Below are 107,364 nucleotides of genomic sequence, written 5' to 3' on the forward strand. Positions count from 1 at the left end.
CGGTACAGGGCAATGAGCGAGTCTTTGCCCCGCCACCAGGTGTCGGTCAAACCCTGCACTTCGGGCACCGGCTCGTAGCCCCCGAGGTCCACTGTCTCGACGGCCCTGCCCCTGATCCTTGCGACGGTCTTGGCCCAGCGACCGGCATGAGCGGCGAGCGCCAAGGACTCCACCCATCCGTCTGTGCCGGCATGCAGGGGCGTCCAGCGGTAAGCGTCGATCCCGAACGCGCCGTCGGGGCCGATCATGAATCCGTAGGCCATGGACACCCGGCAACTCCCCGCGGGAAACGACCAGCCTTCATCGGCCGAGCCCTCCGGACAGTCGGCGGCCAGGATGCGTGGTCCGCCCTCGTAGAAGGGCGCAGGCGGGAGGGCAAGGCCGCCCCAGCGGTCCTGAAAGGCCACAGCACGATCGATCTCCGCGGCCGGAATCCCGTGCCCGGCCCACGCGTCGCGGTGACGTCGTATCTCCTGCCGAGGAACGCTGATGCCGTCTACCTCGACGAACCTCTTGGCCCTGTCGCTCAAGCCGGCGGGCGCAACCGGGATCGGTGAAACGAGAGGGGCGGTCGTCATGGCGCCGGAGTCTAGTGACAAGGCGTTCTCTCTCGCAGTGTCAGAAGTCCAGCTCGACGTAGTCGATGTCGGTGAACTTCACCAGGAGGCCGTCGGCGCGGCGGCCGTGATCCTTGAAGTAGATCTCCTGCAGGCCTTCGGCCGCGATGTTCTGCAACTGCTGCTCGGTGGCGCCCGACGCCTGGGCTTCGAAGAGGCGGGCCGCGTAGGCGGGCGGGAGGTGTTGGGTGATGAGGCGGATCCGTCCGTCGTCCGTGGTGCCGGGCGCGGCGGCGAATCCGAACCGGGCGCGCGTTTCGATGACGATGCCGCCGGTACGGGCCGCGTCCTTCTTCGCCTTCTCGCGCACCCGCGGCTGCCACCGTTTGCGTACCTCGCGCTCCATACGGGCGGCTAGGTCCTTGCGGGGCCGTTTGATCTGCGCCTTGAGGTAGCGCTCGACCGTGCGCTGGGAGACGCGCAGCAGCTGCGCGACGGCCATGGTGGAGCCCTTCTCCTGCTTGACCAGGAACCGTACTTGGGCGCCGGCCGATTTCGGGATCGGGCGGGTGGCGGTGTTCGCCGCGGCTTTGTCGAGACTGTCGCCGAGGATGCCCATCGGATGCCCTACTCTCCGGTGTCGGGGGCGTCGTCGCCCTTGATGTGGCGGGCCGGGTTGATCCGGTCGTCCTCGATCGTCTGGGCGAGCCACAAGAAGTCGCGGGTGCCTTCGTGCTTGACCATGCCGGGGCTGACGCCGAGGCGGAATCCTCCGGGCAGTGGCTTGCCCTCGGGGGTGCGGGGCATGAAGTCCAGCGGGCTGGGGCCGTGGGAGAGGTAGACGGCGCAGTCGGACAGGATGGCCACGGGGAAGAGGCCGGCCCTCGCCCATGCCATGAGTTTGCGGTGCTGGTTGGTGCGCACCTTGCCGATCAGCTCGGCCCTGGCGTGCGGGCTCCAGGTGGCGCGGGAGAGGGCCGGCCAGGGCTCGCCGAATCTGTAGGCGATGCCCTGCGGGCGTTCCCGCAGCTTGCCGATGCCGCCCTTGACCGTCGACTTGATGGCCGACAGAACGGCCGCCTGCCCCGGATCGACGCTCTTGTGACGGTCCATCGCGGCCAGGAAGTCCTCGTCCGGCATGCCGGTGGTGACGCCGAGGTCGGCCATGGTGGCGATGTAGGCGTCGCGCAGGTGGGTGTACCAGGCGTCGAAGTAGGCGGCGTGCTCGTGGCGGACGTACGCCTCTGCCGGTGCCACGCCGTAGCCGAGTTCCACCGCGTAGGCGACGGTCGACGTTGCGTACCAGGCAGGCCCGGCCGGCCGGGTCCCCCTGGGCGTGAAGGGATTGGGCAGCCGGGGGTCGGTCTCGATGTGCGAGAGGTCGACCAGCCAGGAGCCGGGCAGCTTGGGCTCGAACGCCGGGTTCTTCACGTGGGTTGCCGGGCCGGTGCCGATGACGAGCCGGTTGGCGGCGGCGGCAAAGGCCATGTTGACGTCGATGCCGACCGCATGGGTGTAGCCCTGAGTGCACTCCTCGTCGGTGAGGGGGCGGAACCAGTCGTATGCCTCCTCGTCGATGACCTGGTCCGGGGTGCGTACGTGGTGGCGGGGGTAGCGGGAGGCGACGAGGGGGTGCTCGGCGGGGGCCTCGGGCGGCGCGGGGTCGACCGGCTCGGTCAGCGCGCCGGGGTTCGGCCCGGACACCCAGGAGCCGCTCGCCGGGTCCTTGACCGCGCGGGTCGGCGGGCGCAGCGCGCTCATCAGCTCCAGGCCGCAGACGGCCGTGGAACCGCGCGGAGTGAGGACCCGGGTGGCGTACGTGCCCAGGACGGCGGCGACTTCGGCCGGCGGCAGCCGGCCGGTGTCCCCCCAGGAGCGGGTGTCGAGGGCGCCCCACGGCAGGATCGCGAACTGCACGCACTGCCGCTTGCCGCGCTCGGCGGGCCGGTAGATCCGGGCCCAGGGCCCGAACCCACGCTTGGTCAGCTTCCACTTGGCCTTGGCCAGTTGCCGCAGGACCTTGTGGTCCTCCGGGAGTCGCAGCCCGCGCCGGTCCTCCAGGACGGCCGGGAGTCCGAGCCGTTCGGCAGCCGTGTCGGTGAGGACGATCAGGGGGTCGGCGTCCTTGCCGTGGCGGTGGAGCCTCGCAGCGCCGAGCTTCGCCTCTGCCAGGGCCCATTCGACCAACGTGGGGAAGGTCTTGGCCGGGCAGTCCAGGACCAGGCCCCCGACGCAGTACGCCGATCCGTCACCGTCCAGCACGGCGAGCGGGCCGTGGGCGAAGCGCGGGTCGTCGGCCTCGGCCGGGGCCGTTTTCTTCGCTGCGGATTGCTTCGCGCCGGTCTGCCTCGCTGCGGTCCTCCTCGACCCCGTCTCCTTCGTGGCCGGGCGCCTCGATGCCGACGGCCCGTGGGCGAGTGCCGCCTCGGGTGCGGGGACGGGGGCGGGGACGGGGGGTGCAGCGGTGGGGGCCGGGGCGGGCGCGACCGGCTGTTCCGACGCGGGTGCCGGATGCTGAGTGGCCCAGCCGTCCAGCAGTCGCAGATACGCCTGCAGTCGGGGCGGCCGGGGCTCGCTGCGGCCGTGCTCCCAGTTCTTCACCGTCTGCGGCGTCGTGCGCAGCACCTGGGCGAGACGGGTCTGCGTGACACCGGCCGCCTCCCGGAGCCGGGCCCGCTCGGCCGGTGACGGCAACTGCGGCTCGCCCTCCAGCAGTGCGTCAACCGCCGCGAACAGCTCTTCCTCGCTGGGCATGCTGCACCTCCACGTTCGGATGCTAGCATCATTTACCCTCGAATTTAACCTTCATTTTATCCCATGGGCAGGGGTCTGCGCCGGGGCCTGCGACCACCCGTGCCGAGGCTTCGCCCTTCCGGCTGTACGAGTTGTTGGGCCGGAGGCGATTGGGGTACCTGCTAAGGGCCGCGGGCTCGCGGCTTGCGGCTTGCGCGTTCGCGCGCTCGCGAACCCGCACGTCCGAGACCCTGGAACCCGAGGGAGCTGTTGTGAAGTTCGGCGTGGCGACGTTGATCACCGACCAGGGCATTGCGCCCGCCCCGCTCGGGCGCGCGGTCGAGCAACGAGGATTTGACTCCTTGCTCATCGCCGAGCACACCCACATCCCGGTGGAGCGGCGCTCGCCCTACCCGGGCGGCGGTGAGCTGCCGGACATCTACTACCGCACCCTTGACCCGTTCGTCGCGCTCGCCGCGGCCGCCTCGGTGACCGAGCGGATCCTGCTGGGCACCGGCATCGCGCTGGTGGTACAGCGGGACCCGATCATCACGGCCAAGGAGGTGGCCTCCTTGGACCTCGTCTCCGGTGGGCGGGCCGTCTTCGGGGTCGGTGCCGGCTGGAACAGGGAGGAGATGGAGAACCACGGGACGAACCCGCGCACCCGGGGCCGCCTCGTCGACGAGCGGCTGCGGGCCATGCGCGAGCTGTGGACGAAGGACAAGGCCGAGTTCCACGGGGAGTTCGTCGACTTCGGCCCCGTCTACTCCTGGCCGAAGCCGGTGCAGCGACCACACCCTCCCCTGTACGTGGGCGGCGGGGAGGCCGCCTTCGAGCGGGTGGCTTCCTTGGGTGACGCCTGGCTGGCCAACAGTCTGCCGCCCCAGGAGCTCGGACCGAAGATCGACCGTATGCGGAGCATCGCGGGGCGGGACGTGCCGGTGACCGTCTACGCGGTGGCGAAGGATCCGGAGATCATCGAGAAGTACCTCCAGCTCGATGTGGAGCGGCTGCTGTTGTACCTCCCCACGATGCCGGAGGCGGAGACGCTGGCCTTCCTGGACGAGCTCGCCGACGTCGCGCAGCGCTTCCGGTGAGCACGGGGGACCCGCGGTGCCGAGGATGACGAATGACCAGGCCCGGGAGTACTTCAACCGGGCCCGGATCGGCCGGCTCGCGACCGTCGGCGCCTCCGGCCGCCCGCACCTGGTCCCCGCGGTCTTCGCCGTCACCGGGGACACCGTGGTCTTCGCCGTGGACCACAAGCCGAAGCGGACGGTCCGGTTGAAGCGGCTGGCTCATATCCGTGCCCGTCCCGAGGTGTGTCTCCTCGTCGACGGTTATGACGAGGACTGGGACCGTTTGTGGTGGGCGCGGGCGGACGGCGCTGCGGTGGTGCTGCCGCCGGCCGGCGAATCGGCGGTGTCGGCGGGATACGTAGACCTGCTGGTGCGGAAGTACCGGCAGCAGTACGCCGGCCGCCCGCCGGAAGGGCCCGTGGTGGAGATCGTGGTGAGCCGCTGGTCGGGGTGGCGTGCCACCTGACCGGCTCGCGGTGCATGGTTGGCGCGTCACCTGACCGGCCTGCGCCGAACGCGGTGGCGTGCCACCTGACCGGCTCGTGCCGAGCGGGTGCGGAGCCTGGTCTCCGGAGCCGGCGCGCACCCATGGACCGTGCGGGTGCGCACATCGGGCGGGCCCGCACGTTTTGGCTCCGACGCGCGGGGCACACGCCCTGTAGTCCCCGGCTGGCCTCCCCCGTCCAGCCGGGGACTGGTGCTTCCACCACCGCGGACGGTCCGACCGCTGTTCGGCACCTCGGACCTCCGGACGGGTTACCGGAGGGAAACCTCAGATCTCGCGCAAACCTTGTCACGCGGCGTTGCTCCGCTGCCCGAGCAATGCCAGGGTTCGGGAATCCCTCGCAAGCACCACAGTGAAGTCGTGGAGGCCGTATGGCTGTCCGTCGTACCGCTGTCGCCGCCGCATCAGCGGCTGCGCTCAGTCTCTCCCTGCTGGCCACCGCGTGCCAGGTCGGCGCCGCCCCGTCGGCCGCCGACGCCAAGGAGCGGCCGCCCGCGAAGAAAGCCGTGGCCACCGGCAGCGGTGGCGCCGTCTCCAGCGTCAACCCGTACGCCTCCCGGGCCGGGCTCGAGGTGCTGCGCAAGGGGGGCAACGCGGTGGATGCGGCGGTGGCCACCGCGTCCGCGCTCGGCGTGGTCGAGCCCTACTCGGCAGGGGTGGGCGGGGGCGGCTACATGGTCTACTACGACGCCAAGGCCAAGAAGGTGCACACCCTCGACGGCCGGGAGACCGCTCCGCGCAGCATGCGCGCGGACTCCTTCCTCGACCGTTCGACGGGCAAGCCGCTCCCCACCGAGGACGCCATCAACTCCGGCCTGTCGGTCGGTGTCCCGGGTACCCCGGCGACATGGCAGAAGGCGCTCGAGGACTGGGGCACGGTCTCCCTGGCGGAGGCCCTGCGTCCGGCCACCCGGATCGCTGACGACGGCTTCGTGGTCAACGACGAGTTCCGGGCCCAGACGGCCATGAACGAGAAGCGGTTCCGCGATATCAAGTCCACCGCCGACCTGTTCCTGCCCCAGGGCAAACTCCCGGTGGTCGGCTCACGCTTCCGCAACCCCGATCTCGCCCGCACCTATCGCCTGCTCGCCGGTAAGGGCGTCGACGCGCTCTACCACGGAGAGGTGGGGCGTGATGTGGTGCGGACCGTCCAGAAGCCGCCGATGGCCCCCGGCGCCCGGCACAAGTCCCGTCCCGGCCTGATGCAGACGGCCGACCTCGCCGACTACACCGCCAAACACAGGGAACCGACCCGGACCGGCTACCACGGTCTGGACGTCTACTCCATGGGGCCGTCCTCGGCCGGTGGCACCACGGTGGGGGAGGCGCTGAACATCCTGGGCAACTTCCACCTCTCCAAGGCCGACAAGGTCCAGGCCCTTCACCACTACCTGGAGGCCAGCCGGATCTCCTTCGCCGATCGCAACCGCTGGGTGGGCGACCCGGCGTTCTCGGACGTGCCCACCCGGCAGCTGCTCTCCAAGGAGTTCGGCAAGGCACGGGCCTGTCAGATCCGTTCCGACAAGGCGCTGACCAGCCCGCTGGCTCCCGCCGACCCACGCCATCCGGATGCGGGCTGTGACCGGAAGACCGGCAACAAGCAACCGCACGAGGGGCCTTCGACCACGCATCTGGTCACCTCGGACCGCTGGGGCAATGTCGTCTCCTACACCCTGACGATCGAGCAGACCGGTGGCTCGGCCATCACCGTGCCCGGACGCGGGTTCCTCCTCAACAACGAGCTGACCGACTTCGACTTCGCTCCGCTCACCAAGGGGACGCCGGACCCGAACCTGCCGGGCCCCGGCAAGCGGCCGCGCAGCAGCATGTCGCCGACGATCGTTCTGCGGGACGGCAAGCCGATGATCGCTGTCGGTTCACCGGGCGGCGCCACGATCATCACCACGGTGCTGCAGACCCTGGTCAACCGTCTCGACCTCGGTATGTCGCTGCCGGCGGCGGTCGCCGCACCGCGGCTGTCGCAGCGGAACCAGACGGCGACAGAAGCCGAACCGGCCTTCCTCGCCTCGCCCGAACGCAAAAAGCTGGAAGCCATGGGCCACCATTTCGTCCTTGCTCCGAAGGCCTTCACTCCGTCACCGGAGATCGGGGCGGTGGCCGCCCTGGAATTCCTGCCGCAGGGCAAGGTCACGGCGGTGGCCGAACCCCAGCGCCGTGGCGGCGGTTCGGCCATGGTGCTCAACGAGTCCCGCTGAAGCCCGTCCCCTCCGGGGCATGCCCCGGAGGGGACCGCGTCGTCGTATGCGGTGTGGGCCGCAGGTGTACACGGTTCCCGGGAATGCCGCGGGCCCGGCCCGGCCTCCGGCCCTTGTCGCCTCCGCCCGTGGCGCAGAAGCCCCCCTCAGTGATCACAATCGCTGGCGGGCCGTACGGTTCACCTCCTACGATTGCCTTACCCGGGGGAGGAGTTGGACCACGTGGCGCGCAGAACCACACCGTCAGGACAGATGCCAGGACGGTCTTCGGCCCATCGGATCGAGGCCGCTGTGGCCTGGATCATCAGGCACTTCGACGGGGTCGTGGCCATTTCCGGTGCCATGGTCGTCGGCCTGATGGACATCTTCAGCGACGCGGTCTCGGACAACGTCACCTCCGGTGCGACCCTGCTGGTGCTGGCCGCGCTGGTCTTCGGGTCGCTCACCGAGCGGCGGCGCCGGGTCGCCGACATCCGGGAGGCGACGACCGGTACGCAGAAGGCGCTGGAAGACCTCGCCATGGTGCGGTCGCTGTCCGGAACCGAGGTCCGGCGCGCTCTGGACGAGGCCCGTCAGAACACCGACCGCTGGGTGTTCAAGGGGGGCACCGGTACGTATCTGCGGGCCGTCACGCTCCCCGAGTGCGTACGCAAGGCGCAGGAGCAGCGCCGTTCCCTCACGATGAAGATCGACATCGTCAACCCGTCGGACGCCCAGGCCTGTGAGGCGTACGCCCGCTTCCGGCGCACGTTCGACGCCGGGCAGGCGGACACCGGGCAGCGGCGGACCTGGAGCGCCGAGCGCACCCGCCAGGAGTCCTACGCCACCGTACTGGCCGCCTGCTGGCACAAGCAGCGGCTGGACGTCCTGGAGATCGACGTCCACCTGTCCTCCGTGGTGCCGACCCTCCGCTTCGACCTGACCGACTCGTGCCTGATCATCACGCAGGACGACCTGCGCCGGGTCAACCTCCTGGTGGACCGGGGGCGTCCGCTGTACGACTACTACCTCACCGAGCTGCACCAGGCCCGGGAACAGGCGGTCGCCCTCGATCTGCACCGGGCGGCGCCACTCAGCGACGAGCCCACGGTGGACGAGGCGCGCCAGCTCTTCGGGAGGCTGGACCTCGCGCTCCCCTCCACCGTCACCGACATGGAGGTCGGCGAGATCATCGAGAAGGCGCTGCACGCGGAGAACCCGTACCGGAGTTGACCTCCTTCAGGATCTCCTGCCTCATGGCCGACCGCGGAAGGGAGGGCCCTTGCCGACCGATACCAGCTCCACAGCAACGTCCCCGCGGCTTTCCCCGCTTTTACCGGGCGGGCACACTCCCCAACGGCCCGCGGACCGCAGCACCCTCCGGGAGGCCAGGTGAGCCGCAAAAGCCGAGGCCCCATGGACTACCGCATGCTCGAACGGACCATGGGGCGGGGCGAAGAGACCGGCACGCTCTTCGGCGCGGCCGCCGCCGCGCTGGAGGATGTCACCTCCGGGCGGCGTGAGCTGCGCGCCGTACACCACCCCCTCGGCTTCTTCTGCCTGCCGGTGCTGCGCGACGGGGACCAGGGCATCTGTGTGCACGTCTTCGATCCCGGCGCGAGCGAACCCACCCGGCTCACCACCTCTCCCGTGCACTGCCACAGCTGGGAGTTGACCAGCTTCGTGCTCTACGGCGAGGTCGGGAACCTGCAAACCTGGGTGCGCCAGGACCCCGTACAGCCCACCCACCGCGTCTTCCAGGTGCACAGCAGCCCGTCCGGGGTGGACGAGATCCGGCCGACTTCACGTCTGGTCCGCTGCGAGCCCGGCCCCGAGCAGACCAGCGCCCGCGGGCAGGTCTACCGGCTGCCGGCCGGGGCGTTCCACAGCACCGTCGTCCCGAGCGGGAGCCACGCGGCCACCCTCGTGCTCGGCCGCTGGCTTCCCCGGCAGAGCGACCTGTCCCTGGGAGCGGTGGAGGGCACGGCACACCGGGTGGTACGACAGACATGCGACGCCGCGCAGACCGCCCGGACGGCGCGGTCCGCCCTCAGGAGGATCCATGGGCATCACCCGCAATGACCCCGACGGCCCGCAGGACGCTCCAGATCCGCTCAGTGCGGGGTCATGGGTACCGGAGGCCTTCGCGACGGCGCAGTTCGCGGCCGAGCAGCAGCTGGCGGTCGCGACCGCGCGGGAGGCCGGCGCGCTGGTGCGCTCGCACTTCCAGGACGACTACGGCATTCAGCCGAAGGGCGAGCGGGGCGATGTGGTCACCGACCTGGATCTGCTGGCCGAACGGCTCGTCGTGCAGCGCATCCGTGAGCGGTTCCCGCACGACCGGATCCTTGCCGAGGAGTCGGGGATCCTGGACGGAGACGGCGGGGGGCCGGCGCCGTCTCCGCGCCGGATGTGGCTGGTCGACCCGCTCGACGGGAGCAACAACGTCGTCATCGGCCTGCCCGCCTACGTCGTCGGCATCGCCCTGTGCGTGGACGACCAGCCGGTGGTCGGCGCCATCCACGACCCGGTCACCGACCGGACCTGGTCGGCCCTGACCGGCTGCGGGGCGTACGGCCCGCACGGGCGGATGACCGGCCCCACCGGCCCGCTCGCAGCCTCCGGGCCGCTGCTCGCCTGGACCCAGGGGCACGCCGTCGCCCGCGACGATCCGGCCGCGCGCTCCCTCAAGTCGGCCCTGGAGGTGCGCTCCCGCCGCCTGCTGCAACTGTGGGCACCGCTGCTGACCTGGTCGATGCTGGCCCGTGGCGCCATCGACGGATTCATCGGCTACCGGGCCGAGGCCATCGACTTTCCCGCCGGTGCGCTGCTCGCGGCCGAGGCGGGAGTGGAGATCCGGTCCCTGGACGGCGGCGCGTTCCGGGGGTCCGTCGCCGGGCCCGACACCGATCGCAGCTTTGTCGCCGGCCGGCCGGAGGACATGCCGTACCTGCTCGATCTCGTCAGCCGCAGCGGGGCGGTCGACCGCGTGCGCCAGGGGGCGTAACACCCCCGGCCCGGCGTGAAGTGCGGGCTCCGCCTGTCACGCAGCGCGCGCTGCGTCCGCTCACCTCATTGCCACGAGGGCCGCCGTGGACGCCAGTACCGCACCTGCCGCGAGGACCGCCCCCGTCGCCATGAAGCTCCGGAGCGGCACCCGTACGCCCTGCGCCTGGCAGCGTTCGAACCACAAAAGTGTGGCCAGCGACGCCCACGGAGTCACCACCGGGCCCACGTTGGTGCCGATGAGCAGTGCCAGCAGTTGCTGGTGGTTGGCGAGGGGTACGGCCGACTCGCCCGCCAGGTAGACGGGCAGGTTGTTGAGGACGTTCGAGAGGCCGGCGCCGACGGCGGAGGCACGGAACATACCGAGGGCGCCCCCGTCCGCTCCCACCGCCGAGGTCAGGAAGTCGTGCAGCCCGTTGACGTTGACCGTCTCCACCACCAGAAACAGCCCCGGCACCATGACCAGCAGCCGCCACGGCACCAGCGACAGCCGCAGGCGGGCGGGGCGGCGGACGGCGAATGCCACCACCACGACCACCGCCGCCACCGCGGACGCCGACCACAGCGGCACATCGGCGACCAGCATGGCCAGCAGGAACCCCGCACAGGCCACGGCGCAGACCCGGAACAGCACCGGATCCCCGGGGCGGTGCGGGGCCGGGGGAGTGTAGACCTCCGCCCCGCGCCGCCCGCGGCGCCAGAAGAACAGCCACAGACAGCCCATCGTCACGGCGATGGCGGCCAGTTGGGGCGCCCACATCGTGGCGGCCATCTCCGTGGGGCGCAGCGCCACACGGTTCGCGGCCAGCAGGTTCGTCAGGTTGGACACCGGCAGCAGCAGACTGGCGGTGTTGGCCAGCCACACCGTCGTCATCGCCAGCGGCACCGTGGCAATCCCCACCCGGGAGGCGAGTGCCAGCATCACCGGGGTCAGCAGTACCGCGGTGGTGTCGAGGTTGAGGGTCATCGTGGTGACCGAGGCGAACGCCACGCACAGCACGAACAGCCGTCCGTAGCCGCCCCGCCCGGCACGGGCCACGCCCGAGGCGACGACGTCGAACACCTCCGCCTCGCTGGTGAGTTCGGCGAGCACGATGACCGTGCCGAGGAACGCGAGCAGGGGACCGATCCGGAGCATCGCCTGGCCGGCCGACTCCGTGGGAAGCAGCCCCGTCGCCGTGAACAGCAGACCGCAGGCGAGCAGTCCCCCGGCCAACCAGTCCAGTGGATGCAGGCGTTGTATGGCGCGCACACGGAAAAGAGTAAACGCTGTACAGCCGGTTGACGATGGATCATAGGATGGCGGGCATGGTGGCTCGTCAGGAATTCGGAGAACCCGAAACCCGGCCGGAAACCGGCCCGTTGGACTTCTTCATCAGCTACTCACCGGCCGACGAGCGATGGGCCTCGTGGATCGCCTGGACGCTGGAGGAGGCGGGCTACCGGACGGTCGTCCAAGCCTGGGACTTCGTCCCCGGCACCAACTTCGTCGACTTCATGGACCGCGGCGTCAGCGAATCCGCCGCCGTCATCGCGGTGCTCTCCAGCAATTACGAACGCTCCCGCTACGGGCGCATGGAGTGGCAGGCCGCGCTGCGCGCCGACCCCGATGCCCCGGAACGGCGACTGCTCACCGTCCGGGTCGAGGACATCCCCGTCGAGGGCCTGCTCGCCACCATCACCTACGTCGACCTGGTCGGCGTCACCGACACCGCCGCCGCCCGCGAGATGCTGCTCACCCGCGTGGGCCAGGCCCTCGACGGGCGGGCCCGGCCCACCAGCCGGCCCGGCTACCCCGGCGGGCCGGCCACCGGACCCGCCACCCCGGCCGGGATCCCGCGACCGCAGTCCGGGGACGGCAGGCCGCTCGGCCGCCCCGGCTGGGCCGGGCGCCGCCGCCCGGCCGTCCCGCCGCAGTACCCCCAGGAGCCCGGAGCGCAGCACGCCCGGGAGGCCGTCACCGTGCTGCACCTGGCAGGGCCCGCCTTCGGCCGCGGCCAGGACCCGGCCGAACTCCAGGCCGCCATCTGGGGCGACCTCGTCGAGCTCACCGACGCCGGCGCCCCCGCCCCCGACCTCCTCGTCGTCACCGGCGACCTCACCGCCTCGGGCAGCCCCCGCGAGACCGACCAGGCACTCAGCTTCCTCACCGGCCTGCGCTCCCTGCTCGGTCTCGAACCCCACCGCCTCGCCGTGGTGCCCGGCGGCCAGGACGTCAGCCAGGCCGCCTGCCGCGCCTACTTCCACACCTGCGAAGCCGACGAGATGCAGCCCAGGCCGCCGTACTGGCCCAAATGGCGGCACTACGCCCGGCTGTTCCACGAGCTCTACCAGGGCCTCGACGTCGTCTTCGACAGCGACCAGCCCTGGAGCCTGTTCCCCGTTCCGGAACTGCGCACGGTCATTGCGGGCCTCAACTCCTCCATGGCGTACAGCCACCGGCCCGACGACCAATACGGCTGGCTCGGCCCCGAGCAGGCCGCCTGGTTCGCCCAGGCCCTGCGCCCGTACGAGCAGGAAGGCTGGCTGCGGCTCGGCGCCCTGCGGCACCCGGTCACCGAGGCCGGCCGCCCCGGCTCCGCGCACGGTCCCGGACCGCTCCGGGACACCGCCGACCTCGCCCGCCTCACCGCACCCCGGCTCCACCTCCTGCTGCACGGCCCCACCGGAGACCGGCGCTCGGCCTCCGCGGCGCCCCCCGCCACACCGTCCCTGCCCCTCACCACGGGCGAACTGCCCGTCTACGGCGCCACCGCACCCGCCCGGCACCAACTGCTGCGGATCACCCGCGACGGCCTCACCCGCTGGCGGGAGCGGCCCGACGCGGAGCCCGAGCACTTCGCCACCGGCTGGCGGCGGGCCCAGCGCGTCTTCGGACCGCCGCGCCCGCAGCCCGGCGAGAGCGGCACACCCGGGGACGGCACGCCGGAGAGCGCCGGGCCCGCCGTGCCGGAACACGAACCCGGACGGGAAGCCCGCACCCTCGACGACCCGCTCGACGAACTCGTGGCCCGGGTCGCCGAGGTCTGCCGCACCCGCCACGACGGCGCCCAGCTGCGCCGCATCGCCGGCAGCCCGCCGCAACTCCTGGTCACCTGGAACGAATCCGGCTTCGTCCGGCAGCAGCGGGTGGGGGTCTGCCACGGCACCCCCTCCACCGAGGACACCGACGCCTTCCTCGACCACGTCCACGCCTCCGACACCGAACCCGACGCCGAACTCGTCCACGACGGGCCCGCCCCGGCCCGCGAACTGCGCGAGCGGGCCCGCCGCCGGGGCGTCCGCATCCGCAGCTTCACCGAGTTCCAGGGCCTGCTGGACCTGCGCGACTACGTCACCGCCCAGACCGAACGGCTGCGCACCGATCACCGCTACCGCCCCGATCTCTACCTCCCTCAGCGCTACCGGGAGGTCGAACGCCCCGGCGGCGAGGAGCGCGACGGACTCGTCGACGACATGCTGCGGCTGCTGGAGGCCGACCACGGCCGGTTCCTGCTGCTCCTGGGGGACTTCGGACACGGCAAGACGTTCGCGCTGCGCGAGCTCGCCCGCCGTATCCCCGAGGAGATGCCCCACCTCGTACCGCTGTTCATCGAGCTGAACACCCTCGACCGGGCGTATTCGCTGGACGGCCTGGTCGCCGCCCACCTGGCGAACCACGGCGTCGACTCCGTCAACCTCCGCGCCTTCCGCTACATGTTCCAGCAGGGCCGGATCGTCCTGCTCTTCGACGGCTTCGACGAACTGGCGAACCGGGTCAGCTACGAGCGGGCCACCGACCGGCTGCAGGTCCTGCTCGACGCCGTCGTGGACCACGCCAAGGTCGTCGTCAGCAGCCGCAACCAGCACTTCAAATCCCAGTCGCAGGTGCTCACCGCCCTCGGCGAGCGCGTCGGACTGCTCCCGCAGCGCCGCGTCCTCGCCCTCCAGGAGTTCACGCCCCAGCAGATCCGCACCTACCTGGCCAACCGCTACGGCGACGAACAGGCCGCCGACCGCCGGGTGCGGCTCCTCGAAGGCATCCCCGACCTGCTCGCGCTGTGCCGCAACCCGCGGCTGCTCAGCTTTGTCGCCGACCTCGACCACGACCGGCTGCGCGCCGTCGCCGGGGCCGGGCGCGCCCTCAGCGCCGCCGGACTCTACGAAGAAGTGCTCACCTCCTGGCTGCAGTTCGAGGAGCGGCGCGGCCAGGGCGGCGTCGGGGCGGCCCCGGGGATGAACCTCGACCAGCGGTGGGACGCGGTGACCACCCTCGCGCTGCGGCTGTGGTCCAGCGGCCAGAGCACCCTGAGTCTCGACGAACTCACCGATGTCGCCGGGACGCTGACGGGTTTGGCGGACATCAGGCTCTCCGCGCGGGAGGCCGCCCACGCGATCGGCTCCGGCAGCCTGCTGGTGCGCAGCGACGAGGGGCTGTTCCAGTTCATCCACAGCTCCATCGTGGAGTGGCTGGTGGCCCGCGAGGCCGCGACCCGGCTCGTCCGCGGCGAGTACGAACTGCTGGCACGCCGCCCGCTCAGCCAGCTCACCGTCGAATTCCTCTGCGACCTCGCCGACCACCGCACCTGCCAGGAGTGGGCCGAGCGGGTCCTGGACGGCCCGGACGAGGACGGCGAAGGGGAGGGGCGGCGGCGCGGGCAGGCCGACGAGGTCGCCCGCGCCAACGCGGTCAAGGTCCTCGCCCGGCTCCGGGTGCCCGCCCACACCGACCTGCGCGGCGCCGCCCTCGCCGGCGAGGACCTTTCCCACCGGGACTTCTCCGGCGTCGACCTCACCCGCGCCGACCTCACCGACACCCAGCTGGTCGGCGCCAACCTCTCCGGAGCGGTACTGCGCGACGCCCGCCTGGTCGGCGCCCGGCTGGACGACGCCGACCTCTCCGGTGCCGACCTGCGCGGTGCCGACCTGCGCCGGGCCCGGCTGATCCGCGCCGACCTGCGCGGCGTGCGGACCGCGGGCAGCCACTGGAACCGGGCCGCGCTGATCGACGCCACCACCGACGAAGAAGCCCTGCGCCGCCCCGAGCTGCGCACCGCCGCCCTCGCCCCCGGCATGCCCGTCGACGCGGGCTTCCGGCCCTCCGCGGTCGGCGTTCCCTACGGCTTCGGCATGCAGTCCGTCCGGCTGCCCGAGCCGGTCTCGTACAGCACCGACGGTGAACTGCTCGCCGTGGGCAGCGAGGACGGCGGGGTCCTGGTGTGCGACGCCGCCACCGGCACGGCGCTGCGCACCCTCCAGGGCCACGTCGGCCGCGTCTACGCCGTGAAGTTCCGCCAGGACCTTCTCGCCACGGGCGGCGCGGACGGCACCGTGCGGCTGTGGGACGCCGTCTCCGGTGCCTGCCTGCACCGGCTGGACATCCACCCGAGCGGAGTGTGGCCGGTCTCCCTCGACCCGGACGGCACGCTGCTCGCCACCGGTGACGCGGAGGGCACCGTCACCCTGTGGGACGTGGCCACCGGCACCCGGCGGCACGAACTGCTCGGGCATGCGGCCCCCGTCTTCACCGCGGTGTTCAGCCCCGACGGGCGGACCCTGGCCACCGGCGACGCGGCCGCGGGCGTACGGCTGTGGGACACCCGCACCGGCCGCCTGTGCGCCGAACTGCCCGGGCACGAAGGCGTCTGCAACCGGACGCAGTTCAGCCCCGACGGGTCCTTGCTGGCGACGGGGGACAGGGGCGGCGACCAGGGCGGCACCGTACGGGTGTGGGACGTGGCCTCGGGGCGGCTGCGGCACACCTTCACCGGCCACACCGGACGCGTCTACACCCTGGACTTCCACCCCAGCGGCACGCTGCTGGCCAGCGGCGACACCGACGGACAGGTACGGCTGTGGGACCCGGTGACCGGGGCCCCGGCCGGACAGCCCGGCCAGGGCAGCGGCGCCGTCTACCAGGTGGTGTTCGACACCGACGGCACACTGCTGGCGGCGGGCGACAGCGACGGCGCCGTCCGGCTGTGGCGGGTCCAGGCGGCCCCAGCCGCGACCGACGGCCGGGACCACCCCGGCGACGCCCCCGGCTGGTCCGTGTCCCCCCTGCGCCAGCAGCCCGCCGACCACCGCGGATCCGTGTGGACCTGCCGGTTCCGGCCGCGCGGCGGACTCAGCGGCGGCGATTCCGGCCCGCTGCTGGTGACCGCCGGCAACGACGGCGTGGTCCGGCTGTGGGACACCGCCAGTGGCCAGGGCCGGCGGATCCTGCGCGGCCACGGCCGCCGGATCGGCACCCTGGCCTTCAGCGCCGACGGCTCCTACCTGGCGGCCAGCAGCAACGACGGCGTGGTCCGGCTGTGGGAACCCGCGACCGGCCGCCGCCTCAGGGAACTCAGCGGCCACAGCGGCCGCCTGGTGTCGGCCGTCTTCAGCCCCACCGGGGCCGGCGGAGCCCTTCTCGGCACCTCCAGCAACGATGGCGACGTCTACCTGTGGAACGCCGCCACGGGTGAGTACCAGCGGGAGATCGATGCCGAGACCGACCATGTGTGGGCCGAGGCGTTCAGCGGTGACGGCGAACTGCTCGCCACCGCGAACGACGACGACACGGTGCGCCTGTGGTATCGCAGCACGGGCACCCATGTGACGACACTCGCCCAGCACCGGGGACGGGTACGGTCGATCGCGTTCAGCGCCGGCGACACGCTGCTGGCGACCGGCTGCGACGACCGCACCGTACGCCTCTGGGACATCCAGGACAGCCGCCTCACCGCCGAACTCGACGCGCACCGGGACCGGGTGTACACGGTGGCATTTGGCCCCGGAGACTCCTGGCTGGTCAGCGCGTCCTGGGACGGTGACGCCATCGTCTGGGCCGACGGCCGGCCGCAGCACCGGCTCCGCGGGCACGCCGGCCGGCTGTGGACCGCCGCCGTGCACCCCACCCGCCCGTTGCTGGCCACGGCCGGCGACGACCGGATCGTCCGGCTGTGGGATCCGCGCGAGGGGCAGGAGACCGGCCAACTGACCGGACACACGGGGCGGATTCTCTCGACGGCCTTCAGCCCGGACGGCTCGCTGCTCGCCAGTGGCGGCGAGGACGGCACGGTCCGGCTGTGGACCGTGCCTGCGCAGGGCGAGCCATCGCTGCAGGCCACGTTGATCGGGGTGCCGGGAGGCTGGGCCGCGCTCTCACCCTCGGGCGGCTACAAGTACGAGGGCGACATCGCGGGCGAGTTCTGGCATGCGGTGGGCATGTGCCGTTTCGAGCCGGGTGAACTCGACGGTCACCTTCCCGGAGTGCGCCGGCTGTCGCTCACCGCGCCTCTCGGCGGTGCCGCCCCGGACGGGAGCTGAAGCGGGGAGGGCCGCACGGCAGCGGCCCCGGCCGGTCCATGGCTGCCATGGGGTGGCACAACTCCGGCCGCCACCCGTTCCTTTCGGGTGACGGCCGGAGGGCGCATCAGGTCAGACCTTGGTGAAGCACAGCGTGTAGGAAGAGCTGTGACGGATCGAGACGTGCATGCCGTAGTCGAATTGCGATCCGCACCGCGTGCCGGCACCGGGCAGCCTGTCGCCGGTCTTGTACTCGGCCTCGGCCGAGCCGCAGTCGACGATCTCCGCCAGCGGCTCCCCCTGGGGGTCGTGGATCTTGACGCAGTCCCCGACCTCCGGGTTGTACTTCTTGTTCTCCTCGGCCCGCGCGGCCTGTGCGGCCTCCTTCTTGGCCTTGCCGCCATGAGGGTTGGTGTTGTAATCCCACACGTACCAGGCACCGCCGCCGAAGACCGCCAGGACGATGACGGCGGTGATCAGCCCCCGCAGCGGGCTGCTCTGCTGCCGCGGCCGCTGAGGCCTCTGCGGCCCTTGCGGCGCCTGCGGTTGCTGCTGATACCCGTAGGGCTGCTGTTGCCCGTACTGCTGCTGTTGCCCGTACGGCTGCTGTTGCCCGTACGGCTGCTGTTGCGGAGAGCCGTACGGCTGCTGCGGTGGCTGATTCTGATAGGGCGGCGGAGCGGACATGCCTGAAATCCCCCGTGGTTGACTACAGAAGCGTAGGAAGGCTCGATGTGGACCGCAGCAGGCTATCGTCCGGCCCCCTGCCCACTCACCAGCAGCCCCCGCGCGTCGGCCGGTCTCCCGCCCGACCCTGGCTCGTCCCGTACCGGACCGGGCAGTTCCGGCCAATTCGCGGCCGATGTCACGCTGATCCGCTGATCCCGGTCACCCAGGCGCGCTGTCGATCCGAGCGTCCAACCGGGCTGCTCGGTACCCAACACGGCCCGTGGCACGCGTGGTTGAGGTCGTTTCCGGCTACGCCGTCCCGGATGCCGTCCTGTTGTCGCGCATCCGCCGGCGCACACGAGCCAGCAGCGCGGCCGGATCCGGCTCGGCCTGCAGGCCGCGCAGCAGCAGATGCCACAGGTCGTCCAGGTGCTCCTCGATGTGCCGGCGGCCGTCCAGGGCGTCGGAGACGGTGTGCAGGCCGAAGAAGGCACAGACGATGCCGTGGGCGGTGGCGGCAGGCGGCACATCGGCAGCGAGTTCCCCGTTACGGGCGGCCTCTTCGAGCAGCTGGGTGACCGCCCCGATCCAGCCGAGGAACGGTGCGGGGAGCTGCGTGTCGATGGCTTTGCGTTCGGCCCACAGGCGGGCACCGGCCCGGACGACGATGTCGTCACGAAAGGCCCGGGCCACCTCGAAGCTCAGCCCGACGAGATTTTCCAGGGCCGGCAGACCGGGCTGCCGGTGCCGGCTGATCAAATGCGGCCAGGTGGCGAAATGCTCCTCGACGATGGCAAGGGCGAGCTTCTCCTTGCTGGCGTAGTGGAAATAAATGGCACCGCTGGTGCGACCGGAATGCGCACTGATGTCACTGATGCTGGTACCGGCATACCCTCGCTCGTCGAACAGGGTTGCTGCCGCCTCAAGAAGGGACCTGCGCGTCGTCTTCGCCCGGATCTGCACATACACCTCAGACATCGTTCTGGTTCGGCCGGCAGGCAACCTACCGTTCCGCGCGACCCGGAATTCAAGGGTGCGCACGTTCGAATTTCGGTATTCCCTGGTCGTATGAGCACGCCAACGGGCAGCATCGCCGGAAAGAGTGAGCCGCTCAGCTGGTCCCGTACGGTCGAGCGGGAGCTGGTGCACCGGACCTCGGTGGCGGAGGTCCTTCTGACCGATGTGCAGCCGGCCGATACCGCGCACGTCTTCCGGGCCGCGGCGTCATGGCCGCGCGCGCATCCGACTTTCCCCCGTGACGGATCGCAGCGGCACAGCCCGCTGATCCTGGTGGAAACTCTGCGCCAGCTCGGCCTGTGCATTCCCCTGCGCTTCTACGCCGTTCCCCAGGCGTGCCACGCGGTCATCACCGACCTGTACTTCCACCTCAGGCCGGCCGACGAGCCACCGGCCCGCGCCGGGGCGACCGAGATCACCTGTGGCGCCCGGGTGAGCGCCGTACGGCACACGCCGGACAAGACCGTCGTCGGTCTGCGACTGAACGTCACCTTCGCCGCCTGTGGAGTGACCTTCGGCTGCGGTGGCGGGGGCGTGCGATTCCTGGACGGCGCGCGCTTCACCGCGCTGCGCGCCGGAAGGGCGGCCCACTCCCTCCCGGCCCGCCCGGCGGAGCGGCACATCCGTCCGCCGGCCGCCCGGCTGACGGTGAACCATCCGCACGACGCGGTCCTCGCTCTCGACGAGGAGGGGCTGTTGGTGTCGCCGGCCGACCCGCTGCACCCGTTCTTCTTCGACCACGCCACCGATCACGTACCCGGCATGGTGCTGCTGGAGGCCGCCCGCCAGGCCGCCTCGTACCACAGCCGGGGGAGGCTGAGCCGGCCCCGCTTCGGGTGGCTGAAGGCCGCACGCTTCACCGAACTGGCCCCACCCGCACGCGTGCTGTGCACCCGGCGCCGCTCGACGTGCGCATTCCGGATCCTCCAGGGCGGCGCCGAGACGGCCTACGGCACTCTCGGTTATCAGTAGAGCCTAAAATATGGATATTTATGAATCGGTTGACCACTCTGTGTTGCCGTCCGTAACGTAACGATCGTAATGTTCCGGCATGGAGCGGGAAGAACTCCTGTCCATGAGGACTGCCCTCCGCCGGAAATCCCCTCGGCCCGGTGCCGGGCGTCCGTGAAACCGATGCTGCCCTGCTTTCCTCGCGACCGGTCACAGCGACGCCCCCGGGCCCCTCGGAACGGAAACGCGGATGAGCGCAGAGAGCATTTTTTCCTGGACACCCGCTGCCGTCGTCTTCGACTGTGACGGCACGCTGATGGACACCGAACGCCACTGGCAGGATGCACGTGACAGGGTGCTGCACAGCTATGGATTCACCCCCTCGGCCGCATTCGCGGAAAAGGCCAGAGGACTGCACTACACCCAGTGCGGACGCCTGATGGCGGATGTCGCAGGTCACCCGGAACTGACCGGGGAAATGACGGAATCACTGCTCGAGCATTTCCGCGACCTCGTCGCCGCGGAGCCCACCACCATGCCCGGGGCGACGGAACTGGTGCATTCGACCGTGCAGTTCGCGCCGCTGGCGGTGGCCAGCAACTGCCCGCTGGACGTCGTCGAGTCCTGCCTCGATATGGCCGGACTCCGCGACTGCTTCCTCCATATCGTGGTGCCCGACGCCACCACGAGACCCAAACCTCATCCCGATGTGTATCTCACCGCCGCCGAACTCTGCGGAGTGGAACCCGGTGACACGCTGGCCGTCGAGGACTCCCACTGCGGCATCCAGGCCGCCGCGGGTGCGGGCATGCGGGTGCTGGGAGTCGGTCCCCGGCCCAGCGACGAGGAGACGGCGCTGGCCGACTGGTGGGTCCACTCGCTGGAAGAGCCGGCGGTGCAGGGGTGGGCCGGCGCCCGTATCCCTGCCCAGGGCGCCGGCCCCGCCGCTCCCGGGGCCAGGACGCCGTGACGTCATGACGCCGTGACGCCATGGGCATGACGGCGGGCCCGGCACGGTGGGGTATCTGCCGGGCACAGGTGGCGCACCTGCTCGGCGCGGCAGCGAACCGTCGCCGTTGCCGCGGTGGGGCGCCACCGAGCCCGGTCCGCCGGATCCAGTACCCTCGACGGATGATGATGTGACGTATGCGAAGCCGATGGACGGGCTGCCCGCCCACCCGCCGCCCGCCCCGAACGCTTCGTCCTGCCGCCCGAAGCCCACCGCACCCGGCCCCTGACGACCCCACCCCCACTGGCGTCGCTTCGTGGCGGCAGGTCCGCACACAACTGCCCACCCCCCCACCGATGGAGGCAGCCCGACGATGACGAACGACGCAGAAGTGCCTGCTCCTCGGAGGAGTCACGTGGTGAGGCCGACCGCAACTGCGGTAGGAGCAGCGGCGGTTGCGGCCCTTCTGCTGGCCGGCTGTTCGGCCGGGGAGCCGGCGAAGAAGCCCGAGCGCCCCGGCCCGGTGGCGTCCTCGCCGCGGGAGAGCAGCCCCGCACCCGCCAAGGAATCCAGCACTTTCGCGCCGTACGTGGACACCTCGCTCAAGCCCGCCTACAACCTTCTCCAGGGCGCCGAGGATACCGGTGTGAAGGAGTACAACCTGGCCTTCGTCTCCCCAGGAGGCGGCTGCGTGCCCAAGTGGGGCGGCAGGCAGGCACTCCGTGACAACCCGGTGGCGCGGCAGGCGGACGCGCTGCGCGCCAAGGGCGGCGATGTGCGGATCTCCTTCGGCGGACAGAGCGGCAACGAACTCGCCAGGGTCTGCGGCTCGGTGGACAAGCTGGTGCAGGCGTACAGCGAGGTCATCGATGCCTACGGCCTGACGAAGGCCGACTTCGACATCGAGGGCCCCGCCCTGACGGACACCAAGGCCAACACCCTCCGCGCCCAGGCGATCGCCCGGCTCCAGCAGCGCAAGAAGCTGGATGTCTCCTTCACCCTCCCGGTGCTCCCCTCGGGCCTGAACCGGCACGCCGTCGCGGTGCTGGAGAACGCCAGGGAGAACGGTGCCCGGATTTCCACGGTGAACATCATGGCCATGGACTACGGCACCTACTACGACGGCGACATGGGCAAGTACGCCATCTCGGCCGCCACCGCCACTCAGAAGCAGGTCAAGTCGGCGCTGGGCCTCCGGGACGAGGCCGCGGCGTGGAAGGCCGTTGCGGTCACGCCGATGATCGGTGTCAACGACGTCAAGGGCGAGGTCTTCAGGCCCGATGATGCGGCCGAACTCAAGAAGTTCGCCAAGGAGAAGAGGCTCGGCGGGCTCTCGATGTGGTCGCTGACCCGGGACAAGGCCTGCCCGGGAGGCCCGAACTTGCAGGCGGCAGCGACCTGTTCCAGCATCGGCAAGGCGGAGAACGAATTCACGAGAGCGTTCATCGGCTGACGGGCTGACGGGCTGACCGGCTGACGGGCTGACCGGCTGACCGGCTGACGGGCTGACGGGCTGACCGGCTGACGGGCTGACGGGCTGACGGGCTGAGAGGGGCTGGGCGGCTGTTCGGTCCACGGGCCTGCGCCGTTGCCCTTCGGGTGTCGTGCACCGGGCCCCACACACCGGGCCCCACACACCGGGCCCCACACACCGGGCCCCACACACCGGGCCCCACACACCGGGCCCCACACACCGGGCCCCACCCACCGGGTGTCAGACGTCAGTGGAACTGCGGATGCCACACGTCGCAGGTTTCCCCCACCGCGTCGACGACGGTGATGTCGGGCCACCGGTCGAAGGCCGAGCACGGGTGGGAGACACCGAGGTCGACCTCGTCGCCCACCTGAAGGCCTTGGGCAGGGGTGAGGACCAGATGGTGGTCGTAGATCCGCGCCGCCGTGGCGCGCACCTCGCGGTGTGCTCCGGCGGCCGAGCGTGCCCCGAGGACGACGGGCAGACCGGCGTCATAGGGCAGCTCGCGTTTGCCGGCCCCCACCACGGCGGTTCCGGTCTCGGGCGTGGAGAGCACGGTCGCGCGGACGGTCAGGGCCGGACGCAGCCCGGGGAGCGGGGTGACCTGGGCGTAGGTGCCGTGGTCGTGGGTGACGTAGCAGCCTGACCGGAGCACGGGCACCAGCGGCAGGTCGCCGCACCGGTGCAGCAGCTCCGCCACGGCGTGGACGACACGGTCGGGAAACGCGGAGCCGCCCATGCTGAAAACGGGGCGTGTGGTCTCGTACAGCGGAGCCAACGACTCGAAGACCTCGGCCGTCATGCGGCAGTGCGCGTCGACGGCGGCGAGCGTCGCGGCGTCCCGGGTGTTGGGGCGTACCCCCTCGTACCCGGCGACGCCGGCCAGGAGGAGCCCGGGCGAGGCCTTGACGGCGGCCGCGGCGAGCTCGTACGCCTCCGCGGCGTTACGCACCCCGGTCCGGCCGCCCGGCACGCCGACGTCGACGAGCACCCGTAGCGGGTTGTGCGTGTCGTGCAGGGCCGCCGCGGCGAGCTCCACGCCTGTCGAGGAGTCGATGAGGCAGAAGAGCTCCAGGTCCGGCGTTTCGTCGAGCAGGTGGCGCAGGAGGGCGAGATCGGCGGAGTGGATCACTTCGTTGGCGACCAGGATCCGGCGCACTCCCCACCTGCGCGCCACGTCGGCCTGCCGGGCGGTGGCCACCGTGACGCCCCACGCACCGGCTTCCAGCTGCTGTTCGACGATGGGGCGGACCATGGTGGTCTTGATGTGGGGCGAGAGTTCGACGCGGTGCTCACGGCACCACTCCGCCATGAGCTGCACATTGTGCGCCAACGCGCCGCGTTCCAGACGGAGTTCGGGCAGCGCACGGATCTCGCGCTCGGGGGAGGATGAGGTGTCGGGGTGCATGGGGCGGAACCTCCGGGTGTACGGGGTGCGACAGGGGACAGGGGACAGGGGACAGGGGGTGGGGGCCGGGGGCATCGCAGAGCGGGCGCCGTGGCGTAAGGACACAGGCGTCTTCTATCGACGATGAAGCGCACGATATATGCGACATCCGGGTGACGGCTATAGTAGACGCAGTGTGCTCTTTACTGGAATGGGGTGGGTGCCGTGGCGGCTGAGAACGACCCGGCCGTAGCGGGAGGCGGGGCGAGCGACGGGATCGGCCGCCACCTTCGCCGGGAACGTCTGGAGCGGGGACTCACCCTGGAACAGCTCGCGGACCGGACCGGACTCTCGCGCAGCTATCTCAGCAACGTCGAGCGCGATGTGAACAGCCCGACGATCAACACCCTGCGTACGATCGTCGATGCCCTCGGTACGACCCTCAGCCGGCTGTTCCATGCCGTCGAGAGTGAGCAGCGCGTCCTGACCCGTCCCGACCAGCGCATCGAACTCACCCGGGCAGGGGTGGAGGGCGTCACCTACACCCTCCTCAATCCCGAGCACGGCGGCCGGCTGGAGATGATGCTTCTGGAGGTGGCCCCGGGGGCCGGCTCCGGCGACCGGCCGCACACCCATGCCGGGGAGGAAGTCGGGGTGCTGCTGAGCGGGGAACTGGACTACTGGGTCGACGGTGTCCACCACCGCCTGCAGCCCGGCGACTGTGTCAGCTTCCCGTCCTCCACCCCGCACCGCTACAGCAACCCCGGTGAGGTGCCGGCGGTCTGCGTCTGGGCCGAGACCCCGCCGAGCTTCTGAGGGACTGCTGCGGCTCACGGTGCCGCGCGAAGGCCGTACGCGACCTCACCCGGCTTCACCCGGTCTGAGCGGATCATTGACCGTAAATGAGGCGAGAGAGTCCCGAAAAGGTTTGACCAATCGGCCTTTTCCGGCCTCTTGATCATCGGAGTGCACGTCGCGCGGTACTGGCCCTCGGTGCAGGAACCGCGCTGGTGGCAGCCGCACTCACCTGACCCGCTGGCGGCCGCGAGGGCGGTCAGACCCGTACGGGGCCCACACCCTCCACCTCGAAGGTCACCTGGTCCTCGTAACACCACCACCAGGCCTCGCCGGGCTCATAGGACCGGATGAGCGGGTGGCCGGTGGCGTGGTGGTGGGCCGTGGCGTGCTTGTTCTTGGAGGAGTCGCAGCAGCCGATGTGTCCGCAGCTCTGACATTCGCGCAGATGCACCCACTCATCACCCAGCGTGACACACTCCGGACAGCTGTCGGGGCTGTCGGGGCTGACCGCCGTCACCTCATCGAGGTGCTGACAGATCAGGCTCCCCGCCGTTCCGTCACTGAAAGCCATGGTGCCCACTCACCCCTCGCCAGGCTGCCCCCTCGCCCCGGCTGCGACGCCGGATCCGTACTTCCACCGTGCCACTCGGCGTCATCCTGTCAAACGGTGGACCGGGCCCATGCCGGCGGCGATCGCCGTTTCCTCCCGAAACGATCCGGGTCCGCCACGACTGCCAGGGCACCTGCCGCCGGACGGCGGCTGCCGCGCCCACCGGCGCCCACTTCGGTGCCCACCCGTGCCCATCGGCATCTGATCCACTTCTGATCCACTACCTGACCAATCCGGATCCCGGCCGGCGACGAATACACCGGATGAGGACGTCCGGAACGCCGTGCTGCGCTGTGCCGTGCGGCCGCCCTGCGATCGATCGGACCGGGAGAGGAGGAGCTGTGGCGATGCTGCGGTGTGTGCCTCGACTGCACCGATTCCCGGGCTCCCGATCAAGGCGCCGGACAGTCGGAGACAGTGCACGTAGATACTTTTCGCAGACCTCCCGCCTCCCTAGTGAAGGGACACCCCCCATGGCCCCCGCACCCCAAATCGGTAAGCCGGTACCCGACTTCACTCTGCCCGGCGGCGTGCTGACCGGCGACCGCTTCGAGCGACGCGACTACGCCCTCTCCCTTCAGCGCGGCCGCCCGCTCGTCCTGGCGTTCTATCCGGGGGACGACACCAGCGTGTGCACCAAGCAACTGTGTTCCTACTCCAGCGGCCTTGAGCAGCTCCAGGGCCAGAACGCGGAAGTCTGGGGCATCAGTCCGCAGGACGTGGACAGCCACGATCGGTTTGCGCGCAAGTACGACCTGCGGATGCCCTTGCTCGCCGACACCGATCGCGGCGTCGCCCGCACCTTCGGCGTCGCCGCTCCCGGCATCGGAGTGCGCAGGGCCGTGTTCCTCATCGGATCCGACGGCACCTTGCACTGGAAGCACGTAGCGCTGCTCGGCGCCACCTTCCAGCCTCTCGACACGCTCGCCCGGCATCTCGCCGGTATGCCCACCGCCTGACCTGGTGGGTGCCGGGCCCGGATGACCACCTGTGCCGTCGGCCGCTGGAGCCGCAGCGGAGTCGCCGGATTCACCAGAAGGGAGGGAGTGATCGACCCACCCGCTCCCGGCCGCAGTTCTGCATACGGGTAGTGAGCTCACGGCGACGGAAAATCACGCCCGCCCGGTGCCCGCGCATCGGCTTACGGGTATCGGAACCGTGGCCGGTGCCGTGGCCGGTGTGGCCTGGGGACAGGACGGGCGATCCCCAGGTCACCCGCCGGGCGACCGCCGGGCGACCGACGGGTGAGGTAAGCGGGTCATTCAAGGCCATCTAGGGTGCCTTCGGCGCGACCAGGGGGGAAGGGTCGAGGGTGCGCGAAGTTACCGATCCCTTGCTGGACCTCGTCCGATGGCACAGCGAGCCTGTTGTCGCCCAGACGCTCCGCTCGACCGTGGCCGCCGTGATTTCCTACGTCGTCGCCCTGCTGCTGAGCAGCGAGCCGGCGCCGCTGACCGCACCCCTGACCGCCCTGCTCGTAGTCCAGGTCACCCTGTACACCACTCTCACCACCAGCGTGCGCAGGGTGAACGCCGTCGTGGTGGGTGTGGTCATCGCCATCGGCTTCAGCTCCCTGGTGGGGCTGACCTGGTGGAGCCTGGGGCTGATCATCCTCGCGTCGCTGGTGATCGGGCGTTTCGTCCGGGCCGGTGAGTTCGTGCCCGAGGTCGCGATCAGCGCGATGCTGGTGCTCGGCGTGACGACGACACGGGTGGCCGCGACGGCCTGGGACCGGGTGTTGGAGACGCTGATCGGGGCGGTCGTCGGGCTGCTCTTCAACATGCTGTTCGTGCCACCCCTGTGGGTGCAGCCCGCCAGTGAGGCCATTGAGGGCCTTGCCGCCCGGATGAGCCGGTTGCTGCTGAGTCTCGGCGAGGAGATGACGGGCCACACGCCCGTGGCGGAGGCGGCAGCCCGGCTGCACGAGGCGCGCCACCTGGATCACGACATCGTGCAGGTGGACGCGGCGCTCCGGCAGGCGGAGGACAGCCTCCGGCTCAATCCCCGGGTCAAGGAGGGCCTGCTCTCCCGTGTCGTTCTGCGCACCGGGCTGGACACCTTGGAGATCTCCGCGGTGGTGCTCCGTACGGTGTGCCGCACTCTGACCGACCTCGCCAAGGCGCGCACCGACGAACCGCTCTTCCCGGCGGCCCTCGGCACTGCCCTGCAGGAGCTGTTCGGCCATATGGCCCGCGCGGTCGAGAGCTTCGCGGTCCTCATCACCACGCAGGTCAGCGCCAATGCGGAGGAGGCCGAGGACCGGCTCGGCCAGGAACTCGCCGCCAGCCGCGAGAGCCGCGAGACCGTCGCGCACCTGCTCCTCGACGGTGTGCAGGAGCATCCCCGGCAATGGCAGCTGCACGGCGCGCTGCTGGCCGAGATCGACCGCATCCTGGACGAGCTGGATGTGACGAAGCGCTCCGAGCGGCTGGTGGAGGAGCTGAACCGCCATGCCCGCGAACAGCGGGAGAAGTACCCGTTGGTGGACAAGCTGCGGGGCCGGTTGCGCCTGGGACGGCCGGGGCGCCGGGTCACGGACGTCGCGGATTAGGGTTGCCGCCGTCCTCCGCGACGATGTGGCGGTGGACGGGCGGCAGACCGGGCAGCCGTCCGGGCCATACGACGTCCAGCACCTGGGCGCTGGGCGTGAACAGCCCGCAGGGCAGAGCCGGCAGGTCGGCGACGTCGTGCCATTCCCAGCGGTGGATGAGGTTCGGCTCTCTGACGGCGGGCTCGCCGCGGAAGGCGACCACGCGCACGGCAGCGGTCACCCGCGGAATACCGTGGACACTGTCCATCAAGATGGCCAGCAGCCGCGCATCGGCCGCCTCGGCCGTCAACCCGGTCTCCTCTTCGAGTTCGCGCACGGCAGCCTCGACGAACGATTCGCCGCCGTCGTTCTTGCCCCCGGGCAACTCCCATACGCCCCGCACGGACCGGCCCAGCAGCACACGGCCCGCATCGTCCGTCACCACGACGCCCGCACCGGTCAGCGCGTGCGGGGAGGGGCGCCCCTTGCCGCCGAAGGCCACCGCACACGAGGCGGGGTCCCGCAGCACGAGGGTCGCCAACCCCTCGGCATCACGCCGTTCGGCCGTGCGCCATCCGGCGGACAGCAGAGCGATCTCGTCCTCGTCGAGCGCACTGTTGCGCCGCTCGGCAGGCACCGCGTCCACGACCGGGGTGATGACCACCATCGTGCCGCCGCAGCTCAGCCGTTCACGCAGCCGGTGCATGACGCGCGTGCGGTCGTGGAGGAAGGCGTAACTCAGCCTGAGCACGATCAGGCCGTACGCGCTGTGCAAGTCGTCGAGGGAGTCCCGTTCGACATCGCACCGCACGAACCTCGTCGTGCCGGACGCGGGCGGCGTCCGCGCGGCGACGGCGAGGGCGACGGCCGAGGCTGCGTAGTCGACGGCATCGACCGTGTAGCCGAGGGTGGCGAGGTGGCGGGCAAGTTCTCCCACGCCACAGCCCACGTCAAGGGCGCGCTCACCGCGGGGAGAGGCTGAGGCAAGATCACGAAACAGGGTGTGTTCGGCCTCGCCGAGCGGACGGAAGGAACGGCCCTCTCCGTAATGGGTATCCCAGTCGTCCTGCGTGACCTGGCTCATGGTGAAAACCCTTCAGCGTAGGGGAGGTATCGGAACTGTGGCTCCTCGTGTGCGCGTGGGCGGCCTCCAGGTTCACGAAGCGAGCGTGGCCTCGACCAGCTGAGACCAGGTGGTCCGCGTCCCCTCGCGGGCCGCCTCGGCGAACCGCGCCTCGCCGAGGTGGTGCCGCGCGGTCTGCTCGATCCGGGCCACGTCCGGGTGGGAGCGGTCCTGCAGCCCGCGCACGTCCGCGCTCGCCGCGAGCAGCCGTGCGGCCTGCTCGTGCTCGTCGCGGCGCAGGGCCAGGTCCGCGACCCCGACGAGCACCTGTGCGATCGCCAGTGCGTGGCCCGCCTCGGATGCCGCCTCGCAGGCCGCCGCGCGGTGCGCCCGGGCCTCGCCGAGATCGTCGGCGAGGTAGCCGAGCAGGTCGTGCGTCACCGCGCGGAGGTGCGCCTGCTTCGCTTCGTCGCCCAGTACGGCCGTCGCGACGCCGAGTTGCCGGTACGCCTCCTCGGCGTCGCCGCCCCACCGGGCGAGCTCGGCCTTCGCGAGGGCCAGCTCGGCCAGCGCGTCCGGCCAGGTGACCCGCTCCGCGCACCGCTGCGCCTCGGCAAGGGCGGCCGCGCTCGCGTCCTCGTCGCCCAGCAGCCAGTACAGCTGCGCCTGCCGCGCCCGCATCCGGATGACATCCTCGGTGGCACCGACCTCGGTGACGACCGCGATCGCCTGCTCGTAGTGCTCGCACGCGGCGGCGAACTCACCGCGCACGGCGATCCGGTCCGCCAGCTCGGACAGGGCGAACGAGATCCCGAACCGCTCGCCGAGCGCCCGGAACTCGGCGAGCGCCCTCTCCAGATGCGCGTCCGCCTCCGGCCCGTCCTGGCCGAGCACGATCCGCATCCTGCCCAGCTGCAGCCGGGCCAGCGCGCGTACCCAGGGGTCCTCGTTGTCGAGCAGCGGTTCGAACGCGGGCCGGAACGCGTCGGGCGACTGCAGCAGGCGTTCCAGCGCGGCGACGAGCCCCAGCAGCGGGTATCGATACCGGCTGCGCCGGCTGAGCCGGTGGGCCTCGCGGATCCAGTGCTCCGCCTGGCGCTCGTCGCCCCGCCCGGCGCTCACGAACAGTACGACCAGCGCGTACGTCATGGCCCGGACATCGTCGGTCACCTCGCCGGGTGTCCTGGCGGCCGCGGTGATCAGCTCCATGCCCTCGGTCCGGTGCCCGCCGAGCCACCAGTACCAGCCCGCGCCCGCCGCGAGCCGCATCGCCGCCTGCGCCTCGCCCGCCGCGAGCGCGCCCCGCATCGCCGAACCGATGTTGTCGTGCTCGGCCTCGAGCAGGGCCAGCCAGTCCAGCTGCTCGGCGCGGCGCAGGTGCGGCTCCGCGGACTCGGCGAACTCGGTGAAGTAGGCCAGGTGCGCACGGCGCGCCCGCTCCGATTCCCCGGCCTCCGCGAGCCGTTGGCCGGCGTACTCCTTGATGGTGCCGGTCATGCGATAGCGCGGGGCGCTGTCGACCTCGGCGACCAGCAGCGACTTCTCGGTCAGCGCGGTCAGCAGCTCGAGCACCTGCTCCAGCTCGACGGCGTCGCCCGCGCAGACCCGTTCGGCCGCCTCCGGGCTCGCCCCGCCGGAGAACACCGAGAGCCTGCGCAGGACCATCCGCTCGGCGTCGGTCAGCAGCTCCCAGCTCCAGTCGACTGCCGCGCGCAGCGTCTTGTGCCGCGGCAGTGCGGTCCGGCTGCCGCCGGTCAGCAGGCGGAACCGGTCGTCGAGCCGGTGGGCGAGCTGATCGATGGACATGGTGCGCAACCGGGCCGCGGCCAGCTCGATCGCCAGCGGCATCCCGTCCAGCGCCCGGCAGACGCGCACCATCGTCGCCAGCGTGCGGGCATCGGACGCGAGATCCCGGCGCACCGCCGCGGCCCGGTCCCGCAGCAGCTGAACGGCGGGTGCGGACTCGATCTCGCCGGGGCCCGCGTCCCCTTCCGGCAGGGCCAGCGGCTCGACCGGCCACAGCGCCTCCCCGGTGATGCCGAGCGGTTCCCGGCTCGTCGCCAGGATCCGCAGCCGCCGGCACTCCCCGAGCACCCGGTGGGCGAACACCGCCGCGGACTCGATCACATGCTCGCAGTTGTCCAGGATCAGCAGCGCCTCCCGCTCGCGGACCGCGGCGATCAGCCGGTCCGTCAGCTCCGCGGTCGGGGCCCCGCCGAGCAGGGCGTCCCGCAGGCCCAGCCCGGCGAGCGTCGACTGCGCCACGTCTCCGTCCGCGCCGATGGCGGCGAGCTCCACCAGCCAGGCCCCGTCCGGCAGGTCGCCGAGCAGCGTGCGCGCGGCCTCCGTGGCCAGCCGGGTCTTCCCCGAGCCGCCCGGCCCGATCACGGTGGTGAGCCGGTGCCCGGCGATGAGCTCGCGGACCGCGGCGACATCGGCGTCCCTGCCGACGAAAGTGGTCAGCTCGGCGCGCAGGTTGGTCTTGCGGCTCGCTTCCCTTTGCCGCAGGCCGTGCCCCACCTCGCCCCGCAGCAGCGCGAGGTGCAACCCGGCCAGCTCCGGCGAGGGGCCGACGCCCAGCGCGTCGGCCAGAGCCTCCCTCGCGCGCTGGTAGACCAGCAGCGCCTCGCTGTCGCGACCGGCCGCGACGAGCGCGCGCATCAGCGCGGCGACGAGCCCTTCCCGCACCGGATGCGCGGCGACCAGATCGGTCAGCTCCGTGACTAGCTCCGCACCGCGCCCGAGGGCGACCTCCGCGCCGACCCGCTCCTCCGTGGCGGTCAGGCGCAACCCTTCGAGCCGGACGACCGCGGCGTCGAAGAGGGCGCTGTCCTGCAGACCGACGTCCTGCAGGGCCGGACCGCGCCACAGATCGAGGGCCTGGCGCAGCAGCCGCACCCGCCGGGAGCCGTCCTCGGTGCAGGTCTGGCCCGCGGTGACCAGGCGTTCGAAGCGCACGGCGTCGACGGCGTCGGGCTCCACGGCCAACCGGTAACCGTCCGTCCGGCTCTCGATCGCCCCGTGCGGCAGCGCCTTCCGCAGCCGGGAAACCAAGCGCTGCAGGGCGTTCGTCGCATCGGCGGGCAGGTGCTCTCCCCAGATCCAGTCGACGAGCGACCCCTTCGGGACCACCTGACCCGGCTTGAGCGCGAGGGCGATCAGCAGCCCGCGCAGCCGCGCGCCCGGTACACCGGCCAAGTCGCCGTCGTCGGTGCGCACTTCGAACGGACCCAGCATCCCGATCTGCACCCGCTGATTTTGCCATGGGCGTCCGGCAGGCATCCATGCGGTAGGAGTCCCTACCGCAGATCTCCATGGGGCAGACATCCAACCGTTGACGCGCTGCGCGACGTGGTCGTGGTGACGGCCCCTGCGCTGCTGCCCAGGCGCGGGGCCCACAGGCGCGTCCCCGCACGGGCGACGCGCTCGGCCCTCGGCCTTACCGGGCCGTCTCCGTCCAGGTGACCGGCAGCTCGTGGACGCCGTAGATATTCATGTCGGTCTTGAGTTTCACCTCGTCGGCGGGGATGGCGAGTTCGAGGGTGGGGAAGCGGCGCAGCAGCCCCTCGAAGCCGGCGCGCATCTCGATGCGGGCCAGTTGCTGGCCGAGGCATTGGTGGATGCCGTGGCCGAAGGACAGATGACCGCGGGCCTTGCGGTGGATGTCCAGGGTGTCGGGGTCGTCGAAGCGCCGGGGGTCGCGGTTGGCGGCCAGCAGGGAGACCACGACGGTCGATCCCTTGCCGATCGTCTCACCCCCGAGTTCGATGTCCTCCGTGGCGTAGCGGTAGAAGATGTCGGCAATGGACAGGAAGCGCAGCAGCTCCTCGACGGCACCGGGCAACAGGTCCGGGTCGGCGCGCAGTTCGGCCAGCTGCGCGGGGTGCTCCAGGAGCGCGAAGGTGCCCAGGGCGAGCATGTTGGCGGTGGTCTCGTGGCCCGCGAGCAGCAGCAGGAAGGCGACGCCGGTCAGCTCCTCGATGGTGAGGTCGTCATGGCGGGCCAGGTCGGACAGTATGTCGTCGCCGGGGGCGGCGCGTTTGCCGGTGACCAGTTCGGAAAGGTACGTCGTCAGGGCGTGGTACGCGGCCATCTTCTCGTCGAGCGACTGGTCCTTGACGAGGAACTTGGCGGAATTGACCTGGAAGGTCTCCCGGTCGGCGTAGGGGACGCCGAGCAGTTGGCAGATCACCAGCGACGGCACCGGCAGCGCGAACTCCTTGACCAGGTCGGCCGGCGGACTGAGGAGCGCCAGTGCGTCCAGTTGCCGCTCGACGATGTCGATGATGTGTTCTTCGAGCTGCTTCATGCGCTTTACGGTGAAGGCGCCGGTGAGCCTGCGCCGCAGGCGGGTGTGGTCCGGCGGGTCCATGGCGACGAACAAGCCCGGTACCTGCGGGGACGGTTCGGTGGCGGCGGGCATGTTGGGGGCCTCGTACGGCACGTGGAGAACGCCGAGGTCCTGGCGGGAGCTGAACCGGGTGTCGGCCATGAGCCGGCGGACCGCGTCGTAGCCGGTGACGAGCCAGCCCTCGTGACCGTCGGGGAAGAGCAGGGGACTGACGGGGCGAGCCTCGCGCAGCTGGGTGATGAGGCGGGGCGGGGCGAAGGGGCCCGCATCGCGCTCCATGGGGAGGCCCTGGGGGACGGAAACCGTGTGACTCATCGGATGCCCTTTCTTGGCGGGATGTGCCGACCACGATCGCCGACGGTCCTGACATACGGCAGACACGGCTCTGACACCGGTCATGCCGGAGAGACGGCCGGTGTCAGAGCCGGTCTCCGCAGTCCGTGGCCCGTAGCCGTCCGTGGGCAGTCAGCGGTCCGGCTCTACGGGCCGGGCGGGCCGCCGGACAGACGGGCAGACGGGCAGACGGCCGGGGCGGCGGGGCGGTGGGAGATGCGGGGCGCGCCCCTGGACGGCCGCGTGCGCAGGCGGCCTCATGCCCCGCCCCGCGGCCGGGTTTCGGCGGGCCGAAAGCGGCAACCTGTTTGTCATGTCCAGACACGTTCACAACGGCAGAAGCGAAGCAGCGAAAGTGATCGTCGTCATCGCGGACCTCACCGCGGTGATCCTCGGTCTATGGATCCTGTTCGTCCTCCTCGACGCGAACCGCGCCAACGACCTGGTCAGTTGGGTACAAGCCGCGGCCGGCTGGCTGGCCGGCTGGTCGCACGATCTGTTCACCATGGACACGGACTGGGTGCGGACCGTCCTGAACTACGGGTTGCCCGCCGTGCTCTACGTCCTCATCGGGCATGTCCTTGCCGGCCGGCTCCGCCGCGCCTGATGACCCGAGCCACGGGAGTCACGGACTCGGGGCCCTCGGCGAGGCGCAGGTCCCGTGCGGCCGCGGCTCTGCTCCGGATCACACCCCGCAAAAGGGCCGTTTCCGGGGACGGCGCCGGCCGGGCCCCGGTCTACTCGGCCGTCGGAACAGCCCCGGCAGTCTCTGCCGGGGGCCCGGCCACCGCCTTCCTCGGGGACTGCGGACGGCGGGTCAGCCAGAACACGCAGGTGGCGCCGGCCACCGCCAGAGCACCGGCGGTCAGGGCGAGGGCGTTGTGCCCGCCGGCGAACACCGCGTGCAGGGTCTGGTCGAAGGAGGCCCGCTGCCCGGCCGGGGCGGCGGCGAGGAGAGTGCCGGCTCCGCCGCCGGACAGGGTCTGTGCGGCACCGGCCGGGTCGGCGACCTTACCGTCCAGGGAGCCGGTCATGGTGGTGACGGCGAGGGTGCCGAAGACGGCGACGCCGAAGGCGTAGCCGAGTTGTTCGACCGTGCTGTAGATGCCGGAGGCCATACCGGTGCGTTCCCCGGGGACGGAGCCGAGGGCGAGGGCGGCGGCGACCTGGAAGACCAGCCCCATGCCGACGCCGCTCAGGGCGAGGCCCCCGACGAGGGCGGGCCAGCCCGAGTCGGGACCCAGGAACCCTTCGGCCCCGACGCCGATGCCGGCCAGGAACAGACCGAGGACGGCGCCCAGGCGGGGTGAGGGCTTGGGCATCCAGCGTCCGCTCAGTACCGCCACCAGGGCCGCGGCCACGGCGTGGGGGAGTACGACGAGGCCGGCGCCGACCGGGGTGAGGTGCTGGACGGACTGCAGCCAGATCGAGGTGTAGGGCAGGATGCCGTAGACCGCTCCCTCGCCGACGGCGATCGTGAGCATCGCGGCGCTGAAGGCCGGACGGCGGAACAGGGACAGGTCCAGCAGTGGGTGCGTGCTGCGGCACTGCACGGCGAGGAAGGCCACGAAGGCTGCCACCGCGACGGCCAGTGGCAGCAGGGTTTCCGCCGATCTCCAGCCGTGGGCATGGGAGGCGGTCAGGGCGTAGACGAATCCGCCCGCGGCGAGCGCGAACAGCACGATGCCGGGGACGTCCAAACGCCGCGTGGCGCTCCGGCCGGGGGCGGACCGGGGGATGTAACGGAAGGTCATGGCCAGCGCGAGCACGGAGACGGGGACGTTGACGTAGAAGATCCACCGCCAGTCCAGCGCCTCGGTCAGCAGCCCGCCCATGACCGGGCCGAGCGCGGAGGCGCTTGCGGCGACCGCCGCCCAGACGCCGAAGGCCTGCCCGAGACGGCGGCCGGAGTACAGGGTGCCGATCAGGGAGAGGGTGGTGGTGAACATCGCCGCAGCGCCCACACCCTGCACCAGCCGTGCCGCGATCAGCCACCCCGTGCCGGGCGAGAGGGCACAGGCGACCGAGGCGAGCGCGAAGACGACCAGCCCCGCGACGTACACGCGGCGGCGCCCCTGCAGATCGGCGAGCATCCCCGCTCCGAGCAGGGCGGCCGCCACCGCGAGGGCGTACCCGTCGGCCACCCACTGCAGTTGGGAGAGCGAGGAGCCCAGGGACTGCGACATCGACGGCAGCGCGACCAGGACGATGGTGATGTCGATGAGCAGCATGAACGTGCCCAGACAGACGGCGGCCAGCGGCCCCCAGATACGCATGACACAAACTCCCGTAAGGGCGAGGTGGAACAGGACCCGCCCACTGTCCGGGCACCACCGGGACCGCCCCTAGCCGTAGCCTTGCCTGTGCAAGATTCCGGCACGGAAGCGAGGTACGGCGGTGGATTCCAGCCCTCTGAAGGCACTCGACACCCGTCTGCTGGAGGCACTGCAGCTCGACGGCCGGGCCCCCTTCAGTCACCTCGCCCGCCGGCTCGACGTCTCCGAACGCACCCTCGCCCGCCGCTACCAACACCTGCGCACCCTGGGCCTGCGCATCGTCGGCCAGCCCGTACCCGCCCGCCTGGGCCTGGTCCGCTGGTTACTGCGCCTGCACTGCACACCCGACGCGGCCGGCACCATCGCCGATGCGCTGGCCCGCCGGCCGGACACGAGTTGGGTCACCCTTGCCTCCGGCGGCACCGAGCTCTACTGCGCCGTCAACACCCGCACCGCCGACGAACGCAACGCCCTGCTCCTGCAGAAGCTCCCCCGCACCCCACACGTCCTGTCCGTCAGCGCCCACTGCATGATGCGGATCTTCATCGGTGCCACCAGCACCTGGCACGCCACCCGCTTCCCCACCCCAGGTCCCGCCCCCGCGGTGGATTCCGGCGCCCCCGACGCCCCACTGGCCCTGGACGCCACCGACCGCACCCTGTTCAACGAACTCGCCCGCGACGGCCGTGCCACCCTGCCCGAACTCGCCCAAGCCAGTGGCCGCTCGGCCTCCAGCGTCCAGCGCCACTTGGAGCGGCTGCGTACCGAGGGCGCGCTCGGCTTCTCCGTGGACTTCGACCCCCAGCTTCTCGGCTATCACATGACCACCCAGCTCTGGCTCCAGGTGACCCCCGCCCACCTGCGCACCGTCGGCGAGACCCTTGCCACTCACCCCGCCATCGCCTTCGCCGCCGCCGTCACCGGCACCTCCAACCTCGTCGCCAGCGGCGTCTTCCGCACCCCGGCCGACCTGTACGACTACATCGACCGGCACATCGGCCCCCTGCCAGGCATCCAGAGCATCGAAACCGCCCCCACCCTCCGGGAGGTCAAACGCCTTGCTCCTGCCCTTCCTTGAGCCGGCCCGGCGACCCCTGTGCCGGCGACGGCGGGGACGACGGAGTCGACGCGAACGAGGAGGCCGTCCCGAACGACGAGGCCGATGCGGACGACCCGAACGACGAGGCCGAAGGGAACGCTGCGGACGACGGTGGCGCCGCCTCTTCCTCCACCAGGGGGGACCGGCAAGCACTGCGGGCCAGATGGCCGACGGCCGACTCCGCCAACGCACGGATCGCCGGGTGCCAGGGGCGGGCATGCGGCCCGGTCAGTACGAGGCGGCGTGAGGTCTGGGGCTCCAGCGGCAGCAGAACCAGATCAGGGGGGATCAGCGAGCGGGAGACCTCGGACAGGACGGTCACGCCGATACCGGCCTGCACCATGCTGATCAGCGTCGCCAGGTCCCGTACCCGGTGGGTGGGGGAGAAGCGCAGTCCGGCCAGGCTGTGGATCGTACGGATGCGGGCTTCGCAGCTGTTGGGTGAGATCAGGAACGGGTCGTCCTCCAGGTCGTGGAGGTGGACGAGCGGTTCGTCCGCCAAGGGGTGGTCCCGGGGCAGCAGGGCCCGGTAACCGTCCACGGCGAGCTGGATGCCGGGGCCGGGCTGGGGGCAGCTCCCAGTGGCAGCCGGCGGAGGGTCGATCAGGACGGCGGCATCGGTCGTGCCGTCCTCCAGCCAGCCCGAAACTTCGGCACTGTCACCCTCGAAGACCCGCACTGTGATCCGCGGCTGGTCGGCACGCCAGTGCCGCAGCAGGCCGGGTATCAGCCCCTGGCAGACCGTGGGTGTGGCGGCCAGCCGCACGGTGCCCTTCATGGTGTCGGTGGCCTCGGCCGCGATCCGCTCCACGGACCGGGCCGCCGACAGGGCGACGCGGGCGTGCGGCAGGATCCGCTCCCCGAGTGCCGTGGTCCGGGCCGGGGTGGCACGGACCAACAGCGGGGCGGCCAGCTCACGTTCCAGGGAGGCGACGGCGTGCGACACCGCTGACTGGCTGATGCCCAGTTCCGCCGCGGCCGCACTGAAACCGCCCGTATCGACAACTGCGAGGAAGGCCCTCAGCTGGGGAATGTTCACGGACATGCGGCGGCCTCATGGGTCTATGACAGGTATGCGTTGGATTCATGGTGCCAGGCCGGTGACGCTTGATCCGTGCCGCCGATTCCGGCGGACGCGCACCGAGCACATGCCGAGGAGAGCCATGCCGTACTTCCGGGTCACCGTCCCCGACCCCGACCTTCCAGCCGACGTCCAGTGCGCCCTTGCCGAGGGCCTGACCCGGCTCGCGGACTCGGTTCTGCACAAGTCCAGCGCGCGCACCATCGTCCACATCAATCTGGTCCCGGCCGGCAGCTACTTCGTCGACGGCAGGCCCCTGACCGGCACCCGCGACGCGCACGTGGAGGCCGGCATCACCATGGGCACGAACAGTGCGGCGGACAAGGCTGCCTTCATCGCCAGGGCCGGTGAACTGTTGTCGGACGTCCTTGGCCCGCTTCCCCGGGCCGGCGTCGCGCTGCACGAACTCCATCCCGAGAGCTACGGGTACAACGGCGTGACCCAATTCGACTACTACCGCCGGGACGGGGCCGGGGCCGGAAACGGGGGCGGGACCAGCGCCGGGGACCGGGCCGTGCCGACTGCCTCCGCTGCCCGCTGAAAGTCCCGCAGTTGCAGCCCGGCTGCGCTGTGCGGGGCCCGACCCCTATGGCCTGGTGCGCCCCGGCGCTCCCAGCGTATGCGCCAGGTCGATCACGTCGTCGGCGACGAGATCGACCGCAGCGGGCGGGGCGACCTGTCCGGCGGCCGGGCCCCACTCCGGGCGGGGGATATAGGCGGTTCCGGTGAGAGGGTGGTGCCGGCGCGTTGGCCGGCGCTTCGACGGCATGTGACCGCACCCATCCGACGGCGCGGCGTGGGTCTGCTGCCCTGAACCGTTGTCAGCCGACAGCCGACAGCCGACAGCCGACAGCCGACAGCCAACAGCCGACACGCTGCCGGCTGCCGGCTGCGGTGGGAAGGCAGGGCAGGTGCGGTGCAGCAGCCCTGCCGGCTGTCAGCTCTTTCCGAGCAGCTTGTTCATCTGTGTGATCTCCGCGTTCTGGGCCTTGATGATGCCTGCGGCCAGCGTCTTCGCCCGGCCGTATGCGCCCTTGTCCTTCTCGGTGCCGGCCATCCGCACAGCGCCCTGGTGGTGCCCGATCATCATCTCCAGGAAGGAGGTGTCGAAGGCCTTGCCGGACTTCTTCGTGAGCGCGTCCATCTCCTTTATACCCTTCATGCCCGGCATCTCCGAATGGGTGGAGTGGTCCATGCCGGGCATCTCCTCGGGCACTTGCTCGTCCCAGGCGGTCAGCCACCCGGACATGGTCTTGATCTCCGGGTCCTGTGCCTTCTTGATCTTCTCGGCAAGTTCCTTGACCTGATGCGATGCGGCCCGGGTGACGGCCAGGTCGGCCATCTCCACGGCCTGCCGGTGGTGCGGGATCATGCCCTTCGCGAAGGCCACATCCGCGGCATTGTGCGTACCGGCCGGAGCCTGGGCGCTCGGTGAGGAGGCAGGCTTCGCGGCGGAGCCGTGGCCGGAGCGGCCGTCGCCGCCGCTGTTGTTGCTGCCGCATGCGGCCAGTACCAGTGCGGAGGTGGCAGTTGCCGCAACGAGTGTGATGCGGCGCATGAGGGAACGGGTGGGCTTCATGGGAGAACTCCTACAAGAAGTGCGGTGTCGGAACATGCCGGACGGCGACGCAGCCCCGGCGTGGGGCGTGAGCGCCGTCAGGGCGTTCTAGATCCGCAGGAGTTGGAGTTCGGCCAGAGAGGGGGGTGCGCGCCCGCCGTCCTGGCCCTTCGATTCGCCGGCGCCCGTCGCGTCCTCGGGCTCTGCGGGGCGGAGGGGAGACGGAACCAGGGAAGGAGGCGTGGGTGGCCCGTCGAGAGCCCCGGACGCACAGGTCGTGTCGGCGTGATGAACGTGGCCGCCGCTGTCGCAGCCTCCCTCGCCGCCACAGTGCGCGTGGGCACCGGCTGCCACGGCCATGCGGTGCCCGTGGCGGTGCTCGTGCGGGGAAGGAGCCGAGGTGATGACAGGGCTGAGGGCATGCATGCCCAGCAGGCCCGCCAGCAGCGCCAGCACGAAAAGCGCGCGACACCGCCGGGCGGGCGGTGTCGATTCGTACAGGCGGCGGGGCGTCACGCCCCCATAGTAGGCAACGGGGCGGACGGCGGGGGAGCCGCCCGGGGTACCCGGCGAGCGGCGTACGGCGTGCGTCCCGGCACCGGCACCGAGGCCGACGCCGGGACGCACTACCCGAGGGGTGCCTACTTCACATTGACGCCCGTCCATGCGGCGCCAACGGCCTTGTACTCGGCGCTTGTCGTGCCGTACAGAGCGCCTGCCGCCTTCAGGGTTGCGGCACGTGCCGCCTTGTAATTGGTGGTGGAGGTCATGTACGTGGTGAGGGCCTTGTACCAGATCTTCTCGGCCTTGGCCCGGCCGATTCCGGTGACCTTGGAGCCGTCAGAGGTGGGACTGTTGTACTTGACGCCGTTGATGGTCTTGGCGCCGCTGCCCTCGGACAGCAGGTAGAAGAAGTGGTTGGCGACACCGGACGAGTAGTGCACGTCCTTGTTGCCGACGCCACTGGACCAGTAGTCGGCCGAGGCGCCGTCCTTGCTGGGCTTGTCCATGTAGCGCAGCGGGGTGCCGTCCCCGTTGATGTCGATCTTCTCGCCGATGAGGTAGTCGCCCGGGTCCGAGGCGTTCTTGGCGTAGAACTCGGCCGACGTGCCGAAGATGTCGGACGTCGCCTCGTTGAGACCGCCCGACTCACCGCTGTAGTTCAGTCCAGCGGTGGCGGCGGTGACGCCGTGGCTCATCTCGTGGGCGGCCACATCGAGCGAGGTGAGCGGGTGCGCGTTCCCGTCGCCGTCACCGTAGGTCATGCAGAAGCAGTCGTCGTCCCAGAACGCGTTGACGTAGTTGCTGCCGTAGTGGACGCGGGAGTAGGCACCCTTGCCGTCACCGCGGATACCGTTGCGGCCGAAGGTGTTCTTGTAGAAGTCCCAGGTGACGGCTGCCCCGTAGTGCGCGTCGACGCCGGCGGTCTGGCGGCCGCCGCCCCATACGTCGTTCGCGTCGGTGAAGAGCGTGCCGGTGCCCGAGGTGTTCTGCTTGAGGTCGTACGTCTTGTGGCCGCCGCGGGCACCATCGGTGAGCTGGTACGTCGATCCGCTCTTGGTGGTGGTGAGCGTGACCTTGCCGCTGTAGGTGCTGGTGCCGGTGCCGGTCTCGATGGCCTCGTTCCGGAACAGCTTCTTCCCGGTGTTCGCGTCGGTGACGACGTGCAGTTCGCTGGGCGTGCCGTCCTTCTGAACGCCCTTGACGACCGTTTCGTAGGCGAGAACGGGCTTGCCGGTGGCGGCCCAGATCACCTTGCGCGGTGCGGACGAGGCGTTGGTCTTGGTGTCCTTCTGCGCGGCGGCAGCGCCGAGTGCGCTCTTCTGCGCGGCGGAGGGGGCGAGCGCCGCGGAGGTACTGGCCACCGATATCGCAGAGTTGGTCGCCTTGGTGACGCTGTGAGTGCCGTTCTTCGCCTCGTGTACCACCAGGTCGCCGCCGAGGACCGGCAGCCCGGCGTAGGTGCGCTCGTACCGGGTGTGCACCGTGCCGTCCGCGTCCTTGACGACGTCACGCACGACAAGCTTCTCCCGCGCGCCGAGACCGATCTTCGCGGCGACGGCGGAGGCATTGCTCTGAGCATCCTTGAGCGCCGATGCCCGCTGTGCGGTGGAGAGCTGGACCGCCGACGCGCCGTTCGCACGGTCCGGCTGCGCGCTGGCCGAGCCGGCCTGGACGCCGACGGCGACCATGGCGGCGGAGGCGACCAGGGCGGCGGCGCGCAGGGTGTTCTTGCGGGGGGTGGACGAGATCCGTCTCAACTCGGTCTCCCTTGTGCGGGCCACGGGGTCGCGGCCCAAGAAGCGGCCGGGCAGCCGAGGGGGATGCCCGGTGGAGCAGAAGGAGTGAATCGAGGGGAGCGTGCCAGGAGTTGACGCTTTTTGACAGATGTTCAACACAGAAGAAACAACAATTTCACCAATGGGGCTGCTTTGTAGTGCATTTCGCGGTCTTTTGCCACCTACTTCCGGTGCTCACCGGCCGCTGCCCGTGCCCGCTGCCGCTGCCCGGCGGCGGGATGCCTCACGGCCGGACGGACGGCGCCGGTCACCCCACCCCGCACCGTTCTCCTCCGGTACGACCGCCATGGCCTCGACCTCGAAAACACTGGGTTCGAGAAGGGCGACGCAGAGCTACCGGTTACGTGACACGCGCCCGGCTGAACGGGTGAACAACCGTCAGCACCGCTTGTGCGGTACTCACTCGGGTGGGTTACTGGCTCTACCTACCAGGTGGGCCGTCCATCCCTCCGCTGGGAGATGCGGCGGTCGGCTCATGGGCGTGTTGACTCGGCTTCCATAGGCATGGCGTCCCTGACGGAGGGTTCTACCGGCCGGCGCACTCCGGGGTGTCGGCCGGTGGGGCCGGCTCAACCACGTCCTAGGAGGCCTCTTGCGAGCCATTCATGTTCTGCGAACGCTGGTGGCGGCAGCTGTCGTCCCGCTGGCCTCCGCCTCCGCTCCCGACGCCCACGCAGCGTCGTCGATCGTGGTGGCCTGCGGTGAATCCGCGCTGGTCGATGCGGTCAACACGGCCAACGCTGCCGGGGGCGGGAGCTTGATCCTCGCCCCCCTGTGTACGTACACCCTGACCAGCGCCCACAGTTCGGGGGGAGCCGGGCAATCGCCGGGGTTGCCGAACATCACCACCCCGATCTCCATGGCGGGCCTGGCTACCCAGATCACCCGGGCACGGGGCGCGCCGGCCTTCCGGATTTTCGAGGTCGACGGTCCGTCACAACTACCCGGTGCCAACGGCCAGTTGACCATGGCGGCCGTGACTGTCAGCGGTGGCGACGCCGGCCTCGGCGTGGGAGGGGGTATCGCCAATCTCGGCGGCTCGGTAGCCCTCACCGGCAGCACGGTCCGTGACAGCAAGGCGTCGTACGGCGGCGGCATCTACACCGACGGAACGCTGATGCTCACCGGCAGCAGCGTCATCGCCAACACCGCCGGCGTCAACGGCGGGGGCATCTTCACCAACGCCGGCGGGGTGGTCCTGATCGGCAGTGGCGTGGTCGGCAACACCCCAAACAATTGCGGTGCCCTGCCTCCCGTTTCCCCTGCCTGCTGAGTGGCGGGCATACCCCGGCACCGACGTCGCGAGGAACCGGCGGACTGCCTTTGTGCCTCCCCGACTCCCCGCCTCCCCGCGGAGTGAACGGCAGTCCGTCCGGGCTCTGACCGACGGGACCCGTCAACTGGCCACGGCCGGTTCACGACAGGAGAAGGAGAGCATCATGCTCCGGCAGGGACCAGCGCCGCCCCCACCCAAGGCACACCGGCGGGGGCACTTCCGTCCCCCGTTCATGCCGGCGGCGTTCCGGATCGGGTGGCTTTCATGGACACAAATGAACCGCTGACGGTGGACGAGATCCTGGTGGGGCACGCCCCCGTCTGGGCGGCTAGCACCCCGGACGGCAGACGCGTCTATGTGACCAACTTCGGGGCCAGCAGCATCAGCGTCATCGACACCCGCACCCATCACGTCATCACCACGATCAGTGTGACCAGCGGACCGTGGGAGATCGCGATCACCCCGGACGGACTGTGCGCCTACGCGGCCTGCTTCGGGACCGACAGTGTGGCCGTCATCGACACCGCCACCAACACCGCCACCAACACCGCCACCACCACCATCGAGGGGCTGAACAAGCCCCTCGGCCTCACGGTGGCACCCGACGGCTCCCGGCTCTATGTGGCCAGCCTGGGCGGGAGCCGGGTGGATGTGATCAGCACGGCCGCCGACACCCTCATCGCCTCGGTGCCGGTGAGCAGCGGGCCGCGCGGTGTGGCGGTCACCCCCGACGGGGCGCAGGTCTACGTCACCGAAGAGGGCGCGAACGCGGTCGAGGTCATCGACACCGCCACCGGAACCGTCATCGAGACCATCACCGGCTTCCTCCTCCCGAGGGGAGTGGCGGTTTCGCCCGACGGACAGCGCGCCTACGTGTCCGAGTACGGCGGCAACAGGCTGGGCGTCGTCGACACCGTCACACATACCGTGGTGGGCACTCTCACCGGACTGCCCATCCCGTTCGGCGTGGCGGTCAGCCACAACGGGGTGCTGGCGTACGTCACCTGCGACGGCGATGACAGCGTCGCCGTCATCGATCTCATCAGAAACGAGGTCATCGACAAGGTCCCGGGCTTCCACGCGCCGTCCTGGCTGGTGATCACGCCGGACGACGTCGAGGTCTACGTGGTCAACAACGGCAATGAGACGGTGAGTGTGCTGACCGCGCCGTCCGGTGGGTATCCCAACGTGGGGCCCATGTCGGGGGGCGCCGGTGACCATCATCGGGGATGGGCTGGGCAACACCGCCGCGGTCTGCTTCGGAGGCCGTCCCGCCTCGTTCACCATCGTCAACAACCGTGCGATCCGGGCCGTTTCGCCCCTCCTCGTCCGCGACGTCAGCATCAACGTCACCCTCGGGCAGCGCACCACCCGGACCGTCGGCCGGTTCTCCTACCTCCCCGACTCGCTGCTGACCCAGATCAGCCCGGCGTCGGGCCCGTTGGGCGGGGGCGGCACGCTGACCGTGTCCGGTCGGGGCCTGATCACCACCACCTCGGTGCACTTCGGCAACGTGGCCGTCACCCCGTCCTCCATCCTGGACGACCAGGTCACCGTGACGGTGCCGCCCGCACAGACGGCAGGCCCCGTGCCGGTCTCCGTGGTCACGCGGAGCAACTCGTACGGGAAGGCCACCTACACCTACGTGGGCCCGCCCCACATCACCTCCGTGACTCCCGCCACCGGCTCCACAGCGGGCGGCGACCCGGTCCTGATCGAGGGCGCCGAGCTCGCGTTCACCCAGTCGGTGACGCTCGGCGGGGCCGCGGCCGCCTTCGGGATCGTCTCCCCTGCCCGGGTCGCCGTCGTCACTCCTCCCGCTGACGCCCCGGGTCCGGCGAATGTCGTGGTGACGACGACGGGCGGCACCGCCACCGCACCCGGGGCCTTCGTCTACACCTGATCGCCGGATCCGGCCGCCGGATGTCGGATGTCGAATGCGGCGACCGATGGCAAGAGGGGCGGTGCTGCCGTCATCGAGGCCGGGGGCACCCTGGGTCCGGGAAGGTGCCCGCCCTGGCTGCCCTGCTGAACGTGACGAGGCCGACGGCAGCGACGAGGCGGGGTGGTACGACGGGGCCGGTCCGGTCCGGTCCGTGGCGTCGCGTGCGGCGTGCTCAGTTCGTGTAGCACGTTCATTACGTGACCTCTGCCACGATGTCGGTGATGGGCGGGGTGAAGAGGCGGGTGATGGGGCGGCCGGTCTCGACCGCCGCGCCGGCTTCCACGGCGCGCTCCCGCGGACCATGGGGTGGGTTCGCCGGCTCCGGCCTCTTCCTGCCCTGCCCTGCCCTGCGCGGCCGGCCCGGCCGGACCCGGACCGCCATCACCGTCACGACCCGCCGCCTCGCCCGGAGCCGCCGTCCGAGGCCTCTTGCGGCATCCTCGTCTGAGCGGGCGGTGTGCAGTGCCGGGGCGGACCGGCGCTTTTCTGACGCCTTCGCGCGTAGCGCACCACCAGTACTCGGTCGTCGCGGCGAGCGCCGATTTTCGCGTCGTCCGCGGCGGTCGCTTGTCCCCGCCGGGCAATGCGAGGCGGGCTGGGCCAAAAGCACCTTCTGACTCGCGCGCATACCGCCGACCGGTGGTCGATTGAAGCCAACTGCCCGCCGCTTGCAGGCTTGTTGGCGCCAGACTGCACCGCACTCGCAGGGGCGCGCAACGGCGGCCGGAGCCGAACAGTGAACTCTTAACCTATTTTCCTACAGACCCCTCGATACCCCAATTCCACCTGTCGCCTCCTTCACCCCTTGGCTTTAATTTATTCAAGCGAGATTGACGGTGCCCCATGTTGCGGCGCCGTGTCGCTTCACAGAGGACGACCCGCCCAGGCGCCCTGAGGCAACGGTCCCACCATCCCCTTCCCGCCCCACGGGGGACATCCCATGAGGTTGCGGGCCGCGACAGCGAACCGCCGGCTCCTGCGCACCCCGGCAGAGCGGCACATCCGAAGGAGAATGATCATGGCAACCATCACGTCGTTGGTGGACACGACAACCACCACAAATCAGGGCAAACCGGGCGATACTGTCCAGATCAATGGAACCGCCCTGTCCACCACCACGAGGGTCAACTTCGGCTCGGCGACGGTCACCCCGACAGGCGTCACCGCCACTCAGGTCACCTTCGTGGTGCCCAGCACGGCGCCGTGCTCCGGCCAGGTCTCCGTCAGCGTCACCAGCAGCGCCGGCGCCACCAGCAACGCGCTGCCGTTCTTCGTCATCGCCGCGCCGACCACCACAGGGCTGAGCGTCACCTGTGTACCGGCCGCCACGGGTGGTGCGGTGACGCTGTTCGGCACCAACTTCCTGTCCGGAACGCAGGTCGGGGTGGGCACCGTCGGCAACGTGGCGGTCACGCCCACCCAGTCGAGCCAGGTCACCTTCACCGCGCCGGCCAACCCGGGGCAGGTCGGTACGGTGTCGACCCAGTCGGTGAACATCACCACCGCCGGCGGAACCAGCGCCGCGGGCACCACCCTGATCGACTACTACCTCGCGCCGGCCATCACCTCGTTGGTCCCCACCTCGGGTACGACGGGGGACCAGATCACCGTCAACGGAACCGGTTTCGTCGGCGTCGACACCGTCACCTTTACCGACAGCGCCGCCGCCACCGCCACCGCGGTCTTCACCCCCGTGAGCGACACCCAACTCGTCGCCACGGTGCCCGGTGGACTCGCCACCGGCGCCGGGACCATCACCGTCCACACCTGCGGCGGCAACTCCAACGCCCAGGCCTTCACCGTCACCTGATCGTCGGGACGACCGGGAGACCAACGGCACCACCACCAAGTCGCCGCCCGTCCGCAGCGTATGGCGCGGGCGGGCGGCGACGCCCCCGCGCCTTGGCCGACGACTGCCGGCCAGGGCGCGACTGCCCAGGCGGTACAAGAAGGAGACAAGCATCATGGCCCCCGTAGTGACCAGTGTCAGCCCCACCCAAGGTGCTCCGGCGGGGGGTACCAATGTCACCATCACCGGCTCCGGCTTCACCGGTGCCACCATGGTCAGGTTCGGCCCCAACGGAACCACCTTCGTCATTGTCAGCGATACGCAGATCACGGCCAAGACGCCCGCAGGGACCGGTACGGTCCAGGTCACGGTCACGGCGCCGACAGGGATCAGCACCCAGAACGTATTTTTCACCTACACCCCGGCTCCCGTACTCATCACACTCACTCCCACTTCGGGTCCCACGCCGGGTGGCAATGTCGTGACGATCAATGGCACCGGTCTGTCGGGTGCGAATTCGGTGAAGTTCGGGGGTAATTCGGGGGTCGTTGTGACCAATACTGCTACTCAGGTCACGGTGATTGCGCCTGCGGGTACCGGTACGGTCAATGTCACGGTGACGACGGCGGGTGGTACGAGCAATGCTCTTGCTTACTCTTATGTTGCTGTTCCCGTTCCGGTGCTCAGTAGTCTGAGTCCGGCTTCGGGGCCGACGGCGGGTGGGAATGTGGTGACGGTCAATGGCACCGGTCTGTCGGGTGCGAGTTCGGTGGTCTTCGGGGGCAGCCCCGCCACCATTCTCACCAATACCGCTACCCAGATTACCGTCAGTGCCCCGGCGGGTACCGGTACGGTCAATGTCACGGTGACGACGGCGGGTGGTACGAGCAATGCTCTTGCTTACTCCTATGTTGCTGTTCCCGTTCCGGTGCTCAGTAGTCTGAGTCCGACTTCGGGGCCGACGACGGGTGGCAATGTCGTGACGATCAACGGCACCAATCTCTCCGGCGCGAGTTCGGTGAAGTTCGGGAGCAACGCGGCGACCGTCCTGACCAATACCGCCGGCCAGATCACCGTCATCGCGCCCGCGGGGCCGCCGTCCTCGGTCAATGTCACGGTCACCACGGCCGGCGGCACCAGTAATCCCCTGCCGTACTTCTATCTCGCAGCACCCACCCTCAGCGATCTGGCCCCGCACCTCGGCCCGGCCATCGGAGGCAACACCGTCACCGTCTTCGGCACCAACCTGACGCTCACCAACGCCGTGAACTTCGGGGGGAATCCGGCCACCGCCATCACTGTGGTCTCCGACAACCAACTGACCGTGACCGCTCCGGCAGGGTCCGGCACGGTCGTCGTCACCGTCACCACACCGGGCGGGACCAGCACAGCGGCCACCGGGAATCCGTATTACACCTATCTCGGGGCGCCCGTCCTGACCAGCCTCATCCCCTCCCATGGCGCTGACCTCGGAGGCGACGCGATCGTGCTGGGCGGCAGCAACCTCACCTACACCGACGCGGTGTCCTTCGGCGGAGTCCCGGCTTCGTTCTCGGCGATCTCCGACACCCAGGTCGTCGCGACCTCCCCGGGCGGAGCGCCCGGCACGGTCAACGTCGTGCTGCACACCCCGGCCGGGAACAGCAACGCCCTGCCCTACGTCTACGACCCGTCCTAGGGTCAAGTCCTGGCTCCACCCGACCCTGCCCGCGCCGACTCGGCTGAGTCTTCCTCAAACGAGAGACGCAGGAACCGGGGACTTGGTGGACTGACGCGATGACACCACTGTCGCACCGAGTCCTCCGAGCCCTCGACCGGTTCAATGCCGCCCACCCCTGGGACCACAACGCCCACTACCACCGGTGGATCCTGCGACAGCTTCCCGAACGCTTCGACAGTGCCCTGGACATCGGCGCCGGCAGCGGCGACGTGGCGCGGCTCCTGGCCACACGCGCCAACCAGGTCAAGGGGATCGACTCCGACCCAGTGATCATCTCCCGGGCGCAGCGGCTGACTTCTCCGGCAACCTCAGCGACCTTCACGGTCGCGGACGCGCTGACCGGGATCCCTGCCGGTCCCTACGACGTCATCACCTGCGTCGCCACCATCCACCATCTGCCCTTCACCGAAGCTCTCACCGTCTTCCGCCGATGCCTGGCCCCCGGCGGAACCCTGGTGATCGTCGGCCTCTCCCGGGCGCAGACTGCCGGGGACTATGTGCTCGGCACCCTCGCAAGCCCGCTGAATGCGGCCACGGGCTGGCTCAAGAACAAGGGCCGCAGGGCACCCCGCCCCGTCTCGATGACCGCCCTGACCCGACCGGCTGAGATGAGCTTTTCCGACATTGTCCGTGAGGCCCATGACGCTCTGCCCGGCGCCCGGCTGCGCCGCAGGCTGTTCTGGCGCTACACGCTCGTCTGGCATCGCCAGTGAGCGGACCCCAAGATCGTGCCTGCGTGCCCGGCGCGCCGGCGGATGGCTGTCAGCACTCGAGACTCGAGCCGTAGGCGCTTGATTTGTCAGCGCTTGAACAGTCGGCGCCCGGGCCCGCCGGCGGGCAGGCGGTCAGAGTGCCACGGTCACGGCGTATGCGATGAAGAACGCTGCGCAGAGCACGACGACGATCGCGAGGATGATGACGGGGCCTGTGGCCCAGCCGCGGGTCTGCTTGTCGCGGGGGCCGGTCTCCGCCCCTGTGCTTCCCTCGCCCTGCGGGGTTTCCCCTGGAGGTACCCCGACCCCTGGCGCGACGCCGGGGCTGTGGCGTGGATCCGGATCGGAATATTGAGAGCCCATGCCTGCAGTTTGCCCCGTTTTGCCCGGAATAAATGCCTGGAACGAATGGGGAGTGGAGGCGATTCCGGTCATGAGTCGGAGCGTCGGGGCAACACACCCGGATCCATGCAGTTCAGCGGCGTACACAGCGAAGCTGTACGCAGGCGGGTCAACGGTCGGCGATGTCCTCGCGGAGGCCGTCGGAGAACTCCCACCACGACAGCGGGAGCCAGTCGCCGTTCACGAACGCATCGACAGTCGCACCCCGACCGCGGACGGTAACCGTCGTCCCGGGCGGGTACGAGGTGCCGGACAGGCCGAGCACGGGTACCAGCAAGGTCCCGAGTCGCTGTGCTGCCACGTGTCGACCTCTCTTTCGTTTCTCGGTGCGACATGGGATACCCGGAGCCCCGGAGAGCCAGAGCGGATATCTCTTCTCACGTTACCGGCTTGCCGCATCGAGTAGACCGGAGAATCATGAGGGATGGGTCACGTCAAAGACGGGGGAATGACGGGGCAATTCTGCATGCTATCCGCCGAGCGGGAGGTGGCAGCAAATGAAAGCCGTCGTCTACAAAGGGCCGTACTCCGTGGAGGTCGAGGATGTCGAGAAGCCCGGCATCCAGCACCCCAACGAGGTGATCGTGAAGATCACCTCCACCGCGATCTGTGGCTCTGACCTGCATATGTACGAAGGCCGCACGGCGGCCGAGCCGGGCATAGTCTTCGGCCACGAGAACATGGGGATCATCGAAGAAATCGGCGAGGGCGTCACCTCGCTCAAGGAGGGCGACCGTGTGGTCATGCCCTTCAATGTCGCCTGCGGGTTCTGTACCAATTGCGTCGAGGGATATACCGCTTTCTGTCAGACCGTCAATCCGGGATTTGCGGGCGGTGCTTACGGCTATGTCTCCATGGGGCCCTGGGCAGGCGGCCAGGCGGAATATCTTCGCGTTCCCTACGCCGACTTCAACTGCCTGAAACTGCCGCCGGGGAACGAGCACGAGACCGACTTCATGCTGCTCGCTGACATCTTCCCCACCGGATACCACGGCTGTGAACTCGCCCAGGTGCGCCCGGGCGAGAGTGTCGCGGTGTACTGCGGCGGGCCGGTGGGGCTCATGGCTGCTTACTCGGCGCTCCTGCGCGGAGCCAGCAAGGTTTTCGTCGTCGACCGGGTACCCGAGCGACTGGAGAAGGCCCGGGAGATCGGCGCGGTCCCGATCAACTTCGCCGAGGGCGACCCGGTGCAGCAGATCAAGGACCAGACGAGCGGTGCCGGAACGGACAAGGGTGTGGACGCCGTCGGGTATCAGGCGATGGCGCACGGCATGGCCCGCGAGGAACCGGCCACGGTGCTGAACTCGCTCGTCGGCACGGTGCGGGCCACCGGCGCTCTCGGTGTGCCGGGCCTGTACGTTCCGGCCGATCCGGGAGGCCCTGACGAGCAGGCCAAACGGGGCATGCTCCTGGTGTCGATCGGCAAGCTCTTCGAGAAGGGCCTGCGGATGGGTACGGGGCAGTGCAACGTGAAGCGCTACAACCGGCAGCTACGCGACATGATCATCGAGGGCCGCGCGACGCCGAGCTTCGTCGTCTCGCATGAACTGCCCCTTGACCAGGCTCCCTCCGCATACGACAAGTTCGACAAGCGCATCGAGGGCTACACGAAGGTCGTTCTGCATCCGTAGATCTCGCGGCGGTGCGATTCCGACGGGCGGGCCGATACCGGCCGGGCTCTGGCCGGGCGTCTTTCACCGGCTGAGGGAGCCTGACCGGGGTGCCGGGGTGCCGGGGTGCCGGGTGGCCTGCCCCGAGTTGGCCTGCGTGTCTCCGCCCAGGCCGGCACAGGTGCGAAACCCGTCGGCCGCCGACCCGCCGTCTCCGACCGCGGGAGCGGCCTTCTGCCGTGCCCTGTGGCCGATGGTGGACGGCATCTGCGGACTGCTGATCTGGCTCTGTCTGAACCAAGGATGACGGGGTACGCGAGCTGCACCGATCAGGGAACTGATCACCGGAAACCCATCAGCGGAAGCCGATCAACGGAAAGGTGGAGGCCGTGTCCGAGTCCTACGAGCTGAGCGTCGAGGTGAAGGTCACCGAGCCGGAGGTGGCGGTGGTGACCGTGTCGGGGGATCTCGACGGCGAGACCGGCACATCCCTTCACCACCAGCTGGCCAACCAGATCGTGCACGGCAGGCGGTATCTCGTGTTGGACCTGCGAGCCGTGCCGTTCATGGACTCCTCGGGGTTGAACATCCTCATTCGCGCGTCCAATGAGGCCAAGCGTCTTGACGGGAGCCTGCACCTGGCGGCGGTGTCCGATGTGGTGCTGCGCCTGCTCGACCTGACCGGGATCAGTGTGACCACTCCGGTCCATACGAGCCCTGAGGAGGCCCTCGCCGTCATCGCGGCACAGCGCTCGGCCGAGCCCGGGCGGACGGATGCGGCGGCCTGCTCTGCGTCCTCCGCCTCGAATCCCACCTGACCATGAAGGGCGCGTCGCTTGCCGCGGCCCCGGGGTCATGAACCCATCATGGACGATTCAACTGATATCCGATTCCTTTTCTTGTCGTCGATCCTGAAGTCGCTGTCGCTGTCGCTGTCGCAGTGCTCCACGCGACACCACGAACCGTCCGTCCGCCGTATCACCGCCACCCCCAGCAGGGCCTCGTAAAAGACGACCAGGGCCGCGAGAGGGACGACGCGATGCGATGAGTGGTCCGGGGTGCGCACCAGAACGCACACAGGCCGACTCCGGACCGGACCCGCGGTCACGACGCGACTGTGGTCACGACGCGACTGCGGTCACGACCGGCCCCGCGGTCACCCGCCCTGGCCGGGACGGTCCTCCTGCCGCGCCAGGGGAGTGGTCGCCCAGCCGTGTTCCAGCAGGGCGAACAGGTCGCGCATGGTCCGGGCCGGGTCTTCGCTTGCGCGGGCGATGCCGGGGGCTTCCAGGGCGAAGCGTGCCAGGCCGGTGACGGCGGGAGCGTGCGGGGCGAGCCCGGTGGCCTCGGCGAGGGCGGCAGCCAGTGCCGTCTCGTGGCGCGACCACATACGCCGGGCGTAATCCCGCAGCGCGGGGGTGGATTCGACGAGGACGAACGTGGGGTCGTCGTTCCGCACGACGGTTCGGGTGCGCACCATGTGGTCGCGCAGGGCGTGCAGCACGGGCTGACCGGGCGCTCGGTCGCGCACGGCGGCGACCAGGGCGCTCTCCATGTCCGTATCCAGGTCGAAGACGAGGGCTTCCTTACCGGGGAAGTGCTTGAAGAGCGTACTCAGCGAGACATCGGCCGCCTCCGCCACTTCGCGCACACCGACCTGGTCGAAGCCGCGCTCGGTGAACAGCCGCACTGCGGCATCCGTCAGGGCCTGCCTGGTCTGGGCCTTCTTGCGCTCGCGGCGCCCTGTCGTCGTCTCGGCCATGCCCCCACCTTATCCCTTGAGGGGATTCGATCGGAAAGGCGATCAGGTGAAAAGTCGGAGCGGTTGTACTTTTGGATCGGTTGTGTTTCTGTTGGTGCGTGAGCCCGGTGTACCCCGGTCGGCACCCAGCTGCCGGAACCCGGGCCGCTCTTGATCCTTGGAACGGAGCGTGACCCTCATGCCCACCACCCCTCGCATCGCGATCGTCGGTGCCGGCCCCGGCGGCCTCGTCTGCGCGCGCATCCTGCAGCAGCACGGCCTGCCGGTGACGGTCTTCGAGCGTGAGGCCGGCCCCGACTCCCGCTCGCAGGGCGGCACCCTCGACATCCACCAAGACACCGGCCAGGTCGCCCTGCGGGCAGCCGGACTGTTCGACCAGTTCCTCGCCCTGTCCCGGCCCGACGGCCAGGAATGGCGCCTGTACGACCGTCACGCGACCCTGATACGCCACGATCAGGCCGGCGAGGACGATCTGAGCAGGCCCGAGATCGACCGCGGCCGGCTGCGCACCCTCCTCCTGGACTCCCTCGCCCCCGGTACGGTCCGCTGGAACCACTCCGTACAGGCCGCCGGCCCGCTACCCGACGGCAACGCTCGCCTGCACCACCACGACCGTGCCGTCGAGGACTTCGACCTGGTCATCGGCGCCGACGGCGCCTGGTCCCGGGTGCGCCCCGCGCTCTCCGATGCCCACCCCTCCTACGCCGGTGTCACGATGGTGGAAGCCCATTTCGACGACGTCGACCACCGTCACCCCGGTATCGCCCACCTGGTCGGCGGCGGCACCATGTCGGCCAAGGCGGGCTGCCGCAGCCTGGTGCTGCAGCGCAACAGCAACGGACACGTCCGCGCCTACGTCACCTTCCGCGGCCCCCAGGACTGGCACGCCGGCCTCGACCTCGACGACACCGAAGCCGTACGCGCCCGCCTCCTCGCCCTGTACCGGGGCTGGGACGAGAGCCTGCTGGACATCCTGCGCGACAACGAGGGCGGCTTCCTCAACCGGCCCATGTTCGTCCTTCCCGTTCCTCACAGGTGGCAGCGCGTCCCGGGCATCACCCTGCTCGGCGACGCCGCCCACCTGATGCCGCCCGCAGGCATCGGCGCCAACCTCGCCCTGCTCGACGGCGCCGACCTCGCCCACGCCGTCATCGGCCACCCCACCATCGACCAGGCCCTCGACGCCTACGAAAGCGTCATGCTGCCCCGCGCCCTCGACAACGCCAGGACCGCCCAGCAGATGCTCACCACCCTCATGCCCGACACCGATACCGACTCCGAGGCCGCCGTCTTCCCCGACCCCCTCTGGCCGGCCGGCGGCCTCCCTCAGGCGGCCCCCGCTCACACCGGCTGAGCGGGGGGGCGACGGCTCATGAACGACAGCATGCGAGTGCGAGAGGCATCGGCCGAGGATGTGGAAGCGATGGCGGACATCCACACCCGGGCCCGCAGCGCCTACTACGCCGCCGGTGGGATGGCCGCAGCGGAACCGGCCGACCCGGTGGCACGGGAAGAACGACGGAACGGATGGGCCAGGGCCATTGCGTCGCGCCACATGACCGCACTGTGCACGGAGGACCCTGAGGGCAGGGTGGTGGGCGCCCTCGCGATGGGGCCACCGAAGGACGCGGACGTCGATGCATCGGTCCATCGGCAGTTGTTCCAGATCCACGTTCACCCGGATGCTTGGGGACGCGGGGCGGGGCGTGCGCTGCACCGTGCGTTCACCGGACGGCTTGTGGCGGGCGGATTCGGCGGCGGGGTTGTGGAGGCCTGGGAGGGCAATGCCCGGGCCCGGAGGTTTTACGTCCGGCACGGCTGGCGTGTGGACGGGGAGCGACGGCCCGGACCCGGGGGAGCCGATTACGTGCGGATGCGACTGCGGCTCAGCTGAAGAGGTGGGGCGGCGGTCTCCTCGGATCTCCTGGCGGATCCCCACACGCGGAAGCCGTGAGTGGGTCCAGGAGTCCGTGCGCCCTTGCTCCTCCTCCGCTCCAGGTCATGGACGTCGCGCGACGAAGACGAACTCCCGGCCCGGCCGGTCGGGGGCATCGCGCACGTCTTCCACCGTAAAGCCGTGCGCGAACAGGTCCCTCTCGGCCTCCTGCCGCTCACGGAAGCGCAACGTCGAATCCGCGGTCAACACCTGCCCGTCCGCAGCGAACACACAGGTCCCGCGGAATGTCACCAGCGGCCGGCTCACCTCGAGCAGCTGGACCCAGCTCTCGACGACGCCGATGCCGGGAATCTGCGCCACGCGGTATGAGCTTTCGCGGTGCCATTCCTCCCAGGCGCGTCTCGCCGGATCCCGAGTCTCGAACACCAGGTGTCCGCCGGGCCGCAGTGCTTCATAGGCCCCCCGCAGCGTCTGCCGCCACAACGACGGATCGGCGATTTCCTGGGCCACGTTCGCCGTCATCGTCGCAAGGTCGACCTGCAGCGGCGGGAGGGCTGTGGCATCACCGACTGCTGTGGCATCACCAAGGGCTGTGGCATCACCGCAGATCCAGCGCACTCGCGTACTGCCCGGTTTGGCCCGGGCGACATCGAGGGACGCCTGGTCGGGATCGATGCCGACCACCTCGATCCCGCGATCGGCCAGGAGGAGGGCGAACACTCCAGTCCCGCAGCCGATGTCCAGCACTCGACGTGCCCCGAACTCCTCCGCCATCCGGACGTAGGCATCGAGATCACTGCGATCAGGGTCGAGCGGGTCGTAGAGCGCGGCTAGCCGTGGATCCCCGGAGCACTTGTCAGCCATGCTGCCGAACGTATGCGGCGCCGCCCCCGGACAGCTATCTGTTTTCGCCGGCACCCGAAGATCGTCCGGTGCATTGCCGTGACGGCCACGTCGCCCACCGTGCCGTACTGCGACATGGTGCGGAGCGCCCGGTGACCGTCCGGTCGCCGTACCGGTCGGTCGAGGCCCGGGCCACTAGGCCGTTCGGTCGCAGTGCGGTGTCACTGCGGACGGCTCTGCTGTCACGAGGCCGCCGGGAGGGCAGAATGACCTGATAATGACCTGATGAGGGTGTTGCCGGTGTGGTCACAGGTACGCCGTTTGGTTCCCGCCGCGGTGATCGCTCTCGCGGCGTTGGTAAATCTGCTGACGCCACCTTCGGTGTCGTCCGCTGCCCTGCTGGCCGTGGCGCCGGTGACAGCGGTTTCGCTGCTCAGCCCGGTGGGCATCGTCGGCATCGGCCTGACGGCGATGATGGTGCAAGGGGGGCTGGCGTTCGCCGGCGGAAGCTACGACTGGCAGGGCGACGCGGCTGTCCAGATCACCCTGGCGGCTGTCACCGTGCTGGCGGTCGGCCTGAACAGGTCGCTGCGCACCCAGCATGTGAGCGCGAGCCGGGCACGCTACGCAGCGGAGGTCGCTCAACGAGCCGTGCTGCCCAGCCCCCCGAGCAGGCTGGGGGACCTGCGGATCGCCGCCCGCTATGTACCGGCCGAAGACATGGCACTGATCGGCGGTGATCTCTATGTGATGCAGGAGACGCCGTACGGGGTGCGCGCCATGGTCGGCGACGTGAGGGGCAAGGGCCTGTCCGCCGTCACGGCGGTCAGCGTCGATATCGGTGTCTTCCGCTACGCCGCCGACCACGAGCCCGACCTGCCTGCCCTGGTGGACCGCATGGAGGAGGCCTTGTTGCGCGAAAGCCAGCGCCGGGAGGGCCTGGATGCCACGGAGGGGTTCACCACCGCCCTGATCGTTCAGTTCGCCACCGATCTGGCCCAGGTCCACATCGTCAACCGTGGCCACCCCGCTCCTCTGCTGCTGCACGCGGACGGCCGAGCGCACCTACTGGAACCGAAGGAGGAAGCGCCACCCCTGGGCATCTCCGCCCTGGGGGACTGGACCTCACCCGTGGAGACGCACCCCTTCCCGCCTGGGGCGATGCTGTTGTGCTTCACCGACGGCGTCACCGAGGCCCGCGACCCGGCCGGCGCTTTCTACGACCCCGCCGAGCGGGTCCCCCACATGATGCAGTCCTACCGGCGCCAGACCGGCCATTTCCCGGAACCCTCGACGGTCCTCGACTTCCTCGCCCGTGACGTCAGCCGCCACAGCGGCGGCGCACCCCAGGACGACCAGGCCCTCCTCGCACTGCACCGGCCCGTGCCGGAACAGGATCTCCTCGCCCGGCCTCTGTGACCGTGGCCGGCCTCTGTGACCGTGTGCCGCTGTGCCGCGGTGCCTCTGCGACCGTAGTGGTCGGGCCTGATACCGGTTGGAGCCCGGGCCTGAGCCGGGCTTGAGCCGGGCCTGACCTCGGCCGGAGTCGGTCCCGCCCCCCCCGGCCGGAGTCGGTCCCACCCCGGCCGGAGTCGGCTCCGTGGGCCCCCGAAGGCCCGCTGCTGTCAGAGTGCAGGCCCTCGCAGCGCCTTCTCATGCTGCATGCGGGTGAGGCGGCGTACGAAGAAAATGGCAAGGACGGCGGCCATGATGTTGAAAACGTCGCTCGCCATGAGCCCGGCGATCGCCCCCCTGATCTCTTCCGGCCCCCCGGCCCCCGAGTACCGCCGGCCGGCCAGGCGCCCGAAGATCAGGTTCACGATCCACAGGCCCCACCACCAGTTGAGCAGCGCCCTGGACCGGGACGTGTCGTCGGCACTGGCGTTCCAGATGTCGGTGGCTATCTGCCGCGGAAACCACAGATTGACCACCGGCACGATCCAGCCCCATATTGCCCAGCCGCGCTTCCTCGCGTGGTACTCCGGGGCAAAGACCTCGGCGTTGACGCGGGTGCGATGGAACCAGACGACAAAGACCACGGCGGTCGCGATGGTGGTCGCGAGCTGCACCTTCCCGGATGCCCCGTACAGCGCGTCCGCCTGGTCGATCTCCTGCGAGGTCACCGAGCCGAAGTTGCCGATGAGTCTGCCGGCCAGCTGGTACGAATGGTTGCCCTGCCACAGCGCGAACAGATCCGCGCCGATGACGAGGCCGAGCAGGATCATTACGGCCTTCGAGAGTGCGACAGGCGAGCGGAGAACGGCCTGCGGGCCGGGTGGAGCGGGCCAGCCGGAAGGCGGCGGCAGCGGTGCGACGGGCATGTGAGACATGCGAAACCCCCCACGGGTACGAGAACAGTGTGTTTGCGCACGCAGTCGGACGTCTCTCCCCGAAACGGTCCAAGCGGCAGGCGGAACTTACGTGTTCCACACACTCCCTGTCCACTGAAAAGGGGCAGACCGGATGGTCCTGCTCTCTTTGCTCTCATCGCCACACGAACCCCTCGGTGCACAGAGTCATCCAGGGGCGTGGCAGGTGTGGGCTCTCGGCGGCATTGGTGCGGGAGCGTGTAAGGGCCACCCGCGCGGTGGACTCGGCTCTCCCGGCGCCCTCCTCGGCGCCCGCACTTCCAGTCGGGGCAAGCACTTGCCTGAGTGGAAAGCGGATAGTGGTTTTCCGTTCGGGAAAGTGCTTTGCTGCCCTATGACCGCGCCCCCGGAGGTGGCCCGTGTCCCTTGAGCCCGATGCCGAACACGCAGCCCGCGCCCTGGAAGACGTCCAGCGGCGACGTGACCAAGCGATAGAGGCACAACGTCAGCCCCGTTGGTTCTCGATTGCCTGGGGCACGAATCTGTTCCTGGTCATGGGGCTCGCTCTCGGGCTGGCGACGATGCTCCAGTCCAACCGTCAGTCCGAGCGCCTCAAGAGCCTCGGCCAACTCGGGTACGCCCATGACCGCTCCTGAAATCGACCCGTTGTTGCTGGACCCCACCCGCCTGTCGATCACCGCACTGCTGGCGGCCACCCGATGGGCCGAGTTCAAGTTCGTCCGCGACTCCCTGAACCTGTCGGATTCAGCGCTGTCCAAACAGATCAGCACGCTGGGCAAACGAGGACTCGTCGAGGTGAAGAAGGGCTACGTCGGCAAGACCCCCCGTACCTGGCTGAACTTGAGCCACGACGGACACCTCACACTGCAGGCCCATCTGACGGCGCTGCAGGACATCGCGGCCCGTTCGGCGCAACATGTCTCCGGCGGGGACGGGGACGGGGGCGGAGGCGGGGGCGGATTAACGGAGCCGTAGCCACCGGATCGCGGAAGCGGCACTCACGGACTGCGCGCTTACGGATCTCATCCGCCTGTGCACCCCTGACGCAGGTGACCGAGGCCGGCGCCATTGCCTCACCTCACCTCATCCCACCTCACCTCACCTCTGCTCTCCGCGGCCCGCACGGCGGCGACGTAAGGGCGGATGGCCCGGGCTCAGATCAGTCGACGTCCAGGGGGAGGGGCGGAAGGCGGAGGTGTGCGAGATCCGCGGGGGGCGGGCTGGTGTGGGGCCACAAGGGGGTGACGTCGGTGTCCTCTGCCGCGGGGGCGTCGGTCAGGCGCATGCGCTCCCGCAGCCGGCCGTAGAAGTCGGTCGGTCCCAGTCGCACGACGCGCAGACGCTGCGGCGCCGCGTAGACGCCGATCCAGTCCCCCGGATCGAGAACGCCTCGCAACTGGCCGTCGACGCTCACCGCCGCGCGGCCGGAGTGTCCCAGGACCCGCAGGGCAACGGCCTCGTCGGGGGCGGCGACCACCGAGCGGTTGAAGGTCATGTGCGGGGCGACGGGGGTGAAGACGATGGCATCGGCTGCCGGGGAGATGACAGGGCCGCCGGCGGCGAAGCTGTAAGCGGTGGATCCGGTGGGTGTGGCGACCAGGACGGCGTCGGCGGAGTACGAGGCGAGCAGTCGGCCCGAGAGGTACACACCGAGGGAAACCTGCCGGTCGCGGGCGAGTTTTTCCAGGACGATGTCGTTGAGGGCCGTCAGGTTGAGCGCGACACCCCAGTCGAGGGCGACGGCGCAGTCGGTGCGTACCAGCGGCGGAGGGAGCGCGGGCCCCCGGCCGTAGCGCAGGAGGGCTTCCATCCCCTCGGGGAGTCCCAGCGGCCGGGACGCCCGCATCGTCAGCATCAGGCGGGTCTCGACATCCACCTGACCGCGGTGGATGGTGTCCAGCGCGCATGCGACGTCCTCGGCGGGGACCTCGGTCAGGAAGCCGAGAGTGCCCAGGTCGACGCCGAGGACCAGGGCGTCGTTCTGTGCGGCCAGGCGCGCTCCACGGAGAAAGGTGCCGTCTCCTCCGAGCGTGACGATCAGGTCGGGGCCACCGGCGGCTTCGACCTCCTCCCGCGCGTCCCGCCGTTGCTCGTCCGGACTCCACACGTCGATGGCGACGCAGCCGACGCCCTGGCGCACGCACCACCGTCGGACGACGTCGGCGGCCGCCACGGCGGCGGGACGCCCTTCGTGGACGACGATGCCCACCCGTTGCACGCTCACGCAGTGTCCTCTCCCTCTGAACGCCCGTGCGCACACCGGCGAGAGCACACCCGCCCCGGATGGCTGCAGGCGTCCCGGCGACCGGGCAGACGGCGACCGGCGAGCGGTGCGGGGGCATGTACGCCGTGATCGCACCCGCGGCCCACCAGGAACGCCCACGGGGCGTGAGCGAACCTCGTCCCCGCTGGCCGGGTGCTGATGCGCCGTGCGATGGCCGGTTGCGCCGTGCGACGGACCGTTGCACGGTGCGACGGACCGTTGCACCGTGCGGTGGCCGACGAGCCAAGAAGCAATTTCACCCTGCACAGAGCTATGGGTGCGTATACACAACACATCTTAACGGGCGAAATCATCCTAATGGGGTGAAGCCTCGCCCAGGCGCTGATACCGGCCCATCGCGGCAACGTCATGCCGACGTGTGCGGGGGTGGGCGCCTCGTCGAACCGAAGCCGTCCCACCCCCGGCCGCCGACTACGGAGTCGCCCTGGGCGGGGGAGGGGCGAGCCCGCGTGCTCCGGTCCTGGCCGCCGCTCCTCCCGCGACCTGGCGGCGCCACTGCAGCGCACTCATGGCATCAGCCAACTGTTGGCATCAACTGGCATCAACTGGCAACTGTTGGCATCAACCTGTCCGGTCCGGCGAGTCCGAGGGGGAATCCCGGTGGGCACGGCCTTCTGTGCCATGCGGGCGCCCATGCGGCTGTGCGGTGCCGGTCAGGTCGCCGGCGGTCAACGCGATCCACAACGACAGAACCGCAAGGGGAAGTTCGACGAGGCAGGCGGTGGCCAATGCGACGAGAAGGCCGCCCGCCTCCCCGCTGGGCGTGGTCATCACGTCGAACCAGGCATCGACCACGAGCATGGTCGTCACCGCCACGGCCGCAAGGTTCACCTGCCGGTGCCGCCGGTGGGCGAGCACCGCCGTCAGCAGGATGACGGCGGCCAGGCCGATGTCGAATCCCACCCACGGTGCGTCGTACGAAGACAAGGTGGCTCGCCGGGGCAACGTGAACGCCAGATACAGGGTCCATGGGACCAGCGCTACCCCCAGGGTCGTGAACAGGGGAACGACCCACCGCGGTGTCGGGCGGATTCTCAGAATGCCGCCGCCCCCGGACTTCCGAACCGCTCTCACCCGTGCACCTCTGCATCGTCGGTACTGCTCAGTCGCTACCGAAATATCATGAAGAGGTCCTACTCGCCCGCGGCGCCCCGTCGACCGGCCCCCGGGGTGCGGAGGAGAGCGGCCGCAGGTATCCAGGAATGCGGAGCCTCCTGCGAGGCGTGTGGTCACATGGGTCCTTGCACCGCTCCGGGAGAAGAGGGGCGGTAGTGGTCGATCAGTCCTGCGTCACGGTGGGGCCGGGCAGCTCGGTGGGCTTCGGAGTGGTCGAGCCGGGGCCGCCGTCCGTGCAGCAGGAATGAAGCGGCGCGTGAGGCCAGACGGCTGAGTGGGGTCTTCATCGGTCTCCGTTCGTAGCATCCGGCACTTCGAGCATTCGACACTCGGAGCATCCGGTACTCCGAGCATGCGGTACTTCCAACGTACGGAACGCAGGGGGACAGCGCAGCGAACTGAGCGAGAATTGAGCGTGCCAGCGGGACCTGCCAACTGCCGGTGGATTCTTGCGGATCGCAGGCGCCCTGCACCTTCCGGCCATCACCGCACCCTCTCGGCGTCTGCGCCGAAACGCCGCTTCCGCAGGGCGCCTTGCGAGCTGGATCCGCCTCGCCCCTCTCGGATCCCCGGTGCTAGCGACGACACCACGTGAAGAGCGTCACAACTTCTTTGCTGCAGGGGTTGGTTGACCGTACCGGACCGGCCGGGACCGCCTCCCGGCCGGGACGGCCGCTGTCCGAGAGGACGCCGACATAGGAAGGCCGTCAGACCGGCGCTCCTGGAACTACGGCGCTTCCGCGGCCCGATTGCTGCCGACTGGTCCCCGTCCTGCTCTGCCTGGTGCCGCTGCTGTCCGGCGCCGGGTACCTCTGGGCGAACTGGGATCCGTGCGGCAAGACCGACCGCATGCCGCTCGCCGTCGTCAACCAGGACCACCTGGCGCACGCGCAGCAGGGCGGTCATTGTGTCCGGCTTCGGCCGCTGGGCCGACCAGATCGAACGGGGGACGCACGACACCGTACGCGCGCTTGCTCCCGCTGAGGTCTGCGGAGCGGCGAGGTCTGCGGAGCGGGCTTGGCGGCGCCGGCTCTTCGTTCACACACCGTCGGAGCCCGATCCGAGCGCATGCCAACGCCCTTGCTGTGGCGCCCTGTTGCGGGAACGGAAGAATCGACCGTACGGCCACCGTTGTTATGAAGTTTTCCCGCCGAAGACGGTGTTATCTGTGGCAGGGTCGGCATATGACGATCAAGGATGAACTGACACCTGTTCCCGACGGCTACTCGCGGATCGATCCTTGGGTGATATCGCAGGACACCGGTGCGGAAATCGAGTTCCTGAGCCAGGTGTTCGGGGCCACGGAACGGGGTTCCCGCATTTTCAACGAGGACGGGTCCGTGGGCCACGCCGAGGTGGACGTGGCGGGTGCGGTGGTGCTGATGTTTGACCAGCAGCCCGGTTGGCCGCACCTCCCCGCGCACCTGAGGGTCTACGTCGAGGACGCCGGGAACACCGTCGATAAGGCCCTCGCCTGCGGGGCCCGTCTGGTGACGCGGCCGACCGAGCTGGCCTTCGGGCAAATAGCCGCACGCATCCGCGACCCCCAAGGCCACCTGTGGTGGGTCTTTCAGCGCCTGGAGGAGGTCTCCGCCGAAGAGATGGCCACACGGTTCGCCGAACCGTCGTACCAGCGCGCCATGGAATATGTGCAGACGTCTCTCGCGGAGGAGCTGGAAGGCCACACCCCGTAGCCGTGCCGGTGTCCGAGCGCTCCGTCTGCCACCGATCCGGTGCGCGCGCATGAGGCGGAATCCACCGCGATCTCGTAGTCGATTCCGCCCGCCGCATGCGACGCGGTGCGGCCGGTACCTGTTGCAGCAAACGCCCCCAGGTGCGCCCCCAGGTGCCGTCCGCCGGTCACAGCCGGTGCCGGTTTCGGTGCCGCTCATAGCGGGTCTTCCGTGCTCCGAACCACGACACCACCCCTGCAGGAGAACCGGCCTCGATCTCGGCGGCCTTGACCTCAATCGCCCTTGAGCTTCTAGGGTCGGCCGCATGATCTTCACCGAGACAGAGCACGAATACCTCACCGCCCAGCCGCTGGCCCGCCTGGCCACCACCGGTCCCGACGGCGGTCCGCAGGTCCGTCCGGTGGGCTTCCGGCTCAACGACGACGGAACCGTCGACATTGGCGGACCGGCCATGGCCCGCAGCCGGAAATACCGCAACGCGCAGGCGCGCCCCGATGTCTCCGTGCTGGTGGACGACTTGGCCCCGGCCGACGATCCGGTCGCGGGCGGGTGGGGGCGCGGCATTGAGATCAGGGGGCGGGCCGAGGTGCTCACCGTCGACCTGCCACCCGTGGCACCCGACTACTTCAGCAAGGACATCATCCGCGTCCACCCTCGACGGGTCATCACCTGGAACCTGCAGGGACGGGGAACGGCCACCCGCGACATCGGGTGATGGGGGGAGAGGTCGCGATCCAGGGCCGGCCTACTCAAACATCATCGAGCCAACAACGCACCGCACATCAGGCGTAGTTCGCCGTCCCCAGCAGCCTGCGCCCACTGCCTCTGCCTATGCGCCTGGGCCTACGCCTGCGCCCACGCCTACACCTGCGTCCAAGCCTGCCTCGAACGGTGTTGCAGGCGGTGATTCCTGCGAGCGGAAGGCCCGTTGGTCGACGTCGTCGGCCGAACGGGCGCTGCTACGGCTATCAAGTGATCAGCCGGTCTGGAGGGGGCCGTTTGTGGGTGACGGTGCCGAGGGCGGTGAGCAGGTTGGCTTGTGGGCAGCCGGTGAGGAGCTGCACACCGGCCAAGGCCACAGGGCAGTACCTCTAGGACTCGGGCAGAGGCTCATCGCGGTTGCTCATCGCGGTGCTCGGTGGTGGGGGGAGTTCGACCACGGCATGGCCGAGCTGGGGCCGGATCCACTCACCGTCGCGGGCGATGCCGAGTACGCCTCCGAGGAAAGCCATATCGAGGGTTCCGGCAGGGGTCTCCCAGCGAAACGGGACGCGGGAGACGTGGGAGGGGAACTCCTCATCGGGGGTGGTGCCCGCACCGAACGACTGCCTGGGACACGGCCCGTCCTCGGTGTACCGGTGGGCGAAGAAGGCGGTGATCCACCCCGTGACCCGGTCGCCGCCGGAATCCGACTCCCACTTGTAGAGCGAGCGCCAGAAGGGGTGGTCGACACCCCACCCCGAGGCTGTCGCCCAGATCGCGTCCAGTACCGGGTGCAGGGCGGTGAACCACGGCCGCAAGCCCTCGAACCACCCCTCAAGCTCCCGCACCCGTGCCGCAAGCAGGCGCCAGTCCCGGTCCGTGCCCTCCAACCGGATCCGCGGAATGCCGCAGAGCGTGACCCACCGAAAGCGGTAGTACGGGCTGACCACGTCCATCAGCGCCACCAGTGTGGCCGTGGCATCGGTGGGGGAGGTGGTGGAGAAGGCGGGCTGGAACAGGTCGGCCACCTCATCGCCGATCCGGCCGCGCAGGGGCTGTTGCATCAGGTTGATCGAGCGTTCCCAGTCCCATGGGGCCAAGTCGTCGCGGACGGTGAGGGTCTGCTGGTGCCCGGGCGTGTCAGTGAAGAGTCCTTCGTACGTGCTGGAGTTCAGCCGGACGTGCACGGCCACCTCGTGCACGACGGCGTACCAGAGCAGATCGGGCGACAGGCTCAGCGGAAGGTGGGCTGTGAAACAGAGGTGGATGGCGCGCAGCAGGAGGCTGGACGCGGGCTCGGGGCTCTCCGGGGCACCAGTGGGCCGGCCGACGAGGCGGCCGGTACTGCGGTGGTGGAAGTGTGCCTGGTCACGGAGCACGGCCTGCAGGAAGCGTTCGTTGCCGAGTTCGGTGAGTTCGGCGGCGAGCCGCGCTGCATCGGCGTCTTCGTCGAGCGGCAGGTCGATCTCGAAAGTCATCCGCACCCCCAGGGACAGTGATCGAACTTTGATCCTAGAACGGTCATGAAGACCGGGGCTCCGGCCCACCTGTCGGGTGACGGGGACTTCCTCGTTCCCGGTGAATCGCGCCTTTAGGGTGGGCCTTGCCTGTGGCGGTTGTGCGGGGTTCCGGCTGGCGCCCATCCACTGGTCCACTGGACCGGTAGCGAGTCGGCGAAGCCGAGCGCTTTGGCCTTGTCCTCGGCCGTGAACCCGGCCGGTGTCGCCACCAGACGGCTGCGGCAGTCAGTCGGCGGGCAGGCTTGGAGTGAGCGATGAGGGCGAGCAGACAGCAACGATGGGGGCGCGCAGACAGTCAGCCCCACCACACAGCAGCCTTGGGAGAGCAGCACATTGCCCCGTACGACACCACCACGGCCCATCGACGTCACCGCAGTACTGCCCGAACTGGCAGCCCACGCCAGGGAGACGACGCGACTGCATCCGAGGCCCGGCGCTCCCGACGCGGCCGACAGCTCGATCGGCGGTCCGCTGCTCTGGCCCGCCGATGAGCCCTGGCCCACGTGTACCGCACCCCGTATGGTGCAGCGCAGTGAGCCGATAGCCCCTGCGCTCGTCACCGCATTGCAGCAGGCTCAGGCCGAACGGGAGTCACAGCAGGGGGCGGGGAGCGGGGGCCGGCGCAGCCCGGAGGAGCTTGCTCTGCTCGACAAGGCAATAAGCCGCAGGGGCGCGGGCGTCGACCTCATCCGCTACACCACCCACTGGTATGAGTCCGAGGCCCGTGCGTGCTGCACCCTGAGCAGGTGACCGAGTACCAGTATGCGGATCTGCTGCCCGCCGCGCTCTGCGAACGGCTTGATGCGCAGGACGAGCGGTGGCTGGAAGAGACTGATTTCCATTACCAGTACGACCTGTCCATCGCCCCCGGTTGCAAGGCCGGCGGCTGGGCGTCCTGGCATCTGACCGATCCGGCGTCCGTCAACTGCCGGTGCGGAGCGCCGATGGACCTCCTGCTCAGCTTCGACAGCAGCGAATGGGACGGTGGCTCGAAGAGCTGGCGCCCCATCGAGGATTCCGAGGCCAACCACGTGGGCGCGTGCGAGCCAACCGGATTGACTCCCGGCCGATGGGGTGCACTGCGGATCTTCATCTGCCCCATCGACCCGACACACCCCCATCTGCTGAACATCCAATAGCGGCAGCAGCTCTCCGCGCCTCGTATCTGCCTCTGCACACCGCGCCCGTCCGCTCACCGCGCGGCCAGTAGGGGCCCGTAGGGGCCCACGAGGCTGAGGCGACCCACCACGCAAGCCGCCACCATCCGCCCGAGCCGGTCTCCCGGCTTGCGGGCAGCCCTTCTACGACCGGCGAAGGCGTGGGTGACCGGGCAAATGGCCAGCGGCGTGGCAAGGTGGACGGTATGTGCGGTCGCTATGTCTCCACCCGCCGTCCGCAGGATCTGGTCGACCAGTTCGATGTGACGCGCTGGGATCCCGGCCAGGTGCTCGGCCCGAGCTGGAATGTGGCCCCGACCGACGATGTGTGGTCGGTGCTGGAACGCGTCGAGCACGACACCGGCGAGGTCACCCGGCAACTGCGGCCGCTGCGCTGGGGGCTGGTGCCGTCGTGGGCGAAGAGTCTGAGCGTCGGTGCGAAGATGATCAATGCCCGGGTGGAGACGGTCGCGGAGAAGCCCGCCTACCGCCGAGCCTTCGCCAAGCGCAGGTGCCTGCTGCCGGCGGACGGCTTCTACGAATGGCAGGCCGTCGCGGCGACCGAGACAGCCAAGGCCCGCAAGCAGCCGTACTTCATCAGCTCCGAGGACGGCCGGGCCATGGCATTCGCCGGTCTGTACGAGTTCTGGCGCGCCCCCGACGTCTCCGATGCCTCCGATGGCGATGTTCCGGGCGCGTGGTGGACCACCTGCACGATCATCACCACCGAGGCCACCGACGCCGCGGGACGTGTCCACCCCCGTATGCCGCTGGCCATCGCCCCCGACGACTGGAGCTCCTGGCTCGACCCCGCCCACCAGGACCCCGGCGAGCTCCGCGCCCTGCTCACGGCTCCCGCAGCGGGACACCTGGCCGCCCGCGCCGTCTCCACCGCGGTCAACGACGTACGAAACAATGGGCCTCACCTTCTGGACGAGATCACCGATGCCCCGTCCGATGGCTGACGGCGAGTGGCTTCGTTGACCTTCAGCGGCGGCGTCTGGCCATCCCGGTCTTCGGTCCGGGCGACGGCAATCTCGCGAATTACCTGTGGGACGGAGTCCGGGTCCAGATCGTCGACTTCGAGGACTCAGGCTGCAGCGATCGTGCCTTCGAGCTCGCGGAAATCACCGAGCATGTGGGCAGTTGGGTGGAGCACCCCGTCCCCACTGCTGGTCAGAGTTCGTAGGGGTAGAGAGCGATCTTCTCGCGCTCGATGAAGAGCTCGCCCCACGTGCCGGCGACGTTTTCGGGCAGCGGGTCAGCAAGGCCCAGCAGGATAGTGGTGCCGTCCAGGTCCAGCAGGGCGGCACCGTCCTCTGCGAGGCTCAGCCGGCCCCGGAGCACAACGCAGTGCCCGCCAATCCGGATCCCGGGACCGCTGCCGGCAGCCGGCTTGGCGTTCTGCCCCCAAACGATGTCCTCGTCGATCGTCCACTCGACGTGGTACTCGCCAGGCTCTGCGGCTCGGTCCCCGCACCAGCGGACTGCGGTGTGACCGAACGAGGTCCGGATATCGGCCAGCCAAGCGGTTCCGGGAAACCTCGTGACCTTCACCAGTTCGATCAGCACGTGTCGATCATGCAGCATCCGAGGTGCCACCCCCCCCCAGTGAGGCGAGCGTGTAGTCGACGCGCGGGGGAACACTGGGGTGCACGGTACGGGTGCCCCCAGGGAATCGAGGTGGCAAGGGTGACGATCGCCTCCAGCGTCGTTCCCGGCGACAGTGTGACGGACCCTGATGTCATCGGTGCCCGCTATGACGACCTGTACCGGCAGCGGGACCGCAGGGAAGAGGTCATCGGCGAACCGGAGTCATTTCGCGCCCTCGTCGCCGAGCGGGGCGACGGGCACGGCTGACCGGTGCCGTCGGCGGCAGACCGGGCGGCATGCTCGTCGAACGGTCCGACGAGCATGCCGCGTGCGAAACGGGCCCTCCGACGCGGTCAAGGGCGACGGGATCGGGTTGGGGTTGGGGGCTCAGTCCCTTTCGGGCCAGGAGAAGCCGAGTTCTTCGGCGCGCTCGCGGGTGCCGCCGCACACCTGGCCGTAGGTTTTCGGGTCCTCCTCGGCCAGCCGGTTCAGGGCGGCCGCTGCCTGTGCCTCAGGTGGGGTGCCGTCGTCCGGCACAGCCCAAAGGAACTGGAGGGAAATACCGTCCGGTTTCCCGGAGCCGATTCCCGGCGCGTACAGGAAGGTCACCACAGTGGTGTCCGGGTCGTCGAAGTCGCTGCTGATCCAGCCCCGTTTCGCGTCCCACCGGCTCAGGAGGTCCGGCCGTTCCCTCAGTCCGGCCTTGATCAGTCGGGCCGTGGTGCGGGCCGGCCAGGACCAGGAGTGGTCGGTCTCGGCGCGGGCGATCTCCGCGTCGTAGGCCGCGGCGTCGAACCGGTAGGCAGGAAGTACGGGTGCCGGCGCCTGGGAACCCGGCATGGTGGACGGCCGCTGCCAGTTCTCCCACACCACCTGGTCCCCGTCGCGCCGGATGGTGACGTGGAGCGCGCCGCAGCACCCCTCGGTGCAGGACGCCTCAGCGAGCTGTACCTCGCTGGGCTCCGGGCCGGCCCGGAGCCGGCCTTCGTCCAGCAGGTATTCGGGGCTGTGGGCGGGACCGCGGTCGAAGAACGCCGGGACCACGGGACGCCCGTCGAGGAGGATGCGGGTCTCGACGGGTTCCCGGTCCACGGGATCGCCCGCCACCACCTCCACGCGCAGCCTGCCGGGGGTCGCCGGGCGCCTGAAGGGGTGCCGACCGGTGCGCCGGATCCACCCGGCCCGCAGCCGCTGGTCCGCCTCGCCTGCTGCGGTCTCAGGCAGTGAGGCCCATCGGGGGTCGGCCAGCAGCCATCCCAGCGATTTCAACAGCGTCACACGCCGTCCGGGAGGCCAGTCCAGCAGCACGCCGGGACCGCTGCTCAGGTCCTGGGCGAGCGAGAGGAGGGTGGCGTGGTTGTCGAGGGTGGGCGGCAGGAGCCCGGCTCGCGTCACGATGCTCTCGTACACGGGGAGCGCGTCGCGGTAGGTGAGAAGGTCGCTCGGGGCGTCGCGCGAGCACCCCATCCGGACCAGGAGCCTGCCCGCCCGGGCGAGCAGGGCCATGTCGGAGGGGTGTTGGCCGAGCAAGTCGGGCAGCCGGGCTGCCTCTGTGATCCGGCGGGCGACCGTGGTGCTGAGGAGTCGGGGGGCAGCGGGGGACGCGGCCAACTCCGCACGGATGGCACTCTGTTCGCCCTTCCGCAGGGCAAGGACGAGTGGCCGCAGCTCATCACGGCGCGCGGAGACGGAGAGCCAGACGACGGCTGCGCTCTGCGGGTCCAGGGCGTCGAGGGCATCGACGGCCGGGCGGGTGAACTTCCGGAGCAGGCCGAGAACGGAGAGATGCGGGATGTCCTCGGACGTGCCGAGGCGGATGAGCAGGGCAAGGCCTGCGGTGACAGCGGGCGCGGTGGTGCCGGTCCGCGTGAGCTGCCGGGCCAGGGACCGGGCCGCGTCACACTGCCCCGCCGGCAACGGCAGTCCGGCGACGGCGGACTGGATCAGCATCAGGTGCATGGGGGAGTCCCGGATACCCAGCTGCGCGAAGCGGCGGTGCAGGGCGGCCGAGTTGGCCGGTAGCGGGTTCAGCGCGTCCCGGATGGCGCCCTGCGACTCTTCCAGGGACAGCGGGCTCTCATCCGGTGCGGACTGTGGAGTCACGCCCGGTTCGGGCTGTTGAGGGAGGGAGAAACCACGCCGCGGCGGGATCCCGTCGGGGGACTCATGCAGCAAATGCAGAGCGTAGTCGTACAGTGCGGGCGGGAGGGTGAGCGCGTCGCGCTCTTCCTGGGCGCTCACCGGGCGGGGTGGAACTCGATTCCGTAGGTCATGCACGCAGCCTGCCAGCCCGGTTCGCGCTCTGTCGAGGGAATGGGGCGCGGGCGATCTGCAGATGCTCTGCTCGCGTTCCCCTGCGCACTCTGCCGAGGGGATGTGCGGGAGCACAGCCCCTTCATGCTCGTTCAACGGCCGAGGACTCACGGGCAGGGACGGTGTCAGGCCCGCATGTTCCCGTTCCCCGGTCACTGCGGGCAACCGCCGTCCATGCCACCGCCGCCGGGATCACCATGCTCCGTCACGAACCCTTGTGCTCGTTTCTGTTCTACATAACACTCTCAATGCACAGAAGCGCGCATCACTGAACATGTTCAAACCTTGCATGGCGGTCGGTCGGTCGATCGGTCGCATCGAGTCGAGGAGAGCAGATATGACGCAGTTCAGCCGACGTAGATTTCTGAGCGCGGCCGTGGTCGGGGGCGCGTCCGTGGGTGTCGCCCTCGGCGGCGGCCGTACGACCCTTGCCCAGGCCGACAGTCCGCGGGGGCTGACCATCCGCGGGAACGAATTCCTGCTGGACGGCAAGCCGTTCCGGATCCTCTCGGGTGCCTTCCACTACTTTCGTACGCATCCCAAGGACTGGCGCGACCGGTTGCTGCGGATGCGGGCCATGGGCCTGAACACGGTGGAGACCTACGTCGCCTGGAACTTCCACCAACCGTACGAGGGGAAGGCCGACTTCAGCGGTTGGCGCGATGTCGCCGCCTTCGTACGGACCGCGGACGAGGCCGGGCTCAAGGTGATCGTGCGACCGGGACCGTACATCTGTGCGGAATGGGACTTCGGCGGCTTGCCGGCCTGGCTCCTCAAGGACAAGGACGCGCCGCTGCGCCGCTCCGACCCCGCCTACGAGCGGGCGGTCGACGCCTGGTTCGCCGAACTGCTGCCCCGGCTCGTGGACCTGCAGGCCACCCGCGGCGGGCCCGTCATCGCCATGCAGGTCGAGAACGAATACGGCAGCTACGGCGACGACCATGCCCACCTGGAGCATCTGCGGGACACCATGCGGGCCCAGGGCGTGGACAGTCTGCTGTTCTGCTCCAACGGGGCCACTCAGGAGGCGTTGAAGGCCGGCAGCCTTCCCGATCTTCTGTCCACCGTCAACTTTGCCGGGGACCCCACCGGGCCCTTCGCGGAGCTGCGAAAATTCCAGCCGGACAAGCCGTTGTTCTGCACGGAGTTCTGGGACGGCTGGTTCGACCACTGGGGAGAACCGCACCACACCACCGACCCGGCGCAGACCGCCGCCGACGTGGAGAAGCTGCTCGAAGCGGGTGCGTCCATCAACTTCTACATGGCCGTGGGCGGAACGAACTTCGGCTGGTCGGCGGGCGCCAATCTGACCGGCAGCGCCTACCAGCCCACCATCACCAGCTACGACTACGACTCCCCGATCAGCGAGTCCGGTGAACTCACCGAGAAGTTCCACAAGGTGCGTGAGGTGCTGGCCAAGTACGCCACCGTGCCGGCCACGCCCCTGCCGGCCACGCCCCGCCGCATGCCGTCCCAGAACGTGGCCGTCCGCGAGTCGGTGCCGCTGATGGACGCGCTCGACGTGCTGGGCACTCCGCTACGGCATGCCACTCCCGTTCACATGGAGGCGCTCGGCCAGCCGGACGGGCTGATCCACTACCGCACCCGGGTGCGGGGGCCGCAGGGGACCAAGGGCTTGAGGGTCACAGGCCTGGGCGACCGTGCGCTGGTGTTCGGCGACGGCAAGCGCATCGGCACCTTCGACCGTAATCAGCCGGACCACACCCTCGGCTTCGCCGTGGCCGGCGCCACCAGCACGCTGGACCTCCTGGTCGATCCCACCGGGCGGGTCAACTTCGGCCAGGGACTCAACGACCCCAAGGGAATCAGCGGCAAGGTCCTCCTCGACGACGAGGAACTGACCGACTGGGAGATCCGCCGGCTGCCGCTCGACAACCTCTCGGCTCTGCAGTTCGGCAGCACGGACACGCCGGCCGGCCCCGCGTTCCACCGGGCCCGGGTCCATGTCGACACCCCCGCGGACGGCTTCCTCGCCTTCCCGGGCTGGGACAAGGGCATGGTGTGGCTCAACGGGTTCGCGCTCGGCCGGTACTGGTCCCTCGGGCCGCAGGTCACCCTGTACGCGCCCAGCCATCTGTGGCGGCGGGGGCGGAACGAGCTCGTCGTCCTGGAAATGGAGCGGACGGGGGACCGGATCGAGGTTCGGTCCGTGCCGGACATCGGTTAGCACGGCACCGATCGTCGCTGTCGCCATGCCGCGCGCCTGTCTCACGGCTGGGGGCACAGGCAGGTAAATAGGGGAACGTGACTACAGAGCCGCAGCGCTTCAAGATCTTGTTGATTCCCGAACATGTCGAGAACAGAGGCGGTGCCTCCGCGGAGGACTCAGCCGTCCGATCGGCGCTCGTCGAGGCGACAGGCGAGACGGGCGCCTCGGGCTACCCCTGCTACGCCGGCAACGGGATCGTGGCCGACGTCGACCCCCGTACGCGCACGGTCGAGGCGGTGCTCAGGCGGTTGCTGTGGGAAGGGACGAAGGTCTCGCCCGAATGAGGCCGAAGGCCGGAGCCCCGCAGGGGGTGGCTCACCACGGCTGGATCGTCACGTACGACATCGGCGAATACGGCACCGACTACCTGCGGCGGGCCGCCACCTTGGCGGCGCGGTTGCGCAGCTCTGCCGCCGCCTGACCGCAGCACCCGCCGCGTGCCGACTCGGCTAATCCTCGAGGGTCACGACGGTGTCGAGACCGGCATGCCGCAGGGTGCGCTGAACGGCGCGGCGGGCTCCGCGGACGGTGACGGCGACGGTTTCCGGCGCATGTGTGACGGCGCGGAGCAGGGCGTAGGCGCATGCGAGGCCGATCCGATCAAGGCCGCTCATGTTCCATACCCAGGTGTCTGTCTGCCGCAGGCGCCGGTCATTGAGAAGCTCCTCCAGCTCGGGCAGAGTCTGTGCATCCAGGATGCCGGAGAACGTCAGGACGGCATGCTGCTCGTCAGCCTCGGTGAGCGCTACGGGTGCGCGCTCCGGCTGGGCGGACTGAGGGGGCATGGCTGGCACGTCGACCTCCTGGCAGCACGTCAAGGACGTTTCTCCATAGTTTCGACGAATGCGCTTCATCCGCCAAGCAGCTGCCCGACGGCGCGCGCCGCCTCGCGAGCCGGGCCTCCCGCGCCGATGAGTGTGGCCGCCGATGAGTGCGGCCGGGGCGGAGCCGGTCCGGTTGCGATGGGGTAGCAGGTGGAGCCGCCACCGCAACCGCAGCCGCGGTTCACCGGCAGCGGCCAGGCCGGCGATGGGGGATCAGTTGCCGACGGACTTGGTCCAGTTCTCACGGACCGTGCGCAGAGCCTTGTTCAGCTGGGCCTCCGTCGGGAACTGGGGTGTGCCCTCGACGGTCGGCAGCCGTGCGGCCAGGGCCTTGTTCAGGGTGCCGTTCTTCGCCATGACGGCCATCAGCACCGGGCGCGCGTAGTCCACGAGGCGGAGGTTCTGGCCTTCCGGACTGAAGACGTACTCCTCCCACAGTCGCGCCGCGGCCGGGTGCGGGGCGTCCTTGTTGATGGCCTGCGCGTAGTACTGCGAGAAGCTGCCGTCGAACGGAATGGAGACCTTCCACTTCACGCCCGTACCGCGGAGCTGGTCGATGTGCTGCAGGTTGAGGTAGTCCCACTCGATGCTGATCGGTGTCCTGCCCTTGGCGATCGCGGCCGGGCCGGGGGCGGCCCGGTTGTAGTTGCCGCTCCTGTCGAGCCGGGCGAAGAAGTCGATGCCCGGCCGGATGTTGTCGAACGACCCCCCGTTGGCGAGTGCCGCCGCGTACACGGCAGCGAAGGCCGCCCCCGCGTCCGTGGGCTCGCCGTACATCGAGACCAGGCCCTGGTGCTCCGGCCGGAGCAGATCCGCGAAGGACTCGGGGCAGGTCCGGACGCGGGCGGCATCGCAGCCGATGGAGACATAGCCGCCGTAGTTGTTGTACCAGCGGGCCTCGGCGTCCTTCTGCTCCGGCGGGATCTCGTCGAACTGCGCGACCCGGTAGGGGGCCAGCAGGTTCTGCCGCGCCGCGGACTGGGCGAAGGTGTCCCCGACGTCGATCACGTCGGGGGCGCGCTGTTGGCCTCGGTAGCGCTTGAGGGCATTGATCTCCTGACCGCTGTGGCCGCTCGGGTTGTCGACGACGACCTTGATGCCGTACTTCTTCTCGAAGCCGTCGATCAGCCCGCCGTAGTTGGCCCACTGGCGCGGCAGTGCGATCGTGTTGAGCCTGCCCTCCTTCTTCGCCGCCTTGACCAGTGCCGCCGTCCCGCCCACCTCCGCGGCGGACCCGGCACGGGAGGGCTCGACCCGCCGGGTGGGCCCCGCTTCCTGGCACGCACCGAGACCGAGCATCGCCAGGCCGAGACCGCACAGGAGGGCGCCTGCGCGGACCCGATGATGTGTTGCCACGACGCCTCCAACAGGGCCGGGTGGGGGAGCGTCCGCCGAACGGGGGAACGGCCGACGGGGGCCTCGAAGGCTCACTGAGCGGACGGCGCCCCCGGCACTCCCGCAGACCGCCGACGCCTTGCCCTGCGGGTGGTCCTGGCGCCACCCCGCCGCGGCGGTCACTGCCCGAAGTTTCTCTCTGCAGGAATGGTTCGAATCAGCCTACTCCGCCCCTTTGTGTGTCCCCGTCAGAGCGGCGATCGGGCCAGGTCACAGCGGCGAGTAGGGAGCACGGGCGGGGCGAGTGGGCGCCACGCGCGTACGGAGCGTCCAGCTCTGTTGCAGGCGCGGCGAGGAGGCACCCGGCGCGGGGCGAGCAGGCACCCCACGCGTAGGGCGGTATCCCGCTCGTTCGCGTTCGCCGGCGCAGGCGCGGTGCCACGGCCTCACCACCCCCCGTGCTGCTCCCAACGGCTGAGGAGGTGCTCCGGTGGCTCCTCTTCCGGGGGCAGGGCCTCGGGGGCGATTGCCTGGGAGGCCCAGATCGTTTTGCCTCTGGGGGAGTAGCGGGTACCCCAGCGTTCGGCGAACTGCGCCACAAGGAAGAGGCCGCGGCCGTTTTCGTCGGTGTCCTTCGCCTGGCGGATGTGCGGGGAGGTGCTGCTGCCGTCGGAGACCTCGGAGATCAGGGTGCTGCGGGTGTGCAGGAGCCGCACGTGGAGGGGGTCGGCGCCGTAGCGAATGGCGTTGGTGATCAGTTCGCTGAGGATGAGCTCGGTGCCGTAGGCGATGTGCTGCAGACCCCAGTCCTCCAATTGTCGGACGCAGGCGTTGCGGACCGGACCCACCGCCGCCGGATCGCGGGGGACGTCCCACTCGGCCACGTCCGCCGGGTCCAGCCCCCGGGGCCGGGCCACCAGCAGCGCGACATCGTCGGTGGACCTGGCGGGCAGCAGCGATTGCATGACGGCGGCGCAGGTGTCCTCCGGCGTACGGTCCGGTCCGGCAAGGGCCGCCCGCAGTGTCTCCAGACCCGCGTCCAGGTCACGGCTGCGGTTCTCGATCAGCCCGTCGGTGTAGAGCACCAGCCGCGAGCCCTCCGGCAGCGACAGCTCGGTGGACTCGAAGGGCAGGCCGGTGCTCAGGCCCAACGGCGGGGAGACGGGAGGGTGCAGGAACTCCACCGTCCCGTCGGGGTAGGCCACGGCCGGCGGCAGATGACCGGCCGTGGCCGTGGTGACCCGCCCGGAGACGGAGTCATAGATGACGTACAGGCAGGTGGCGCCGGTGATCGCGGGTCCCTCGTCGTTGTCCTCGTCCTGGACGTCGAGGTGGGTCACCAGCTCGTCGAGGTGGCCCAGCAGCTCGTCGGGGGAGAGGTCCAGGGCCGAGAAGTTGTGCACGGCGATGCGCAGCCGCCCCATGGTGGCCGCCGCGTGCACGCCGTGGCCGACCACGTCGCCGACGACCAGCGCCACCCGGGCACCGGGCAGCGGGATGACGTCGAACCAGTCCCCGCCCACTCCGGCCCGGGCGGGGAGATAGCGGTGCGCCACCTCCAGGATGTCCTGGTCGGGCAGGCCGCGGGGCATCAGGCTGCGCTGGAGCGTCATCGCCATCGTGCGCTCGCGGGTGTAGCGCCGGGCGTTGTCGATCCCCACCGCGGCCCGCCCCGCCAGCTCCTCGGCGAAGGACAGGTCCTCGTCGTCGAAGGGCGGAGTGCCCCCCGACCGCCAGAAGTCCACCAGTCCCAGCACCTCCCCCCGGGCGCGCAGCGGTACGACCGCCAGGGAGTGCACCCCGTGGTCCAGGATGCGCCGGGTGCGTTCCGGGTCCTGGGACCGCCAGGCGGACGAGCCGGCCAGGTCCGGCTCCACCAGGGAGCGGACCCGGTCCCGGTGTGCGCCCACCGGGACGTCCGGGACGAACCGGATCAGCTCGCCGACGGGGTAGAGCGGATGGTCCGGCGCCAGGCCGGCGAGGGCCGCCCGGCGCAGCTCGGAACCCGCCACGGTCGGCTCCTCGCCCTTCAGGACCGGGTCCAGCAGCTCGACGGTGACGATGTCGGCGAACCGGGGGACCGCCACCTGCGCCAGTTCCTCGGCCGTGCGCACGACATTGAGCGTGGAGCCGATCCGCACCCCGGCGTCGTAGAGGAGTCGGAGCCGCTCCCGTGCCACCTCGGCGCGCCCTGACAGCCACCTCAGTTCGGTGGTGTCGCGCAGGGTCACCACGCTTCCCTGGTGGGCTCCGTGGGCGGTGGAGGTGGACCGCTTGTTGAGGGCCAGCAGTCTGTCCTGGGCCAGGTGCACCTCGTCGGTGGCGCTGCGGTCCGACGCCAGGAGTTCGGCGGTGCGGTGGTCCAGCCCCAGGTCGCCGACATGGCGTCCCTCCGCTGCCGCCGGCAGGCCCAGCAGCCGCCGCGCCTCGTCGTTGGCCAGCAGCAGCCGCCCGTCGCGCCCGACGATGAGGACACCCTCCCGTACCGCGTGCAGGACCGCATCGTGGTGCTCGTACATCCGGGTCATCTCGGCCGGTCCCAGGCCGTGGGTCTGCCGGCGCAGCCGACGGCTCACCAGTCCCGCGCCGCCTCCGGCGAGCGCCAGTGCCACGACTGCGGTGCCCAGGAACATGGGCAGCTGCCGGTTGACCGACTTCTGCACCTTCTCCACCGTGACCGGCGCGGCGACGAGGGCGACGACCCGGCCCGAGGCGTCCTTGACGGGGGCCACGGAGACCACGGAGAGGCCCAGGGCGCCCTGGAAGGTCCGGGTGAAGGGCTTGCCCCGGGCGGCTTCGGCATACGGGCCGATGACGTGCTTGCCGATCTGCCGCGGGTCGCTGTGGGTGAGGGTGATCCCGTCGAGCTTGTACACGATGAGGGCGTCGACGCCGGAGGCCTTCCGGGCCGCTTCGGCGAGCGGCTGGAGCTTCGCGGACGGATTGTCGCTGTTCAGCGCCTGCTGGAGCCCCCAGGAGTGCGCGAAGGACTCGGCGGCGGCGAGCGTCCGGTGCCGGGCGTCGGTCATGGTGTCCCGCCGGGCCTGGACGACGAGGGCCACCACCGCCGCCGCGACCAGCAGCACCACGAGCACCAGCTGGAGGAGGAAGACTTCCCGGGCGACGCTGCGTGTGGTCATGGAGGGTTGGGGGTGCTGCGGACCTCCGGCACTCGCGGGGCGTTCGTCCTGCGGAGGACCGCCGGTCTCCGCGGGACCGCCGTCCTCCGTGCGACCGCCGTCCTCTGTGGGCTCTGCGGCCTCCGCAGAGCCTCCGGCCCCTGCAGGACCGCCGGCCCCCGCTGTGCGTTCGTCCTGCTGGTCGTCGTCGGTGCTGTCTCCGGCAGGGGGCGTGCCCGGAATGGCGGAACGGCCGGGGGCGCGGCTCAGCCAACGCCGGAATCGACCCGGATTTCCGCTCATGCTCCCTATTTATGCTGTACCGCCCGGGTGGCGGCAAGGCGCGCTACGGCAGTTGCCCCACGGGACGGCGAGAGACCGCCAGGCTGTGGCCGGACCGGCCCTCGCCGTCCTGCTCAGCCCTCCGTGTTCGGGGGTGTGCCGGGACGGCGGCCCCATGCGGAGATGGTGACTTGCGGGATGTCGATGAACGCCGGGTCTTTCAGCAGGGTGGCGAACTCGGTCAGGTCGGCCTCGGTGACGAGGCCGTCGGCGAGGAGGGCGGGAGCCGCCTGGGTGATGAGCGGGAGCCAGCGGTCCTGGCCGAGTCCGCCCATGCAGCCGAGGTTCCCGGCGAAGGCCACCTCTGTCAATGCGTTGCGGGCGAGGAGGGCAGGCAGGGCCCGGGCCCAGGTCATGTCGGCGCCGTGTTCGCGGTAGGTGCGCTGGTAGGCGTCGAGGATGCGCTGGACCAGAGGGAAGGGCGAGGTGTCGGCCGGCAGGTGATAAGGCTCTTCGATGACGAGCCAGCCACCGGGGGAGAGCCAGCCGGCGGCCCGCGCGACCATGTGGTCCCGTTCCGGGAGATGGCAGAACAGGTAGCGGGCGTGGATGAGGTCGAAGCTGCCGGGTGCGTAGTCCTCGCGTGTGATGTCGGCTTCCTGGATCTCCAGATGCGCGGCCCGGTCCGCATCGAGGTGGCGGGTGTCGAGGTCGGTGGCGACCACGCGTCCGTCCGGACAGCGTTCGGCGAGCCAGTAGGCGATGGAGCCCGAGCCTGCGCCCAGTTCCAGGCAGTTCCAGGACGATTCGATGGGAAGGCGGTCGAGAATGCCGGTGGTGAAAGCGTCGACACTGCGTTGGATGGACTCCAAGCGGTCACGTTCGCGGTCGGCGTCGTTGCTCAACAGGCCGCTGTGGTACGGGGTGGTGGCGGGCTGCTGTGTCATGGGTGCGCCTCTCTCGTGCTCGGGTGCGTAGCCGGGGTGTGTGGACGGCGTCGGTCGGACGTGGTGAGGCCGGAAGCGGTGGCCGCGTCGCCTCCGGAGCCGATTGCGCAGACCTCACGGGTGGGCCGGTCCTCGCGCCCGGGGCGGTTGAGGGACGAGACCAGTTCGAGGGTGTCGGAGAACGTCACAGGGCCGGTACGCGCGATGAACAGCGACACCCTCTCCGGCGCCCAGCGCCAGATCTCACGGTCCCGGCCGAAGCCGAACGAGGCAACCACCCCTACCCTGGGCCGGGGGCGTGAGACGCGCACACCCTGCGCCTTGTCCGGGCCTGTCACATCCGCGTAGTTCGGGTCTGTCACATCCGCCATGGTCTCTCACCTGTGGTGCCGCTGATCCACCCGCCGTAGCGCGGGGGCCGGAGAACGCCTCCGGCCCCACCACCCCTGCCCCTTTGCGCGACAGGGGAACAGCGCCCCGGTGGCATTCCAGGCTGGTGCCGGCTGGATGGCCCTCGCTCAAGTCGCCCCGCATCGTGCGTACTTCGCGGGCGGCGGGGGCCCTTAATCCTGGTGTGCGATGTGCTGTGTGCCCTCTACAGGAGGCCCAATGACACTCTTACACGTTCATGATTACGGGGGCGACGGCCCTCAACTGGTGCTCCTGCACGGTTACGGAAGGTCGCTCACCGACTGGGACGCCTCGGCCGCCCTGCTTGCCTCCGGCCACCGTGTCCTCGCCGTCGACCTTCCCGGGCACGGCCGCTCTCCCGGCATCTCCCCCTGGACCATCCCCACCGTGGTGCGGCACATCGCGGACACGCTCGATGCGCAGGGCGTGCCGGAGGCCGTAGTGGTGGGCCATTCCCTCGGCGGACTGGTCGCGGTCGAGTACGCCCGGGCGAACCCGGACCGCACCCGTGCCGCCGTGAATCTCGACGGCTTCTGGTGGGGACGCGAGTATCCCGACGCCGACCGGGTGAGCGAGGGGCTGCTGGCGTCGGCCGGGGTCATCGCGCCACCCGACTACATCGAGGAGCAGGTCCTCAACTGCGCCCGGTTCGGGATTCCCGCGGACCGTGCGGAGGCCGCTGCCCGCGCGGCCGCACGCCCGTTGCCCGACGGCACGTGGCAGACGCTGCCGGAGCGGGCGGCGGCGCTGGAGATTGTCGACGAACTCCACAGGCTCGGCGCGCCCGGTGCCGCCGCATGGCTGGACGGGATCGACCGCCCGCTGCTGCTGGTACAGGCCGGCCGACAGCTACCCCCTGCGCCCGGCATGGAGTGGTTCGGCGAATTCAGGGCCCGGTTCGCACGAGAGGTCGCTGACGAGCTGGCTGTGCTCTCCCGCACCCGGCCGACGGTCAGCGTCGACCGGATCGACGCCACCCACCCCATGACCATGGAGACTCCGGAAGCGGTGGCGACGGTGGTCGCCGGGTTCGTTCGAGGACTGCCCGGCTGAAACATCCGGCACAGTTCACGAACCATGCTTTCGCCCGGCTTCCTGCTGTTCGTATGCGGACGTGAAGAAGCCCCGTTGGCCTGTGTGCGCAGGCCGACGGGGCACTCTGCCGTGAACTCGTGGTTCGTGAACGGGGGTTCGGCGACCGTGCACTCTCCGCAGAGTCTGAGGGTGGGGCCCGGGCTCCCCGGAGAGGGCTTCTCGGTGCGGTCGGTCAGGACAGGATCTCGACGTACCCGTCGGTTCCGTGCACGCGGATCCGCTGCCCGTCCCGGATCAGCCGGGTGGCTTGCCCGACGCCCACGACGGCCGGCAACCCGTACTCCCGGGCGATCACTGCGCCATGGGTCATCAGGCCGCCCACCTCCGTCACCAGGCCCGCGACAGCGACGAACAGCGGCGACCAGCTGGGGTCCGTGAACGTCGTGACCAGGATGTCGCCCGCTTCGAGATCGGCCTCCGCCATGTCAAGGATGACGCGGGCCCTTCCCTCGATGGTCCCGGCGGAGACCGGCAGGCCGGTCAGGGCGCCGGCCGGCACGTCGTCGCGCCGGTACGCCCCGGTGACGGCCTCACCATCCGAGGTGAGGACCCGGGGCGGTGTGAGCGCCTGGTACGACCGGAAGGCGTCCTTGCGCTGCTGGATGAGCCGGTCATCCACCCGGTGCGAGCGCACGACGTCGTGGAGTTCCTGGAACGTGAGGTAGAAGATGTCCTCCTTCTCGGGAAGCACGTCGGCCTGCACAAGGCGCCCGGCCTCCTCCCACAGGGCCTGCTTGTAGACGAAGTAACGGCTGACGATGCCGTACTTCGGGTACTCCCGGTACCCGATGAAGGTTCTGACCCGGTCGATCATCCGCTTGGCCTCGTCGGCTTTCCGGTCCCCGTCCGGCAGGGCCCGCAAGCGTGACAGCACGTCCTGTTCCTTCGTCTGCGCCTTCTGCCGCCCTTGCTCGAAACGCCGCTCGGCGGCGCCCGGCTCGAAGTTCCTGACGTTGTCGAGGATCACGGGTACGAGCGTGGTGGGGCGCTCGCGCCAACGCGGCCTCGTGATGTCGATTTCGCCGACGCAGCGCATGCCGTACCGGTCGAGGTAGGCCTCGATGGCGTCGCGCGCCGCGGCCCCGCCCGCGAGCTTCGCCAGCTCGTCCAGGAAGCCCTCGTCCAGGGCGCCCTGCAAAAACGTCACCACCTCCGACTGCGGGCGGATCACGTCCGCGACGTCGAGCAGCGCCAGTCCCATCTCCGACGTGACGTTGCCGGGAGCGGACAGCGTGAGTGTGTCAGCCGCGTTCTTCTCGCCCAGCCACTCCTGCAGCTTGTCGTTGAGCCACCACGTGGCCTCCATCCCTGCCATGATCGCCTGAAAGTTCAGTGGATCGCTGAGGACCCGTTTGTGCTCCTCGAAGGCCTCCAGCAGGAAGTCGAACAGCGCCGGTCCGGTCTTCGTCCGGATGTCGCGCTCCAGGGCCGCGATGGACGCCTGGCTGCGGTCGACCAGCTCGGTGACAACGGCCGGATCGGTCCCGACCGGGGCGGGCGCACCGCCGGCCGGCGGCCCGCCGGGACCCGCGTCCGGGAGCGACGGGACGAAGCCGTCGCGGTCGAGGACGGTCTCCAGCGCGTCCCTGACCAGCGGATCGCCTCTCCCCATGAGGTCCAGGAGGCCGGCGCGGCTCGCGGGCGAGGCCAGGCGCCGGGTGACGTCGACGAACAGCCTCCCGGCCGCCTCGTGCATCGGCACCATGGCCGTCAGCTGCCACATGGAGAGCCCCAGGGGCTTCATGGGGTCGGTCATCATCTGCTGATGACCGACGGAGACGTAGACGTGATTCTCCTGGTCGCCGGTCTCGGGGATCGGGAACAGCGTCGTGATCGGCCGGCTCTGAACGATCCGGAAGCCGTCGTCGACCAGGCACCATTCGATGTCCTGCGGGCGGCCGAAGTGGGCCTCGATCCGTCGCCCGAGCTGCACGAGCCGCACGGCCTGCGCATCCGTCAGTGCCGGCTGCTCCTGCCGCTGCGCGTCGATCGCCACCTCCCGCGTACCGCCGCTCGGCAGGGCGTGCACGGCACGCTGTTTGGCGGCGATCGCCCTGTCAACGACTTCGCCGTCTTGCACCGTGAAGACGTCCGGGTTCACCAGGCCGGAGACCAGGGCCTCGCCGAGGCCGAAGCCGGCGTCCACGGTGGCCACCTTCCGGTGGCCCGTGACGGGGTCGGCCGTGAACAGGACGCCGGCCGCCTGCGGGAAGACCATCTGCTGCACGACCACGGCCATGTGGACCGTACGGTGGTCGATGCCGTTCCGCCGGCGGTAGGTCACGGCCCGCTCGGTGAACAGCGAAGCCCAGCACCGGCTGATGTGCCGGAGGATCGCCGCCGGCCCCACGACGTTCAGGTACGAGTCCTGCTGGCCGGCGAAGGAGGCCGTCGGCAGGTCCTCTGCCGTCGCGCTGGACCGGACGGCGCAGGCGGTCTGTTCGCCGAGTCGGTCGAGCGCGCGGGTGATCGCCGCCGCGAGATCGCCCGGGATGGCGGTCCCTTCGATGGTCCGGCGGATCTCCGCGCTGAGCGTGCGGACCGCCTCCCGGTCGTCAGGGTTCAGGCGCGACAGCTGATCGAGCCGGTCGTCGATCGATGGCGCTTCCGCCATGATCCGCCGGAAGGCGTCCGTCGTCACGCAGAAGCCGCCCGGTACGCGGATGCCTTCGATCCCCGACAGCCCGCCCAGGTGCGCGCCCTTGCCGCCGACAACCGCGACCTGCGTCTCGTCAGCCTCGTGAAGATCCCACACGTACTGCTCGCTCATCGCGATGCCTCCGAGGCAGTCGTGTCCCGTTGCCCTGCGCCGGCCGGTCGCCTCACCGGCGCCTCCAGCTCTGTCGCACCTCTTGTCGGGCACGTTCTCGTCTCTGTCCCCCCACTGGTTCGACGCCACCGCATCCCCCCATGCATCGACAACTCACGCACGCCGTGTCCCCATTTCCGCAGGTTGTGGTCTCGGCCGACGATTTTGCGCCACCCCCTGGGTCTTGCCGCAAGCCCCCCGGTGCGCTATAAGTTAAGAGTGGCAAGGAGAGGTCTCTCCTTGCCTTTTCTGTTGGCCGTCACTACGCGCACCGGCGAACGGCCCACGCCCGAGGCCTTGTTCCACGAGCTGGCCCACCCCTCGATCTCCCGCACCGTCCGCCTCCCTTCGGTCTGCACTTCCCCCCGCGGCCCGGCCGGTCGGCGCCGCCCTGGATGCGATGACGCGCTGTCTACGTCGGGGCGTCCCCGGGCGTTCGTTCGGCGGCGGCCGTGAGCTGTTGGGCCAGGTCTTTGAGCGAGTGGCGCAGTTGGTCGGGGCTGTGGACGGTGAAGGGCCATTCCAGGGAGGCGAGCAGGCGGGCCACGGTGTCCAGATGTGCGGCCTGCGCGCGCATCAGTACGCCGGTGGGTGTGGTGGTGAGGGTGACGATCGTGCGGGGCAGCCGGCGCGCGATGTCCTCGAGGGGGCCCTCGATCAGTACCTCGACCCGCCACGGTGCGGGGGTCCGGGCCAGGGATGCGGTGAGGTGGGTCACCGGGTCGAAGTCGTCGGGGGCGGTGAACGTTGCCGTACCGGGCGTGGCGGAGGCGATCCGGTCGATGCGAAAGGTACGCAGGCCGTCCCGGAGGTGGTCGTGGCCGACGAGGTACCAGCACCCGGAATGGAAGACCACGCCGTACGGGTCGACCTCGCGCTCCGTGTGTTCCCGGTGCCAGGAGCGGTAGCGCAGGCCGACGGTGTGACCGGAGTGGCATGCCTGCGCCAGGGTCAGCAGGACGCCGGTTTCGGGGGCCTGCGCGAGCACGGTGTCGGTGGTGAAGGACAAGGTGTCCCGCATGGCGGCCAGCGGTGCACGCAGCGGATCCGGGAGTACTCGTTCGATCTTGGCGAGGGCGCCGGCGCCGGCCGGAGCGGTGGTGCTCATGCCCAGGCGGTCCCCGGCCAGCAGCCCCAGCACGATCACGAGGGCTTCTTCGTTGGTGAGCATCAGCGGTGGCATCCGGTAGCCGCGGGCCAGCCGGTAACCACCGAAGCGGCCCCGGCCCGATTCCACCGGGAGGCCCAGCTCGCGCAGGCGTGCCGCGTAGCGCCGCACCGTGCGCACATCGGTCCCCAGGCGGTCCGCCAGCTGTGCACCGGTCAGGCCTGGCTGTGTCTGGAGGAGTTCCAGCAGGGCCAGTACACGCGTCAAGGGGTGTGACATGCATCACTCATCATGTGAGGGCGGAAACTGTCCTGTATGGACTCTACTCTCGCCGCAACCCCTTAAATCCAAGGAGAAATCGCATGGCTACCTTCGTACTCGTCCCTGGTGCCTGGCTCGGAGCCTGGGCGTGGGAGGACACTGCGCAGGCGCTGCGGGAGCGCGGCCACAGCGCGCTGCCGATGACGCTGACCGGCCTGGGCGAACGATCCGCCCTCGCCACCCCGGAGGTGGGCCTGGACACGCACATCGACGACATCACCGCGTTCGTCGTGGAGCAGAACCTGCACGAGGTCACCCTCGTGGCGCACAGCTATGCCTCGGTTCCCGTCACCGCCGCCGCGGGCCGCCTCGGGACGCGCCTGGAACGTGTCGTCTATCTCGACAGCGCTCCCTTTGCCGAGGGCACGGGCCTGCTCGACGTCATGCCGGAAGACGTGGTCAGCCGACTGCACCAGCAGGTCGCCGAGCACGGAGACGGATGGCAGCTGCCCTTGCCGCCCGTCGGCCTGCTCGGCACGCTCAGCTCCCTCGAAGGGCTCGACGAGGACCGGCTCGGCCTCATGCGCACCCGGGCCACGCCCCAGCCCTTCCGCACCTTCGAACAGCGGCTGACCCGCCCCGGAGAGCTCGGCCCCGACGTCGACCAGGTGGTGCTCGCCTGCAACGATGCCCAGGCCCTGCTGGATGCCGGGGTGCCGGCGCTGGCCTTCCTCCACCAGTCACCGTGGCGGCGCTTCCACCTGCCCACCGGACATTGGCCCATGCTGTCCGCACCCGTCGAACTCGCCCACACCCTCGACACAGTTGTGTCTTCCGGACGCTGACAGGCACGGCCTGCTCCGCCCGCCTCCAGCTCAGCCCGGGTTGCCGCCGACGGCGTTCATATCGAGGTCCCAGTCCAGTTGGCGGGCCAGGGTGTCGTCGCCGGGACGCTGGGGGGAGGGTGCGCGGCCGGTGCGCGCGGGGGCCCGGGTGCCGCGGGAGATCTCTCCGCTGGCGGTGATGTTGTGCTCCACGCGGGGGCGGCGGCATGCCTCGTAGAGGGCGAGCGCGCTGTCCAGACCGGGCGTGTCCCGCAGGGACTTGGCGAGGATGACGGCGTCCTCCAACGCCATCGAGGCCCCTTGCCCCGTCGCGGGTGACGCCGCGTGCGCGGCATCACCGAGGAGCAGCGTCCGTCCGGAGCGCCAGGGGGTACCGAGCGGGATCTCGGTGGCGTTGGTGGCCATGATGCCGTCGGTGGAGGCCGCGACGATGCCCGCAGCGGGGGTGGCGTCCTGGCCCAGCAGCTCGACGAGTTGCTGCCGCCGGCGGGAGGGCGTGGAGTGTGCGAGCTCATCGGCGGGGAGGGCCTGACCGGCGACGCGTGCGAACCAGTTCGTCTCCCCGTCCGGCGAGACCGCGTAGCCGAAGGCGGCACTGCTGCCCCGCACCATGGTGATGTGCCCCGTGTCCTCCACCACCGGGGCGCTGTGCGTGTAGCCGTAGAAGACGCTCTGCCCCGCATAGACGGGATCTGCGCCGGGCGCGATCGATTGCCGGACGGTCGAGTTCAGGCCGTCGGCGCCGATGAGCAGATCACCGGTCGCGACGCCGCCGTCGGCGAAACGCGCGGTCACCTTGCCCGGGCCCCTCTCCACGGACACCAGCCGCGCCCCGTGCGACAGCTCGATTCCCCGGCGCAAGGCCTCGGCCTGCAACGCGGCGTTCAACTCGCCACGGCGCAGGCACCGGTACCGCAGGGACGCGTCGTCGGCCTCCCCGAGCGGCACACGGGCCACCTCGGCACCCTGGTCGTCGAGCACCCGCATCGCGCGCAGCGGAAAGCCGAGGGCGGTGACCGCATCCGAGGCGTCGAGCTGCGCCAGTGCACGCATCCCGTTGCTCGCCAAGGTCAGAAACGCCCCGACGTCCTCGGCCGTGTCGGGATGCGCCTCGTGCACGGCGACGTCGAACCCCGCCTTGTGCAGGGCCAGTGCGGTCGCCGTACCGGCGATCCCGCCGCCGATGACCAGTATGCGTGTCACGTGGTACTCCATTCGTCCGCGCAGATCCCCCTCGGGCCTCCGGGTAAATGATGTACCCGGTCGGCCCGGCGTTTCAGGAATCTGCGGCCAATGGCTCGTGCACGCTGCGGGATGTCCTCGGACGGAGGCTCAGACCGAGGCCTTCGGGCGCGCGCCTTCGAGGGCGTCGTCGGCGGCGCCGGTGCCGTGCGGGGCGGCTTCGGCGACGGACGGAGCGCCGGTCAGGCCCCGTTCATGGGCCGTGACCCCGGAGCGCACCGCCCAGAAGTAGAAGACCGGGGCGGTGACCGCGATCAGGACGGTGCCCAGCACACCGGGGAGGACGCCCCGGCCGCCGAACTCCCGGCCGCCCAGCGCGGACACCGCCGCCGTCCACACCAGGAAGGTGATCATCCACCAGGCCGGAGCGAACTGCCGCAGCAGGCTCGCGCCGCGCCCGCCCCTGCCGGACGTTTCGCGGCCCTTTCCGATCTCGCCCCGGCGCCACAGCACCAGCGCCGCGACCGGTGTGGACACCAGCGTCAGCAGGGTGATCTTGCCGGTCTCCGGCCACTTCGACCAGTACAGCGCGCAGGCGGCGAAGGTGAAGGTGAGCGGGCACAGCACCCCGGCGGCCGGCAGCCGGAAGGGACGGGGCAGGTCCGGGCGGGTCCGCCGCAGCACCCCCACCGCGATCGGGCCGATCAGATACGAGATGACCATGGCCGCCGACACCACACCGGCCAGCGCCTGCCAGCTGCGGCCGACGGTGAGCAGCAGCACCACGGAGAAGCCGAGGTTGAGCCACATCGCGGGGCGGGCGGTGCCGTAGCGGGGGTGCACGGCCGCCAGCTTCCGGGGGAAGAACCCGGTCTCGGCGAGGTTGGTGACCATGTACGCGGCCGAGGCGACATTGGCGATGTTGGACCCGGCCGGCGAGATGAACGCGCCGAACTGCAGCATGGTGACCACCCAGTGCAGCATCAGCAGTTCCGCCAGGTCGGCGAACGGCGAGTTGAGGTTCACGCCCTGCCAGCCGCCGGCCCGCTCCAGCAGCTCCGGAGGCACCGCGCCGAGGTAGGAGACCTGCAGCGCCAGATAGATCACCAGGCCCAGCGCGAGCGCGCCGGCCAGGGCGAGCGGGATGGCCCGCCCCGGGTTCTTCGCGGCTCCGCCGAGGTTGACCACGGCCTGGAACCCGTTGAAGGCGAAGACCACACCACAGGTGGTGACGGCGGTCAGCACGGCCGGCCAGCCGTACGGGGCGAAGCCGCCGTGGGCGGTGAAGTTCGAGGTGTGGAACCCGGACCCGACCAGGGCGAGCACCGCCAGCACCGGGATGGCGAACTTGACCAGGGTGAGCACGGTGTTGGCGCGGGCCAGCAGCTGCACCGACCAGAAGCAGGTCAGCCAGAGCGCGAGGGTCAAGACCAGCGCCACCGCCGTGCCGGAGAGGGTCAGCTGGTGGGTGCCCGGGTCGACCAGGCCCTTCGCCCAGCCGAAACTCCAGGACGTCATGTACTGGGTGGCCGCGATCGACTCGATCGGGATCAGTGAGGCGGTGGCGATCCACACCGCCCAGCCGGTGAGGAAGCCCAGGACCGGGCCGTGTGAGAGGTGCCCGTAGCGGGCCATGCCACCGGGGATCGGGTAGGCGGAGCCGACCTCCGCGTACGACATCGCGATCATGCCGATGAAGACGACGCCGATCACCCACGCGACCAGTGACGCGGGGCCCGCCACCTGGGCGGCTGCGCCGGCTCCGAAGAGCCATCCGGAGCCGAAGATCGAGCCGATCCCGATCATGATGAGGGCGAAGAGGCTGAGCCCCTTGCGCTCGCCGGCGCTCATGTCCATGGGAGGTGTTGTCCGTCCTGGTGTTGCGCAGGCCCCCCGCACTGCCGAGGGGCCGCTGTCCGCTGCTGCCGACCACCCTATTTCCGGCCCGGTGGCGGGAACGCCGCTGCGCTGCGGGAACACCATGCGGACCGGCCCGGGCAGACCACGGGACCAAGGTCAACAGGCCCGGCCCCACGGCCCGTTCACGCCCCGGCCGCTGCTCTTCGGCGGCCCGGGAGGTCCCCGCATGAGACACGTCACAGTGAGGAGCGGGACGGGCGCTCGCCCGCGAGGACGGTGGCGCGGCTTTCGAGGCCCCCGGCCCGGCCGCTGAACGCCGCCGGCCAGGTGACACGGGTCACATGGCCGACGGCCGTCCGCGGTGCCTCAGTTGTTGACCACCTGGACGGTGGTCCCACTGGACGGTGCGTAGCCCACTTCGCCGTTGTAGTTGCCGGTGACGAGGTGGGTTCCCTTCGGCAGGGGGCTGAACACCGCGCTGGCCTGGCCGTTGACCAGGGGCACGGTCTGGGGGGTGCGCCCGGCGATGGCGAGGGTGAGGGTCCCGGTGGGGGTGCCCGTTCCGGGAGCCACCGTGGTGACCTTCGCTGTGACGGTCACCGGGTCACCCGTAGTCGAGGGGTTCGGCGTGGACACCACGACCGTGGCGGTGGCCGCCTTGTTGACCAACTGGGTGTCGGTGCCGCTCGAGGCGGTGAAGTCGGTGTCCCCGTTGTAGGTGGCCGTCAGGGTGTACGGGCTGCCGGTGCGGGTGGTCCAGGTGTGGGCGGTGGTGGCGACGCCCCCGGAGAGCGTGGCCGTGGCGGAGCCGGTGCCGTCGCCGAAGGTGAAGGTGACGGTGCCGGTGGGGGTGCCCGCCCCGGGGGCGACGGAGGCGACCGTGGCGGTGAGGGTGGTGGGCCGGCCGGCCACGGTGGGGTCGGGGGAGGAGACCACCGCGGTGGTCGTGGCGGCCTTGCTGACGCTCTGGGTGTCGGTGCCGCTCGATGCCGTGTAGGTGGTGTCGCCGTTGTAGGTGCCGGTGAGGAGGTACGGGCTGCCGGCGGTGTCGGTGTAGGTGTGGGCGGTGGTGGCGAGGCCGTTGCTGAGGGACGCGGTCACCGTGGGGCTGCCGTCGCCGAAGTCGAAGGTGACGGTGCCGGTGGGAGTGCCCGCCCCGGGTGCCTGAGCGGCGACCGTCGCGCTCAGGGTGGTGGGCTGGCCGGCCACGGTGGGGTCGGGGGAGGAGACCACCGCGGTGGTCGTGGCGGCCTTGCCGACGGTCTGGGTGTCGGTGCCGCTCGACGCGGTGAAGCCGGCGTCCCCGTCGTAGCTGGCGGTCGCGGTGAACGGCCCACCCGCGCCGGTGTACGCGTGGCTGATCCGGGCCACCCCACTGGAGAGGGCGGCGGTAGCCGGGCCCGTCCCGTCGCCGAAGTCGAAGGTGACGGTGCCGGTCGGCACCCCGGCCCCCGGACCGACCGGCACCACCGTCGCGATGAGGGTCACCGGCTGCCCGGTCACCGACGGGTCCGGGGCGGTGACCAGTGTCGTGGTGGTCGCCGCAGGCAGCACGGTCTGGGTGTCGCCGTCCGCGGAGGAGCTGAAGTTGGCGTCCCCGCCGTAGCCGGCGGTGATGCTGTACGGGCTGCCGGTCGCGCTGGTGTAGGTGTGCGCGACGGTCACTGCACCGCCGGACAGCGGCGCCGTGATGGCCGCGGTTCCGTCGCCGAAGTCGAAGGTGACGGTGCCGGTGGGGACCCCGGCGCCGGACGGCATGGGGACCACGGTGGCGGTGACGGTCACCGCCTGGCCGGTCACCGTGGGGTCGGGCGAGGAGGTCACCGTCGTCGCGGTGGTGGCGGTGCCGGCCGTCACGGTGTGCGGGGCGGTGACGGCGGCGGTGGTGAAGCCGGCGTCCCCGCTGTAGGCCGCGGTGACGGTATAGGGGCTGCCCGCCGTGGTCGCATAGGCGTGGGTGGCGGTCGCGACCCCGGCCAGGGCCGGAGCGGTGACCGGTGCGGTGCCGTCACCGAAGTCGAAGGTGACCGTGCCGGTGGGGGTACCGGCCCCCGGCGGGACGGCGGTGACCGCCGCACCGAACGTCACCTCCTGCCCCACCGTGGAGGGGTCGGGCGTCGAGGCCAGGCCGGTGGTGGTTCCGGCCGGCTGCACGGTCTGGGTGAAGGTCCCCACGGAGGTGATGGTGTCGGCATCGCCGTTGTAGGTGACGGTGACCGTGTACGGGCTTGGCGCGGCGCCGGTGTAGGTGTGCGAGGTGGCGGCGGCCCCGTCGGCGAGGGGGACGGTGACCGGTGCCGAGCCGTCGCCGAAGTCGAAGGTGACGGTGCCGGTGGGGGGCCCGCGCCGGGCGGAACGGTGGTGACCGTCGCACCGAACGTCACCGGTTCGCCCACCGCCGCGGGGTCGGGAGACGCGGTGACGGCCGTCGTGGACGCGGCCTGACCGACCGTCAGCGAGCCGTCCCCGCCGAGGAGGCGATGTTGCCGTCGCCGTTGTAGGTGGCGGTGACGGTGTACGAGGCCTCCGCCGCGTCGGCGTAGGCGTGGTCCACGGCCGCCGCCCCGCCGGTGAGGGGGGCGGTGACCGGCGCTGTGCCGTCGCCGAAGTCGAAGGTGACCGTGCCGGTCGGCGTACCGGCCCCCGGCGGGACAGTGGTGACCGTCGCGGTGACGGTGACCGGCTGGCCGGCCACCGACGGGTTCGGCGCCAGGCTCACATCCGTGGCGGAGGTGGCCTGTTGGACGGCCTGGGTGTCGGTGCCCGTCGAGGCGGTGAAGTTGCCGTCCCCGCTGTAGGCGGCGGTGATCGCGTAGGGGTCCTCGGCGGCGTCGCTGTAGGCGTGACTGACCGTTGCGGCACCGCCCGCCAGCGGGGCGGTGACGGCGGGCGTGCCGTCGCCGAAGTCGAAGGTCACCGTGCCGCCCGGCGCCCCGTCCCCCGGCGGTACGGGGGCGACCCGCGCGACGAGGGTGACGGACTGCCCGGCCACCAAGGGATCGGGGGCGGACTGCACGGTGGTGGTGGTCGAGGCCGCCCCGACCACCTGGGTGTCCGTTCCGCTGGACGGGATGAAGAAGACGTCGCCGCCGTAGGAGACGGTGACCTCGTAGGGGGTCCCGGACGCAGCGGTGTAGACGTGGCTGACCGTCGCCGTGCCGCCGGTGAGGGCCGCCGGAACGGGGGCCGAGCCGTCCCCGAAGTCGAAGGTGACGGTGCCCGACGGGGTGCCGGTGGTGGGCGGAACCCCCGTCACCACGGCGGTGAAGGCAACCGCTTCCCCCACAACGGAGGGGCCGGGCGCGGAGCTGACGGCCGTCTCCGTGGGCGCCTGGTAGCCGAAGCCGCCGGACACGGTCACGCTGCCGCCCGGGGTGGTGATGACGAGGTCGTCCGGACCCGGCGTCCCCGGGGGCGTCACCACCAGCAGCAGGGTGTCGGAGGACGCACGGAAGGACACCGCGGGCAGACCGCCGACGGTGACGGCGGTGACCTGGCTGAGGCCGGTGCCCGTCACCACCAGGGTGGTACCGCCCGCGGTCGGCCCGGTGCCCGGGCTGACGCCGGTCACCGACGGCGCCGCGGCATAGGTGTAGAGCAGTCGGTTGCTCACCCCGCCGATGGTGGTGAGGTAGACCGGCACGGTACCGGGCCCCGCCACCGGGGGAGCGGTCACCAGCAGCTGCCCCTCGGACACCGCGGTGGGGAAGGCGATCGCGTCACCGAAGCGCACCAGCAGTGCGGTGCTCAGGTTGGCGCCCACCAGCTCCACCACATTGCCCCCGCCGACCGGGCCGGCGGAGGGGATGAGCCGCGAAAGGCTGGGCCAGTACAGGTAGAAGAAGTACCCGACGCGGGTGCTGCCTACGGGTGTGGTGACGGTGACCGGGACCGCCCCGCTGCCCGCGGGGGTCACCGCGACGATGGTCCGGTCGTCGAGGACGGAGAAGCCGGCCGCCGGCCGGGCGCCGAAGTGCACCGCGGTGGCGCCGGTGAAGTGGCGCCCGACGATCGTCACCAGGGTGCCGCCGCTGTAGGAGCCCTGGTCGGGGAAGATCCCGGACAGGCTCAGCAGCCCGGGCACGTCGGCCCGGCCGGCGAGGCCGGGCTGCCGTAGCAGTCCCGGTGTGCCCATCAGCTCCGGTGTGCCGATCAGCCCCGATGCGCCGGCCGCCCGGGCCTGTGCGCCGGGCAGGGCGTGCAGCAGCGTGCCGCTGTCGAGCGCCCTCGGCAGGTCCGCGCGGTCCACCGTGGTACGGAGCACCAGGTCATCCCCCGCCCCCCGCGCCACGAGCGGGACCGGGGCGCTCAAGGTGGGCACGACCTTGCGGGAGACCGGGTCGATGACGGCGATGCAGTTCCCGTCCCGGTCGGTGATCAGAAAGGGCCCGTTGGGGCGCTCCGGTGTCAGCATGAGACCGTCCTCGCTCGCGTCATGCTTCCGATGACCGCATCGACGGCTTCCGCATCGACGGCTCCCGCGGGGCGGCGCACCACCAAGCGAGGCGAGACGGAGTGGAGCGGGACCGGGCGCGCTCTCCCGACCGCGTGGCGCGGGCCGATGAGGTGCGCGGGGCGAACAGCATGCGTGACGGCTCCAGACCAGTTCGCGGGCCGGCCGCACCATGTGGCGCACATGGGGGCGCCGACACGGCCGTTACCTGCATGCCTCAACGGAGGAGCGCGCTCGGCGCCTCGTCATGACGAACGAGACTCCGACACGGGCAGGACGCCTTCCACTCCCCCGGAAAGGATGGGCGGCCCACCGGAATCGGACGGACCAAGTAACCCATTCCGGTGACGGCGAAGGCAACACTCCGAGCGCGAGGTCACCCGAAAGGCCGATCGCGTGGCGCAGTGCGTGCCGTTGCCGTTGCCGTTGCCGGTCGCCGAGAGGCGGCTCCACCTCCTCCCCCGGACACGGCCGGGGACCGGCGGCAACGCCCACCACGCAGCACAATCAGCCAACCTCGCCCGGTCCGCCCGCCGAAGGTCCGTCCCCCCACAACACTGAGGAGAAAGAAGGACCGAGCAGAAAGTAAGACAGCATCTCCGGGGGGAACCACATGGCCACACCCGCACGCCGCCGCTCCGCCGCTCGACGTTCCGCCGGTGCCCGGCGCTCCGCCGCCACCCGACGTGCCACCACGACCCGACGTCCCGCCGGTGCCCGGCGCACGACCCGCCCGAAGCGCCGGCCCCGTGGCCAAGCCGCCCGCCGCCGCGCACACGAAGCCAAAGCCTTCACGCTTCTCCTCATCGGGGCCTTCGTCATCGCAGCCGTGAGCACCTACCCCGTCACCAGCACCCTTGTCCTCGTCCTCGCAGCCGCCGCGGCCCTGACCGTCTACCTCGCCCGCACCGGCAGACTCCGCCTCCCCGCGAGCCTGGCCGGCGCAGCGGGAGCCGGTCCGCGCCGGGACTTCACCCACACCATCGCCGCCTACCAGGCCATGGACTACACCGAGTTCGAACACGCCATGGCAGACCTCGCCCGCCGCGACCCCGCCGTCCGCAGGACCGACGTCTCCGGCGGGAAAAACGACCGCGGCCTCGACGTCCTGGTCCATCTCCACAGCGGCGACCGCTACCTCCTCCAGTGCAAGCGCTGGAAAGGCCGCGTCGGATCCGAAGAGGTCATGAAGATCAACGGCACGTACCGGGACATCCACCACTGTGTCGGCGCGGCCATCATCACCACCAGCGCCTTCACCGCAGACGCCGAGCGCACCAACGCCATGCTGCCCAAGGCGCTGCGCCTCATCGACGGCCGCGGCCTCGCCCGCTGGGCCTCCGGCGGCAGGCCCCCTTGGGCGTGAGGCCGCGGTAGGGGGATGCACGTCGGAAAGGCCGCTGTGGTGGCGCCGAGGGAGGGGCCCGATGAGTGTGGTGGAGATGAGCCGGGCGGAAGCGGTCGCGCTCGTGCAGCGAATCATGGCGGCGGACTCCGCCTCCGAAGACGAGGTGAACGATTGGTTGGACAGGCTCGACAGTGCTCTGGCCTGTCCGTCCGGTTACGTCAGCGGCCTGGTCTTCTGGCCGTCGGAGCGGGAGATGTCGGCTGAGGAAGTGGTCGGCCGGGCCTTGGCATACCGGCCGATTGCCTTGTGACGCCGGCGCTCAGCCACAAGCCAGCAGGTGCGGGTCGTGAGGCCCGTGGATGCTCACGAGAGATGAAATGGCGGCACAGTAATCGATGAGGGGCTGTCATCTCATCCGAGTCGGCAACAGGATCGGACGGCAACAGGGTCAGCCGTCAGCCGTCAGCCGTCAGCCGTCCTCATCGAGGCGACCGAGGGTGGTGCCCGTGGCTATCCTGTGCTGCCGTGACTGGCTCTGTGCGGCGTCCGCTGCTGTTCCTCGATGTTGATGGTCCGCTCATCCCGTTCGGCGCGGAGCCGCAGCACTATCCGACCTATGAGACAGCTCTCGATCTGCGTGAGGCCGACGCGAATCCGCTCCTGACCAGGATCAATCCTGAGCACGGAGGCAAACTGGCCGCGCTCCGGTGCGAGCTCGTCTGGGCCACGACATGGATGGATGACGCGAATGAATGCATCGTTCCCGTGCTTGGTCTCCCGCAGCTCGCTGTGGTGGTGTGGCCGGAGCCGTCCGACATCGATGACCGGGACGAACGCAACGGACTGCACTGGAAGACCCGCGCGCTCGTCGAATGGGCGGCGGGGCGCTCGTTCATCTGGGTCGATGACGAGGTCACCGACACCGACCGGGCCTGGGTCGCCGCCCACCACCCGGGACATGCCCTGCTGCACCGCGTCGATGCCCGCCTTGGGCTGACCGAGAACGACTATGCGGCTCTCGACTCGTGGCTGCGACGCCTTCCGGTCGCTGACTAAGACGCCGGTCACCGGGCACCCGCTCGACTGCGCGAGATGCGCGTCGCGGGCTTCGTCACCCGCGTAAGTCACCACTGAGGAGGCGTAGCAATGAGCACGGTGAAGGAAACGGTGGACGTCGAGGCCCCGGTCCACACCGCCTACAACCAGTGGACGCAATTCGAGGAGTTCCCGAAGTTCATGGAGGGTGTCGAGAAGATCACCCAGCTCGACGACGGGCGCAACCGCTGGACCGTCAAAATCGGCGGCGTGCAGCGGGAGTTCGACACCGAGATCGTTGACCAGCTCCCGGACGACCGTATCGCCTGGCGGACCACCACCGGCGAGACGCGGCAGAGGGGCCTGGTCAGCTTCCAGCGCCTGGATGAGACCCATACCCGGGTGGAGCTGGTGATGGACATCGACCCTTCGGGCGTGGCGGAGAAGGCCGCCGACGTGTCGGGAACCATCGAACGGCGAGTCAAGGGCGATATGCGGCGCTTCAAGGACTACATCGAGCACCGAGGCGTCGAATCCGGAGCCTGGCGCGGCCGGATCCAGCCCGGCTGACCCAGCCCGGTGGCCCGGCTGCCGCCACGACGAAGCGACCCGAGGTGGTGGTCCCGGCCCTCGAACGGGAGACTCCAGGGGTGGCCCTTGCACACAGGGGCCACCCCTCGTGATGGCGCGATGATGGACCAGCTCGCCCAACTGGCGAGGTGTCAGTAGTTGGAGTGCGGTTCTCCAGGAAGCTCCGATGCTCTGATCGCACCTGACCACGGCAAGATCATCTCCCCTGTGACCAGTAGCTACGGGGCGGCCCCTAGACTGCCCTCGTTTTCACAGTTGATCGGAGCACGACATGCGTCGCCTCATTCTCGTCCCCGTCCTCGTGGCAGTCGCCGGCCTTGCACTCGCCGGGTGCGCGCAGGACTTCGGTAAAGGCCCTGAAGGCCGGGTCACCGGCAAGACCAAGGACGGGAAGAAGTTCTACTTGGTCGTCGATCCCAAGAAGGAGGGCGAGGAGAAGAAGTTCCGGGTCAGCAAGTACGACTACCATGACTGCTACCGGGGCTCGAAGTACCCCAAGTGCATCGACGATTAACCCACGCAGGTCCTTTCTGCTCGGCCACCCGCTCCGGCACTGCCGTCCCGGACCCATGGTCCTCGTGATCATCTGTGCCGCACGGTGAGGAGTTGCCCGGCCGGCTTCCCTTGCGGAGCACCTTTTCGCTCGGCCTCAAAGTGTTCGGGTGCGGGCTCGTCCTCCCCCTGGGGCTACTGTTGACCAGCTGGTTTCTTCCTCGGCTGCGGCGCCACCGCGGATTCCGTACGGCCGCCGCGATTCTGGCACCGATCTCCCTCGGAGGCCTGTGCATCCTCTTCAACGTACTGCTGGCCCTGACGTGAGACCGGACCTGGCCCGGACCTGGCGCTGATGGGCGAGCCCGACTGGGGTTGATCGACCAAGGGTGTGCCCTACCGCCGCGGCGCATTCCCCGAACTCGGCCGTCAGCGCGCTGTGTTCGGCGGGGCGGCTGCGGTGGCGGGGCCTCAGCGACCGAGCCGGCGGATGCGGTGCAGCAGGTCCTGGCCCTCGGGGCCGGAGCCGGACACCCCTCCTGAACCTCTCCGGGCCGGTCAGCCTCGTCTTGTTGCCAGCTGGCGAACAGCCGTCCGCGACCCTTTGGTATGTGACGCCAACGCAACCTGTGCGGCGACACAGCTGAGGTTCGCCGCCGTGCACGCGCCGGGGGTGACTGCATTCGTCGACGGCGGAGAACTGAACCTCGTTCACCGGAAGTTGCCGGCAGGACTGCTCACACCTTGGTGCATCCGCGACAGGAGCCGGATCCCACCAGATCTCCCCAGCGATCGCCGCCACCGATCGTGCTGCCCTGGCAGGCAGACCCCCGATCTATGTATGCGGCGGTGCCCTCTGAACACCTCGGCAGGTGCCTCCTGCAGCCCGCCTGCTACGAAGCCGTCCTCGAAGCCGTCCTCGAAGCCTGAACAGCACACCGCCGGTGTCCGCCGGAGCGGAACAGGCTCAATCTTCCCCATCTTCCCCTGGACCGGCTACCCGGCCATGGCTGCATGATCAGCTGCTCGGACAGCGGTTTCCACACGGGTGGGGTGCCCCGAGGTTTCCGGACAGGGACCCGACAGGGCTGCCCTGAACAGGAAACGAGGAGCAGAAGTGGCGCCACCGAGCGAGTACTTACCGGATTTCCGCGAAAGCCGTCCGCGCTCCGGTCCGGCAAGACAATCTCCGAGACAGCTCGAGCAGGACCGTCTCGATGCGGGGTGCTTCTGCCGCAAGTCTCCGCCCTCACACCGTTCCGCCCACACCGTTCCACCGATGATTAATCACCGCTTTGTTCGCCGTCTGCCTTTCGCCGTAGTTGTTCCCCGCCCCGCGCCCAGTCGCGGTGCCGACGGCAGCGGCACCCGGTCGGCCCTGCGGTGCCGGCGCTTCGTATGCTCGCGGTGCGGGGAACCGGAAGTTGACCACTTCGGAGGCGAACGAGCATGTCGGAACAGCGTGTTGTCCTGGTGACGGGCGGGGGAACGGGAATCGGGGCCGCCACCGCCCGGCTGCTGCGCACCGCCGGGCACCAGGTCGTGATCTCCGGGCGGCGGCCCGAGCCACTGCGCCGGGTGGCGGAGGAGACCGGAGCGCTGGCCCACCCTTCCGACGCCGCCGACCCCGAGGCCGTGCGCGAGCTCGTCGAGACGACGGTGACGGCCTACGGGAGACTCGACGGTGTGGTGCTCAACGCCGGAATCGGGCGGGGCGGCGCGGTCGCCGACACCGCGGTCGAGGACTGGGAAGAGGTGATGAGGACCAACCTCACCGGCCCGTTCCTGCTGCTGCGTGCCGCGCTGCCGCATCTGCTGGCGGCCCGCGGCGCGGTGGTCGCGGTCGCCTCGGTCGCCGCGCTCCGCAACAGCGTCGGCAACGCCGCCTATGCGACGTCCAAGGCGGGTCTGCTCCACCTCTGCCGCTCCCTCGCCGTCGATTACGGGTCGCAGGGGCTGCGGGCCAACGCGGTGTGCCCGGGCTGGGTGCGTACGGAGATGGCCGACCAGCGGATGGCGCGGTTCGCAGCGGAGGCAGGGTTGGCGGGCGGTGCCGAAGCGGCGTACGAGGAGGCTAACCGGCTGACTCCCGCCGGGCGGCCGGGCGATCCGCAGGAGGTCGCCGAGGCGATCGACTGGCTGCTGTCGCCTGCCGCGTCCTACGTCAACGGGGCCGTCCTCACCGTCGACGGCGGGGTGACCACGGTCGGCGTCGGCGGTGCCGCCTTCGACCACCGGATCGAGGCGCGCCCCCCGCGCCGGTAGCGGACTACCGGACAGGCCCGTTCCACAGGGCCCGTGGCGGCGCTGGAACCATGGCGGAGCCAGGTCCCCAGAAAGAGGCTGGGCCTGGACGGCGCCCCAGCGGCAGCCGAGCTCGTCGCCGGGGAATTCGGTGCGGGTGGCGCGGACGAGGCGGTGGTCGGCCTCAGCCCACTCCGGTCCGGTCAGGGCACGGCCGTCGGGATGGAGCAGGGTGGCGGTCGATCGTGCCGGGGAGTGGTGGTGAAGACGACGATCCCGACTCACCGTCAGGTGCCCGCACAGACCACCCTGGCGCGCCCCCGGCACCCGCCCTGGTGCCGTTCGCGCTGCCTGCTGCCTGCTGCCTTCCCCTGCTGCCTTCCAGCCGCCCGTAGAGGGCCCCCGCCCTGCGGCCGAGTCACCGCCTACGCGTCTTCGTAGTCACCGCCTACGCGTTCTCGTACGCAGCTTTGCAGCGGCGTACGCGGTCGCCTCGGTGCCCGCAGCCGGGCCGGGCCGTGGCGCCGGACGCACCGGCCATGCGGCGCTCCTGGGGTAGGGCGGCGCAGTGGCAGCGGCCCTGTTCGTGGCCGCGGTGGGCTGCGGAGTACTGGCGCTGGCCTACCCGTCGCTGGAGCGGGTGTGGCAAGTGGCCGGCGGCTTCTCCACAGTTGCCGGCGCAGCCAGCGCAGTGGTGACGCCGATCGGCCGGCGGAACGCTGCCGGAGCTCGGCAGCAGCAGTTGAGGCCGCCGTGAGCCGGCTGAGGCCGCCGTGAGTCGGCTGGTGCCGGCTCACGGCGGTCTCCCACTCGCCGTCCCACTCAGCGTCCTGAGCGTCGTGGCAGCCGCTACAGGTACGTGGCGCGCTCGCCGGCCGACCAGCGGCGCAGGGGAGACGACCGCGTGAACACCGCCGCCGCTCCAGGCGGAGCACGAGGAGCTCGTCCGTCTGTGAGGCGTCAGTGCGAACTGTCCGTGACAGAGGCAGACGGGGCGACCCGCGATGGGGTTGCCGCGTACGGCGACCGCCGGGTCCGCGCTCGCTCTCGGGGAGGAGAGACAGGAGAAGCCTTGCCGATTCGTCCGACTCCTGCTCGGGAGCGTCTGGACCCGCACATGCGGGCCAGTCCGGAATGCCGGACGCCTGCCCGGCTCCAGCGCGTGAGGTACGGGCTGGGCGCGGACTGCGACCGTGTACCCGAGGCCGACTCCACCGCCGGCCTCACCCGGGCCGACCGGCGGCCGATGGCCTACGCGCCGCCGGCCCGGACGCCGAGCGTGTCTTTCGCGGCTCTCCTTCGCCGATGCGGCTGGAGCGGCGACGCCGGAGTGCGGGCTGCCGGTCATCGGTGATCTCGTCGGCCGGTACGACGCGTAGCGGCCGACGGGGTACCGGCCCGCGGCGAACGCCTGCCCGGCGCCACAGCGGTTCCGGGCAGGCCGGGCGGCGGGGAGAGCGGTTAGCGGCTCGCGGGGCCGGCGAGGTTGTCCGATGGGTCAGTTGTCAGGCTGTCCCGGTTGTCCGTGGCGCAGGGTCGTGTGCCGGAAGGCGTTCAGGTCGGCGGTGTCGGTCGCAGTGCCGGGGGCGGGGTGTCCGGCAGCGAGGGCGTAGAGGGTGCTGTGGGTGGTGCTGTCGAGCCCGAGGCGGCTCTCGACGGCGGTGTCGTCGAAGGCGGCGCTCTGGAACGGGCCCAGGCCCAGCGCGGTGGCTGCCAGGGCGAAGGTCTGCCCGAGGTGTCCGGCGTTCAGGTGGCTGACCCGGTAGGCGCGGGGGTGCCGGTACTTCACGCGCATGCGTTCCCAGGCGGCGGTCACGAAGATGATGAAGGCCGCCTGGTCGGTGCCCTCCTGGTGCGCGCACAGCGCTCCGGCTTCGGTGTGGGTGCAGCCTTCGCGCAGCAGCTCCAGGCTGTGTTCGCGGGCGTTGTAGTGGAACAGACCGGCGGGGATGCCGGCGACGTTGGGGGTGGCGAGGTAGGCGTCGAGTTCTTGCCTAGCTCCGCCGGAGGGGCTGGTGCGCCGGATGAGGGCGCCGTACTCGAAGCCGTCGATGAACTCGGCAGGGCCGAAGACGGTAGCGAGCAGGACCGCGAGATCGTGCAGGCTCACCGGCCGGCTGCTGAAGGAGCGGTGCGTGCGCCTGCGGTAGAGGGTCTGCTCCAGCGGTGCGGACAGGCGAGGGTCCGGTGTACGGGGCAGCAGGATGCGGTCGGCCTCGGGGTACTCGGTGAACAGCGCCGGACGCCCGTCGCGGGTGAGGTGCTGACGCAGCTCGGGGGTGGCCGTCTCGAAGGGGACGTCGCGGGTGGCGTAGTGGAAGAAGGATGCTTCCGGTGACCAGGGGCCCCAGGCGTCCGCCAGGCGCTCGTCCTCTTCGGCCTCGGGGCTGCCTTCCCCGGCCAGCAGGCCGCATTCGAGCAGTGTTCCGGCTGCCTTCACCACCGTCTCGGGATGCAGGTGGTCCAGAGCTTCGGCCGCCTTGGTGGGGGTGGTCCGGGTGTTGAAGGCGTTGAGGATTTCAGCGGTCGAGGGATGCAGAGCGACCGGGGCGTGGCCCCGGTAGGTATGGGCGAGGAAGTCCCCCTGGTGTCAGTGGCATGTCAAGCCCCTCGGCCGCCGCTGTCGCGCCTCTTTCCTCTCCTTCACGGGGCTGCTCCCGGATCTGCCAAGGGCATGGGCCGGCCCGGCAGGTGCCGCGCCGGCCTCGCCCTCGGGTCACTTGTGAAGGAAAGCACCGGTGCGGTGTTCTTCCCGCTGGACGGGCAGAGGCTTGATCTCGATCTCGCGCATGATGGATACCTCCTTCGGCCTTCTGTTCGTACGCAGCCTAAGTGCACGCCTCACTTTCCAGGAAGTGAGGGAATAGCCCAACGGCCTGTCGGTGGACTGCAATTGCCCGGAGACCGTCGCCCGCAGGACGATCCAGCGATCTTGTCTGAGAGGCGCTGGCGGAGACGTGCCCGCCGTCAGGCCGCCCGTCTTCGTGCCCGCCGTCAGGCCGCCCGCCGCTAGGCTGAACGATGAGCCGCCGGGGCTTTCGCATGCCCCTCGGACAGGTCTGAGAAGTCCTCGGTGCGTCCTTTCCGGTCGTCGGCGTTGGGGTGGTGCTCCACCGGATGACGGGGTTGTCATTGTCCTTGCCGCCGTAGCTGTTGGGCACGGCCTGCCGCTGCGGATGTTCATCAGGTGGCAGGTGCCGTCCCCGCGGTCCGGAGTTTCCACAGCTGGTTGTGGTCGTTGTTGTAGGAGTACTGGATGATCTGGGCTCCGCCGTCGGGTGCTCCAGCTGCGACCGTGTCCAGTGGATCACCATGAGACGCCCTGGCGCTGCCGAGCCTGCCGTGCCTGCCGTGCCGTGAGGAAGGGCAAACCGTCGTCTACCGCAGCGCGGACCAGCCACTGCGGTTCGTCGAGGGACTGCCTGCCGGCTGGGAACCTCCGCACATGTACGCCCCGCGCGATGTGCACGAGGACCAGGAATACGCCCCCGCGGGACCGGACGACTGGGGCTGACCGTCCGGCGCGCGAGCCGGCCAGTCGGCCGGGCTCCTCAGCAGTGTGAGCCCCTGCGGCCTGGCCCTCGCTGGAACACGCGGCTCTCCCGATGACATATCGACGTCGGGTCACGCGGCAGCGAGGAGTGCGCCGGCGGCGGTGCCCAGTTCGTCGCCGGCGGAGTTGGCGTGCGCACAGGCGATGTCGAGCGCGGCGTGGTCAGCAAACTCGTCCCGGCTGCCCGGCAGCCGGGAAGGGCAAAGCGTGAGGGGCGGCCGACGGCCGCCCCTCACGCATTCAGAAACCGACGCGAAGACCCAACAAGGGCACAGCCGTGGCCACTTCACTCGCGGGACGGGCCAGGCTCGTCCCCGCCCGCGCCGGAACGGAGTGCCGGACAGGCCCCGGTCCCGTGACGGGACGCAGTACGGCCGGGGCCGCACCCGCATGCCGGACACGGCGCCCCGTGGCGGCCTTCAGGCCGATGGCTGTCTCACCAGGCAGGCGAGCGGGACCTTGGGCACGCACGGCCGGGGCACCGAATTCTTCCGCAAGCCCTTGAACCGCCCCAGCGAAGGTCATTCCGGAGTGGTCGGGTCGCCCGGAGGCGGGATTCCCCCGGCGCCCCGACCAGTAGGCCGTTTCGTTGGGATCACCAGACGCAACAGCTCGATTCGCGCCCACCGCGGACCAGCCAACTGCACAGCCGGTCCACCGACCGCCTGATCCGCACAAAGCCCCAGGTACATGCGGTGTCCTGCGCCTGGCATCGACGCAGGCCCCGACACCACCGCAGCAGCCCGCGTGACACCGCGGAACCTGGAGGCGTGCCAGGAGCTGTCCGATGGGCCGCGGCGGGCTCACGGGGCGCGTCCTCGCTCGCGCAGCCACGGCGTGACACGATTCGCGGCAGACCGTCAGAGCCCGATATTCGCGGCAGACCGTCAGAGCCCGATTACAGAGGGGAGGGGCGCATGCCCGAGGAGAAGCAGCCGTTCGAGATCATTGACGTGAGCGAGGCCAAGCCCGAAGACCTAGGCACCCTGAGCCTGCGCTACGTGGACGGGGCCCACGCTCGTCGTCAGCGGCGGGAGGCCATTCCGGCCTCGCTCGCGGTCGTCAACGACTCCGGCGCCCCTGTAGCGGCATATACGGCAGGCCCTGCGGTGAAGACAAGGTCCATGGTCATCGGAGGGTACGGCGGCGACGTGTACATCGCCGACACCAACAACCACCACGTGCGCTGACGTCCCGGGGCCTCATGCACTTGCGGTCCGAGCTGGCACACCACCGTCGACTGCCGGCGTCACACCCACTGCACACCCAGCTCGCGTAGCGCCTCCAGCTGCCCCTGGGTGAGCTTGTTGCGGCGCTGCTTCTGGTTGGCGTACCAGATGCCCACCTTGGTCTCGGTCCCGTCCGGCAGAGCCACCACCGCCTTGCGCGGCGGCTGGCAGCCCTCCTGCTCCACCCACTGCGCGAGGGCTGCCAGGCCCCGCTGGAAGGCCTGCTGGGCTTTGCCGGGCCCCGCGGCCGCGCGCTTCGGCGTCGGGGCGGCAGATGCCCCTTCAAGAGGCTTGATGCCCAGTCTGGAGAGCCGTTCCCGCTGTTCGGTGGACAGCTGCGCCCAGGTGCTCGCCTCCCGCTGCCGTGCCAGCCACCGCCCGAGGTCATCGCCGTCGAAGACCACCCCGGGTGGGATGTCCGGCAGCACACCGGCGGGTTCGTCGGCGGCGAGGTCACGGAGAACGGCGTAGGGACGTTGCCAGTCCAGCGGCCAGGGGCAGTTCCAGTCCGGGTCGATCGCGGTCAGCTGCCCCGCCCGCACAACGGCCCGCTCCGTGTCCTTCCCGAGCCCGCCTTTGCGGCGGAGATTGGCCAGATGCTGCCCGATGGGCACCATCGCCTCACCCTCGCCCCAAAGGGCGTCCTGGCGGGGGGCCAGGTGTCCGGTGGCGCGCCGGTAGGAGCGGAGCGCGGCGAGCTTGGCCTCCCACACTTCTCCGCCCGGCTCCCACACCATCCCGGCTTCGTCGAGCAACTCCTTGCGGTGGGGGTCGAGTTCGCCGGCGCGCAGTGCCCGCCGCTGCTGGTGCACCCACCGCCCCAGCGGAAAAGCGTCGGTGGACCCGGCCGCGGCCTCAACGTCGTAGGCCACGGCGTGCAGCCCGGTGATCTCGTTCTCGGCCCGCCAGCGCCGCAGGGCCTGGTAGCCCTCCAGCCACACCAGCGACTCGGGCCGGATGACGCGGCACCGGGTCAGCGCGGCGACGTCGGCGGCGTCGCGAGGCCGGGCGAAGTTCACCACCACCGCATCGACACGATCCACCTCCCGCTGCCCCTCGCTCACTGCCTCCTCCGCCTCCCCACCCTCCGCCTCCCCACCCTCCGCCTCCCCACCCTCCGCCTCCCCACCCTCCGCCCCCGCGCCACCGGGAGCCGGCCGGACATGGAGACGTCGGCGCTCGGTGCCGCGGGTCAGGGCGCGGGAGGCGAGCTGGTCGACCATGCGTTCCGAGTGCGAGCGCAGGCCCTGGAGGATGTCGACCAACGGCTGGTAACTGGCGGAGGCCACCATGTCCTTCGGGTCCTCGCCCGGCTGAAGGAAGACCGGGATGATGATCCGCGCGGTCTTCACACTGCCGTCCGGATTCGGACGCAGCGCCCGCCCGATGTTCTGCACGATGTCGACCTGCGAGCTACGGGACCCGACGATGCAGGCCGCTTCCACGCCGCGCAGCCCGGTGATGTCGACCCCGACCCCCAGGGCCCGCACCGAGGCGAGGAACGCCCGGTGCACCCGCTTGCCCGCGGCGTTGATGCCGTTGGCGAACTGTCCGATCACCTCCCGCCGGTGGGCGACAGGGTGGTCCCCGCACAGCCAGTCGGCCCACACCCTCTCCGGCGGGACGTGCCGGCCGTCCTCCAGCTCGTACAGCTCCGCGTCGATCGAGGAGGCCGGCAACTCCTCCGCACGGGCAAGAGCCGCCTCGGACGCCTCGGCGGCAAACAGCTCAGCAGCGGTACGCGGCACCTGCTCGGCGAACGCCCGGGCCTCTTCCACCCGCTGGTGGAAAGTCATGACGGTATGCAGGTTCCTCGCTGCGGCGTGCTCCAGCAGCGCGGCCTGCAGCAGCGCCAGGCGCCGCCCGCGCAACGCGTCCTCCGACAGCCCCAGAACCGGATCCGGATCGCGGATCTCCAGCACGTCGAGCTCGAACCCTGCGAGGATCGAGCGTTCCACCGCTTCCGCCAGTCCGAGGTCGAAGATCCTGGTGCCGTAGGTGCGGGAGCCGGCTTCCATCGAGGCGATCACCAGCTCCTGGCCGTCCCGGCCGCGCTGGGGCCGCGGCGCGGCCAGGATCCGCGGAGTCGCGGTGAGGTAGAAGCGGAAGTCGACGGGAATCCGGCTGTTGTCGTGGATCGCCGCCCAGGGCCGGCCGATGTCCCCGGCCGTCATGTGCCCCTCGTCCAGGACGGCGAGGTCGAACCCTGCCATCGACTGGCCGTACAGCCCCTCTCCGCCCGCCAGGGCCGTCTCCAGAGGCCCACGGACCTTCCGCTGCCCCGTAGGGTCGGTGGGGTCCTCCCGGTCCACCAGGGAGGCGTACGTAGCGAACACGACGACCGGCCCCTTGCCGGCCCACAGGGCGAGCTGGATCGGGTTGGTGGTGGTGCGCACCCCGAGCTCGTTCAGCACCGGGTCGTTGTCCACCGAGCACACCGCGACCATGGGGGAGCGGTGTCCGACCCGGCGCCAGGACTGCGCGCTCTGCACGATCAAGTCCAGCGTGGGCACCATCACCAGAATCCGACCCTCGGGGAAATAGTCCAGCGCACTCGCAGCGGCCGTGATCGTCTTCCCAGACCCGGTCGCAGACACCCCGGTGGCACGTGCCCCCTCCGGAGGCACAAAAGATCTTGCAGGAAATCCCACCCACTTCCGGAAACTCGACTTCTGGTCTACCTGGTGTTCCTTGAGCGGAATCGCTGACATTTCCGCGCCTCCCCGATACCCGAAATCCCGTGGTTTTTCAGACGGCCGCATCCGGACAGCAAGCGCACGGCGTCACCCCAGACCGACCCACCCGCGAGATGCCGGCCGCCGGACGTCCCGTCCGACGTCCGCGCTTGAACCCCGGGCAGGTTGTCCGGGTCGCAGGCCCGGCCTCGCACGCACGCACAGAAGATGACGTCCCCGCTGGACAAGCCCCGGCCCGTCACGCCTACCAAGACCTCGCTCACGGCCATCACGCCCTCATCCCAGCCGTCTGCGAACCCCGGGCCCGAAGAGGCCGACGCCATGCGTCCAGTCAACGACCTCGCACTGCGCCCCAGCCAACCGCCCCGGCCCCCAACGCAGCACCAGGCGATCCGCTCCGCTCCTGGACGCGCCCCGCGCCTCCAGGAGCGCGAACAGCTTCAACCGGGCGCAAGCGCCCACCGTCTGGCACTGCGTCACCTGCGCACGGAATCGCGGCCCAGCGCGGATGTCTTTCCGGTAGATTCACTCATGCGGTCGTTTCTCTCGAATTCGAAGGAGCGTTCAGGTGGTGGGAGGGTGTGCCTTGTTTTCACCAATGCTACATGCTGCATCTCTCTGATGCATGCACCACACTGGTATCCGCCACCAACGAACGACCCCCACCCCCGCAGCCAGCCTGGCCCGCGCCAGCGGGCCTTGAAGCCCTGAAGGCGAAGCCGGAAGGGCCGTTGGGCAAGAGAGCGCAGCGAACTTACCCAACAGGGCTGGAGCGAAGCGCAAGCCCCAGGTTGACTGGACGGAGTCCAGTCGGCTTCGGGAGCGCAGCGGACGAAGCATCAACCTCTCGGCGAAGCCGAGAGGTTGAGCGGGCGGCGAAGCCGCCCGCTCCGCTCACGCGGAGCGTGAGCGCAACACCACCGCGAAGCGGTGGTGTTCGCTTGCATAGCGCGCAG

Annotated in this window: 87 protein-coding genes and 2 pseudogenes (1 of these 89 only partly in view); 48 read left to right on the top strand and 41 right to left on the bottom strand. The window is 70.3% G+C overall.

The genetic code is table 11. The features are described from left to right. The 3 genes in view from OHS81_RS36840 to tap are tightly spaced (at most 40 nt apart) and all read right to left on the bottom strand, a layout consistent with a single transcriptional unit that may run on beyond the window. Positions 1-578 carry the 5' portion of a hypothetical protein gene (locus tag OHS81_RS36840; RefSeq protein WP_328390651.1) on the bottom strand. 88 nt of this gene lie to the left of the window's left edge, so only the first 578 of its 666 coding nucleotides appear in the window; its start codon is at positions 576-578; its stop codon lies beyond the left edge, outside the window. Positions 579-618: 40 nt separating this feature from the next. After that, positions 619-1,176: a telomere-protecting terminal protein Tpg gene (tpg, locus tag OHS81_RS36845; RefSeq protein WP_328390653.1), complete on the bottom strand. Its 558-nt coding sequence runs from the start codon at positions 1,174-1,176 to the stop codon at positions 619-621. A gap of 8 nt (positions 1,177-1,184) precedes the next feature. Then, a complete protein-coding gene (tap, locus tag OHS81_RS36850) occupies positions 1,185-3,311 on the bottom strand; it encodes a telomere-associated protein Tap (RefSeq protein ID WP_328390655.1) in 2,127 nt (708 codons plus the stop codon). A 251-nt stretch (positions 3,312-3,562) separates the two neighbouring features. Between tap and OHS81_RS36855 the strand changes: the two genes are divergently transcribed. The 6 genes from OHS81_RS36855 (at position 3,563) to OHS81_RS36880 (ending at position 10,076) form a co-directional block, all read left to right on the top strand. After that, positions 3,563-4,387: an LLM class F420-dependent oxidoreductase gene (locus tag OHS81_RS36855; protein WP_328390657.1), complete on the top strand. Its 825-nt coding sequence runs from the start codon at positions 3,563-3,565 to the stop codon at positions 4,385-4,387. Between the two features lie 25 nt (positions 4,388-4,412). Continuing rightward, complete coding sequence (locus tag OHS81_RS36860) at positions 4,413-4,835, top strand: TIGR03668 family PPOX class F420-dependent oxidoreductase (RefSeq protein ID WP_443058821.1); 423 nt, start codon at positions 4,413-4,415, stop codon at positions 4,833-4,835. A 410-nt stretch (positions 4,836-5,245) separates the two neighbouring features. Further along, complete coding sequence (gene ggt / locus OHS81_RS36865; RefSeq protein ID WP_328390661.1) at positions 5,246-7,090, top strand: gamma-glutamyltransferase; 1,845 nt, start codon at positions 5,246-5,248, stop codon at positions 7,088-7,090. A gap of 252 nt (positions 7,091-7,342) precedes the next feature. After that, positions 7,343-8,302: a hypothetical protein gene (locus tag OHS81_RS36870; RefSeq protein WP_328390663.1), complete on the top strand. Its 960-nt coding sequence runs from the start codon at positions 7,343-7,345 to the stop codon at positions 8,300-8,302. Positions 8,303-8,497: 195 nt separating this feature from the next. Beyond that, positions 8,498-9,151, top strand: a complete 654-nt coding sequence (locus OHS81_RS36875) for a hypothetical protein (protein ID WP_328390665.1) — start codon at positions 8,498-8,500, stop codon at positions 9,149-9,151. After that, positions 9,132-10,076 (top strand): inositol monophosphatase family protein, encoded by a 945-nt coding sequence (locus tag OHS81_RS36880; RefSeq protein ID WP_328390668.1) that lies wholly within the window; start codon positions 9,132-9,134, stop codon positions 10,074-10,076. Before OHS81_RS36875 ends, OHS81_RS36880 begins: the two co-directional genes overlap by 20 nt. 60 nt (positions 10,077-10,136) lie before the next feature. Here OHS81_RS36880 and OHS81_RS36885 read toward each other — a convergent pair whose 3' ends face one another. After that, positions 10,137-11,327 (bottom strand): SLC13 family permease, encoded by a 1,191-nt coding sequence (locus OHS81_RS36885; protein ID WP_328390670.1) that lies wholly within the window; start codon positions 11,325-11,327, stop codon positions 10,137-10,139. A 56-nt stretch (positions 11,328-11,383) separates the two neighbouring features. Here OHS81_RS36885 and OHS81_RS36890 point away from each other — a divergent pair, with 56 nt between their 5' ends. Then, on the top strand, positions 11,384-17,368 hold the full coding sequence (locus OHS81_RS36890; protein WP_328390672.1) for a TIR domain-containing protein: 5,985 nt from the start codon (positions 11,384-11,386) through the stop codon (positions 17,366-17,368). 111 nt (positions 17,369-17,479) lie between these two features. On the opposite strand, the gene OHS81_RS36895 is transcribed toward OHS81_RS36890, so the two are convergent. After that, positions 17,480-18,034 carry an LppU/SCO3897 family protein gene (locus OHS81_RS36895; RefSeq protein WP_328390674.1) on the bottom strand — a complete coding sequence of 185 codons (555 nt, stop codon included), beginning with the start codon at positions 18,032-18,034 and terminating at the stop codon, positions 17,480-17,482. 291 nt (positions 18,035-18,325) lie between these two features. Beyond that, positions 18,326-18,979 carry a ScbR family autoregulator-binding transcription factor gene (locus OHS81_RS36900; protein ID WP_328391694.1) on the bottom strand — a complete coding sequence of 218 codons (654 nt, stop codon included), beginning with the start codon at positions 18,977-18,979 and terminating at the stop codon, positions 18,326-18,328. A 105-nt stretch (positions 18,980-19,084) separates the two neighbouring features. Between OHS81_RS36900 and OHS81_RS36905 the strand changes: the two genes are divergently transcribed. The 3 genes from OHS81_RS36905 to OHS81_RS36915 all read left to right on the top strand — a co-directional run bounded on the left by OHS81_RS36905 (position 19,085) and on the right by OHS81_RS36915 (position 22,386). After that, positions 19,085-20,005, top strand: a complete 921-nt coding sequence (locus OHS81_RS36905) for a ScbA/BarX family gamma-butyrolactone biosynthesis protein (protein WP_328390676.1) — start codon at positions 19,085-19,087, stop codon at positions 20,003-20,005. A gap of 229 nt (positions 20,006-20,234) precedes the next feature. Next, positions 20,235-20,954, top strand: coding sequence for an HAD family hydrolase (locus OHS81_RS36910; RefSeq protein ID WP_328390678.1), 720 nt, complete (start codon positions 20,235-20,237; stop codon positions 20,952-20,954). A gap of 397 nt (positions 20,955-21,351) precedes the next feature. Then, a complete protein-coding gene (locus OHS81_RS36915; RefSeq protein ID WP_443058822.1) occupies positions 21,352-22,386 on the top strand; it encodes a chitinase in 1,035 nt (344 codons plus the stop codon). Between the two features lie 268 nt (positions 22,387-22,654). On the opposite strand, the gene OHS81_RS36920 is transcribed toward OHS81_RS36915, so the two are convergent. Then, the gene (locus OHS81_RS36920; RefSeq protein ID WP_328390680.1) at positions 22,655-23,815 is read right to left on the bottom strand and encodes an alanine racemase; all 1,161 of its coding nucleotides are present in this window, start codon (positions 23,813-23,815) and stop codon (positions 22,655-22,657) included. Between the two features lie 204 nt (positions 23,816-24,019). Here OHS81_RS36920 and OHS81_RS36925 point away from each other — a divergent pair, with 204 nt between their 5' ends. After that, positions 24,020-24,610: a helix-turn-helix domain-containing protein gene (locus OHS81_RS36925; RefSeq protein ID WP_328390682.1), complete on the top strand. Its 591-nt coding sequence runs from the start codon at positions 24,020-24,022 to the stop codon at positions 24,608-24,610. A gap of 238 nt (positions 24,611-24,848) precedes the next feature. Here OHS81_RS36925 and OHS81_RS36930 read toward each other — a convergent pair whose 3' ends face one another. After that, positions 24,849-25,163, bottom strand: a complete 315-nt coding sequence (locus OHS81_RS36930) for a UBP-type zinc finger domain-containing protein (RefSeq protein ID WP_328390684.1) — start codon at positions 25,161-25,163, stop codon at positions 24,849-24,851. A gap of 512 nt (positions 25,164-25,675) precedes the next feature. Between OHS81_RS36930 and OHS81_RS36935 the strand changes: the two genes are divergently transcribed. Then, on the top strand, positions 25,676-26,161 hold the full coding sequence (locus OHS81_RS36935) for a peroxiredoxin (protein WP_328390686.1): 486 nt from the start codon (positions 25,676-25,678) through the stop codon (positions 26,159-26,161). Positions 26,162-26,514: 353 nt separating this feature from the next. Beyond that, the gene (locus OHS81_RS36940; RefSeq protein ID WP_328390688.1) at positions 26,515-27,753 is read left to right on the top strand and encodes an FUSC family protein; all 1,239 of its coding nucleotides are present in this window, start codon (positions 26,515-26,517) and stop codon (positions 27,751-27,753) included. Here OHS81_RS36940 and OHS81_RS36945 read toward each other — a convergent pair. The 3 genes from OHS81_RS36945 to OHS81_RS36955 form a co-directional block, all read right to left on the bottom strand. After that, positions 27,734-28,816: a bifunctional class I SAM-dependent methyltransferase/NUDIX hydrolase gene (locus tag OHS81_RS36945; RefSeq protein ID WP_328390690.1), complete on the bottom strand. Its 1,083-nt coding sequence runs from the start codon at positions 28,814-28,816 to the stop codon at positions 27,734-27,736. The two genes, OHS81_RS36940 and OHS81_RS36945, sit on opposite strands and share 20 nt — an antisense overlap. Positions 28,817-28,888: 72 nt before the next feature. Next, the gene (locus OHS81_RS36950) at positions 28,889-32,044 is read right to left on the bottom strand and encodes a BTAD domain-containing putative transcriptional regulator (RefSeq protein ID WP_328390692.1); all 3,156 of its coding nucleotides are present in this window, start codon (positions 32,042-32,044) and stop codon (positions 28,889-28,891) included. Between the two features lie 190 nt (positions 32,045-32,234). After that, entirely contained in the window at positions 32,235-33,461 is a 1,227-nt protein-coding gene (locus tag OHS81_RS36955) for a cytochrome P450 (RefSeq protein ID WP_328390694.1), read from the bottom strand. Between the two features lie 331 nt (positions 33,462-33,792). Here OHS81_RS36955 and OHS81_RS36960 point away from each other — a divergent pair, with 331 nt between their 5' ends. Continuing rightward, entirely contained in the window at positions 33,793-34,086 is a 294-nt protein-coding gene (locus OHS81_RS36960; RefSeq protein WP_328390696.1) for a hypothetical protein, read from the top strand. 130 nt (positions 34,087-34,216) lie between these two features. Here the strand turns inward: OHS81_RS36960 and OHS81_RS36965 are convergent, their stop codons facing one another. After that, positions 34,217-35,755: an MFS transporter gene (locus OHS81_RS36965; RefSeq protein WP_328390697.1), complete on the bottom strand. Its 1,539-nt coding sequence runs from the start codon at positions 35,753-35,755 to the stop codon at positions 34,217-34,219. Positions 35,756-35,876: 121 nt separating this feature from the next. On the opposite strand from OHS81_RS36965, the gene OHS81_RS36970 reads away from it, so the two are divergent. Then, the gene (locus tag OHS81_RS36970; RefSeq protein WP_328390699.1) at positions 35,877-36,833 is read left to right on the top strand and encodes an Lrp/AsnC family transcriptional regulator; all 957 of its coding nucleotides are present in this window, start codon (positions 35,877-35,879) and stop codon (positions 36,831-36,833) included. Here OHS81_RS36970 and OHS81_RS36975 read toward each other — a convergent pair. Then, complete coding sequence (locus OHS81_RS36975) at positions 36,805-37,899, bottom strand: LysR family transcriptional regulator (protein WP_328390701.1); 1,095 nt, start codon at positions 37,897-37,899, stop codon at positions 36,805-36,807. The genes OHS81_RS36970 and OHS81_RS36975 overlap by 29 nt on opposite strands. Before the next feature lie 118 nt (positions 37,900-38,017). On the opposite strand from OHS81_RS36975, the gene OHS81_RS36980 reads away from it, so the two are divergent. Then, a complete protein-coding gene (locus OHS81_RS36980) occupies positions 38,018-38,476 on the top strand; it encodes a tautomerase family protein (RefSeq protein ID WP_328390703.1) in 459 nt (152 codons plus the stop codon). 45 nt (positions 38,477-38,521) lie between these two features. Here OHS81_RS36980 and OHS81_RS36985 read toward each other — a convergent pair whose 3' ends face one another. The 4 genes from OHS81_RS36985 to OHS81_RS37000 all read right to left on the bottom strand — a co-directional run bounded on the left by OHS81_RS36985 (position 38,522) and on the right by OHS81_RS37000 (position 41,685). Continuing rightward, positions 38,522-38,704 carry a hypothetical protein gene (locus tag OHS81_RS36985; protein ID WP_328390705.1) on the bottom strand — a complete coding sequence of 61 codons (183 nt, stop codon included), beginning with the start codon at positions 38,702-38,704 and terminating at the stop codon, positions 38,522-38,524. A gap of 168 nt (positions 38,705-38,872) precedes the next feature. Further along, positions 38,873-39,514, bottom strand: a complete 642-nt coding sequence (locus tag OHS81_RS36990; protein ID WP_328390707.1) for a DUF305 domain-containing protein — start codon at positions 39,512-39,514, stop codon at positions 38,873-38,875. Positions 39,515-39,601: 87 nt separating this feature from the next. Then, positions 39,602-40,009 carry a DUF6153 family protein gene (locus OHS81_RS36995; protein ID WP_328390709.1) on the bottom strand — a complete coding sequence of 136 codons (408 nt, stop codon included), beginning with the start codon at positions 40,007-40,009 and terminating at the stop codon, positions 39,602-39,604. Positions 40,010-40,134: 125 nt separating this feature from the next. Continuing rightward, positions 40,135-41,685, bottom strand: coding sequence for a M4 family metallopeptidase (locus OHS81_RS37000; protein WP_443058885.1), 1,551 nt, complete (start codon positions 41,683-41,685; stop codon positions 40,135-40,137). Between the two features lie 700 nt (positions 41,686-42,385). Between OHS81_RS37000 and OHS81_RS37005 the strand changes: the two genes are divergently transcribed. The 7 genes and pseudogenes from OHS81_RS37005 (at position 42,386) to OHS81_RS37025 (ending at position 49,236) form a co-directional block, all read left to right on the top strand. Further along, a complete protein-coding gene (locus OHS81_RS37005; protein ID WP_328390712.1) occupies positions 42,386-43,066 on the top strand; it encodes a hypothetical protein in 681 nt (226 codons plus the stop codon). A gap of 267 nt (positions 43,067-43,333) precedes the next feature. Beyond that, positions 43,334-43,519: pseudogene (locus tag OHS81_RS37570) on the top strand (YncE family protein); the annotation flags it as partial. Positions 43,520-43,639: 120 nt separating this feature from the next. Beyond that, positions 43,640-44,092 (top strand): annotated as a pseudogene (locus OHS81_RS37575) (YncE family protein); the annotation flags it as partial. Positions 44,093-44,243: 151 nt separating this feature from the next. Then, a complete protein-coding gene (locus tag OHS81_RS37010) occupies positions 44,244-44,972 on the top strand; it encodes an IPT/TIG domain-containing protein (RefSeq protein ID WP_328390714.1) in 729 nt (242 codons plus the stop codon). Between the two features lie 1,060 nt (positions 44,973-46,032). Next, a complete protein-coding gene (locus OHS81_RS37015; protein ID WP_328390716.1) occupies positions 46,033-46,824 on the top strand; it encodes an IPT/TIG domain-containing protein in 792 nt (263 codons plus the stop codon). Between the two features lie 154 nt (positions 46,825-46,978). Next, positions 46,979-48,481 (top strand): IPT/TIG domain-containing protein, encoded by a 1,503-nt coding sequence (locus tag OHS81_RS37020; RefSeq protein ID WP_328390718.1) that lies wholly within the window; start codon positions 46,979-46,981, stop codon positions 48,479-48,481. Positions 48,482-48,579: 98 nt separating this feature from the next. Further along, on the top strand, positions 48,580-49,236 hold the full coding sequence (locus OHS81_RS37025) for a class I SAM-dependent methyltransferase (protein ID WP_328390720.1): 657 nt from the start codon (positions 48,580-48,582) through the stop codon (positions 49,234-49,236). 132 nt (positions 49,237-49,368) lie between these two features. On the opposite strand, the gene OHS81_RS37030 is transcribed toward OHS81_RS37025, so the two are convergent. Next, positions 49,369-49,671, bottom strand: coding sequence for a DUF6480 family protein (locus tag OHS81_RS37030; protein ID WP_328390722.1), 303 nt, complete (start codon positions 49,669-49,671; stop codon positions 49,369-49,371). A 76-nt stretch (positions 49,672-49,747) separates the two neighbouring features. Next, positions 49,748-49,939: a hypothetical protein gene (locus tag OHS81_RS37035; RefSeq protein ID WP_088795864.1), complete on the bottom strand. Its 192-nt coding sequence runs from the start codon at positions 49,937-49,939 to the stop codon at positions 49,748-49,750. Positions 49,940-50,135: 196 nt separating this feature from the next. Here OHS81_RS37035 and OHS81_RS37040 point away from each other — a divergent pair, with 196 nt between their 5' ends. Beyond that, on the top strand, positions 50,136-51,269 hold the full coding sequence (locus OHS81_RS37040; RefSeq protein ID WP_328390724.1) for a glutathione-independent formaldehyde dehydrogenase: 1,134 nt from the start codon (positions 50,136-50,138) through the stop codon (positions 51,267-51,269). Between the two features lie 368 nt (positions 51,270-51,637). After that, entirely contained in the window at positions 51,638-52,066 is a 429-nt protein-coding gene (locus OHS81_RS37045) for an STAS domain-containing protein (RefSeq protein ID WP_328390726.1), read from the top strand. A 338-nt stretch (positions 52,067-52,404) separates the two neighbouring features. On the opposite strand, the gene OHS81_RS37050 is transcribed toward OHS81_RS37045, so the two are convergent. Then, a complete protein-coding gene (locus OHS81_RS37050; RefSeq protein ID WP_328390728.1) occupies positions 52,405-53,010 on the bottom strand; it encodes a TetR/AcrR family transcriptional regulator in 606 nt (201 codons plus the stop codon). 178 nt (positions 53,011-53,188) lie between these two features. Between OHS81_RS37050 and OHS81_RS37055 the strand changes: the two genes are divergently transcribed. After that, entirely contained in the window at positions 53,189-54,364 is a 1,176-nt protein-coding gene (locus tag OHS81_RS37055; RefSeq protein WP_328390730.1) for an FAD-dependent oxidoreductase, read from the top strand. A 30-nt stretch (positions 54,365-54,394) separates the two neighbouring features. Next, a complete protein-coding gene (locus OHS81_RS37060; RefSeq protein ID WP_328390732.1) occupies positions 54,395-54,904 on the top strand; it encodes a GNAT family N-acetyltransferase in 510 nt (169 codons plus the stop codon). Between the two features lie 105 nt (positions 54,905-55,009). Here OHS81_RS37060 and OHS81_RS37065 read toward each other — a convergent pair whose 3' ends face one another. Further along, on the bottom strand, positions 55,010-55,771 hold the full coding sequence (locus OHS81_RS37065) for a class I SAM-dependent methyltransferase (RefSeq protein WP_328390734.1): 762 nt from the start codon (positions 55,769-55,771) through the stop codon (positions 55,010-55,012). Positions 55,772-56,035: 264 nt separating this feature from the next. Between OHS81_RS37065 and OHS81_RS37070 the strand changes: the two genes are divergently transcribed. Next, positions 56,036-57,169, top strand: a complete 1,134-nt coding sequence (locus OHS81_RS37070; protein WP_328390736.1) for a PP2C family protein-serine/threonine phosphatase — start codon at positions 56,036-56,038, stop codon at positions 57,167-57,169. Between the two features lie 206 nt (positions 57,170-57,375). Here the strand turns inward: OHS81_RS37070 and OHS81_RS37075 are convergent, their stop codons facing one another. Continuing rightward, the gene (locus OHS81_RS37075; protein WP_328390738.1) at positions 57,376-57,975 is read right to left on the bottom strand and encodes a DUF4328 domain-containing protein; all 600 of its coding nucleotides are present in this window, start codon (positions 57,973-57,975) and stop codon (positions 57,376-57,378) included. 726 nt (positions 57,976-58,701) lie between these two features. Between OHS81_RS37075 and OHS81_RS37080 the strand changes: the two genes are divergently transcribed. Then, positions 58,702-59,055 carry a transcriptional regulator gene (locus OHS81_RS37080; protein ID WP_328390740.1) on the top strand — a complete coding sequence of 118 codons (354 nt, stop codon included), beginning with the start codon at positions 58,702-58,704 and terminating at the stop codon, positions 59,053-59,055. 184 nt (positions 59,056-59,239) lie between these two features. Here OHS81_RS37080 and OHS81_RS37085 read toward each other — a convergent pair whose 3' ends face one another. Further along, positions 59,240-60,304: an NAD(+)/NADH kinase gene (locus tag OHS81_RS37085; RefSeq protein ID WP_328390742.1), complete on the bottom strand. Its 1,065-nt coding sequence runs from the start codon at positions 60,302-60,304 to the stop codon at positions 59,240-59,242. Between the two features lie 621 nt (positions 60,305-60,925). After that, complete coding sequence (locus OHS81_RS37090; RefSeq protein WP_328390744.1) at positions 60,926-61,267, bottom strand: hypothetical protein; 342 nt, start codon at positions 61,265-61,267, stop codon at positions 60,926-60,928. Between the two features lie 1,397 nt (positions 61,268-62,664). Between OHS81_RS37090 and OHS81_RS37095 the strand changes: the two genes are divergently transcribed. Further along, a complete protein-coding gene (locus tag OHS81_RS37095; RefSeq protein WP_328390746.1) occupies positions 62,665-63,174 on the top strand; it encodes a VOC family protein in 510 nt (169 codons plus the stop codon). A gap of 304 nt (positions 63,175-63,478) precedes the next feature. Further along, a complete protein-coding gene (locus tag OHS81_RS37100; protein ID WP_328390748.1) occupies positions 63,479-63,889 on the top strand; it encodes a PPOX class F420-dependent oxidoreductase in 411 nt (136 codons plus the stop codon). A gap of 376 nt (positions 63,890-64,265) precedes the next feature. Here OHS81_RS37100 and OHS81_RS37105 read toward each other — a convergent pair whose 3' ends face one another. Continuing rightward, positions 64,266-65,354, bottom strand: a complete 1,089-nt coding sequence (locus OHS81_RS37105; protein ID WP_328390750.1) for a DUF4419 domain-containing protein — start codon at positions 65,352-65,354, stop codon at positions 64,266-64,268. A 561-nt stretch (positions 65,355-65,915) separates the two neighbouring features. On the opposite strand from OHS81_RS37105, the gene OHS81_RS37115 reads away from it, so the two are divergent. From OHS81_RS37115 to OHS81_RS37125, 3 genes are all read left to right on the top strand, one after another. Continuing rightward, positions 65,916-66,146, top strand: a complete 231-nt coding sequence (locus OHS81_RS37115; RefSeq protein WP_328391720.1) for a hypothetical protein — start codon at positions 65,916-65,918, stop codon at positions 66,144-66,146. Beyond that, entirely contained in the window at positions 66,143-66,535 is a 393-nt protein-coding gene (locus tag OHS81_RS37120) for a hypothetical protein (RefSeq protein WP_328390752.1), read from the top strand. Before OHS81_RS37115 ends, OHS81_RS37120 begins: the two co-directional genes overlap by 4 nt. Before the next feature lie 224 nt (positions 66,536-66,759). After that, a complete protein-coding gene (locus OHS81_RS37125) occupies positions 66,760-67,518 on the top strand; it encodes an SOS response-associated peptidase (protein ID WP_328390754.1) in 759 nt (252 codons plus the stop codon). A 211-nt stretch (positions 67,519-67,729) separates the two neighbouring features. Here OHS81_RS37125 and OHS81_RS37130 read toward each other — a convergent pair whose 3' ends face one another. Beyond that, complete coding sequence (locus OHS81_RS37130; RefSeq protein WP_328390756.1) at positions 67,730-68,125, bottom strand: hypothetical protein; 396 nt, start codon at positions 68,123-68,125, stop codon at positions 67,730-67,732. Between the two features lie 120 nt (positions 68,126-68,245). Between OHS81_RS37130 and OHS81_RS37135 the strand changes: the two genes are divergently transcribed. Further along, positions 68,246-68,413, top strand: coding sequence for a hypothetical protein (locus OHS81_RS37135; RefSeq protein WP_328390758.1), 168 nt, complete (start codon positions 68,246-68,248; stop codon positions 68,411-68,413). Between the two features lie 120 nt (positions 68,414-68,533). Here the strand turns inward: OHS81_RS37135 and OHS81_RS37140 are convergent, their stop codons facing one another. Then, complete coding sequence (locus OHS81_RS37140; RefSeq protein ID WP_328390760.1) at positions 68,534-70,387, bottom strand: hypothetical protein; 1,854 nt, start codon at positions 70,385-70,387, stop codon at positions 68,534-68,536. Between the two features lie 409 nt (positions 70,388-70,796). Here OHS81_RS37140 and OHS81_RS37145 point away from each other — a divergent pair, with 409 nt between their 5' ends. The 3 genes from OHS81_RS37145 (at position 70,797) to OHS81_RS37155 (ending at position 73,110) form a co-directional block, all read left to right on the top strand. Next, positions 70,797-72,647, top strand: coding sequence for a glycoside hydrolase family 35 protein (locus OHS81_RS37145; protein WP_328390762.1), 1,851 nt, complete (start codon positions 70,797-70,799; stop codon positions 72,645-72,647). Between the two features lie 77 nt (positions 72,648-72,724). After that, positions 72,725-72,973 (top strand): hypothetical protein, encoded by a 249-nt coding sequence (locus OHS81_RS37150; RefSeq protein WP_328390764.1) that lies wholly within the window; start codon positions 72,725-72,727, stop codon positions 72,971-72,973. Then, the gene (locus OHS81_RS37155; protein WP_328390766.1) at positions 72,970-73,110 is read left to right on the top strand and encodes a hypothetical protein; all 141 of its coding nucleotides are present in this window, start codon (positions 72,970-72,972) and stop codon (positions 73,108-73,110) included. Before OHS81_RS37150 ends, OHS81_RS37155 begins: the two co-directional genes overlap by 4 nt. 28 nt (positions 73,111-73,138) lie before the next feature. On the opposite strand, the gene OHS81_RS37160 is transcribed toward OHS81_RS37155, so the two are convergent. The 5 genes from OHS81_RS37160 to OHS81_RS37180 all read right to left on the bottom strand — a co-directional run bounded on the left by OHS81_RS37160 (position 73,139) and on the right by OHS81_RS37180 (position 79,567). Further along, a complete protein-coding gene (locus OHS81_RS37160) occupies positions 73,139-73,474 on the bottom strand; it encodes an STAS domain-containing protein (RefSeq protein ID WP_328391696.1) in 336 nt (111 codons plus the stop codon). A 252-nt stretch (positions 73,475-73,726) separates the two neighbouring features. Beyond that, positions 73,727-74,812 (bottom strand): ABC transporter substrate-binding protein, encoded by a 1,086-nt coding sequence (locus OHS81_RS37165; protein ID WP_328391698.1) that lies wholly within the window; start codon positions 74,810-74,812, stop codon positions 73,727-73,729. Positions 74,813-75,294: 482 nt separating this feature from the next. After that, positions 75,295-77,988, bottom strand: coding sequence for a SpoIIE family protein phosphatase (locus tag OHS81_RS37170; protein ID WP_328390768.1), 2,694 nt, complete (start codon positions 77,986-77,988; stop codon positions 75,295-75,297). A 395-nt stretch (positions 77,989-78,383) separates the two neighbouring features. Continuing rightward, positions 78,384-79,196, bottom strand: a complete 813-nt coding sequence (locus OHS81_RS37175; RefSeq protein WP_328390770.1) for a class I SAM-dependent methyltransferase — start codon at positions 79,194-79,196, stop codon at positions 78,384-78,386. Next, positions 79,193-79,567 carry a hypothetical protein gene (locus OHS81_RS37180; protein WP_328390772.1) on the bottom strand — a complete coding sequence of 125 codons (375 nt, stop codon included), beginning with the start codon at positions 79,565-79,567 and terminating at the stop codon, positions 79,193-79,195. Before OHS81_RS37180 ends, OHS81_RS37175 begins: the two co-directional genes overlap by 4 nt. A 238-nt stretch (positions 79,568-79,805) precedes the next feature. Between OHS81_RS37180 and OHS81_RS37185 the strand changes: the two genes are divergently transcribed. After that, positions 79,806-80,660 (top strand): alpha/beta fold hydrolase, encoded by an 855-nt coding sequence (locus tag OHS81_RS37185; protein ID WP_328390774.1) that lies wholly within the window; start codon positions 79,806-79,808, stop codon positions 80,658-80,660. Positions 80,661-80,874: 214 nt separating this feature from the next. On the opposite strand, the gene rph is transcribed toward OHS81_RS37185, so the two are convergent. Beyond that, positions 80,875-83,472, bottom strand: a complete 2,598-nt coding sequence (rph, locus tag OHS81_RS37190) for a rifamycin-inactivating phosphotransferase (protein ID WP_328390776.1) — start codon at positions 83,470-83,472, stop codon at positions 80,875-80,877. A 451-nt stretch (positions 83,473-83,923) separates the two neighbouring features. Then, the gene (locus OHS81_RS37195) at positions 83,924-84,898 is read right to left on the bottom strand and encodes a helix-turn-helix transcriptional regulator (protein ID WP_328390778.1); all 975 of its coding nucleotides are present in this window, start codon (positions 84,896-84,898) and stop codon (positions 83,924-83,926) included. Positions 84,899-84,981: 83 nt separating this feature from the next. On the opposite strand from OHS81_RS37195, the gene OHS81_RS37200 reads away from it, so the two are divergent. Next, complete coding sequence (locus OHS81_RS37200; protein WP_328390780.1) at positions 84,982-85,725, top strand: alpha/beta fold hydrolase; 744 nt, start codon at positions 84,982-84,984, stop codon at positions 85,723-85,725. Positions 85,726-85,755: 30 nt separating this feature from the next. Here OHS81_RS37200 and OHS81_RS37205 read toward each other — a convergent pair whose 3' ends face one another. The 4 genes from OHS81_RS37205 to OHS81_RS37220 all read right to left on the bottom strand — a co-directional run bounded on the left by OHS81_RS37205 (position 85,756) and on the right by OHS81_RS37220 (position 93,181). Further along, the gene (locus OHS81_RS37205) at positions 85,756-86,928 is read right to left on the bottom strand and encodes an FAD-dependent oxidoreductase (protein WP_328390782.1); all 1,173 of its coding nucleotides are present in this window, start codon (positions 86,926-86,928) and stop codon (positions 85,756-85,758) included. A 129-nt stretch (positions 86,929-87,057) separates the two neighbouring features. Next, entirely contained in the window at positions 87,058-88,764 is a 1,707-nt protein-coding gene (locus OHS81_RS37210) for an APC family permease (protein WP_328390784.1), read from the bottom strand. Positions 88,765-89,133: 369 nt separating this feature from the next. Continuing rightward, a complete protein-coding gene (locus tag OHS81_RS37215) occupies positions 89,134-90,942 on the bottom strand; it encodes a beta strand repeat-containing protein (protein WP_328390786.1) in 1,809 nt (602 codons plus the stop codon). 277 nt (positions 90,943-91,219) lie between these two features. Beyond that, on the bottom strand, positions 91,220-93,181 hold the full coding sequence (locus OHS81_RS37220; protein WP_328390788.1) for an IPT/TIG domain-containing protein: 1,962 nt from the start codon (positions 93,179-93,181) through the stop codon (positions 91,220-91,222). Between the two features lie 868 nt (positions 93,182-94,049). On the opposite strand from OHS81_RS37220, the gene OHS81_RS37225 reads away from it, so the two are divergent. From OHS81_RS37225 to OHS81_RS37255, 7 genes are all read left to right on the top strand, one after another. Beyond that, positions 94,050-94,586: a restriction endonuclease gene (locus OHS81_RS37225; protein ID WP_328390790.1), complete on the top strand. Its 537-nt coding sequence runs from the start codon at positions 94,050-94,052 to the stop codon at positions 94,584-94,586. Between the two features lie 61 nt (positions 94,587-94,647). Further along, a complete protein-coding gene (locus OHS81_RS37230; protein ID WP_328390792.1) occupies positions 94,648-94,878 on the top strand; it encodes an e9imm peptide in 231 nt (76 codons plus the stop codon). A gap of 215 nt (positions 94,879-95,093) precedes the next feature. After that, on the top strand, positions 95,094-95,624 hold the full coding sequence (locus OHS81_RS37235; protein WP_328390794.1) for an HAD domain-containing protein: 531 nt from the start codon (positions 95,094-95,096) through the stop codon (positions 95,622-95,624). A 90-nt stretch (positions 95,625-95,714) separates the two neighbouring features. Continuing rightward, positions 95,715-96,173 (top strand): SRPBCC family protein, encoded by a 459-nt coding sequence (locus OHS81_RS37240; RefSeq protein ID WP_328390796.1) that lies wholly within the window; start codon positions 95,715-95,717, stop codon positions 96,171-96,173. A 292-nt stretch (positions 96,174-96,465) separates the two neighbouring features. Further along, complete coding sequence (locus OHS81_RS37245) at positions 96,466-96,708, top strand: hypothetical protein (RefSeq protein WP_328390797.1); 243 nt, start codon at positions 96,466-96,468, stop codon at positions 96,706-96,708. 1,427 nt (positions 96,709-98,135) lie between these two features. Continuing rightward, a complete protein-coding gene (locus OHS81_RS37250; protein ID WP_328390799.1) occupies positions 98,136-98,951 on the top strand; it encodes an SDR family NAD(P)-dependent oxidoreductase in 816 nt (271 codons plus the stop codon). A 547-nt stretch (positions 98,952-99,498) separates the two neighbouring features. Continuing rightward, positions 99,499-99,687: a hypothetical protein gene (locus OHS81_RS37255; RefSeq protein ID WP_328381216.1), complete on the top strand. Its 189-nt coding sequence runs from the start codon at positions 99,499-99,501 to the stop codon at positions 99,685-99,687. Between the two features lie 741 nt (positions 99,688-100,428). Here the strand turns inward: OHS81_RS37255 and OHS81_RS37260 are convergent. Further along, entirely contained in the window at positions 100,429-101,373 is a 945-nt protein-coding gene (locus OHS81_RS37260; RefSeq protein ID WP_328381215.1) for a SagB/ThcOx family dehydrogenase, read from the bottom strand. Between the two features lie 1,181 nt (positions 101,374-102,554). Next, positions 102,555-102,719: a hypothetical protein gene (locus OHS81_RS37265; protein WP_328381213.1), complete on the bottom strand. Its 165-nt coding sequence runs from the start codon at positions 102,717-102,719 to the stop codon at positions 102,555-102,557. A 681-nt stretch (positions 102,720-103,400) separates the two neighbouring features. On the opposite strand from OHS81_RS37265, the gene OHS81_RS37270 reads away from it, so the two are divergent. Further along, on the top strand, positions 103,401-103,673 hold the full coding sequence (locus OHS81_RS37270; protein ID WP_328381211.1) for a hypothetical protein: 273 nt from the start codon (positions 103,401-103,403) through the stop codon (positions 103,671-103,673). A gap of 59 nt (positions 103,674-103,732) precedes the next feature. Here OHS81_RS37270 and OHS81_RS37275 read toward each other — a convergent pair whose 3' ends face one another. Next, the gene (locus tag OHS81_RS37275; RefSeq protein WP_328381209.1) at positions 103,733-106,423 is read right to left on the bottom strand and encodes a DEAD/DEAH box helicase; all 2,691 of its coding nucleotides are present in this window, start codon (positions 106,421-106,423) and stop codon (positions 103,733-103,735) included. Between the last annotated feature and the right edge of the window lie 941 nt (positions 106,424-107,364).

The organism is Streptomyces sp. NBC_00400 (genome assembly GCF_036048035.1).
Classification (GTDB): domain Bacteria; phylum Actinomycetota; class Actinomycetes; order Streptomycetales; family Streptomycetaceae; genus Streptomyces.

What these genes read in the sequence shown, in the direction of transcription:
- OHS81_RS36930 (WP_328390684.1), bottom strand. Translation starts at nt 25,163, where the DNA reads ATGGCTTTCAGTGACGGAACGGCGGGGAGCCTGATCTGTCAGCACCTC.
- OHS81_RS37270 (WP_328381211.1), top strand. Translation starts at nt 103,401, where the DNA reads ATGCCCGAGGAGAAGCAGCCGTTCGAGATCATTGACGTGAGCGAGGCC.
- OHS81_RS37125 (WP_328390754.1), top strand. Translation starts at nt 66,760, where the DNA reads ATGTGCGGTCGCTATGTCTCCACCCGCCGTCCGCAGGATCTGGTCGAC.
- OHS81_RS37220 (WP_328390788.1), bottom strand. Translation starts at nt 93,181, where the DNA reads ATGCTGACACCGGAGCGCCCCAACGGGCCCTTTCTGATCACCGACCGG.
- OHS81_RS36890 (WP_328390672.1), top strand. Translation starts at nt 11,384, where the DNA reads ATGGTGGCTCGTCAGGAATTCGGAGAACCCGAAACCCGGCCGGAAACC.
- OHS81_RS37180 (WP_328390772.1), bottom strand. Translation starts at nt 79,567, where the DNA reads ATGGCGGATGTGACAGACCCGAACTACGCGGATGTGACAGGCCCGGAC.
- OHS81_RS37095 (WP_328390746.1), top strand. Translation starts at nt 62,665, where the DNA reads ATGACGATCAAGGATGAACTGACACCTGTTCCCGACGGCTACTCGCGG.
- OHS81_RS37165 (WP_328391698.1), bottom strand. Translation starts at nt 74,812, where the DNA reads ATGCTCGGTCTCGGTGCGTGCCAGGAAGCGGGGCCCACCCGGCGGGTC.
- tap (WP_328390655.1), bottom strand. Translation starts at nt 3,311, where the DNA reads ATGCCCAGCGAGGAAGAGCTGTTCGCGGCGGTTGACGCACTGCTGGAG.
- OHS81_RS37065 (WP_328390734.1), bottom strand. Translation starts at nt 55,771, where the DNA reads ATGGCTGACAAGTGCTCCGGGGATCCACGGCTAGCCGCGCTCTACGAC.
- OHS81_RS37105 (WP_328390750.1), bottom strand. Translation starts at nt 65,354, where the DNA reads ATGACTTTCGAGATCGACCTGCCGCTCGACGAAGACGCCGATGCAGCG.
- OHS81_RS37055 (WP_328390730.1), top strand. Translation starts at nt 53,189, where the DNA reads ATGCCCACCACCCCTCGCATCGCGATCGTCGGTGCCGGCCCCGGCGGC.
- OHS81_RS37145 (WP_328390762.1), top strand. Translation starts at nt 70,797, where the DNA reads ATGACGCAGTTCAGCCGACGTAGATTTCTGAGCGCGGCCGTGGTCGGG.
- OHS81_RS37250 (WP_328390799.1), top strand. Translation starts at nt 98,136, where the DNA reads ATGTCGGAACAGCGTGTTGTCCTGGTGACGGGCGGGGGAACGGGAATC.
- OHS81_RS37030 (WP_328390722.1), bottom strand. Translation starts at nt 49,671, where the DNA reads ATGACCGGAATCGCCTCCACTCCCCATTCGTTCCAGGCATTTATTCCG.
- OHS81_RS37020 (WP_328390718.1), top strand. Translation starts at nt 46,979, where the DNA reads ATGGCCCCCGTAGTGACCAGTGTCAGCCCCACCCAAGGTGCTCCGGCG.
- OHS81_RS37015 (WP_328390716.1), top strand. Translation starts at nt 46,033, where the DNA reads ATGGCAACCATCACGTCGTTGGTGGACACGACAACCACCACAAATCAG.
- OHS81_RS37000 (WP_443058885.1), bottom strand. Translation starts at nt 41,685, where the DNA reads ATGGTCGCCGTCGGCGTCCAGGCCGGCTCGGCCAGCGCGCAGCCGGAC.
- OHS81_RS37245 (WP_328390797.1), top strand. Translation starts at nt 96,466, where the DNA reads ATGCGTCGCCTCATTCTCGTCCCCGTCCTCGTGGCAGTCGCCGGCCTT.
- OHS81_RS36895 (WP_328390674.1), bottom strand. Translation starts at nt 18,034, where the DNA reads ATGTCCGCTCCGCCGCCCTATCAGAATCAGCCACCGCAGCAGCCGTAC.
- OHS81_RS36980 (WP_328390703.1), top strand. Translation starts at nt 38,018, where the DNA reads ATGCCGTACTTCCGGGTCACCGTCCCCGACCCCGACCTTCCAGCCGAC.
- OHS81_RS37100 (WP_328390748.1), top strand. Translation starts at nt 63,479, where the DNA reads ATGATCTTCACCGAGACAGAGCACGAATACCTCACCGCCCAGCCGCTG.
- OHS81_RS37240 (WP_328390796.1), top strand. Translation starts at nt 95,715, where the DNA reads ATGAGCACGGTGAAGGAAACGGTGGACGTCGAGGCCCCGGTCCACACC.
- OHS81_RS36975 (WP_328390701.1), bottom strand. Translation starts at nt 37,899, where the DNA reads ATGTCCGTGAACATTCCCCAGCTGAGGGCCTTCCTCGCAGTTGTCGAT.
- OHS81_RS37160 (WP_328391696.1), bottom strand. Translation starts at nt 73,474, where the DNA reads ATGCCCCCTCAGTCCGCCCAGCCGGAGCGCGCACCCGTAGCGCTCACC.
- ggt (WP_328390661.1), top strand. Translation starts at nt 5,246, where the DNA reads ATGGCTGTCCGTCGTACCGCTGTCGCCGCCGCATCAGCGGCTGCGCTC.
- OHS81_RS37115 (WP_328391720.1), top strand. Translation starts at nt 65,916, where the DNA reads ATGGTGCAGCGCAGTGAGCCGATAGCCCCTGCGCTCGTCACCGCATTG.
- OHS81_RS37025 (WP_328390720.1), top strand. Translation starts at nt 48,580, where the DNA reads ATGACACCACTGTCGCACCGAGTCCTCCGAGCCCTCGACCGGTTCAAT.
- OHS81_RS37170 (WP_328390768.1), bottom strand. Translation starts at nt 77,988, where the DNA reads ATGACCACACGCAGCGTCGCCCGGGAAGTCTTCCTCCTCCAGCTGGTG.
- OHS81_RS36990 (WP_328390707.1), bottom strand. Translation starts at nt 39,514, where the DNA reads ATGAAGCCCACCCGTTCCCTCATGCGCCGCATCACACTCGTTGCGGCA.
- rph (WP_328390776.1), bottom strand. Translation starts at nt 83,472, where the DNA reads ATGAGCGAGCAGTACGTGTGGGATCTTCACGAGGCTGACGAGACGCAG.
- OHS81_RS36955 (WP_328390694.1), bottom strand. Translation starts at nt 33,461, where the DNA reads ATGAGTCACACGGTTTCCGTCCCCCAGGGCCTCCCCATGGAGCGCGAT.
- OHS81_RS37080 (WP_328390740.1), top strand. Translation starts at nt 58,702, where the DNA reads ATGACCGCTCCTGAAATCGACCCGTTGTTGCTGGACCCCACCCGCCTG.
- OHS81_RS37050 (WP_328390728.1), bottom strand. Translation starts at nt 53,010, where the DNA reads ATGGCCGAGACGACGACAGGGCGCCGCGAGCGCAAGAAGGCCCAGACC.
- OHS81_RS36920 (WP_328390680.1), bottom strand. Translation starts at nt 23,815, where the DNA reads ATGCACCCCGACACCTCATCCTCCCCCGAGCGCGAGATCCGTGCGCTG.
- OHS81_RS37230 (WP_328390792.1), top strand. Translation starts at nt 94,648, where the DNA reads ATGAGTGTGGTGGAGATGAGCCGGGCGGAAGCGGTCGCGCTCGTGCAG.
- OHS81_RS37185 (WP_328390774.1), top strand. Translation starts at nt 79,806, where the DNA reads ATGACACTCTTACACGTTCATGATTACGGGGGCGACGGCCCTCAACTG.
- OHS81_RS37210 (WP_328390784.1), bottom strand. Translation starts at nt 88,764, where the DNA reads ATGGACATGAGCGCCGGCGAGCGCAAGGGGCTCAGCCTCTTCGCCCTC.
- OHS81_RS37195 (WP_328390778.1), bottom strand. Translation starts at nt 84,898, where the DNA reads ATGTCACACCCCTTGACGCGTGTACTGGCCCTGCTGGAACTCCTCCAG.
- OHS81_RS36875 (WP_328390665.1), top strand. Translation starts at nt 8,498, where the DNA reads ATGCTCGAACGGACCATGGGGCGGGGCGAAGAGACCGGCACGCTCTTC.
- OHS81_RS36910 (WP_328390678.1), top strand. Translation starts at nt 20,235, where the DNA reads ATGAGCGCAGAGAGCATTTTTTCCTGGACACCCGCTGCCGTCGTCTTC.
- OHS81_RS37075 (WP_328390738.1), bottom strand. Translation starts at nt 57,975, where the DNA reads ATGATCCTGCTCGGCCTCGTCATCGGCGCGGATCTGTTCGCGCTGTGG.
- OHS81_RS37040 (WP_328390724.1), top strand. Translation starts at nt 50,136, where the DNA reads ATGAAAGCCGTCGTCTACAAAGGGCCGTACTCCGTGGAGGTCGAGGAT.
- OHS81_RS36985 (WP_328390705.1), bottom strand. Translation starts at nt 38,704, where the DNA reads ATGCCGTCGAAGCGCCGGCCAACGCGCCGGCACCACCCTCTCACCGGA.
- OHS81_RS36905 (WP_328390676.1), top strand. Translation starts at nt 19,085, where the DNA reads ATGAGCACGCCAACGGGCAGCATCGCCGGAAAGAGTGAGCCGCTCAGC.
- OHS81_RS36960 (WP_328390696.1), top strand. Translation starts at nt 33,793, where the DNA reads ATGTCCAGACACGTTCACAACGGCAGAAGCGAAGCAGCGAAAGTGATC.
- OHS81_RS37155 (WP_328390766.1), top strand. Translation starts at nt 72,970, where the DNA reads ATGAGGCCGAAGGCCGGAGCCCCGCAGGGGGTGGCTCACCACGGCTGG.
- OHS81_RS36860 (WP_443058821.1), top strand. Translation starts at nt 4,413, where the DNA reads ATGACGAATGACCAGGCCCGGGAGTACTTCAACCGGGCCCGGATCGGC.
- OHS81_RS37200 (WP_328390780.1), top strand. Translation starts at nt 84,982, where the DNA reads ATGGCTACCTTCGTACTCGTCCCTGGTGCCTGGCTCGGAGCCTGGGCG.
- OHS81_RS36880 (WP_328390668.1), top strand. Translation starts at nt 9,132, where the DNA reads ATGGGCATCACCCGCAATGACCCCGACGGCCCGCAGGACGCTCCAGAT.
- OHS81_RS36965 (WP_328390697.1), bottom strand. Translation starts at nt 35,755, where the DNA reads ATGCGTATCTGGGGGCCGCTGGCCGCCGTCTGTCTGGGCACGTTCATG.
- OHS81_RS36870 (WP_328390663.1), top strand. Translation starts at nt 7,343, where the DNA reads ATGCCAGGACGGTCTTCGGCCCATCGGATCGAGGCCGCTGTGGCCTGG.
- OHS81_RS37060 (WP_328390732.1), top strand. Translation starts at nt 54,395, where the DNA reads ATGCGAGTGCGAGAGGCATCGGCCGAGGATGTGGAAGCGATGGCGGAC.
- OHS81_RS37275 (WP_328381209.1), bottom strand. Translation starts at nt 106,423, where the DNA reads ATGTCAGCGATTCCGCTCAAGGAACACCAGGTAGACCAGAAGTCGAGT.
- OHS81_RS37070 (WP_328390736.1), top strand. Translation starts at nt 56,036, where the DNA reads ATGAGGGTGTTGCCGGTGTGGTCACAGGTACGCCGTTTGGTTCCCGCC.
- OHS81_RS36935 (WP_328390686.1), top strand. Translation starts at nt 25,676, where the DNA reads ATGGCCCCCGCACCCCAAATCGGTAAGCCGGTACCCGACTTCACTCTG.
- tpg (WP_328390653.1), bottom strand. Translation starts at nt 1,176, where the DNA reads ATGGGCATCCTCGGCGACAGTCTCGACAAAGCCGCGGCGAACACCGCC.
- OHS81_RS37175 (WP_328390770.1), bottom strand. Translation starts at nt 79,196, where the DNA reads ATGACACAGCAGCCCGCCACCACCCCGTACCACAGCGGCCTGTTGAGC.
- OHS81_RS36945 (WP_328390690.1), bottom strand. Translation starts at nt 28,816, where the DNA reads ATGAGCCAGGTCACGCAGGACGACTGGGATACCCATTACGGAGAGGGC.